We start from the raw sequence: 115343 nt of genomic DNA, 5'->3' as shown, positions 1-115343 counted from the left end.
TCGTCGTGACAGCGAATGTTATTTCGAAAATGCCGGCTCATACGTTAGTAATTGATTTAGCTTCTAAACCAGGCGGTACCGACTTTAGATATGCGGAAAAAAGAGGAGTCAAAGCGCTGTTAGCACCTGGATTACCAGGTATTGTTGCTCCAAAAACAGCAGGACAAATTTTAGCGAACGTTCTTTCTCAGTTACTAGCAGAAGACGTAATAGCAAGAAAGGAGAATGGGGAATGAATTTAAAAGGGAAAAGAATAGGGTTTGGTTTTACTGGTTCACATTGTACGTACGAAGAAGTAATGCCTCATTTAGAAAAATTAATTGCTGAGGGAGCAGAAGTACGCCCCGTTGTTTCTTACACTGTTCAATCAACAAATACGAGATTTGGAGAAGGAGCAGAGTGGATTAAAAAGATTGAAGAAGTAACAGGATTTAAAGCAATTAATTCAATCGTTGGCGCAGAACCACTAGGACCTAAAATTCCACTAGATTGTATGGTAATTGCACCACTAACAGGAAATTCTATGAGTAAATTTGCAAATGCAATGACAGACTCTCCAGTACTAATGGCAGCGAAAGCGACGTTAAGAAATGGCAAGCCTGTCGTATTGGCTGTTTCGACGAATGATGCTTTAGGGTTGAATGGAGTAAATCTCATGCGCCTAATGGCAACAAAAAACATCTACTTCGTCCCATTCGGTCAAGATGCACCAGAGAAAAAACCAAACTCAATGGTAGCTCGCATGGAGCTGCTGGAAGATACAGTATTAGAAGCGCTGCAAGGGAAGCAATTGCAACCGGTTGTCGTAGAAAAATTCAGATATATGAATTAAAAAACGAAAAAAAACGGACAATTTTTGATGAAACCATCATTCTTACTGTAGAATATGATAAAATTAACGTTATTAAGATTAGAAGGGGTATTGTATACTCCTTCTAATTCTAAGTTATAGAAGGATTGGTATCTAGAAAGGGGCATAGTGATGGAAAAGCAAAAAACTTTTCATGTCGCTGTAGTTGGAGCAACCGGCGCAGTTGGTGAACAAATGTTAAATACTTTAGAGAAACGAGAATTTCCAATCGGGAAGTTAACGTTACTTTCATCTAAACGATCTGCAGGTAAGAAACTTGTATTTAAAGGCGAAGAATTTACAGTTCAAGAGGCAACTCCTGAAAGTTTTGAAGGAGTAGATATCGCACTATTTAGTGCTGGTGGATCTGTATCAAAACAATTAGCGCCAGAAGCAGCAAAGCGCGGTGCGATTGTTGTTGATAATACAAGTGCATTCCGTATGACAGAAAACGTGCCACTTGTTGTACCTGAAGTAAATGAAAACGACTTAAAAGAACATAATGGTATTATTGCAAATCCAAACTGTTCTACAATTCAAATGGTAGTAGCTCTTGAGCCAGTTCGTCAGCAATATGGTTTAAAACGAGTAATCGTTTCCACATATCAAGCTGTATCAGGTGCTGGTGCGGCAGCGATTGAAGAACTTCATGAACAATCACAAGCAATCTTAAATGGTGAAGAAGTGAAGGCGAATGTTTTACCTGTATCAGGTGATAAGAAACATTTCCAAATTGCTTTCAACGCGATTCCACAGATTGATAAATTCCAAGATAATGGATTTACGTTTGAAGAAATGAAAATGATTAATGAAACGAAAAAAATTATGCATATGCCTGAATTAGAAGTAGCGGCAACATGTGTACGTTTACCAGTTGTATCAGGTCACTCTGAGTCTGTTTACATCGAAGTAGAAAAAGAAGGCGTAACAGTAGAAGAATTCAAGAGCTTACTTGCAAATGCGGAAGGTATCGTTCTGCAAGATAATCCAGAAGAGCAGTTATATCCAATGCCAGCTACTGCAGTAGGTAAAAACGAAGTATTCGTTGGAAGAATCCGTAAAGATTTAAATAACGATAAAGGATTCCATCTTTGGGTCGTATCTGATAACTTATTAAAAGGCGCTGCATGGAATTCTGTTCAAATTGCAGAGCGCTTAGTAAAATTACAATTAGTGTAAACGGCTAAGAGAAGGTGCAAAATATGAAAATTATTGTTCAAAAATTTGGTGGCACATCCGTACGTGATGAAAATGGACGTAAGCATGCGCTTCATCATATAAAAAAATCGCTAGATGCGGGTTATAAAGTAGTTACTGTCGTATCTGCTATGGGCCGTAAAGGTGAACCATATGCAACTGATACTTTGTTAAGTCTTGTAAATCAAGAGGAATCTCGCATTTCTAATCGTGAGCAAGATTTATTATTATCATGCGGAGAATTAATCTCAGCAATCGTCTTCTCTAACATGTTAAATGAGAACGGTATAAAAGCAGCGGCATTAAATGGTGCACAAGCTGGTTTTGTAACAAATGATGATTTTACAAATGCTAAGATTATTGAAATGAACTGCGATCGTATACATGAAGAGCTAGAAAATCTAGATGTAATCGTCGTTACAGGATTCCAAGGACAAACGAAAAAAGGTGATACGACAACACTTGGACGCGGAGGTAGCGATACTTCAGCTTCTGCATTAGGTGTTGCGCTTCATGCTGAATTTATTGATATCTTTACAGATGTAGAAGGTGTTATGACTGCGGATCCTCGCATTGTAAAAGATGCACGTCATCTTCAAACGGTAACATACAATGAAATTTGTAACATGGCATATCAAGGTGCAAAAGTCGTTCATCCACGTGCAGTTGAAATTGCGATGCATGCCAAAGTACCACTTCGTGTACGTTCTACGTATTCTGATAGTGAAGGTACGCTTATTTCAGCATCGGACGGTGCGACAAAAGGTCGTGATGTAGAAGAACGTCCTGTTACAGGTATCGCTCATGTATCAAATGTGACGCAAATTAAAGTGCTTGCAAAAGAAACAGCATATGATTTGCAACAGCATGTGTTTAAAGAAATGGCGAATGAAGGAATCAGTGTCGATTTAATTAACATTTCACCTACTGGGGTAGCTTATACGGTGAGTGATAGTGTATCAAGTCGTGCAGTTGAATTATTAAAAAACCTTGGATATGAGCCAATTGTGACAGAGCATTGTGCAAAAGTATCTATTGTAGGAGCTGGAATGGCAGGATACCCAGGGGTTACTGCGAAAATCGTTACAGCTTTAGCGGAAAAAGGTATTCAAATTCTGCAATCGGCAGATAGCCATACGACAATTTGGGTTCTTGTAAAAGAAACTGATTTAGTGGAGGCTGTAAATGCATTACATAGTGCGTTTGAGCTTTCAAAAGAAAAGCAACTGGAACAATAAGGAGTGAGACCATGATAGATTTTGGGACAATTGCAACCGCGATGGTAACTCCGTTTGATAAAAACGGAAATATCGATTTTGCGAAGACAACGAAATTGGTAAATTATTTAATAGATAACGGTACAACAGCAATCGTGGTAGGAGGAACGACAGGAGAATCTCCTACATTAACTTCAGAAGAAAAAGTAGCGTTATATCGCCATGTCGTATCTGTTGTCGATAAAAGGGTGCCCGTAATCGCTGGAACAGGTAGTAATAATACGCATGCTTCTATTGACTTAACGAAAAAGGCGACAGAGGTTGGTGTTGATGCAGTAATGCTAGTAGCACCGTATTATAACAAACCGAGTCAAGAAGGAATGTATCAGCACTTTAAAGCAATTGCTGAAAGCACGCCGCTTCCGGTTATGCTATATAACGTTCCAGGACGATCTATTGTACAAATCTCCGTTGATACAGTTGTTCGTTTATCAGAAATAGAAAACATTGTTGCGATTAAAGATGCAGGCGGCGATGTGTTAACAATGACAGAAATCATTGAAAAAACAGCGGACGACTTTGCAGTATACAGCGGTGATGATGGTTTAACGTTACCAGCTATGGCAGTTGGAGCGAAAGGTATCGTTTCTGTAGCATCTCATGTGATTGGAAATGAAATGCAAGAAATGATTGCAGCATTCCAAGCAGGAGAATTTAAAAAGGCGCAAAAATTACATCAATTACTTGTAAGAGTAACGGATTCATTATTTATGGCGCCAAGCCCGACGCCAGTAAAAACAGCGTTACAAATGGTTGGGTTAGATGTAGGTTCTGTACGTTTACCACTTCTTCCATTAACAGAAGAAGAAAGAGTAACGTTACAATCTGTTATGCAATCTATCCCTCGTTAATAAAAAATGACCTAGTGTAGAACTAGGTCATTTTTTTATGGTATGAAAATCTTTGCCGCTCTTTTTAACCTACCATATTACTCCATGTGTTTGATCGCTTTTTCATTATGTATTGCAACATGTACAAGAAAATAATTGTACCCCTTTAAATGAATCAAAAAAACACAGTTATTATAGAATAAACATTTGTATAAACGTAATAAACTATCGATTCTGTTTTTCAGAGGAATTGTCTCAAATGTGACGAGATTCATAAAAAAGCTTTATTTTATAAGTGTTTTTGTTCGATTCTAGAAAAATAAGTCTTGAAAATCAATATAATGAAATAAATTTAGCGTATTTATGCCTATTTCTTCAAAATAATATGGAGTATAAAATCGGAGTAAATATAAAGGAAATACGTTCGATACTTTTGTTGTAATTCCGTTCTTTTACTTTCTCTTTCGCACGATTTAACTTGTGTTCTATTTCTTGTATCAGGTATAATATGGCTAAGTAGCTTAGTACGGGTATGCTTAGCAAAATTGGTAAAAATTATAATTTGATTACATTTTCATATCATATCGAATAAGATATTTGATTTATATAATGAAAGAGAGGTGAAACCTGGTTTAAAAAATAAACAAGGACATGATATCGCATAACGGTAAGGACATTCGTCTTGGACGGTGAATATATGGTGGTTGTAGAGTTTCCCCTGGTGTCTCTGCAATTTTAGTGAAATCAGTGTTTGAAAGATTTTTAAACCAGGCAACAACATGAAGAGAAAAGAGAATGAGTCTGTTAAAGTATTTGCTCTTGGTGGAGTAGGTGAAATCGGGAAAAACATGTACTGTGTTGAAATTGATTCTGAAATCTTTATTGTAGATGCAGGATTAATGTTCCCAGGAGATGAAATGTTTGGAATTGATATCGTTATTCCTGATATTACATATTTAGTGGAAAACCAAGAGCGAGTAAAAGGTTTATTTATTACTCACGGTCATGAAGATCATATTGGTGGAATTGTTTACGTACTTCGTAAATTATCAATTCCAGTGTATGCAACGAAATTAACAGTAGGACTTATACAAGAAAAACTTGGCGAAGCGGGTATGTTAGGCCGTGTAGACTTAAAAACAATCGATTCAAATTCAACAGTAGAGTTTAATACTACAACGGTGTCATTCTTTGGAACGACACATAGTATTCCAGATTCTGTTGGTGTTTGTTTCCATACATCAAAAGGTGCTATCGTATACACGGGAGACTTTAAATTCGATCAAACTCCAATTGGAAATAGTGGAGCAGACCTTGGAAAAATGGCACAAATCGGAAATGAAGGCGTACTATGCTTATTATCTGATAGTACAAATGCTGAGCGTCCAGGCTATACAGGTTCTGAAAAAGAAGTTGGTGTAGAAATTTCTAAAGTGTTCTACGGCGCAGAAGGACGTATTATCGTTGCTTCATTTGCATCGAATGTACATCGTATTCAACAAGTATTTGATGCAGCTGCTGAAACAGGACGAAAAGTAGCGGTTGTAGGACGTAGTATGGTGAAAGTGGTAGATATCGCAAGACGTCTTGGTTATTTAGATGTTCCAGAAGGTATGGTTATTTCACTACAAGAAGTAGACAATTTCCCAGAGAAAAAGGTAGCTATTTTAACGACAGGTAGCCAAGGTGAACCGATGGCAGCCCTTTCTAGAATGGCGAAGCAAGCTCATAAACAAATTTCAATTCGTAAAGGCGATACGGTTATTATTGCGGCTTCTCCAATTCCAGGTAATGAAATATCTGTATCGAAAATTATTGACTTGTTATTTAGAGCTGGAGCTGATGTTATTTATTACGGTGAAAGAAAAGTTCACGTTTCAGGTCACGGTAGCCAAGAAGAATTAAAGTTAATGTTAAATTTAATGAAACCGAAATATTTTGTACCCGTACATGGTGAGTTCCGTATGCAAAAAGCACATGCATATTTAGCTGAAGATGTAGGTATTGCAAGAGAGAATATCTTTATCGTAGAAAAAGGTGATGTGATTGCTTTTGGTGACGATGACGCAAACTTAGTAGGCAAAGTACAAGCTGGTAATGTGTTAATTGATGGATTAGGTGTAGGTGACGTTGGTAATATCGTTCTTCGAGATAGAAAAATGTTATCTCAAGATGGAATATTAGTAGTTGTTGTAACACTTGGTAAAGATGAAAAGAAAATTATCTCTGGTCCAGAAATCATTTCACGTGGTTTTGTGTATGTTCGTGAATCAGAAGCGTTAATTGACCGCTCTACAGAGATTGTACGTATGATTGTTGAGCAATCGATTAAAGAGTATTCAATTGAATGGTCTATGTTAAAACAAAATATTCGTGAATTATTAGGGCAGTTCTTGTACGAAGAGACAAAGAGAAAACCTATGATTTTACCGATTATTATGGAAGTATAAAAAAGATCACCTTTACGGGTGATCTTTTTTTCTTTTTAAACTCTATCGAATGAAATTTATAACTTAAGAAATAATAGTTATATACGAGTGAAAGGGGATGCGATATGACAGAACGTGATCGTTATACAAATGAAGGGAAAGAGGCTGAGCCGAAAGAAACTGGGAAAGAAGCTTCGATAGTGGAGAAAATTCAACAGCTAGGGCAAACGAATGTACCACAAATGAATGAATCAAGTATTCATTGTTTAACAATCATCGGGCAGGTAGAAGGTCATGTTCAGTTGCCGCCGCAAAATAAAACAACAAAATATGAGCATATTATTCCGCAAATTGTTGCGATAGAACAAAATCCGAAAATTGAAGGTTTGCTTTTAATATTAAACACGGTTGGAGGTGACGTTGAAGCAGGGTTAGCAATTTCTGAGATGGTAGCTTCGCTTTCAAAGCCAACGGTATCACTTGTTCTGGGCGGAGGGCATTCTATCGGTGTACCAATCGCCGTCTCTACGGATTATTCATTTATTGCGGAAACTGCGACGATGACAATTCATCCCATTCGTCTAACAGGTCTTGTTATAGGTGTGCCGCAAACATTTGAGTATTTAGATAAAATGCAAGAAAGAGTCATTCGATTTGTGACGAAGCATTCGAAAGTAACCGAAGATCGTTTTAAAGAACTTATGTTTGCGAAAGGGAATTTGACGCGAGATATTGGGACGAATGTAATTGGTGGCGATGCAGTGAAATATGGTCTTATAGATGATGTCGGTGGTATTGGGAATGCGATTCGAAAACTGAATGAATTAATAGATGCTCGCATGGATGATAGTGCAGAAGGGACAATGTTACAATGATTTTATACACAATTATGCCAGAGCAACTTGTATATCCAGCTGATTATTCGCAATGTGAAAGCCAAAAAGTTGTAAATATAAACGGTGTTGAATTAATGGTTTCTGAAGAAGAACATGGGTGTTATTCTATTGTACGTGTGTTAAGTACGGATCCGCTACACTACTTAGAGTTTGAGCCCGGCCAGAAAATAACCTTTTAGCAAAAAGAAGGATTTTGTTTAGAAGCTATGGTATAATATAAAAAACAAGACGGTTGAGCAGCCATGAGAGGGCTGCTTTCTTCTGTTTATTTAACAATTTACAAGAAGTGTAAAAATAGAAGATATAAGACCTGAAAAAATAGAGAAAACAGACATGTAAGTAGTGCTTTTTTAGGAAGCCCTACTTACATGTAGAACACGAGGTGAAGAAATGGCAAAACAAAAGCAAAGAGGGGCGAAGGCAAAAGCAAGGCGCACGATAAAGCCAACTTTGTATTATGAAATCGTCGGTTTAACTCTTTTTGCACTTTCAATCATTACGATTTTACAGCTAGGTGTTGTAGGGAAATCGTTTGTGTTATTTTTTCGCTTCTTCTTTGGTGAGTGGTACATAATTGGTGTGTTAGGTGTAATAGCTTTATCGGTTTCGTTTGTTATCAAACGTGGATGGCCGAACCTTTTAAATAAACGGTTAATTGGTTTTTATTTAATAGTATTGGCGATATTAATGTTTAGTCATATTACATTATTTAACCTTCTTACGAAAGATGGAGCAGTGCAAAATACTTCTGTTATTGTGAGTACGAAAGATAACTTCTTTCTTGAAATGAAAAAGGGGCCGGATAGCGTTCATTTAGGCGGTGGTATGTTTGGTGCGCTTATGTTCGCGACGTGTTACTTTTTATTTGACGAAGTAGGAGCTTATATCATTGGCATTATTTTAGTGATTCTCGGCATACTTTGTATAACAAATAAGCATATTGGAGAAGTACTTGCCCCTGTAGGAAGAATCCTTAGAAGTCAATTTGAAGTAATGCAAGGGGATTATAAAGATTGGAGATCCAAAAGGACGGCTGAACAAACAGAAAAGAAAAAAACAACGAGAAGCACAAGGAGCAAACGTGCTGCAGAACAAGAAGAGACTATTGAGCCGATGGAAGAAATCTCAATTGATCCTCCAATTATTTCGAATTTCACTGAGAATTATCCTGTAAATGAAGAAGAGAATAAACGAATTAGCGAAGAACAGGAAGCAGAGTTAATAACTTCACCGTCTATTGAAGAGGCTCCGTCTGTTGAAGAATCTAAGAAAAAGCGTGGAGAAAAGATTGTAGAATCTTTAGAGGCGGAAACAAGTGCCCCGCCAATGCAATTTTCAAATGTAGAAAATAAAGATTACAAGCTTCCTGCACTTGATATATTGAAATTTCCTAAGAATAAGCAAGTTACAAATGAAAATGCAGAAATTTATGAGAATGCTCGTAAATTAGAACGTACATTCCAAAGTTTTGGAGTGAAAGCGAAAGTAACAAAAGTACATAGAGGTCCTGCAGTTACAAAATATGAAGTGTATCCTGATATGGGAGTAAAGGTAAGCAAAATTGTTAGTTTAAGTGATGATTTAGCACTTGCTTTAGCTGCAAAAGACATTCGTATTGAAGCACCTATTCCCGGGAAATCAGCTGTAGGGATTGAAGTTCCGAACTCAGAAGTATCTATGGTAACGCTAAGAGAAGTTCTTGATTCTAAGGCTAATAATCATCCGGAAGAGAAGTTGTTAATTGGTCTTGGACGAGATATTACAGGTGAAGCTGTATTAGCCCGTTTAAATAAAATGCCCCATTTACTAGTAGCTGGTGCGACAGGTAGCGGGAAAAGTGTATGTATTAATGGTATTATTGTTAGTATTTTAATGCGTGCAAAACCACATGAAGTAAAATTAATGATGATTGATCCGAAAATGGTAGAGTTAAATGTATATAACGGTGTTCCGCATTTATTAACACCAGTTGTAACTGATCCGAAAAAAGCATCACAAGCTTTGAAAAAAGTCGTGAGTGAAATGGAACGACGTTATGAATTATTTGCTCATAGTGGCACGCGTAACATTGAAGGATATAATGATCATATTAAAGAACATAATAGTCAATCAGAAGCGAAACAACCGGAATTACCTTATATTGTAGTAATAGTGGACGAGTTAGCCGATTTAATGATGGTTGCTTCATCAGATGTAGAGGATGCGATTATGCGTTTAGCACAAATGGCTCGTGCGGCTGGTATTCATTTAATTATTGCGACGCAGCGTCCATCGGTTGATGTTATTACGGGAGTCATTAAAGCGAATATTCCATCACGTATTGCATTCGCGGTATCTTCTCAAACGGACTCTCGTACAATTCTTGACGGTGGTGGTGCAGAGAAACTGCTAGGTCGTGGAGATATGCTGTTTATACCAATTGGTGCATCGAAGCCTGTACGTGTACAAGGTGCATTTTTATCCGATGATGAAGTTGAGAGAGTTGTAGAGTATGTTATTGGTCAGCAAAAAGCGCAATATCAAGAAGATATGATTCCACAAGATGTTCCTGATACGAAGCAGGAAGTAGAAGATGAATTATATGATGAAGCAGTTCAGCTTGTAGTGGAAATGCAAACAGCATCTGTTTCTATGTTGCAACGTAGGTTTAGAGTAGGTTATACGCGAGCTGCCCGTTTAATTGATGCAATGGAAATGAATGGTGTAGTAGGTCCGTATGAAGGTAGTAAACCACGAGAAGTGCTCATTAATGATGTACAAGAAAAAAGTTCATAAAAAAAGCCTAATTGTTTTTACAATTAGGCTTTTTTATATGCTAGTTTTGTTATATACTATATTCAGCGATGAAGAAAGGGCTTACATTTGAAACGATTCTTTAGAATACGAATACTTTGATTATGTTTTTAATGAATGTTCGATATTTAATGTAGAAAAATGTTAAATTTTGTTGACACGTATGGGAGCAAGTGGTAAGATTACTTCGAAAAGAATCACTGCCTCATATAATCTTGGAGATAAGGTCCATAAGTTTCTACCCGGCAACCATGAATTGCTGGACTATGAGGGGAAAAGTGTGTAACAAAGGATGTAAGAGATCTTTGTGCCGAACTTTTTCTCGAAATGAGGAATGTTTATGGTGCGAAGTTTTTTTTATGCAGTAAAGAGTGAAAATTTCATCTTGAAAAATTATTAATATTTATTCGACAATTAAGCTTATTTTTAGTATTTAGCAATTTTTATTATGTTGTAAGTTGAAAAAAGAGAAAAGAAGTCTTACATCAGAGGTCGAATAATTGAAATGCGGGGGAGTCTTATGTCAGTAAAATCCGATAGTCGTCACCTATATTTACGGGTGATTGATCATATCAAAGAAAAAATTAAAGATGGAGCTTACAAAGAAAGACAGAAGTTACCATCAGAGTTTGATTTAGCGAAAGAACTTGGTGTAAGTAGGGCGACTTTAAGGGAAGCGCTGCGTATTTTAGAAGAAGAAAATGTTGTCATTCGTAGACATGGTGTAGGAACATTTGTAAATGCAAAGCCGTTATTTTCTTCTGGGATTGAACAACTTTCTAGTATTACAGATATGATTTCTAGTGTGGGGAAAACACCAGGAACTATCTTTTTATCATCATCTACAACAAGTTTAACAGAAGAAGAGAAAGAGAAGTTTAATAGTGAAGACGGTTTTAATGCCGTAATGATTGAGCGTGTGCGTACAGCAGATGGGGAACCTGTTGTATATTGTATCGATAAACTTGCAAAAGAAATCTTGCCAGATTTATCGGGATACAACGAAGAATCATTGCTTACAGTGATACATAACAATACGCACAAACGTATCACATACGCAGTTGCGCACATTGAGCCAATTGGCTATCATCCGAAAATCTCACCGATTTTAGAATGTGAACCGGAAACGGCACTGCTAGTTTTAAAACAAATGCACTATGATCAAAATGATGAGCCAATCTTATATTCTATCAATTACTTTAGAGCTGATAAGTTTAGCTTCCACGTATTAAGAAAACGTATGTAGGTAAGTTCCATTTTAGGGAGGTGACAGCAAGAAGTTAGGGACAGCAGCGTAAGAATAAAGAGATATATATAATTTTAGGAGGGGTTTCTAGTATGAAGAAAAAAACAGGTCTTTTATTATCATTAACATTAGCAGCAAGCGCGGTTTTAGGTGCGTGTGGTAACTCGGATAAAGCGAGTAGCGACAAAAAAGAGTTCAAAGTTGGTATGGTTACAGATGTTGGGGGTGTTGATGATAAATCATTTAACCAATCAGCTTGGGAAGGTTTAACGAAATTCGGTAAAGACAATGATTTAAAGAAAAATGAAGGATATCGTTATCTTCAATCAAGTAAAGATGCAGACTATATTCCAAACTTAACAAAATTTGCGAAAGATCATTATAACACAACATTCGGAATTGGATTTTTAATGCAAGACTCGATTGAAAAGGTTGCAAAACAATATCCGAAAGAGCAATTTGCAATTGTAGATAGTGTAGTGAAAGAGCCGAATGTAACAAGTATTACATTTAAAGACCATGAAGGCTCATTCCTAGTTGGTGCTGTAGCAGCAATGACGACAAAATCAAATAAAGTTGGATTTGTTGGCGGCGTGAAGAGTCCATTAATTACAAAGTTTGAATCAGGTTTCAAAGCTGGTGCAAAAGCAGTAAATCCAAATATCGAAATTGTAGCGCAATATGCAGATGCATTTGATAAACCAGAAAAAGGATCTGTATTAGCTTCAGCAATGTACGGTGGTGGAGTTGACGTAATTTATCATGCTTCAGGTGCAACTGGTAATGGTGTATTCACAGAAGCGAAAAACCGTAAGAAAAAAGGTGAAAACGTTTGGGTAATCGGTGTTGACCGTGACCAAAATCAAGAAGGTATGCCTGAAAACGTAACTTTAACTTCTATGGTAAAACGTGTTGATATTGCAGTAGCAAAAGTAGCACAAGAAGCGAAAGATGGTAAATTAAAAGGCGGTAAAGTAGAAGAGTTCGGATTAAAAGATGACGGTATTGGTATTGCGAAAACTACTGACAATGTGAAAAAAGTAAATCCAGAAATCTTAACAAAAGTAGAAGAGTTTGAGAAGAAAATCACTGACGGTGAAATTAAAGTACCTGCAACTGACGAAGAATATAAAACATATGAAGCTTCTCTAAAGAAATAATAATAGAGAAATAGCAAAGGTTAGTTCTTAGAACTAACCTTTGTATATATAAAAATACCTTTAATAGACTGCAATTGGGGAGTGTTCCCTGCTAGAAGGAGGAACAAAATGGAATACGTAATTGAGATGAACAATATTACAAAAGTATTCCCAGGCATTGTAGCAAATGATGATATTACGCTGCAAGTAAAACAGGGAGAGATACACGCTTTACTTGGAGAAAATGGTGCAGGGAAATCAACATTGATGAATGTACTGTTCGGTTTGTATCAACCAGAACAGGGAGAAATTAAGATTAAAGGAAAACCTGTAAAAATTACAAATCCGAATATAGCAAATGACCTTGGTATTGGGATGGTCCATCAGCATTTTATGCTTGTTCATAATTTTACAGTTACAGAGAATATTATTCTTGGAAATGAGCCGAAGAAAAAAGGAAGGATTGCTGTTGAAGAGGCTGCGAAAGAAATTAAACAATTATCTGAACAGTACGGTTTAGCAGTTGATCCAAATGCAAAGATTGAAGATATTTCGGTTGGGATGCAGCAAAGGGTTGAAATATTAAAAACGCTTTATCGTGGTGCGGAGATTTTAATATTCGATGAACCAACTGCGGTGTTAACTCCTCAAGAAATTCACGAGTTGATTCAAATTATGAAGAAGCTTGTGCAAGAAGGGAAATCTATCGTTCTTATTACACATAAATTGAAAGAAATTATGGAAGTTTGCGATCGTTGCACAATTATTCGTAAAGGTAAAGGAATTGGTACAGTTGACGTTGCGGAAATGAATGAACATAAACTTGCAGAATTAATGGTCGGACGTCAAGTGAATTTTAAAACAGAAAAAATAGAGGCTAAACCGAAAGAAGAGGTTCTATCTGTTTCGAATATTGTCGTTCATGATGCACGCCAATTACCTGCTGTAAAAGGCCTTGACTTAACTGTTCGTGCAGGAGAAATCGTTGGTATTGCAGGGATTGATGGAAATGGACAAAGCGAATTAATAGAGGCAATTACTGGTTTACGAAAAGTTGAGTCAGGTTCTATTGCAATTAAAGGAAAAGAAATAACAAATTGGCCTGTTAGAAGAATTACAGAGGAAGGAATTGGTCATATTCCAGAAGATCGTCATAAACACGGTCTTGTGCTTGATTTTTCCGTTAGAGATAATATAGTTTTGCAAACGTACTATAAAAATCCATTCTCAAAGAAAGGGGTTTTAAATTTTAGTCAAATCACACAAAAAGCAAAAGCGCTTATTGAGCAGTTTGATGTGCGTACACCAGGTGAACACACGTTAAGTCGTGCACTATCTGGTGGAAACCAGCAGAAGGCAATTATCGCACGTGAAGTGGATCGTAATCCAGATTTATTGATTGCAGCACAGCCAACACGTGGTTTAGATGTAGGTGCGATTGAATTTATTCATAAAAAATTAATCGAGCAGAGAGATAAGGGGAAAGCAGTATTGCTTCTATCGCTAGAACTGGATGAAATATTAAATGTAAGTGATCGAGTTGCTGTTATATATGAAGGGAAAATTGTAGCAATTGTTGATGCGAAAGAAACAAATGAACAACAGCTTGGTTTGTTGATGGCTGGCGGAACGGAGAAAGAGAAGGTGAATACAAATGGCTAAAAAATTTTTAACGGAGCGAACAATTAATATTTTAGTTCCTGTATTATCCGTTATTTTTGGTTTACTTGTTGGTGCCATTGTAATGTTATTTAGTGGATATGATCCAATTGTTGGGTATGCAGCGCTTTGGGAAGGAATGGTTGGAAATCCACAAGCAATTGGTGAAACATTACGTACGATGATTCCGCTTGTATTAGCAGGACTTTCTGTAGCATTTGCATTCCGTACAGGCCTTTTTAACATCGGAGTAGAAGGGCAGTTATTAGTCGGGTGGCTTGCTGCTGTTTGGTTTGGATATGCAGTATCATTACCGGCAATTTTACATATTCCGTTGTCAATTTTAGTAGCGGCAATAGCTGGTGGGCTATGGGGATTTATCCCGGGATATTTGAAAGGGAAATTTAAAGTAAATGAAGTAATCGTAACGATTATGATGAATTATATTGCACTTTACGTGACGTATGATTTAATTAAGCGCTTCTTACATGAGGCGAATGAGAAGTCATATGATATAAAATCTAGTGCTTCTTTATCTTCTGAATGGTTATCCTCTTTAACAGATGGTTCTCGTTTGCACTGGGGGATTGTCGTAGCGATATTAGTAGCGATTATTATGTGGTTCTTATTGGACAGAACGACATTGGGATACGAATTGAAATCTGTTGGATTTAATCAACATGCTTCTCAGTATGCGGGGATGAAAGTTTCTCGAAATGTTGTACTATCTATGACGATTGCGGGTGCATTTGCAGGGATTGGTGGTGCTATGGAAGGGCTTGGTACATTCCAAAACATGACAGCGATGTCTTCGTTTACTGGTATCGGATTTGATGGGATTGCGGTAGCTCTACTTGGGGGGAATAATCCGTTTGGTATATTATTAGCGGCTTTACTGTTCGGTGGTTTGAAAAGTGCAGCCCCTCAAATGAATTTTGAAGCAGATGTACCTTCTGAGTTAATTAACGTTATTATTGCATGTATTATTTTCTTTGTAGCGTGCAGTTATGTTTTACGCTGGGCACTTACACGCATGAGCAAGGAGGGGAAATAAATGAGCTTTTTAGATATTTTAGCCATTCTTGTGACGGGTACGTTATATACGGCAGCGCCACTTATTTTTACGGCGTTAGGTGGAGTGTTTAGTGAACGTTCTGGGGTTGTAAATATAGCGTTAGAAGGTTTAATGTTATTTGGTGCATTTACTGGTATCGTTACAACGTTATTAATGGGTGATACGTGGGGAGCGATGACTCCTTGGATAGCTCTATTATTTGCAGCGATTGGTAGTGGGTTATTTGCACTTCTTCACGCAGTAGCATCTATTACATTCCGTGCAGATCAAGTAGTGAGCGGGGTAGCGATTAATTTCTTAGCTCTTGGTTTAACGGTATTTGCGATTAAGAAAATCTTTGGCAAAGGACAAACTGATTTCATTCAATACCGTATTGAAAAAATCGATGTTCCGGGTCTTTCGGATATTCCGGTAATCGGAAAAATCTTTTTCTCAAATGTACCGTTAACATCGTATATTGCTATTATTTTAGCGTTTGTCGTTTGGTATGTCATTTATAAAACGCCGTTCGGTCTTCGTCTTCGTGCGGTTGGTGAACATCCAATGGCAGCAGATACGATGGGGATTAATGTATATAAAATGCGTTATATTGCAGTTGCTATATCTGGAATGTTTGCAGGGGTTGGTGGAGCGGTCTTCGCTATGTCGATTTCTGGTAACTTCTCAGGTGCTACAATTACGGGACAAGGTTTCTTAGCGCTAGCAGCTATGATTTTCGGTAAATGGAATCCACTAGGTGCTCTTGGAGCGGCTCTGTTCTTCGGATTTGCTCAATCACTAGGAATAACAGGTGGTACCATCCCGGTACTGAAAGAAATTCCAAGTGTATTCTTAACGATATTACCATATGTATTCACAATATTAGCACTTGTCGGTTTTGTAGGCCGTTCTGAAGCTCCGAAAGCATTAGGAACTCCTTATGAAAAAGGAAAACGATAAGTATTTTATAAGTATAAAAAAGCTCGCACATTAGTGCGGGCTTTTTTACATAGAATATATGTAATACGGAATTTTACTATGTTCCTTACATATGAAAGTTTTTAGAAAGAGCCTCATGTAAGTATAGTGAGGAAGAAAAGTTGATTTTTCATTTCTAAAAACTGTATATTGAAGAGGAATATTCCTATATACGTAAAGGAGGGCTATAAATGAAACTAATGGAACAACAGTTACATGAGTTAGGTGGTTTGCGAGTACATATTATTCCGACTGATAAATATAAAACAAATACTTTTGTATTTCGTTTTAAAGCACCTTTAAATGAGGAGACGGTGACAGAGCGTGCCCTATTGCCATACGTATTGCAAAGTGCGACAGAAAAGCTTCCTTCTGTAATTCGTCTTCGTCAATATTTAGAAGAATTATACGGATCTTCTTTGGCAGTAGATGTAAGTAAAAAAGGAGAAGACCATATTATCTCTATTTATGTAGACATTGCAAATGAAGTATATTTACATGATGCACCACCGCTATTTGAAAAAGCGCTTTCTATGTTATCGGATATCGTTTTACATCCAGCAACAGAGGGGAATGGTTTTTTACCTTCTATCGTAGAAAGTGAAAAGAGAGCGCTCTTGCAACGAATTGAAGCTACGTACGATGATAAAATGCGCTATGCAAACGAGCGTTTAATTGAAGAAATGTGCAAAGTAGAACCGTATCGTTTAAGTGCACATGGGAAAAAAGAGATTGTTTCTTCTATTACAAATGAAAGTTTGTATCAATATTATCAAAAAGTGTTAGCAGAAGATGAAATGGATCTATACATTATTGGTGATATTTCAGAAAACGCAGTGGATCTTGTAAGTAAGTATTTTTCTATTTCAGCGCGTCCTGCGAGAGAAAGAAATGTACTTCTTCATAAGAGAAATAATGAAGAAAAAGAAGTTGTTGAAAAACAAGAATTAAAACAAAGTAAATTACACATTGGTTATCGTACGTTTATTACGTATAAAGACGAAGATTATTTTGCGCTACAATTGTTCAATGGATTGTTTGGAGGATTTTCTCATTCGAAGTTATTCGTTAACGTTCGTGAAAAAAATAGTTTAGCGTACTATGCGGCATCCCGCTTTGAAAGTCATAAAGGCTTATTGTTTGTCATGTCAGGGATCGAAGCGAAAAATTATGAAAAAGCTGTTGAGATTATTAAAGAACAAATGTTAGCGATGCAAAATGGTGATTTTTCTGAAGAAGAGATGCATCAAACGAAAAGTGTTATTCAAAATCAAATATTAGAGGCGATTGATACACCACGCGGATTTGTGGAGATGCTGTATCATGGTATTATTTCAGATCGTACGCGTCCGGTTGAAGAATGGCTTACAGGCATTGAAAGTGTGACGAAAGAAGAGATTGTGAAAGTTGCTAAAAATATTGAACTAGATACAATTTACTTTTTACAAGGAACGGAGGGAGAATAAATGGAGAAAATTGTTTATGAGCAATTAAAAGAGACACTCTATTATGAAAAACTTCCTAATGGATTAGATGTATATATTTTACCGAAGCAAGGATTTAATAAAACATTTGCAACGTTTACGACAAAATATGGTTCTATGGATAATACATTCGTACCACTAGGTAAAGAAGAAATGGTTCGTGTGCCTGATGGAATTGCTCATTTTCTTGAACATAAATTATTTGAAAAAGAAGATCACGATGCTTTCCAATTGTTTAGTAAACAAGGAGCATCAGCAAATGCTTTCACATCTTTCACAAGAACAGCTTACCTGTTTTCATGTACATCAAATGTAGAACAAAATTTAAATACATTGTTAAACTTCGTACAAGAGCCTTACTTCTCTGAAAAAACAGTTGAAAAAGAGAAGGGGATTATTGGGCAAGAAATTCAAATGTATCAAGATAATCCAGATTGGCGCTTATACTTTGGATTAATTGATAGCTTGTTTGTAAAGCACCCAATTAAAATTGATATTGCAGGGACAATCGAGTCTATTAGTAAAATTACGAAAGACTTATTATATGAATGTTATGAAACATTTTATCATCCGAGCAATATGTTATTGTTCGTTGTGGGGGCAATTGATCCAGAGAAAACAATGGATTTAGTACGTGAAAATCAAGCGAAAAAAGATTATAAAAACCAGCCAGAAATTGTACGTTCATTTGAAGAAGAACCAGATGAGGTAAATGAAAAGAAGAAAATTATTTCCATGCCTGTACAAACACCGAAATGTTTAGTTGGTATTAAAGCGACAAATTTAAAAGAAAAAGGGAAAGCCCTTTTAAAACAAGAAATTGCGCTTACGTTACTTTTAGATTATTTATTTGGGAAAAGCTCCGTTCATTACGAATCTTTATATAATGAAGGTCTTATTGATGATTCGTTCTCGTATGATTATACGGAAGAGAATAACTTCGGTTTTGCAATGGTTGGCGGCGATACGAAGCAACCTGATGAGCTGGAAGAGCGTTTGAAAAGCATTTTACTAAATACAAATTATGATCAATTAGATGAGGTGGCATTAGAACGAGTAAAGAAAAAGAAAATAGGTGGCTTTTTACGCTCGTTGAATTCGCCGGAATATATTGCAAATCAATTTACACGATATGCGTTTAATGAATCTAGTCTGTTTGAGGCATTGACTGTATTAGAAAGTTTAACTGTTCAAGATTTACAAGAAGTAGCCAAATTATTATTATCAGAAGAGAAAATGAGTGTTTGTCAAGTTTTACCGAAAAAATAAAAGATTTCATAATAATACCCTCATCTTATCATTGATAAATTGTAAGATGAGGGTATTATTTATAGGAGAAAGATTTTGTTGAGATAAGAGAGGAATTGTATGAAAAAGTATGCATTAGTAACTGGAGGAAGCGGAGGGATTGGCTCTGCTATTTCAAAACAATTAATTCAAGATGGATATACAGTATATGTTCATTATAATAACGGTGAAGAGAAAGTGAACGAGTTGCAGAAAGAATGGGGTGAAGTGATTCCTGTTCAAGCGAATTTAGCTTCTACTAATGGGGCAGAGCAGTTGTGGGAACAAATTGAACATCCTCTTGATGTTATCGTATACGCAGCTGGGAAGAGTATCTTTGGACTCGTAACAGATGTAACGAACGATGAATTGAATTATATGGTAGAACTTCAAGTGAAGAGTATTTATAAATTATTATCAAGGGCGCTGCCATCTATGATTCAGCGGAGAAGTGGTAATATTGTACTTGTTTCTTCTATATGGGGCCAAATCGGCGCATCATGTGAAGTGCTTTACTCGATGGTAAAAGGTGCACAAAATTCATATGTGAAAGCTTTAGCGAAAGAAGTTTCATTAAGTGGATTAAGGGTTAACGCGGTGGCGCCAGGTGCAATTGAAACGGAAATGTTACAAGTATTTTCAGAAGAGGATAAGAATGAAATTGCTGAAGAGATCCCGTTAGGCAGGTTGGGACTACCAGAAGAGGTAGCGAAAACAGTGTCATTCCTCGTATCACCAGGAGCATCTTACATAACTGGACAAATTATCGGAGTAAATGGTGGTTGGCATTGCTAAAAATTTCTTACATAAAAAATGAAAAACTGTACAAATTAAGCATGATTTTATTACTAAGTAGTGAGGTGCTTACACATGTCAGTTTTAGATAATTTTGATCAATGGAAGAGCTTTTTAGGAGAACGTTTAGAACAGGCATCAGGAAAAGGTCTTGATGGTGGTGCTGTATCAGATATGGCATTTCGTGTTGGAGATTATTTAGCAAATGAAGTAGAAGCGCGCAACGATCAAGAGAAATTATTGTCTGAGCTTTGGAAAGTTGCTGATGAACAAGAGCAACATACAATCGCAAACTTAATGGTGAAGTTTGTACAGCATAAGTAAAAAATAGAGAGGAGATTCTCCTCTCTATTTTTTTTGTATAATAATTGAACGGGATAGATTATACATTTAGCTTCCCTATTAAGGTGAAATCATATAATATAGTACGTAGGTGTAAAGTAAGCAAGGGGAGTGATCTTGGATGATTGAATGGTATTTTGAATATGAAATACATAAAAACCGACCTGGCTTGCTTGGTGACGTTTCTTCGTTAATCGGTATGCTCGGCATTAATATTGTCACAATTAATGGTGTAGATAATGCACGACGTGGATTACTCCTTATGTGTGATAATCAAGAGCAAATCTCTAGACTTGAATCAATTTTAAATACGATGGATAACATAACGGTAACGAAATATCGTCCGCCAAAGCTAAGAGATAAGCTAGCGGTTAGACATGGTAGGTACATACAACGAGATGCAGATGATAAGAAGACATTTCGATTTGTACGTGATGAATTAGGGTTACTTGTAGACTTTATGGCTGAAATAATGAAAAAAGAAGGTCATAAACTAATCGGGATACGAGGAATGCCTCGTGTCGGAAAAACAGAATCCATTGTTGCCGCAAGTGTTTGTGCAAATAAAAGATGGTTATTTGTATCATCTACTCTTATTAAGCAAACTGTTCGTAGTCAATTGATTGAAGATGAGTATAGCGACGACAATATTTTTATCTTAGATGGAATCGTGTCAACAAAGCGTGCTAACGAAAGGCATTGGCAGCTTGTTCGTGAAATTATGAGATTACCTGCAACGAAAGTTGTGGAACATCCTGACGTATTTGTGAGTCAGTCAGAATACACATTGGATGATTTTGATTATATTATCGAGTTGCGTAACGATTATGATGAAGAAATTCAATATAATTTAGTAGATGAAATTGAGCAAGGTACGCAAAATAATTTCTCTATGTTTGACTTTTAAAGAAATATTGAGGTGTTAGTAGTGACAGAATTAGGACAAAAGCTGAAAGAAGCAAGAGGAACGAAGGGCTTGTCTATGGATCAGCTGCATGAGATTACAAAAATTCAAAAACGCCATTTAGTAGCGATTGAGGAAGGCAATTATGATGTATTGCCCGGAGCTTTTTATGCGCGTGCATTCATTAAACAATACGCAGATGCGGTTGGGTTAAATGGAGAGGAACTGCTTGTGGAATATCAGAGTACGATACCACAATCTGAAAAACGCGACGTTCCACAAGTATCAACAGGACAGAAAACACAAGAAACAATGCAAAAATCTTCATCATGGCCAATTGCAGATCATATGCCGAAAGTTTTAGTTGCGCTATTAGTAATTGCATTTGGAGTGGTAATTTGGTTTGTTTTCCAAGCGTTAACTGGAAAAGGTGATGAGAAAGTTCCGAATGCTCAAAGTGAAAAAATTGAAGTTAAAAAAGCAGAAAACTCTCCGTTAGATACGAAGAAAGATGAAGTGAAAGCGGAAGAGCCGAAAAAAGAGGAACCAAAAAAAGAAGAGCCAAAGAAAGAGGAACAACCAGCACAACCAACGGGACAAGAAGAAGTAAAAGTAGTTGGTACAACTGGTAAAGTATCTACTTTGGAAATTCATAACAATAAAACATTAGAACTGGAAATATCGGGTAAAGGTGCGAGTTATGTAGATGTTAAAGATGATGCGGGGAATGTGATTCTAAACGCTACAGTACAAGAGGGCCAAATAGAAAAACGTGATGTATCAACATTAAAAGAAGTGCGACTTAATATTGGGAATGCAACGAATGTTGAAGTTAAACTGAATGGCCAAGTGGTCGCTTATCCATTGGATCCAGAAAAAGAACTTCACCAAAGATTGGTGATAAAAAACCAAGGGATAGGGCAACCTGCACAATAATAGTCATCGCCTCGATGACTTTTTTCAATGAACAAATGTTTTTGATATGATGGAGGAATAGCTGTGAATTTACCAAATAAAATTACAATATCTAGAATCTTCTTAATTCCAATTTTTATGGTAATTATGTTAGCGCCCTTTGATTGGGGTTCATACACAATTGGTGATGTTGATTTACCAATTCAACATTTAGTAGGGGCACTTATCTTTATTATTGCTTCGGCTACAGATTGGATTGATGGACATTACGCAAGAAAGTATAATCTTGTAACGAATTTAGGGAAGTTTCTTGACCCGTTAGCTGATAAATTACTTGTTTCAGCAGCGCTTATTACATTAGTTGAGATGCAATACGTACCTGCTTGGATCGTTATTGTAATTATCAGCCGTGAGTTTGCAGTAACTGGTTTACGCCTTGTACTTGCTGGAACAGGAGAAGTAGTGGCAGCAAATCAATTAGGGAAAATTAAGACGTGGACACAAATTATTGCAATTGCGGCGTATTTATTACACGATGTACCTTTAAATTTAATCCATATCCCAGTTGCTGATATTTTCATATGGATTGCATTAATCTTTACTGTTATTTCAGGGTGGGATTATTTCTGGAAAAATAGAGCTGCTTTTGTAAACTCAAAATAGAAGTTTATGGGGGAATTGGGATGAATGCTGAAATTATTGCGGTTGGAACTGAATTATTACTTGGACAAATTGCAAATACAAATGCCCAGTTTTTATCTGAAAAGTTAGCTTCAATCGGAATTAATGTGTACTACCATACTGTAGTTGGAGATAATAACAAGCGATTACAGCAGGCGATTGAAGTTGCGGAAGAACGTGCTGACATACTTATTTTCACAGGTGGATTAGGCCCGACAAAAGATGATTTGACGAAAGAAACGATATCTTCTAGGTTGGGTGAAGAGCTTGTATATGATGAAAAGGCATTAGCATCGATAAGCGAGTACTTTAAGCGTACAGGTCGCGAGTTCACAGAGAATAATAAAAAGCAAGCGCTCGTTTTGAATGGAGCAACTGTATTTGCGAATGATCACGGCATGGCACCTGGTATGGGGCTAAATAAGAACAGGAAAGTTTATATTTTATTACCAGGACCACCGAAAGAGATGAAGCCGATGTATATAAGTTATGTAGAGCCTTTTTTACGTAACTTTACAACAGGAGAAAACATTTATTCTCGTGTGCTTCGCTTTTTCGGGATCGGGGAATCTCAATTAGAAGTGAAAGTTCAAGATTTAATTGATGGACAAACGAACCCGACAATCGCCCCCCTTGCGAATGATGGAGAAGTGACACTACGTTTAACTGCCAAACATCAAAATGCTGATGAAGCTGCGAAACGCATTCAGCATATGGAAGATTTGATTTTAGAAAGAGTAGGAAAATTTTTCTACGGGTATGATCAAGAGTTTCTGCATGATAAGGCGATAGAGTTATTGAAGAAAAAAGGATTAACTTTAGCGTGTGCAGAAAGTTTAACCGGTGGTCTCTTTGGCAATCAAGTAACAGAAAGTGCTGGTGTGTCTTCAGTATTTAAAGGCGGTATCATTTGTTATCATAATGATGTGAAGCAACATGTTTTACATGTACCTGCGGAAGTGTTGTCTACTGATGGTGCAGTTAGTAAAGAATGTGCTCGTTATCTTGCTGAAAATGTTAAGGGCTTATTAAAAGCGGATATCGGAATTAGTTTCACTGGGGTAGCAGGACCGGATGCTTCAGAACATAAAGAGCCGGGAACAGTATTCGTTGGATTGGCGATTAAGGATGAACCAACTGTAGTCTTTCCTCTTATTTTAAGTGGAAGTCGTCAACAAATTAGGGAACGTTCGGTGAAATATGGATTTTATCATTTATATAAAAAGCTAGAAGAGATATAAGTTTCTTCTAGCTTTTTTTATGGTTAAACTCATTTTTATTTAATGGAAAATAAAAAAAACGAATAAATGTTCGATTTTGTTGGCAAATTGAATTGAAAATAGGTATAATAAGATTAGCAATTGAGTTAAGGAGGAATTTTGAATGAGTGATCGTCAAGCGGCGTTAGATATGGCGTTAAAACAAATAGAGAAGCAATTCGGTAAAGGTTCAATTATGAAATTAGGAGAACAAGCGGAGCGTAGAATTTCTACAATTTCAAGTGGTTCTTTAGCACTTGATGTGGCATTAGGGGTAGGCGGATACCCACGTGGCCGTATTATCGAAATTTATGGACCAGAAAGTTCAGGTAAAACAACAGTTTCATTACACGCAATCGCGGAAGTACAGCGTCAAGGTGGACAAGCAGCGTTTATTGATGCGGAGCATGCAATGGATCCTGTATATGCACAAAAATTAGGCGTTAACATAGATGAATTACTATTATCACAACCTGATACAGGGGAGCAAGGACTAGAAATCGCAGAAGCACTTGTACGAAGTGGCGCGGTTGATATTATCGTAATTGACTCTGTAGCAGCTCTTGTACCGAAAGCTGAGATTGAAGGAGACATGGGTGACTCACACGTAGGTCTACAAGCTCGTTTAATGTCTCAAGCACTTCGTAAGCTGTCAGGTGCAATCAATAAATCAAAAACAATCGCAATCTTTATTAACCAAATTCGTGAAAAAGTTGGGGTTATGTTCGGGAACCCAGAAACAACTCCAGGTGGTCGTGCGTTGAAATTCTATTCAACAGTTCGTCTTGAAGTGCGTCGTGCGGAGCAATTAAAGCAAGGTAACGACATCGTTGGTAATAAAACAAAAGTAAAAGTAGTTAAAAATAAAGTGGCACCACCATTCCGTGTTGCTGAAGTTGATATTATGTACGGAGAAGGTATTTCAAGAGAAGGTGAAATCTTAGATATGGCTTCTGAACTTGATATCGTTCAAAAGAGTGGTGCTTGGTACTCTTATAATGAAGAGCGTTTAGGGCAAGGTCGTGAAAATTCGAAGCAATTCTTAAAAGAGAATACGGATTTAAGAGAGGAAATTGCCTTCTTTGTTCGTGACCATCACGGAATTGGTGAAGACTCTGGTGCTGAAGAAACGGAAGATTCAAATCTTCAAGATTAAAAAATAAAAGACACGGTTCCGTGTCTTTTATTTTTAATTATTATGAAAGCGTTGTATATCGTTGGAGATAAAATATTTAATCTGCCTAAAAGGCTATGTATAAAGAGGGATATATGCATGTTTTGTATGCATAAATTGGAATTCACTAAGGTTTTCCAGGATAATATGCTGTCTTCTTTTTAAATTCATATATGAATTAGAGCTGAAGGTAAAGAAAGTAAAAGTAGACAACGCTTGACAATGAAAATTGCGATAGATACAATGAGAATGTATATTTTTTCTTATATACGAAACACTCTTCTCAAGAAGAGAAGTAATATTCGGAGTAAGACTTAAATCTTGCCGAAATAATAATATGACATTTTAATTGTGAAATGAAGAAAGTCCCTTAAAAAAGCGGGACGACGGTCTTTGCTGTATGTTGGTATTCAATGTACATGCCGACAGTCTTTTTTCATTCATAGCAAGGGGAGGTGAAATCATGAGTAGTACAGTTTGGATACTCATCTCCATTTTGCTTGCAACAGTCGGTGCAGTTGTTGGCTTTTTTGTTCGAAAGTCTATTGCTGAAGCGAAGATTAATGGTGCAGCTAACGAAGCGAAACGTATTCTAGACGAAGCGAATCGTGAGGCTGAAGCACTTAAGAAAGAGGCGCTTTTAGAAGCAAAGGATGAAATTCATACACTTCGTACAGAAGCTGAATTAGAAATTCGTGACCGTAGAAGCGAATTACAAAAACAAGAAAATCGTTTAATGCAAAAAGAAGAGAACCTTGATCGTAAAGACGAAACGCTCGATAAACGCGAGCGACAGTTAGAAAAGAAAGAGGAATCTCTTGTAGCGAGACAACAACAGATTGAAGAGTTGGAAAGCAAAGTGGGAGAGTTAGTTCAAAAGCAACAAACAGAATTAGAGCGCATTTCCAATCTGACACGCGAACAAGCGAAAGCAATTATTCTTGGTAAAGTAGAAAGTGAAGTTTCTCATGAAATTGCCGTAATGGTAAAAGAAAGTGAAGTTCGTGCGAAAGAAGAAGCGGATAAGAAAGCAAAAGAGATTTTATCTCTTGCAATGCAAAGGTGTGCAGCTGATCATGTTGCTGAAACAACCGTTTCGGTTGTAAATCTTCCAAATGACGAAATGAAGGGACGTATTATCGGACGTGAAGGTCGAAATATTCGTACGTTAGAAACGTTAACAGGTATTGACCTAATTATCGATGATACACCAGAAGCGGTTATCCTTTCTGGATTCGACCCAATTCGTCGTGAAACAGCTCGTATCGCTCTTGATAAACTAGTACAGGACGGACGTATTCACCCAGCGCGTATTGAAGAGATGGTCGAAAAATCAAGACGTGAAGTGGACGAGTATATTCGCGAAGTCGGAGAGCAAACAACGTTTGAAGTGGGTGTTCACGGATTACATCCAGATTTAATTAAGATTTTAGGTCGTTTAAAATACCGTACAAGTTACGGACAAAACGTCTTAAAACACTCTATGGAAGTTGCATATTTAACTGGACTTATGGCAGCGGAGCTTGGTGAGGATGAAAAACTAGCAAGACGTGCTGGTCTATTACATGATATCGGTAAAGCAATTGATCATGAAGTAGAAGGTAGCCACGTTGAAATTGGTGTCGAACTCGCAACGAAGTATAAAGAGCATCCTGTAGTTATAAACAGTATTGCATCTCACCATGGGGACACAGAACCAACTTCTATCATTGCAGTTTTAGTTGCAGCAGCAGATGCATTATCAGCTGCAAGACCTGGAGCTCGTAGTGAAACACTTGAGAACTATATTCGTCGTCTTGAAAAGTTGGAAGAGATTTCAGAGTCTTATGAAGGCGTAGAAAAATCTTTCGCAATTCAAGCAGGACGAGAAGTTCGTATTCTGGTAAAACCAGATACAATTGATGATTTAGAAGCTCATCGTTTAGCTCGTGATATTCGAAAACGTATTGAGAATGAACTGGATTACCCAGGACATATTAAAGTAACTGTTATTCGTGAAACACGTGCAGTGGAATACGCAAAATAAAGTGGTGAAACACCACTTTATTTTTTTGTGTTGGAATTGGTTAAAATAAAGGAAATTAGTATACAAGTGAAACAAACTTATAATAAATATATTGTAAGGAAATCACTTGAAGCTATAGTAATAAAAAATGTAGTACATAGGAAGGGTAAGACATATGAGAATATTATTTGTTGGGGATGTAGTAGGATCTCCTGGTAGAGGTATGATTCAACAATACGTACCGGCATTAAAGAAGAAATATACACCTACAGTAACCATTATTAATGGAGAAAATGCAGCAGGTGGACGTGGAATTACGGAAAAAATATATCGAAACTTTTTAGAATGCGGGGCACAAGCGGTTACACTTGGAAACCACGCTTGGGATAACCGTGAAGTATTTGAATTTATTGATGATGCAAAATATCTTGCAAGACCAGCTAACTTCCCAGAAGGAACTCCAGGGAAAGGACTTATCTTTGTGAACTGCAATGGAACAGAAGTGGCAGTTATTAACCTACAAGGACGTACATTCCTTCCTCCAATTGATTGTCCATTCCGTAAAGTGGATGAATTAATTAACATTGCAAAAAAACGTACGAATATTATCTTTATTGATTTTCATGCGGAAACTACAAGTGAAAAACAAGCGTTAGGTTGGTATGTAGATGGTCGTGCTACAGCAGTAGTGGGTACACATACACATGTTCCTACAGCAGATAATCGTATTTTACCAAGCGGAACTGCATATATCACAGATGTTGGTATGACAGGTCCTTACGATGGGATTTTAGGTATGGATCGAGAAGCGGTATTGAAGAAGTTTTTAACAAACTTACCAGTACGATTTGAAGTGACAAGTGGTAGAACACAATTAAGTGCAGTGCTAGTTGATGTGGATCCTAATACAGGAAAAGCTAAGAAAATCCAGCGTATCTTAATTAATGATGATCAGCCATTTTTTGAGTAATTTCCGGGTAAGATTTAGAAAAGTTATTATTTTTTAATTTTTTAGAAAAATTACAGAAATTTAGCAGGAATACGCGTCATTCCTCGTGAATATAAGTTAAAGTGAAATAATTGCTAATACTTTTTATAGAAACGAGGAGGAAACGCGGAATGGAAATATTAAAAGTTAAAGCAACGTCGGTCCCTAATTCTGTAGCTGGTGCACTTGCAGGTGTTATTCGCGAACGCGGAACAGCAGAAATTCAAGCCATTGGTGCAGGTGCATTGAACCAAGCGGTAAAGGCAGTAGCAATTGCAAGAGGATTTGTAGCGCCTAGTGGTTTAGACCTGATTTGTATCCCAGCGTTCACAGATATTATGATTGATGGGGAAGAGCGTACAGCAATAAAATTAATTGTAGAACCTCGTTAAGTTTAAACAACCTGTTTGCAGTATGCAAACAGGTTGTTTTTATAATGGAGGAATGGAAATGAAAATTTTTGATGCTCATTGTGATGTACTCTTTCGGTTATGGAGTGCACAGGGGAAAAAGGATTTTAAGAACGATCCGCAATTACATATTACATTTGAACAGTTAAAGAAAAGAAAAGGAAGTATACAATGTTTTGCTATATATGTGCCAGAAACGGTGCTATACGAAAAACGATTTGAAGTGGCATTACAAATGGTAGATATTTTTTATAATGAAATTTTATCATTACCGGGTGTAAAGTTTATTCAGACAAAAGATGATATTAACATGTTAAAACAGGACGAGATTGGAGCGATATTAACACTAGAAGGATGCGAAGCAATTGGAAAAGATGCAATGAAATTACGGTTGTTTTATCGTCTAGGAGTACGTTCATTTGGACTAACATGGAATTATGCCAATTTATTAGCTGATGGTGCGCTAGAGACACGTGGGGCGGGTTTAACGACCTTTGGTAAACATGTTGTACAAGAACTTAATACGTTACATGTATGGACCGATGTGTCGCATCTGAATGAAAGAAGCTTTTGGGATGTGATAGAAATTGCAAAAAATCCTATTGCCTCCCATTCTAATTGTACGAAACTTTGTCAGCACCCACGTAATTTAAACGATGAACAACTTAGAGCTCTTATAAAGCGAAATAGCATGATCGGTGTTACTTTCGTACCACAGTTTCTAATAAGTGAAAAACAAGCGAATATAGCAGATATAGTAAAACATATCGAATATATTTGTTCATTAGGTGGAGAGAACAATATAGGGTTTGGTTCGGATTTTGATGGGATATTAGAAACAGTTGTAAATGTATCAACGTATGGAGAATATGAAAATGTAATTAATGAGCTTTGTAAACACTATGCTGCATCTACTGTAGAGCGATTTTTATATGATAATTTTGTTGAACATATAAGCTTTTAAGATTTTTGTTTTAAAAATCCAGAAAAATTAGAATTAATTCATTTGATATTATTGCTTTTTTTAAGACCTAATACTAGAATGAAAAACAAAATAGCTTTATACTAAAGATTCAGGGAAATCAGAAGAGGCATAATTTGCGTCCGTTGTAGTTTATTTGTATAAAAAATGCTAAACTATTACTGTAAAAAAATACACTACAATGAATGCAGCCAAAAGGGGTGTAGGAGATGATTAGTCAACTTTCATGGAAAGTTGGAGGCCAACAAGGTGAAGGAATTGAAAGTACAGGAGAAATCTTCTGTATTGCATTAAACCGATTAGGATATTACCTATACGGTTACCGCCACTTCTCATCACGTATTAAAGGCGGCCATACAAATAATAAAATTCGTGTAAGTACAACAGAAGTACGCGCGATCTCAGATGATTTAGATATTTTAATTGCTTTTGATCAAGAAACAATTGATTTTAACTTCCACGAACTACGTCCAGGTGGAATTGTAGTTGCGGATGCGAAATTTAATCCAACAATACCTGATAATACAGATGTAAATCTATATGTGATACCGTTTACAGATATTGCTTCAGAATTAGGTACATCATTAATGAAAAACATGGTTGCTGTTGGGGCATCAAGTGCGGTATTAGGATTAGATGAAACAGCTTATTTAAATGTTGTTGAAGAGATCTTTGGTCGTAAAGGAGAGCAAGTCGTTCAAAAGAATATGGACGCAATTAAACGTGGCTCTCAATATATGAAAGAGTTGCTAGGTGAGAAAGTTAACATGATGCAGCTTGAAAAAGCTGATGGTAAGAAACGCATGTTTATGATTGGAAACGATGCAATCGCATTTGGTGCGGTAGCTGGTGGTGCTCGCTTTATGTCTGCATATCCAATTACACCTGCATCTGAAATTATGGAATACTTAATTAAAAAATTACCAAAAGTTGGCGGAACAGTAATCCAAACTGAGGATGAAATTGCAGCTTGTACAATGGCAATCGGTGCAAACTATGCTGGTGTTCGTACATTAACTGCATCTGCTGGTCCGGGTCTATCTTTAATGATGGAAGCGATTGGTTTAGCGGGGATTACAGAAACACCATTAGTAATTGTGGATACACAACGTGGTGGTCCAAGTACAGGATTACCAACGAAACAAGAGCAGTCGGATTTAATGGCGATGATTTACGGTACGCACGGTGAGATTCCAAAAATCGTAATGGCGCCAAGTACAGTTGAAGAAGCTTTCTATGATATTGTAGAAGCATTTAACCTAGCTGAAGAATATCAAGTACCTGTTATTTTCTTAACGGATTTACAGCTTTCTCTAGGAAAACAAACTGTAGAACCGCTTACGTTAGATAAGGTGGAAATTCGTCGCGGTAAGCTTGATTTAGAAGCGGAATTACCAGAACGTGAAAATAAAGCATACTTCAAGCGTTATGAAGTAACCGAAGATGGCGTTTCACCACGTGTTTTACCTGGTATGAAAAATGGTGTTCACCATGTTACAGGTGTAGAACATGATGAAACTGGTAAACCATCTGAATCAGCAATAAACCGTAAAGATCAAATGGACAAACGTTTCCGTAAAATGGAGAACTTGAAGTTTAACACCCCTGTCTATAAAAATGTTAAGCATAAAGAAGCGGACGTATTGCTTGTTGGGTTTAACTCAACTCGTGGTGCAATCGAAGAGGCAATGGAGCGCTTAGAACAAGAGGGTATGAAAGTAAACCATGCTCATGTACGTTTAGTTCACCCGTTCCCAACAGCTGAAATCGATCCACTTGTGAAAAATGCGAAGCGTGTTGTAGTGGTAGAAAACAACGCAACAGGTCAGCTTGCTAACATTATGAAAATGAATCTTGGTAACGGTGAGAAAATTTCTAGTCTTTTAAAATATGATGGGAACCCATTCTTGCCGAAAGAGATTTACAACGAATGCAAAAAAGGGGTTGTATTAAATGGCAACATTTAAGGACTTTCGTAACAGCGTAAAACCAAACTGGTGCCCAGGTTGCGGAGACTTCTCGGTGCAAGCTGCAATTCAACGTGCGGCAGCTAACGTTGGTTTAAATCCAGATGAACTTGCTGTTATCTCCGGTATCGGCTGTTCAGGTCGTATTTCAGGTTATATTAATTCATATGGTGTGCATAGTATTCATGGTCGTGCCCTTCCAATTGCACAAGGTGTGAAAATGGCAAATCGTGATTTAACAGTTATCGCATCAGGTGGTGACGGTGATGGATTTGCGATTGGTATGGGACATACAATCCATTCTATTCGTCGTAACATCGACATTACGTACATCGTAATGGATAACCAAATTTACGGATTAACAAAAGGGCAAACTTCACCGCGTAGTGAAGCTGGATTTAAAACGAAAAGCACACCACAAGGTTCAATTGAACCGTCACTAAATGTTATGGAAATGGCTTTAACAGCTGGTGCTACATTTGTGGCGCAAAGCTTTTCAAGTGATTTAAAAGAACTAACACAAATTATTGAAGCTGGTATTAACCATAAAGGATTTTCATTAATTAACGTATACAGCCCATGTGTTACTTACAATAAAGTAAATACTTACGATTGGTTTAAAGAGAATTTAACAAAACTAAGTACAGTAGAGGGATATGATCCATCTAATCGCATGATGGCTATGCAAACGTTAATGGAAAATAACGGATTAGTAACAGGTTTAATATATCAAAATACAGCGCAACCTTCATACCAAGAACTTGTAAAAGGCTATAGTGAGAAGCCTTTAGTGCAAGCTGATTTAAATATGGATCAGAAAATGTTTGATGAACTCGTAGCTGAATTTATGTAGTGTAAGAAGAGGAGGTTGCCATTTGGTAACCTTTTTTTATGAGTAAAAAATATAGGATAGTCTTGTTTACTTAGAAAATTCAGAATGGTAAAATAATATATAAATCGTTGTATGAAAATGGCGAGTTCATTGCTGATGAAATGTAAGATCAGACAGAGCCTTTTTCTTGTTAAAATTGGCGCAACGCTTCATACTATGGTAATGTTTATAGGGATAAAGCAATATGCTTTTGGATAGGACAAAAAGAAGTATGAAAAGGGAATGTCTATTTGTGTGGGGAAGACTTCATTCTTATGAATGATTAGATTGATTACTCAAGTTTCAAAGGACAAGTTATCTCTCAAGCTATCTAACCATTTTTGAGGTGAGTCAAAGCGCATTAAAATGGACTATAGAGTGTGTATAGTTAAGGGTGAAAGGAGATTACCAATGAACGAGCAACAACGATTAGCAAGTCGACAAGCAAATTCCTCTACGAAAAAAGAAGAGAAAGATTATAGTAAATACTTTGAAAGTGTATACCAACCACCTTCCTTAAAAGACGCGAAAAAACGAGGGAAAGAAGAAGTTAAAATTGAACGGGATTTTGGCTTATCTGAAGAATTTCGCAATTTTGGTACAGGAAGAAAGTTCTATATTCGTACATATGGTTGTCAAATGAATGAGCATGATACGGAAGTAATGGCGGGTATTTTCACCGCACTTGGATATGAGCCAACCTTTTCAACTGAAGATGCAGATGTAGTTTTATTAAATACTTGTGCAATTCGTGAAAATGCTGAAAATAAAGTTTTCGGTGAACTAGGTCATTTAAAGTCATTAAAAAGAAGAAATCCGGACCTTTTAATTGGTGTATGTGGTTGTATGTCTCAAGAAGAATCTGTTGTAAATAAAATTATGCAAAAAAATCAGCATGTAGATATGGTGTTTGGAACGCATAATATTCATAGATTGCCGTATATTCTTAAAGATGCGATGTTCTCGAAGGAGACGGTAGTTGAAGTTTGGTCAAAAGAAGGGGATGTAATTGAAAACCTTCCGAAAGTACGCCGTGGTGATATTAAAGCTTGGGTAAATATTATGTATGGCTGTGATAAGTTCTGTACATATTGTATCGTGCCGTATACACGTGGAAAAGAGCGAAGCAGACGTCCAGAAGACATTATCCAAGAAATTCGTCATTTAGCTGCGAATGGTTATAAAGAAATTACATTACTTGGCCAGAACGTAAATGCATATGGTAAAGACTTTGAAGATTTTGAATACGGTCTTGGCGATTTAATGGACGAACTTCGTAAAGTTGATATTGCCCGTATTCGTTTTACAACGAGCCATCCACGTGATTTCGATGATCACTTAATTGAAGTGCTTGGAAAAGGTGGAAACTTAGTAGAACATATTCACTTACCAGTTCAATCTGGAAGCACAGATATGTTAAAAATTATGGCGCGCAAATATTCACGTGAGCATTATTTAGAACTTGTAAGAAAAATTAAAGAAGCAATTCCAAATGCAGTATTCACAACTGATATTATCGTTGGTTTCCCGAATGAAACAGATGAGCAATTTGAAGAAACGATGTCGTTATATCGTGAAGTAGGATTTGATACTGCCTTTACCTTTATTTATTCTCCGCGCGAAGGTACACCAGCTGCAAAAATGAAAGATAATGTACCGATGGAAGTGAAAAAAGAACGTCTTCAACGCTTAAATACACTAGTAAATACGTTGGCAATTGAAAAGAATAATCGTTACAAAGGTCAAATTGTAGAAGTGTTAGTTGATGGGGAAAGTAAAAATAATCCAGAAGTGCTCGCAGGTTATACTCGTACGAATAAACTTGTAAACTTCGTCGCTTCAAAATCTTTAATTGGTCAGCTTGTGAAAGTAAAAGTAACGGAAGCAAAAACTTGGTCTCTTAACGGGGAATTAGTTGAAGAGCCGATTGAGGTGGAATAATAGATGAAAGCATATTCGAAAGATGAAATTGTTGAACAAGCGAAAGAATTAGCAAAAATGATTTCTGAAACAGAAGAAGTTGATTTCTTTAAGAAAGCAGAGGCGCAAATTCATAAAAATGAAAATGTAAAGCGCGCAATTGATGAAATTAAAGCACTGCAAAAACAAGCAGTAAACTTGCAGCATTACGGGAAATGGGAAGCTTTGAAAAAAGTAGAAGCTGACATTGATGCATTGCAAGATAAGTTGGATAGTATTCCAGTTGTGCAAGAATTTAAATCTTCACAAACATATGTAAATGACTTACTACAGCTAGTTGCAAGTACGATTTCTAACAACGTAACAGATGAAATATTAATTTCAACTAATGGCGATGTATTGAAGGGTGAAACGGGCGCAGCGGTAGAAAGTAAAAAAGGAAATTGTGGTTGTTAAAGAGATGTCGAATTGACATCTCTTTTTTTAATGGGTTAAACGTAAGTTCTTCTCGAAAAAAGAATGACACATTCCGCTATTGTCACGCATATGATTAAGTGAATAGTGATTGAGGAGGGTTACGAATGTCCGAATTTAGAGAGATTATTACAAAAGCAGTGGTTGGAAAAGGACGTAAGTATACAAAGTCAACGCATACATGTGAATCGAATAATGAGCCAACAAGTATTTTAGGGTGCTGGGTAATTAACCACTCGTACGAAGCAAGAAAGAATGGAAAGCATGTGGAAATTGAAGGTTTCTATGATGTGAACACTTGGTATTCATTTGATGGTAATACAAAGACAGAAGTTGTAACAGAACGTGTGAACTACACTGATGAAGTGAGTATTGGGTATCGTGATAAAAACTTTTCTGGTGATGATTTAGAAATTATTGCTCGTGTCATTCAGCCACCAAATTGTTTAGAAGCTCTTGTATCACCAAATGGTAATAAAATTGTTGTAACTGTAGAACGTGAATTTGTAACAGAAGTAGTTGGGGAAACGAAAATTTGTGTAAGTGTAAATCCTGAAGGCTGTGTAGAATCAGACGAGGATTTCCAAGTCGATGATGATGAGTTTGAAGAATTAGATCCGAACTTTATCGTCGATGCAGAAGAAGAGTAATAGAAAGCTAGGGAGAAGTTCTTCCTAGCTTTTTACTTTACATAAGTGATGCTTGAATGAACATGATTCCTTATGAAATGTGCTATAATGAGGAAAGACTCCTGAAATAGGAGATATGGATGTCCGTGAAGTGTGACATATATGAAAATTGATTACTATGTAAGAATTATGGAGGAAAAGTATGACGCAATATACCCCTATGATACAGCAATATTTAAAGGTTAAGGCAGACTATCAAGATGCCTTTTTATTTTTCCGATTAGGTGATTTTTATGAAATGTTCTTTGAAGATGCGGTTAAAGCAGCTCATGAACTTGAAATTACATTAACGAGCCGAGATGGTGGTAGTAGTGATCGTATACCGATGTGCGGTGTGCCGCATCATGCAGCTAAAAATTATATTGAACAACTTGTTGAAAAAGGATATAAAGTAGCTGTTTGTGAGCAAGTGGAAGATCCAAAAACAGCTAAAGGTGTAGTGCGCCGTGAAGTCGTACAACTAATTACGCCAGGAACGATGATGGAAGGGCGTACTATTGATGAGAAAGAAAATAACTTCTTAGCAGCATTAACACATTTTGAAGATGGATCGTATGCTTTAGCTTGTAATGATTTAACGACTGGACAAAATACAGTAACGTTGTTAACAGGTTCAGTAGAAGATATTTTATTAGAAGTGTATGCAACTGGTTCAAAAGAAATTGTTGTAGATTCTACATTTTCAAAAGATGAATTAAATAAATTAACTGCAACATTAAAAATGACGATTTCGTATGAAGATGCAACAACGATTCCGGAAGGGTTAGAACATCTTGTGAAAAACGTTTCGCAAGCAAAGTTAATTAAAGCAGTTGGACGCTTATTTAACTATGTGATAAGAACGCAAAAACGTTCGTTAGACCATTTGCAACCAGTGGAAATTTATTATACGAATCAATTTATGAAAATTGATGTGCATTCAAAGCGAAATTTAGAGCTGACAGAGACACTTCGAACGAAAGAAAAAACAGGATCATTATTATGGCTATTAGATAAAACGAAAACAGCTATGGGTGGTCGTATGTTAAAACAGTGGATGGAACGTCCGCTGATTCAAAAAGAAAAAGTAGAAGAGCGTTTAGAAATGGTTGAAACATTTGTAAATGATTACTTCTTACGTGAAGATTTAAAAGAAAAATTAAAAGAAGTATATGATTTAGAACGTTTAGCAGGGAAAGTTGCATTTGGTAATGTCAATGCACGGGACTTATTACAGTTAAGACGATCTTTACTTCAAGTACCGGCTATTTTAGAAGCGATTAGTTTGTTAGATAATGCTTATGCAGCAAGGTTAATTCAAGGTGCGGATCCATGTGAGAGCTTAACTGAATTACTAGGAAGAAGTATTCAAGAAAACCCACCGCTTTCTATTAAAGATGGAGATATTATTAAAGACGGTTATAATGACAAGCTTGATCAATATCGTTACGTTAGTAAAAACGGGAAAACGTGGATCGCTGAGCTTGAAAAACGAGAGCGTGATATTACAGGAGTTAAATCGTTAAAAATCGGGTACAACCGTATTTTCGGCTACTACATTGAAGTGACGAAGGCGAATCTTGCAGCGCTTCCAGAAGGCCGCTATGAGCGTAAACAAACGCTTGCTAATGCGGAACGTTTCATTACAGATGAATTGAAAGAAAAAGAAACATTAATCTTAGAAGCAGAAGAGAAAATTGTACAATTAGAATACGATTTATTTACAGTGCTTCGTGAAGAAGTCAAAGTATTTATTCCGAAATTACAACATTTAGCGAAAGTAATTAGTGAATTAGACGTACTGCAAAGTTTCGCGACAGTTAGTGAAGAAGAACAGTTTGTAAAACCTGTTTTAACAACTAAGCGTGAAATCTTTATTAAAGATGGTCGTCATCCTGTCGTTGAAAAAGTATTGAACGGGAAATTGTATGTACCGAATGATTGTATTATGCCGGAGAAGATGGATGTCTTTTTAATTACAGGACCGAACATGTCTGGTAAAAGTACGTATATGAGACAATTAGCACTTGTAACTGTTATGTCACAGATTGGTTGTTTCGTACCAGCAACAGAAGCGGTATTACCTGTATTCGATCAAATCTTTACGAGAATTGGTGCAGCGGATGATTTAATTTCGGGTCAAAGTACATTTATGGTCGAAATGTTAGAAGCGAAAAATGCAATTGCAAATGCATCAGAAAGAAGTTTAATTTTATTCGATGAAATTGGACGCGGTACATCTACGTATGATGGTATGGCACTTGCACAAGCAATCATTGAACATATTCATGACCAAATTGGTGCGAAAACGTTATTCTCTACGCATTATCATGAATTGACGGTGCTAGAAGAAAGTTTAGGACAATTGAAGAATGTACACGTTTCAGCTATTGAAGAGAACGGAAAAGTAGTATTCCTTCATAAAATCCAAGATGGAGCAGCTGATAAAAGTTACGGAATTCACGTTGCGCAACTTGCGGAGCTTCCAGATAGCTTAATCGCTCGTGCGAAAGAAGTGTTAGCGCAACTAGAAGGACAAGAAGAAATTATTATTCCAAAGCGTACAGAAGTGAAAGTACAAGAAGTGGCTCCAGAACCAGCTGTTGTAAAAGAAGAACCAGCAGAAATACAAGAGACGAAAGTAGAGACTGAGGAAGAATCGCAATTATCATTCTTTGGTGGAGAACAGTCTTCGAAAAAACAAGACAAGTCAGTTCTAGATGCAAAAGAAACGGCAGTACTTGCGCAAATTAAAAAAATTGATTTACTTGATATGACACCTTTAGAGGCGATGAACGAACTGTATCGCTTGCAGAAAAAGTTAAAGAAAGGATGAGTAAGTAGATGGGGAAAATTCGCAAACTCGATGATCAACTCTCTAACTTAATTGCGGCAGGGGAAGTAGTAGAGCGCCCTGCCTCAGTCGTAAAAGAACTTGTGGAAAATTCTATCGATGCGAATAGTACATCTATTGAAATCCACTTAGAAGAAGCTGGTTTATCAAAAATTCGCATCATTGATAATGGGGATGGCATTGCAGAAGAAGATTGTATCGTCGCTTTTGAACGACATGCGACGAGCAAAATTAAAGATGAAAACGACCTGTTTCGCATTAGAACACTCGGTTTCCGCGGTGAGGCATTGCCGAGTATTGCCTCAGTTAGTGAATTAGAATTAATCACTAGCACAGGTGATGCGCCTGGTACACACCTTATGATTAAAGGTGGAGACATTATAAAGCAGGAGAAAACAGCGAGCCGAAAAGGAACAGATATTACAGTACAAAACTTATTCTTTAATACACCAGCGCGTCTTAAATATATGAAAACCATTCATACAGAGCTTGGGAATATTACAGATATCGTGTATCGTATTGCAATGTCACATCCAGAAGTATCATTAAAGCTGTTTCATAATGAAAAGAAATTGCTTCATACATCAGGAAATGGTGATGTAAGACAAGTACTTGCATCAATTTATAGCATTCAAGTTGCGAAGAAGCTTGTTCCAATTGAAGCTGAATCTTTAGATTTTACAATTAAAGGCTATGTCACATTACCAGAAGTAACGAGAGCATCTCGAAATTATATGTCAACGATCGTAAATGGCCGTTACGTTCGAAATTTCGTATTAATGAAAGCCATTCAGCAAGGATACCATACATTACTGCCAGTCGGACGATATCCAATCGGCTTCTTATCGATTGAAATGGATCCAATGCTTGTTGACGTTAACGTACATCCAGCGAAATTAGAAGTTCGTTTTAGTAAAGAACAAGAATTACTAAAGCTTATCGAAGAAACATTGCAATCGGCATTCAAAAAAATACAGCTCATTCCAGATGCAGGTGTAACAACGAAGAAAAAAGAAAAAGATGAAAGTGTGCAAGAACAGTTTCAGTTTGAGCATGCGAAGCCGAAAGAACCATCTATGCCGGACATCGTTTTACCGACTGGCATGGATGAAAAACGAGAAGAACAACTGGCTGTGAAACAGCCAGCACAACTGTGGCAACCGCCAAAGCAAGAATGGCAACCACCACAGTCGCTCGTAAGAGAAGAACAAAGTTGGCAACCATCTACTAAACCGATAATGGAAGAACCAATTCAAAAAGAGAAATCGTGGAACAGTAACGATGAAGACTTTGAATTAGAGGAATTGGAAGAAGAAGTTCAGGAAATAGAAGAGATTGAAATGAACGGTAATGACTTACCGCCACTTTATCCAATTGGACAAATGCATGGAACATATATTTTCGCTCAAAATGATAAAGGCTTATATATGATTGACCAACATGCCGCGCAGGAACGTATTAATTATGAATACTTCCGGGATAAAGTAGGAAGGGTAGCGCAAGAAGTACAAGAACTGCTTGTACCATACCGTATTGACCTATCTCTTACTGAATTTTTACGTGTCGAAGAGCAACTAGAAGAACTGAAAAAAGTTGGATTATTTTTAGAACAATTCGGTCATCAATCCTTTATCGTCCGCTCGCATCCAACGTGGTTCCCGAAAGGACAAGAAACAGAAATTATCGATGAAATGATGGAACAAGTCGTTAAACTAAAAAAAGTTGATATTAAAAAACTGCGTGAAGAAGCAGCCATCATGATGAGCTGTAAAGCATCCATTAAAGCAAATCAATATTTAACGAACGATCAAATATTTGCTTTACTGGAAGAATTACGTACAACAACAAATCCATACACATGCCCGCACGGAAGACCGATTCTTGTGCATCATTCTACTTATGAGTTGGAGAAGATGTTTAAGAGGGTTATGTAGGGATACTGTTATTTTGGATATGATTTAATAAAAAAGAAGCGATGAAATAAATCGCTTCTTTTTGTTTGCATTTAGTTTAAGAGCTTTTAAAAAATTCTTAATCCTAGCCAAGTATAGAAAAATTATATGAATACATAGTTTCATACATATCGCATTTGAAAAACATTTCCTATCTCTCTATGTTTTTTCATTTTCCTTATAGAATCCTTATAATTGTCATTTACTCTAGAATTACAATATACGAGGAGGAAGTTTAGGATGAATGAGATGATGTTAGAAACAAAGAATCTTTGCAAAACATTTAGAAAGCAAAGTGTAGTACAAAATATTTCGCTTTCTGTACCGAAATATGCAATTTATGGATTGTTAGGTCCTAATGGGGCAGGGAAATCGACAACTTTAAAAATGATAACAGGTATGCTTATACCTACTTCTGGTGAGGTTTATTTTGATGGTCATAAATGGACGCGGCAAGATTTACATTCTATTGGTGCTTTAATTGAGTCTCCGCCACTTTATGAAAATTTAACAGCAAGAGAAAATCTGTTGGTTCGTACGACTGTTTTAGGATTACCTAAATCAAGGATTGATGAAGTATTGCATGTTGTGGAGCTAGAGAATACAGATAGGAAAAAAGCGAGGGAATTCTCTATGGGGATGAAGCAACGATTGGGAATTGCGATTGCATTGCTGAATCATCCGAAGTTTTTAATATTAGATGAACCGATGAATGGACTAGATCCTTTTGGGATTCAGGAATTAAGAAAATTAATCCTTTCCTTTCCCACAAAAGGAATTACTGTCATTTTATCCAGTCATATTTTAAGCGAAGTAAGTCAAATTGCAGATCATGTTGGGATTATCTCAGGCGGTGTATTGGGGTATCAGGGGAAACTGAATAAGGATGATGACCTGGAAGATTTATTTGTACAAGTGGCTGGAAAGTATAGAAGGGAGGCATAAGAAATGAATTTATATATTGCATCTGAAAAAATTAAAATTAAACATACTTTTTTGAGCAAACTTATATGGCTAGTTCCATTTGCCACAATACTAATTGCTTTTTTATTATCGGCGGATTATTTTCAATTATCTAGTTACAATTGGTGGTACATTACGATGCTTCCAGGAATGATTTCTTTAAGTTGTGTACTTCTTGCGGAGAAAGATAAGAAAATGAATAATCGTTCTATCTTATCGTTACCAGTTTCATTAAAACGAGTATGGATTTCTAAAGTATTACTAATTTTAGGGATTTTGAGCTTTTCATGCATACTTTTTTTCTGTGGAATCCAGTTATCTAGTTTACTATTAAATAAGGAGAACTTCCGAATCATTCCTACAGTAAATGCGCTATTAGGAAGCGTTCTTTTAATCGTTACTTTTATGTGGCAAATTCCACTCTGCTTGTTTTTAGGTAACAAAATAGGGCTATTTCCGACGCTTCTGTTGAATATAGGGGCAAATGGAATTTTTGGAGTTGTATTGGCAACAAAAAATATTTGGATGGTTAGTCCATACACATATCCAAGTAGACTTATGATTCCTATTTTAAAAATACTACCAAATGGTCTATATGCAGAAACCGGAAGTGTAACGTTCAAACCAGAACTCCTTTCCTACGATGTAATTTTGCCAGGCGTGGCAATTTCTGTCGTGTTGTTCTTTTTGTTTACTTATATGACGGCAAAATGGTTTGAAAAGCAGGAGGCAAAATAATATGGCGGTTTTGTCGAGGATAGTAAGAGCTGATTTTATAAAAATGAAACATACGATTTTTTTCTGGATACATATAGCGATGCCAATCATCGGTATTGCTCTTTTTTTAAGTTATTATTCCATTTCAAAAGTTGATTCTATAAATAAGGTTTCAGGATATATTCAAGTATTATCGATATCTTTTCCGTTGCTAATTAGCATTGTGTGTTCTTCTGTTGTGGAACAGGAGGCTGTGGCAGGGAATTTTAAAGAACTTTTATCAACGGAATACGGAAGGCGTAAAGCATTTATTAGTAAAGTATGTTTACTTTTAATATGTGGGTTTTGTTCAACTATGTTGGCAGTCGTTGGGTTTGCGGCAGGGTTTCATTCTCTGTTGGGAGAAAATAACTTTCCATTTGCTTTGTATGTTGAAATTTCCTTCATTCTTTTTGGTTGTCAAATCTTTATGTATATATGGCATCTGTTCTTAAATTTTCGCTTTAGTAAAGGTGCTTCCATTGGGATTGGAATTATAGAAAGCTTGCTGGTAGCTTTAATGCTTACAGGGATGGGAGATGTGATTTGGAAATACACGCCATGTGCGTGGAGTGTGAGATTATGCAATTATTTTTTGGAGCACAAATTGAGTCCCGCTTCTATTTATGTCTTACAAGTAGAGGAAAAAATTGGAGCAGTGATTTGCGTTTGTTTCACGATCATTGCATTTGTTATTTCCCTTGTATGGTTTTCCTTTTATGAAGGCCGTAAAGAAATGTAAGTGCATTTGTATTATAATGGAAGTGAGAGGAGGGATTCTATATGGCAAGAATATTAGCAATTGATGATGAAGAAGGCATCCTTTATATTATAAAAAGTGCTTTAGAGAAAGAAGGCCATGAGGTAACTGCCATTAGTAATCCTCTTACTATACCAAAGGAGAAATTTTGTCATTATGATTTAATTCTATTAGATGTCATGATGCCAGAAATAGATGGTTTTACACTTTGTAAGGAAATACGGGATTTGGTTGATAGTCCAATTGTATTTCTAACAGCCAAAACAATGGAGAAGGATCTGATCACAGGGCTTAGTCTGGGTGGAGATGACTATATTACAAAACCTTTTGGAATTGGAGAACTGCGTGCGAGGGTATCCGCACATGTAAGGCGTGAGCATAGAGAAAAGCAAAATGCATTTTTCCTGTCAGGTCTTACATTTCATCTGTCATGTAAAGAAATATGGCATGACGATACATCTATCGCATTTACGAAAAGTGAGTATGGAATTTGCGAATATTTAGCTTTGAATCATGGACAAGTATTTTCAAGAGAAAAGATTTACGAAAATGTTTTTGGTTATGAGGGAGAAAGTGATAACCAAGTAATTGTGGAACATATTAAAAATATCCGTCAAAAATTATGTAAGCATAACATGAATCCAATAGAAACAGTATGGGGAATTGGTTATAAATGGAGAAAGTGAAAAAGCAAGTCAATCTTAGTAAGATTTTAATACAGTATATTTTTGCATTTTCAATAGGGACGATTACATTAGTTACTTTTTTTATGATTCTATTCCAAGTTGGAGTTAACGCAGAGGTAATCTTGCCAGCAAATTATTATGAAAAGCAGATTGAGTCGCAAAGAGATGCTATAGTTAAAGCGGAGCAGGACGATGATCAAATTTTAAAGCAATATAAATATGTTGTGTATGATTTTTCTGGAAACGTTATTCAAGGGAGTATTAATAAAGATTATGCGGGACAAATATGGAATAACATACATAAGGATGAAAAAGGTGATAGTAAGTACTACTATGCAGTTATAGAACGTGATAAAGATATTTGTGTCATTCTATATACGTTACATGCTACTTTTAAAAATCCTTTTTTGAAGAAGTATTTACCAAGTCCGGAAGTTTGTGAAATTGTTCTTTTTATTCTATTATTTGTTGCCGAAGTGATATTTCTATCTCGCTCTTTTGGTAAAACATTGTCAAAGGAAATGCTGATTTTGAGAAATGTAACAGATAAAATTCAAAAGGAAGATTTAGATTTTCAAGTGGAACAATCTAAAATAAAAGAAGTGAATGAAGTATTAACTTCTTTAGTAAAAATGAAAGATGAATTAAATCATTCGTTACGTACACAGTGGAATATGGAAACAAATAGAAGAGAGCAGATTGCTGCTTTGGCACATGACATTAAAACGCCATTAACGATATTGAGAGGGAATGCAGAGCTATTAAATGAATCAATGCTAGATTCAAATCAGAAGAAATGTAATGAGCATATTTTGAAAAGTATTGATGAGATGGAAATATATATGAAATCTTTGCTCGATATTACGAAATGTGAGGAAGGCGCTTCACTTCAATTCAAGCAAACAGATCTCCGCGACTTTATTCGTAATATTATAGAAGAAAGTGCAATTTGTGTTTTAGGCAAACGGTTAAATCTAATTGAAAATGTTCAGGACATACCAAATTTTATTCCTATTGACGAGACCGCTTTGAAAAGAGCAATTATGAATATAATGATGAATGCAATTGAATATTCTCCAACAAAGGGTGACTTGATGTTCTCAGTGGAAATGATTAGTGAAAAACTGCAATTTATTGTAGAGGACTCAGGAAGAGGGTTTACAGAAGAGGAAATGCATTCAGCTACAGAGCAGTTTTATAGAGGAGATAAAAGTAGAAACTCCAAAGATCATCATGGAATGGGGTTATACATTGCTAAAAGCTTTGCAAAGCAACACGGTGGAAACCTTTACTTAAGTAATTCGGAAAAGCTGCACGGTGCAAAAGTTGTTTTGGAAATATCAGCGTAGTAGAGAGGGTACAGATTATAATAAGTCGCTCCTTTTTAATATAATTCTTTTGCAACTACATTTTAAAAATTCATTTATAAACTAGAGATAACCTCAACCTATTTGTACTTTATATGTGCCTTCTCAATTTTTTTGTAAGGAAAGAGGTTTTCAATTTACAGATTTATCAGAATTATGTAAAGTGTAGATAAAACCATAAAACGGGGTGTTCTTTATGTGTACTAGTTTGACATTACAGACAAAAAACGGTCAGCATCTTTTTGCAAGAACGATGGACTTCACATTAGATATGAATCAAGAAGTAATAATCATTCCTCGACATTACCAGTGGAATAATATAACTGGTGAAATTATTAATACGAAACATGCTACGGTCGGAATGGGGATTAATCATCACGGAAGGGTCATTATGGCGGACGGAGTAAATGAAGCTGGTATGACATGTGCAACACTCTATTTTCCAGGATTCGCTGCTTATAGTCAAAGCATAGATGACAACAAAACGAATTTGGCTCCATTTGATTTTGTGACTTGGAGTCTGACACAATTCAATTCTGTCAAAGAGTTAAAGAAATCTGTAGATAGCCTTACCTTTTTGGATATACCATTACCGGATTTAGGACTTACGCCACCACTACATTGGATTTTAGCGGATAAATGGGGAGATTGTATTGTACTGGAGCCGACAAATGAAGGATTAAAAATGTATGATAACCCACTAGGAGTGATGACGAATAGTCCGGAGTTTAATTGGCATTTGCAAAATTTAAGACAATATATAGGCCTTAAATCGCAGCCATTCGCGCCAACTGAGTGGAGTAACTTACCATTAAGTGCTTTTGGTCAGGGCTCAGGCTCAATGGGACTTCCAGGGGATTTCACACCGCCATCAAGGTTTGTGCGAGCAGCATATGGCAAACAAAACATTCAAGGTATAGATAGTGAAGAAGAGGGAGTATCGGCCCTATTTCATATTTTATCAAATTGCGAGGTTCCTAAAGGCGGAGTAATAACAGAAGAAGGTGCATTAGATAATACCATATATACAAGCGTAATGTGTATGGAGTCCGGAACATATTATTATCATACCTACGATTGTAGACAAATTATAGCCATTCATTTATTTCATGAAAATTTAGATACAAATGAGATTAAAGCCTATCCGTTCCAACGGAAACAAAAAATATTTTATGAAAACTAGGTAGCTTTGAAACAATGTTTGGTAAATATAATAGAGCAATAATGCCTATATAATTCTTGGGTACTTCTTTAACTTTGTGATTCACCATAGATCTACTCCTTTCTTCAATGACTCCAACGAGTAAAACTTTGCTGGTAGAAGCATTGGCTAAGGTGCAGTGATGGTGGACTTTATTGCCTAATGTATTTGAATAGTATTATCCTGAATATCTCTAAAAACGCTAAGAAACTTATTTCTTCTAGAAGGCCCATTAAAGTGCTATTAGGTAAAATGAACATGGACGTACTCCATTTATAAATAGTAAAGAACAAAAAAGGTGTGGGAAATATCCATACCTTTTTTGTTTTTCTATTATCTATGTATAAAAAAGCGCTGTATATCAGCACTTTTTAAAAGTACATGAGCTGTATAAAAAGTATAAATTACTTAAAACGTAACTATGCAGCGTCAAAATGAAGAACTATACGCTTATTTATTTTTATTATTATTAATTTTTTCCGTATATAACACTTGTTCTTTATAGTGTTTTTTAATTGGGAAAGTATGTGTACCAGAGCCGTTTTTGAAAGTTTTATTGATGGGGTTTTTTAGCGGGATTGTTGTAGTTTCAGTAAATTCATATGGGTAATTTATTTTAGATTTATCTTCAAACATGAAAATGCCTCCTTTTAGGATTTCCTGAATTCTTTACTATAACATGATATGCATATAGATTTTTTTTGGACTAGTTATTTATATAGGTTAATGGAATTAAATTACGTAACTACTGAAATATTTCAAAGGAAAACAATGTGAGAAATATATGATAATGCTTCTTTTATTTATTAGGGAAGGAAATATTGCATATATATTCGTTATAAATTGTTTTTATAATATGGTTTATATAGATTTTTCCTGATAATATAATGCGGGAGATTATAGTGTTATTAGGTTATTAGGAACATTTAATGCTGTTTCACAACTGAAAGGAAAATGAAAAAAAACTGAAACTTTTCTCATAAAAATTCAATCTAACTTAAAAAATGAAAGGAAAATGAAATTTTCCAAAAGATATTCTTTGTTAAGATAAAAAGCATACATACAAAAAGTATTGACATATCTTAAAAATGTATTTTCAAGATATAGTGGGGGAAAAGATGAGAGTAGAAAAACAATTAATAAAAAAGATGTATTATGAAACATTCCTAATGGAGAATGAAACAAAACCACCTATTGACGTACTTGGAGAAGCTTATGTAAACGAAGAAAGAAATGAGATTTCTGATGGATCTTACATTCGTTTTGCACAAGGTGAATTTTATTATCGCCATCAAGATTTTGAAGCAGCTATTTTTAAATGGGAGAAGGTTAGTAATGAATTAGCACCATGGGCACAAAAAAATATTGCCGATGCTTATTTCGAGCTTAATCAATTACCAGTTGCTGAAAATGTTTATACTTCCATTACTACTGATAATATAATATTGATGACGGAGATTAGATTACAATTACTTTCTCTTTACATAGAGCAAAATAATTTTGACTCTGCTTTCGCTGTTATTAAAGAAGCAGTTTCTTTAAATCCGGATTATCCAAATGTTACAAAAATTGCACGTTCCTTTTATGAGGAGCAGCAAGATTTTGATAGTGCAGTAGAGCTTGCTGTCAATGAGTTAATTCGAACAGAATCTTATCCGTGGTTTGAGGTTTTAAAAGGATATATCGATAAAAGATTTACTAAACATATTTCACCAGATTATTTTTATGAAGTATTAGTTACGTTAAATAATGTAGATCAAGTACAATTTACGCAAATGGTTTCATCACTTTGGAATAGTTATAAAAACGAACAAAATTACTTATCATGGCTTAACACAATAAATGAATTTTTCTTACATATTGAAATACATTCGTCCGATATATGGGACAAAATTTCTTCTCTTTACGAAGGAACGTACTTTGAATTAATTCAAGGTCAATATAAGCTTAAACAATTACACGACATCATTCCAAACTTGTTAACAAATTGGTTAAAGGTAGTCAATCCATCTTATGCTGTATTTCCATCTGCAGCTGTGTTGGCATGGGATGAGATTTTCCCTTCTAAAATAGATGCAGCAAATATAAAACATGCTGAAAACCTGTTGTTATATTCTATTAATCATGTGAACGGCTTAGAGTATAGTTTGAATCTTTTTGAATCTATTACAGAGTGGGCACAAAAGCATAATATAGAAATGGGTCACCGATTTAGATGGTTAGTTGGCGAGCTCGCAGATTTAAGCACAAATCGCATTTTAGTAACGGGAACTTCAGGAAACGGAAAAACTACATTTATTAACTCTATATTAGGAGAAAATATATTAGAAAAATCAATTTCAAATGTAGTAGTTTTAAAAAATGATGCGCATACAGAAATTAACGCCATAACAGACTCTACAATTACAACAACGGAAGATGTCTCTGATTACTATAATATGATGTCTCAGCACCATCAAACATATAGAGATAGAGCGTGTGTTGAATTTAAATTACCATGCAGATTTTTAAGTGAAAATAAACTTACATTTGTAGTTACACCTGGCTTTAATAGAAATAACGATACTAGGGATGAGATATTCGAATATTTAAATTCTGTAGACGAATTACTATTCGTATTAAATGCGGATTCACCTTTTACTGACAAAGAACGTGATATTCTATTAAGCATTCAAGAACATACACCAAATTTACAAATCCATTTCTTATTAAATAAAATCGATAACATATACAGTGATGCAGAAGTGAAAAGAGTATTACATGATACGCAAGCGAGAATAAACACATATTTCCCGCATGCGAGAATTTTCCCTTACTCTTCGCTATATACAAGTAGTCAACAATTAAATGATTTAACTGAGTTTATTCATTTTAACTGTAATCATAAAAATATCGATGCAGAACGTACGGAAAAGCTATTGTTTTTCATTCGAAAAACAATTACATATCTTTTGGATAAACGCGTTGAGAAAGAAAATAATCTAGTGGATGCGATTAATTGGAACGAAGATATGCTAGTGAAACTAAATGGTAGTATTAATAATCTTACTGCTTTTGAGAAGGAAAAAATTCATTTCATTACAAAATCATATCGTACAATGAAAACTGAAATTATGAATGACCTTACTGAAAATATTCCGAAGATATTACAGAGTTGTTCGGATTTAATTAGTGAAGAAAGCGATTTCGGGCACATTGATACGGAACTAAATAAAGCGATGAATGAAAGAGTACATAAATATTTAGAGCAAACTGTATTACCTAATTTTGCTCTTTCTATGCAAAATTGGATTGCGATTTCTAATAATGAGCTCCTTCAAAGTCAATCGTACTTAGAAGAACTTAGTGAAGGGCTTAATTCTTTATTTGGAGAAAATCGAATACAGTTAGAATGTGATTTTAAAGTGCTTGATGACTGGCGCAGAGATACTGACAGAATGACGACTAGAATACAAATGGATGAAGTAAATATTTTACGTCGCTTTACGCCAGCGCAATTTTTACTGAAAAGTGCCGGTAAATTATTTGGAGTTCTTCCTAAAAACAAAGGTATGCTATATAACAAATACAAACAGTATGTAGAAAATGAAGATTATACCGAGGTAACGGCTTCTATTATGAAGAAATTTTTCTTGCAATTTGAGCTATTTGAAAACACGCAAGAGCGGGATATTAACATATTCTTTAGAAATCCATTTAACTCCTTGAAACAAGCTGTAGAAAACACTCATTTAGAAATACAAGAAAAACAAGAGATGTTACATAAGATGAAATCACAACCTGAAGTTTATCAAGATTCTATCATGCTCTTTGAATTGAGATTACGTCAATGTGAAGTAATTTTAAATATAGGTGATGATCATACCTATACAGATGTAACTTTAGAAACAAGCGTAGAATAAAAGTAAAATATACGAGGTTTTTATATGACATTGCATCATATGTTATAAGAGAGTGAAAGGGAGCAACTGTAATAAGTTGCTCCCTTTTCGTATTTAGATTATTTTTCAGTCTCTTTAATTTTAGTTTGTACTTTGCCAGTTTTAATTTTATTACTTTCTGAGAAACGTAATAAATCGCCTTCAATAATTTTGTCGGACATTCGTAATTCATTTTGTGCACGGTTAATGAGTGCTTGTGCTTCTTTTTTTTGTAAATCTACAATTTCACCTGTTATGCGGTCATAGAAAGTATTGTTTGTGTATGCATACTTGTCTGTAATAAAGCTACCATCACGTAAAACGACAAAACCGGTATATTCATCTGAAAACATATCATGACCAAAACGGATATCGTTCGTAGTATCAATCCCTAATAAATTTAGAATAGTAGGTTTCATATCGATTTGTCCCGTAGGCTTTGAAATCGTTTGACCTTCTGTTTGGCCAGGTACATGAATATATAAAGGTGTGCGTTGTAAATTTAAAGTATCAAATTCTGTTATTTGATCTTTTTCTAAAAACTGTGCCATTGCACGATTATGTTTTTCAGAAATACCATAATGATCACCATACAACACAATAATAGAATCATCATACATTCCTTCGGCTTTTAAACGCTCAATAAACTTTTTAATTGATTCGTCTAAGTAACGTGCTGTTACGATATAACGATCAAATACGCCATTACCAGAGTTATATGGTTCAATGAATTTTGTATCTTCATCATACGTAAATGGATAATGGTTCGTTAACGTAAGGAAACGAGCGTAAAATGGTTGATCAACAGTTTTTAATATATCTACTGATTGATCGAAGTATTCGATATCTTTTAATCCCCAATTTAAATTTGTTTCGGGTGTAATTTTGTAATCAAGTTCGTTATAGTAACGATCATAACCAAGAGCGGAGTACATAATATTACGATTCCAAAATGTTGCGTTATTCGCATGGAATACAGAAGTGAAATAACCTTGCTGACGTAAAATTTCTGGAGTCGCAGTATAATCATTGTTACCGTGTGTGAAAAATACAGCTCCTCGATTTAATGGATACAATGACGTATCGATTAGAAATTCAGAATCGGATGTTTTTCCTTGCCCAGTTTGGTGGAAAAAGTTATCGAAGTAATAGCTTTCATTTATGAATTCATTCAAGAATGGTGTAACTTCTTGACCGTTAACTGATGCGCCTATTAAAAAGGTTTGTAGGGATTCAAGAGTGACAACAATTACGTTTTTTCCTTTTGCTGCACCAAACATGTTAGGGTTTGGCTCACTTTGGTTTGCCTTTACGTAGTTTTCAGTTTCTTGTAATTTACTACTATCAGCAAGTGCTTTTTGTGATCCTGCTTTTACTTGTAGTGTTAAATCATATACTTGATGAGTGTATAGTCCCAAATTTTTAACAAGCATGACTCGGTCGAATGATCTCGTTAATAGTTCAGGTCGTTCTTTTTCTGCAAGGTGTAGATTCGCAAAAAATACACCAAACGTTAAGAGAAAATATAGCAAGCGTGCCGGATGAGTTACACGTCCTGTTTGGAAGACTAGTGCCTTCTTCTTTAACAAAATAAAGAAGAAAATAATGTCTACGAAAGCGAGTATAATTTTATAGTTCAATATTTCTATAATACTGCCGCCTAATTGGCCAAAGTTTGATGTTTGTCCAAGTACTGGTAACGTAACGAAATCACTATAAAAATCATAGAACATTACATTCCCAACAAGTATGATTGTTAATAAGAGATTAATACATAGCGCTATATAATTTCGCTTTTCACCGGTTGCAAATAATGCTAATCCGACAAAAGCTAATGATGCAGCGAGAGGGCTAATAAACAAAATAAGCTCTTGCGTTGAAGACTCAATTTTTAAATCAAAACTGAATCTTGTAATAAGATATGTTTTTAACCATACTGCTAAAGCAATTATTAAAACAAAGCTTATATTTTGCATTTGTAAATTGATTTTATTTTTCATTTTTACACCTTCTTTATACAATTTATTTAACTTGTGTTATATATTATATTTTCATAACTATTAGAGTGTAATGTACCATTTAATGGTTTCTAAAGGTAACAATATGAAGTATTCATATACGTACAATGAGGAATTTTAAAGCGCAAATCTATTTTGGGAAACAGAACAGAAAAAGTCATAGTTGTAGTAAAAAATACTTATAGACATCCTAACATATTAAACACTATGATGATGTTACAAAATACCGAACAAATGAAAGTGGAAATGAATAGAGGCTTTTAAAACTGTTGACATTCAATTTTTTAGAATTGAATGTCAATAGTTTTACCATACATAGTTATGTTAAATATGTATCTCGTAAAATCCCGATTTTTGGCGGGATAATCATTAGCGGGGGAAGGACAAGGTACATAAATAAAGCGTTATGGAAGTTAAAATATTTGATTGATATCTTAATGAAAGAAATTAAATATGAGATAAATATTTTCCAACATACAACCCACTTGCAGCAGCTTGAGATAATGAATGAGTGACGCCTGAACAATCTCCAACTAAAAATAGTCCATGCACACTTGTTTCAAAATGGTTATTGATTTTTATCGTAGGAGCATAGAACTTTCCGTCAATTCCATATAACAAAGTATCTTTATCGATCGGTTCTTTGATAAATCGTTCTAAGCGTAATAAAAACTCTTTTAGTCCTTCAATATATAATGGGGGAATTTCTGTATTCAAATCTCCATAATCTCCTTGTAGTGTAGGTTGTATACGGTTATGTTTCATGTCGTTCTTTATTGTAGGTTGTTTATTTAGTAAGTCCTCTAAGCGCTGTATAACAATCCGATCTCGTCCTTGGTTAATGTTTTTTATAATTGAACTTGCGTATACATTTGCTTCTTTGAGAGTTGAAAAATAGCGCGGGATAAATAAAGTGAAATTTAAGTTAGGTGTGCCAGTTCCTTCCTCTCGAAAATTTTGACCGTCAGGCATAACTAAACCTTCTTCGTACTTTCTAATGATGCGTCCTTTTGGATTCATACAGTACGTAGTTGCGGTGAAGTGTTCATGCTCATAAGAAAGTTTTGTCTCAAATGTATCTTTTAATATAGAACGTAATTGGTGTTCTTTCATCTCTACTCTAATCCCTAAATCTACACGAGTTTGCTCCTGAGAAATTTTAAGAGAAGTGCACATTTCTTTTAACCAATCCGCTCCGGAACGCCCAGTTGCAAACACTAGTTGCTTAGATTCAACTATTCCTTCATTTGTCTCTATTGTAAAATGATCTTTCTGTTTCATAATATGTTGTACATCTATATGAAATTGAATATTTATTTTTGTAAGTAAAAATTCATAGAGCTGCTGAAAAATGTCACTTGAAAGGGTAGTACCAAGATGCCTTACTTCTGTTGTTAGCATTTGTAAACCACACGTTTCAGCTCTCTTATTGAGATTTGGATTTTCTGTAGAGTATTTTGAAACAGAACTTCCTCCGAACTGACATAGAATTTCATCTACTTCAGCCATGAGTTGAATAAAGCTTTCTTTACCGACTTTTTGCTCAAGTTCTCCGCCAAATCCGTTTGTATAATTAAATTTCCCTTCAGATTTTCCTAAACCACCAAACCCGAAATATTTATCACATGTAGTACAAGTACACACTTTTCCTTCGTCTAAAGGACAATGGCGATCTTCTAGCGCTTTACCTTTATCAAGAATTAAAACCTTTTTGTTACTTTTAGCTAGTGAATAAGCCATAAAAATGCTACTTACTCCAGCACCGATAATTGTAACATCATACATATTTTTTCACCTGCTAACGAATAGTTTGTTTTTATTTTTCTAGTGTATAACAATTTTATGAAGTTAAGAAATAGCTTTTATTAATAAAGAGGGAGTTTTTGAACTGGATGCTTTTTTAATTTCTCCGAGTGGTGGGGTAAATACAAATGTCTTTATTTAAAAGAAGAAATAGTTTTCAAAGATCACTATGTCATATGATAAATAAATTCTTACATATAAAAAAACAGACCTTTTAAGTGAGAAGGTCTGTTTTTTATATGTTATTTAGCGAAGACGTGGTTACCAATTACTGCTACTGTTTGACGTGTCGTAATCCATTTGTCTGTTGATGTTTTTGGGTTGTAAAAATAAAGCCAATCAGAATGTATTCCATTTGTGGAGATAGCTTCTTCTACTGCCATTTTTGCTTCTGGGCTTGCAGGCTGATTAATTCTTCCATCTGTAACAGGAGTAAAGGCATATCCGTATTTAATAGGTTCATAAATAACGCCTGTTATTGTGTTTGGAAAACCTTTTGCGTTTACACGGTTTAGTATAACTTTCGCTACTGCTACTTTTCCTTTATACGATTCGCCACCTGCTTCAGCAGTAACTAAGCGTGCCATTAAGTCTTTTTCTTTTTCTGAAATGCTTGAGTTTATTTTTATATGTTGTCCTGTATAAAGCTTGTTTCCGACTATATTGTTAATTTGTTTTATAGATTGAACGGTAACATTGTAACGCTTTGCTATCGTTTCCAATGAATCTCCCGGTTGTACTTGATAAATAATTTGCTCAGAAATGTTCGCAGGTTTAGCGTTTTGGCGAAGAGTGATTTCATTTGAGTTGACGGAACCTGGAATATGTAACTGTTCGCCAATGAAAGTTTGATCGTTTTCTTTATTGTTAGCCTGTTTAATGGATTGTATTGAAACTCCATATTGTTTACTAATGCCCCAAAGTGTATCATTCTTTTTTACTGTATGAATGGTAGATGCTTCAGCTGTACTTTGATGACATACGAATGTAATTGCAGCTGCAGATATAGGGATTATATGTTTTATTTTTAATAATTTCATTGTAAATCCTCCTAGCAAAAATAAGGTGAAATTGTTAAGTAATATAGTTCAGAATGTCTATACATAATATTTTAATATGAATATATTAGCACGTATAAAATAAATAATCATCATAAGTTTCTTATTTATGTAGTGTAGATTCCGAATATGAAATATTGCATATGAAAATACATTGAAGTTCATATTGCTGATTACTATAATCTATTTAGTAGAAAGGGAATATGTTATATAAATGTAATCATTATAGATTAATATAATGATTATATATTATTAATAGGAGGAGTGATGTAATGAATATATTTAAAAGAATATCTGTTTCAGCTGTAATTATTTCAATATTTTTAGGAATAGGGGACACGGTCAATATTGTAGGTGCGGATTCTATAGAACAGCAGAGTAAATTAGGGATAGAACAAGAAACAGATAAACAAATCATTGTAAAATTCAATGCGGATTTGAAATTACCATATGAAGATGGTATTGAAAAACAGATACAAGCTCAAGCAAGTGATAAAGTACTAGAAGATCTTTTGGTAGAATATCCAGATGTAACATTCACTCGTTTATTCACATCTGTAAGTCCAGAAGAAATACAAGACCTTGAAGTGAAAGCACCCAATAATGTATCTACAAGTTTATTAAACTACTATATTCTTCAAACTCAAAATGGTGGGCAGAAAGAAGAACTAGTAGATAAGTTAAAGGCATCTTCTTTAATAGAAGATGTGTATATGAAAAAACAAGAAAAAATAACGCCACCGGAAGTACAACCATTAAGTGTATCTTTTAATCCTGATAACAATCCTAGATATAAAAAACAAGGTTACCTTGAAGCAGCACCATACGGTATTAATGCGCCTTTCGCCTGGGGAGTTCAAGGCGGTAATGGAAATGGTATAACTTTTGTTGATATGGAATATGGATGGTTATTAAATCATGAGGATTTAGTACATCAAAATATTGAATTAATGTCTGGAAGAAATATAGATCAGCATGTTGGACATGGGACGTCTGTACTAGGAATTGTATCCTCTGAAGATAATGCAGTGGGGAATATTGGGATTGCGCCAAAAGCGAAAGCGAAAGTGATTTCTCAAATAAGAGATAACGGGCAGTATAATACAGCTGATGCAATATTAAGTGCTGTAAATCAGTTAGAAGCTGGGGATGTTTTATTATTAGAGGCACAAGCTTCCTTTGATGGATATGGTGATAAATATTTACCTGTTGAAATACAACCAGATATCTTTGATGCGATTCGTGCTGGTACAGATAAAGGTGTTGTCATTATAGAAGCTGGAGCAAATGGGTGGAATGATTTAGATCAATTTAAAGATAGAAATGGTAAACAAGTCTTAAATCGTAATAGTAAAGATTTTAAAGATTCAGGTGCAATTATGGTAGGCGCGGGCTCTTCATCTTTCCCTCATGAGCGTATGTGGTTTTCAAATTATGGAAGTCGGATTGATGTGTACGGCTGGGGAGAAAATGTAGATACAACTACAGCCGAGCAAAGTCGAAGTGCTGTAAATCTTTATACTTCAAGCTTTAGTGGAACATCTAGTGCTTCACCCATTATCGCAGGAGCAGCGACTTTAGTACAAAGTATTGCTAAAAAAAATTCAGGACAACCGTATAGACCGAGTGAATTAAGAACGATATTAAGTAACCATAACACTGGAACGAAATCTAAAAATCCATATGCAGATAAAATTGGTGTTTTACCAGATTTGAAGTCTATACTAGTAAACTTAGGGTATGAACAAAGAGAGCCGAACGGTGGGAATGAGTTACAAGTAACAGAAAATGAACCAAATAATGAACCTAGACAGGCAAATAAAGTTAACTTTCATACACCAATGAAAGGAACACTACATAATCGTGATAAGGTAGATGTATTTACTTTCCAAATTGACTCACCAGAGAATATTAATATTTCTCTACTAAATGAACAAAACATTGGAATGACATGGGTACTTCATCATGAATCAGATTTAAACAACTATGTAGCATATGGTGAAAATGAAGGGAATGTAGTTAAGGGAACTTATAATGCAAAGCCAGGTAAATATTATTTATATGTTTATAAGTATGAGAATAAAGATGGTTCATATATATTGAATATAAAATAAACGAAAGGAACTTCAGATGAAGTTCCTTTAAATTTTTCTAATTCAGTATATGTGAATGATTTTTTAACTTTACTTCTATGCAATATTTCATATTGATGAAATATTATTTATTTTTTACTCACTAGATTATATTATATTCAATAAGTTTGATGTAAAACAGAAAAAGGAGGAATAATAATGAGCAATAAGAAGTTTATTTTGAAATTATTCATATGTAGTATGATATTTATCACATCTGTATTTGCTTTACATGATAAGCAAGTCGTTGCAGCTAGTTCTGTTATTGAACTTGAAAATTGGTCAAAATGGATGCAACCTATACCTGATAACATCCCGTTAGCACGAATTTCAATTCCAGGAACACATGATAGTGGTACGTTCAAATTACAAAATCCAATAAAGCAAGTATGGGGAATGACGCAAGAGTATGATTTTCGTTATCAAATGGATCATGGAGCTCGCATTTTTGATATAAGAGGCCGTTTAACAGATGATAATACGATAGTTCTTCATCATGGGCCATTATTTCTTTATGTAACACTGCATGAATTCATAAACGAAGCGAAACAATTTTTAAAAGATAACCCAAGTGAAACAATTATTATGTCTTTAAAAAAAGAGTATGAGGATATGAAAGGGGCAGAAGGTTCATTTAGTAATACGTTTGAAAAAAATTATTTTGTTGATCCTATCTTTTTAAAAACAGAAGGAAATATAAAACTTGGAGATGCTCGAGGGAAAATTGTACTACTAAAAAGATATAGTGGTAGTAATGAATCTGGAGGGTATAATAATTTTTATTGGCCAGATAATGAGACGTTTACGACAACTGTAAATCAAAATATAAATGTAACAGTACAAGATAAATATAAAGTGAGTTATGATGAGAAAGTAAAATCTATTAAAGAGACGATTAAGGAAACGATTAACAATAGTGAGGATTTAAATCATCTATATATTAATTTTACAAGCTTGTCTTCTGGTGGTACAGCATGGAATAGTCCATATTATTATGCCTCTTATATAAATCCCGAAATTGCGGCATATATTAAACAAGAGGATCCCAAAAGAGTTGGTTGGGTGATCCAAGATTATGTTAGTGATAAGTGGTCACCGATTCTCTATCAAGAAGTTATAAGAACTAATAAGTCACTTTAAGTTTCACCATAATTTCATAGAAACAATGTAACGCTATTAAAAGTCTTGTGGAATTCCCATAAGACTTTTTAGTATTTAATATTATGAGAATCAAAGTTCTTTGAATAGGTTTATATAGTTAATATAATAATTTAATACGGTTATAAAATCGACACGAAAAAATGTCGATAAATGTCGATTAATATTGTAATATAAAACATATAAGTATAATATACAGATGAGGTGGATTTATTGTCTTTTATTAAAAATAGTAAAATTGGAACGAAATTAAATGTGTTAGTCATTATATCGAGTTTGGCGTGCATCATGTTATCTTCTCTGGGGTTTCTAGGGCTTCAAAAAGGTGAAAATACATCTTCTAGTATGTATGACGAAAGGCTATTACCAATTGAATGGATAGGAACTGTAGAATCAAATTTTTACCATGTGAATATGAATTTTATGGAGATTATGATATCGAAAGATGAAAAAAGAATGAAAGAACTAATAACAGAAATGGATAAGACTAGGAAAGAAAATGATGAGTTATTAAAACAATTTGAAACTAGAATTAGTTCTCATAAAGAAAAGGGCTTGTATAATGCATTTCAAAGTCAATTCAAAGATTTAAGAATACAAATGAAGAAAGCACAGGACTTGGGACTGACTAATAATGAAGAAGCGTATAGCTATTATTTAAAAGAAATTGAGCCTAATATGGGAAAAACAATTGAGTCTATCCGTGAACTTATTTTATATAATAATACCGCGGCTGAACAACTACAAAAAGAGAATATCAATAGTGTGAAAAATACGATAATAACATTTGTAATTATTTCATTTGTTGGAATCATAATAATTATTTTTATTGGTTTTATAATAAAAAATGTTATAAAAAAACCAATTGTATTATTACAAAAAGATATGGAACGAGTATCTGCTGGAGATTTAACAATTCGAACTTCTTATAAATCCGAGAACGAATTAGGCCATATTGTACAATCCTTTAATAGTATGTTAGATAACTTGCAACAATTAGTCGGTCAGGTGAAGGTTACAGCGAAAGAAGTGATTATTTCAACTGAAAATATGTTACAAGAGACAAAAACGGCAGCACATATATCAAACGAGGTTGTTCGAACTACTTCTGAAATAAATAAAGAAATAGAGGGACAAGTGACTAGTATTCAAGAAAGTTCAACTTCGATGGAAGAAATTGCAACTGGAGTTCAAACAGTAGCTGAATCTTCAGCGATGGTTGCTGAAGTTGCTGTTACAACAATAGACCAAGCAAATTCTGGTAGTGAAGTTATAAAACAATCTATTCGTCAAATGAATAGTGTGAATGAAGTTGTTGAAGAAACTTCTAAGGTCATTGATAGACTTGTTACGCGGACACAACAAATTGAAGAAGCGCTAGATGTTATTACTAATATTGCAGAACAAACGAATTTACTGGCCTTAAATGCTGCAATTGAGGCAGCACGCGCCGGAGAAAATGGAAAAGGATTTGCAGTAGTTGCAGCTGAAGTAAGAGGTCTGGCTGAGAAATCTAAAACATCTGTAAATGATATAAATAATTTAATACGTTTTATACATCAAGATACACAGGATACAGTTCATGTAATGAAAAAAGGTCAACAACAGGCTAGTGGTGGTAAAGAAGCAGCATATAAGGCAGAACTCGCATTTTCATCTATTATGCAAGATATTAATAGAATAACGTCCCAAATTCAAGAAGTGTCTGCTGCCACAGAAGAAATGTCTGCTGGGACAGAAGAAGTGAATGCCTCTTTATCAATAGTTTCTGAAACTGCAACACAAGTCGCACAAGAAACGAATCGAACGGTACAATCAATTCAAGCACAAGCCACATTGATACAAGAAATAACGACGAAATCTAATGAAATGAAAAAGAAAGTCGAAAATTTAGAAATGCTAATTTCGCAATTCATTATTGAAGAATAAGTTTGTTAACATTTATCAGTAGTATAAACTTTAAGATACTCAATATAGTGCTGCGTTGCACAATTTGAAAAAGGACCTTTATAGGTTCTTTTTTTGTAAATGGTGTGAATGCTATGTTTAATTATAGTGAAAAACAGAAATGTATTATATAATAATCATTTAAATTTGTACCTATAAATTTTATATGTAATAATGAATTTGATTTATTCTAATAAAATGGAGGTATATACTATGAAGTTTCCACATGATTTTTTATTCGGAGCTGCTTCAGCTTCTTATCAAGTAGAAGGTGCATGGAATGAGGATGGAAAAGGTGTTACGAATTGGGATGAGTTTTCAAAAATTCCTGGCAAAACATACAATGGAACAAATGGTGATGTAGCGGTTGATCATTATCATCAATATAAGGAAGATGTTCGTTTAATGGCTGAGATGGGATTGGAATCGTATCGTTTTTCGATTTCTTGGGCGAGAATATTGCCGAATGGAGATGGAGAGGTAAATGAAAAAGGCATTAAATTTTATAACAATTTAATTGATGAATGTTTAAAGTACGGGATTGTACCGTTTGTCACTTTATATCATTGGGATCTACCATTACCGTTAGAAAAGGATGGTGGGTGGACGAATAAACGAACAGCAGATGCTTTTGTAAAGTATGCCGAAATTTGCTTTAAAGCATTTGGTGATAGAGTGAAACATTGGATTACTTTTAATGAAACAGTAATGTTTTGTGGATTAGGCTATTTAAAAGGTGCACATCCACCAGGAATAAAAAATGATGTTCCAAAGTATTTTCAAGCGACTCATTATGTATTTTATGCACATGCGAAAACAATTGCGGTGTACAAGCAGCTGAAACAATATGGGGAGATTGGGATTACACATGTTTTCTTACCTGCTTATAGTGTGGATGATGAAAAAGAAAATATACTAGCAGCAAATCATGCGAATGAATATGAAACGTATTGGTATTATGATCCAGTTTTAAAAGGTGAGTATCCACCTTATGTTGTTCAACAATTAAAGGAAAAAGGGTGGACTCCTAATTGGACGGTTGAAGAATTAGAAATCATTAAACAAAATGCCGAAAAGAATGATTTTATTGGCTTGAATTATTATCAACCAATACGAGTAGAAAGATACGATATGGATATAAAGAGCGATGAGCATTCTCGAGAAAACTCAACACTTGCTCCAGGTAATCCTTCTTTTGATGGTTTTTATCGCACAGTAAAAATGGATGATAAAACATATACAAAATGGGGATGGGAAATATCTCCCGAAGGTTTCTTAGATGGATTGCATATGTTGAAAGGGCGTTACGGTGACATAAAGATGTATGTAACGGAAAATGGACTTGGTGATGAAGATCCAATCATTGAAGGAGAAGTTGTAGATGTTCCGAGAATTAAATTTATTGAAGAGCATTTAAAAGTAATAAAGCGTGCAATTGAAGAGGGAATCAATTTAAAAGGTTATTATGCATGGTCAGTGATTGATTTATTAAGTTGGTTAAATGGGTATAAAAAGCAATATGGCTTTATTTTTGTCGATCATAATGATAACTTAAAACGTAAGAAAAAACTTTCGTTTCATTGGTATAAACATGTTATCGAAACGAGAGGAGAAGAGTTATAATAGATAAAAGAGTATTTTAGGAGAAAGTGTATGAGTACAAAGTATAAACAGATTGCAGATGTGTTAGAGCAAAACATTCGAGATGGGCTTTTTAATGAAACGAAAAAACTACCTACAGAAGAAGCTTTGATGAATCGGTTTGAAGTAAGCCGTAATACGATACGTAAAGTAATTAGTCAGCTTGTAAATAGAGGTTATATTTTTCAAGTGCAAGGTAGTGGTATGTTTTTACGTGAAACTTCTGTAACAGATTACATTAATTTAGGAAGTTTACGTGGATTAACGAAAAATCTCGTTTCGCAAAATATTGAAACGAAAGTGTTAGAGCTTGAAGTAATAGATGCGGACGAAGATATAGCAAAGCGGATGCAATGCGAAGCTGGAACTAGGATATATTTTTTGAAGCGTTTAAGAATTGTAGATGGTAAACCATTCTCTATTGAAGTAAGTTATTTCAAAAAGGATATTATTCCATATTTGAATAAAGAAATAGCATTAAGCTCTGTATACAGTTATTTCATTGAAGATTTACGATTAAATATTGGCTTTGCCGATAAAGTTATTAGTTGTGAAAAAGTAAATAAAGAAAACGCGCAGCTGTTAGAATTAAATGAAGGTGATCCGGCGCTTCTTATTGAAAATACAGTGTGTCTTGTAAACGGGACAATTTTCGAGTTATCTCAATCGATGTTTCATTATGAAAAGACTAAACTTTTAAATCGAATTAATTTCAAATAAAAATAGAAAATAATTTATCGTGTGAAAAGCAACTGAGTCCAAAGTGATCAGTTGCTTTTTATTTTCAAAGTGGATGAGCAAAAAAACACAAAAGTGGTTGGTCCGTTTTTTGTAAACATCTATTATGATAAGAGAAGAAAGGTAGTATGTTATTAAAGTTTTAAAGAGGAAGTTCTTTATTAAAATAGATTGTCTTTAGAGAGGTGAAAATACAATGATTTTTGCAATTTCACTAGTGGTTATTATTGTAATTGGATCCCTGTTTGGGACCGTGTTAGTTGCACGAAATGTGGAGGATAATTACGGCAAGTCTACAAAGAGAAATGTGAAAAACTTATCAACTATTTATATTCTTCTTCTTTTCGTACTACTTGTTGGGGTAACGTGGTATGCGGTAGTGATTTAATAGTTTTGAAAGAAAAAAGTTAATATTGTATATGATGGAGGAGTATGATTTTGATAAAAAATGAACGCCACGTTTTAATTGTTTTTCCGCATCCAGATGATGAGTCATATTGCGTGGCAGGTACAATTTTAGCTTATGCGCAGCGAAATGTTCCTCTTACTTATGTTTGCTTAACGTTAGGTGAAATGGGGAGAACGATGGGGAATCCTCCTTTTGCAACACGTGAATCATTAAATGTTATAAGAGAGACGGAACTAAAGAGGGCTACAAATGTTTTAGGGATTAAAGATTTACGTATGATGGGATATCGTGATAAAACTCTTGAATTTGAAACTCCCGGAGAGTTAAGACGTGTAATACAAAAATGTGTAGAAGAAGTGAATCCTTCGTTAGTTATTTCTTTTTATCCGGGATATGCGGTTCATCCAGATCATGATGCAACAGGAGAAGCGGTAGCAGAGGCGTTAGCTAATATTCCGGAATATAAAAGGCCAACATTTTATGCGGTAGCTTTTTCGAACAATCATGAAGCGGAAATAGGTCCTCCGCATTTTAAAAATGAAGTGAAAGAATATGTTCCCAAAAAATTAGAGGTATTGCAAGCACATGCATCACAATTTGCGACGAAAGTAACGGAACTAAAAAGAGAGTATGAAGAAGGTGTACCGGAAACAGTAGAGTGGTTAGAAAAGGAACCATTTTGGATATATTCATTCAAAGATAAGAGTAAGTGATGTTATAGCTGAAGGTGATGAATATGTATTTTGAATATAAGAATCGGAAAATTTCTTACAATATAGAAGGATCGGGCCCTGTTATATTGTTATTACACGGTCTTGGTGGGAACGCAAACAATTGGCTATATCAAAGGCAATATTTCAAAGAGAATTGGACGGTGATTTCTCTTGATTTACCGGGGCATGGGAAATCTGAAGGGCTGGAAATTCTTTTTAAAGAATATGCAAATGTTTTGTATGAGTTATGCAGTTATTTAAAGCTACAAAAAGTGGTTATGTGTGGCCTTTCAAAAGGAGCTAGAGTCGGTATCGATTTTGCTATTCAATATCCAGGCTTTGTTTCTAGTTTAATTGTTGTAAATGCATTTCCCTATTTGGAGCCTGAAGATCGAAAAGAACGAATTGAAGTATATGATTTACTTAGCTTACACGATAATGGAAAAACATGGGCGGATACATTATTGAAGGCGATGGGAGTAGCAGATAATGAAGTAATTGTTAGGGGATTTTATCAATCTTTACAGTCTATTAATTCGGTGCATATTCAAAGATTATTTGCTGAATTAGTAGATTATGATCAAAGACCGTTTCTTTCAAATATTTCATGTCCTACTTTAATTATAAGAGGGGAAAATGATGATTTCGTTCCCGAGAAATATGTAAGAGAGTTTGAAAGACGTTTGAAAAATACAACTTTTATTGAGTTTAAAAATAGTGGACACTTACCTTATTTAGAACAGCCGACTAGCTTTAATATGACGGTAGAAAGATTTTTAAATCATGTAATTAATTAATACTATTATTAAAGTTAATACTGTTATTAGGGAATCAAGGATAGTTCGTTTTGAGAGGGGGCAACAAGGTGGAATGGAAACCAAATCGTGCAGATAAGACGCCTGTATATAAACAAATAGCGGATTATATGGAAAGGGGTATTTCTTCAGGTGAGTTTCCTTCTGACAGCAAGTTACCTTCTGAGCGTACGTTAGCGAAAGAATTACAGGTGAACCGGAGTACAATAGTAGCTGCGTATGAAGAATTAAAATCACTTGGAGTAGTAGAACGGCAAAAGGGAAGCGGAACAAGGGTCAATACAGATATATGGGGTGTCTCACATAAACGAATACCGAACTGGGGTAGGTACGTGGAGGATGGATCGTTCTTACCTAACGTACCACTCGTTCAACAAATTAGAACGGAAACACAAAAAGACGACTTAATTAATTTAGCGAGTGGTGAATTGTCACCAGAATTGATTCCGAGCGATAGATTCCGAACGATTTTGTCGGAGAAAACATTTATGGAAAACCTCGGTTATGACCATCCGCTTGGAAATGAAATGTTGAGAAAAACAATTGCAGCACATGTTCAGCAATATAAACAAATTGAAGCAGATTCGAATTCTATCCTTATTACATCTGGCGCACAACAGGCACTTAACCTTATCGTGCAATGCTTATTAAAACCAGGAGACGCGATTGCAATTGAAGATCCGTCGTATTGTTTTTCATTGCCGATGTTTAAATCTGCTGGCCTAAAAATATTCCATCTACCTGTTGATCAGCATGGAATGAATCCAGATGACTTAATTGATTTGCATAAAAAGCATCGTATTCGTATGGTATTTTTGAATCCAGATTATCAAAATCCAACGGGAACTGTGTTGTCATTAGCAAGGCGTAAAAAGGTTTTAGAGCTGTCTTCTGAATTTGGTATACCGATTGTAGAAGATGATCCGTATAGTTTAACTTCATTTAATGGAGAAGTGAATCCTACATTAAAATCAATGGATCAAAACGGGAATGTTCTTTATATAAGTTCATTATCAAAAATTGTTGCATCAGGATTACGTATTGGCTGGGTAATTGGCCCTACGCGTGTAATAGAACGTTTAGCGGATGCAAAACAGCAAGTTGATTTTGGCCATAGTGTATTTACGCAGTGGGTGGCAAATCAATTTTTAGAATCAGAAGATTTTCATGCACATATTACAATGCTTCGTGAGCAATTGAAAGACAGAAGAGATGTGTTAATTAGAAAGCTTGAAGAAATATTAGGGGACCAGGTTGAATTTTTTGTTCCAGAGGGTGGAATACATTTATGGTGCAAAGTGCAAGGAACATTTGATGAATATCATTTATTAGGCGAATCTATACGAAATGGTGTAGCGTTTGTCCCGGGAAGTGTTTTAGGTACTAAAAATGAATATATTCGTTTTACTTTTGGGAGAGTAGATGTCGAACAAATTCAACTGGGAATCACGAGGTTTGCGGAAACATTAAACGAGATTTCATAATAGTGATGCATATTGAAATGAGGGAAAGAAATGAAGTACGTGACGCTTTTACTTCAAGTAGGCGTGCTATATGTATTTAGCTTAGTTGGTACGTGGATTCAGGAAGTATTCCATTTATCAATGCCAGGAAGTTTAATAGGGATGTTAATGCTGTTTCTGCTCCTTGCTACTCGTATTTTACCATTAAAGTGGTTTGAGGAAGGTGCGGAAAAGTTAATTATATTTTTACCGTTATTTCTAATTCCTTCGACAACAGGGCTGATGGAATATGGGTCTTTTCTTTTCAGTAAGGGGAGTGTTATATTCCTTTTAGTAGTTGCAAGCACAATAGTAACATTGATTGTTTCAGGGTATATAAGTCAATTATTAGTAGCATCAAAAAAATAAAATCGACAAGGTGCAAGATGCAAATGGTCTTAATTATTATTACTGTAGTAATGTATGTATTGGCGACAAAGTTATATAAAAAAATTCCGTTTCCATTTACGTTACCGGTGTTAACAGTTACAGCAAGTATGATTTGCTTATTTCTGATTTTGGGTATTTCTCATCATGAGTATAGAGAAAATGGGGGAGACATTCTTTCCGGCTTATTGAGTCCTGCAATTGTAGCGTTAGCGATACCTTTATTTAAAGAGCGAAATATACTTATGAAAAATTTTTTGTCGATACTTATCGGCGTAGCGGTAGGTATAGTGGCTTTAACGAGTATGAATGTAGTGATAGGCGGAATGTTAAATATAGATAAGGAACTCATATTAACAACACTGCCGCAATTAGCGACGATGCCTATCGCCATTTCATTAGCGGATCAAATTGGTGGTATTCCATCTATGACTTCTAGTTTTGTAGTTGTTGCAGGAATAACAGGTGCTATTATCGGACCAACAGTACTTAAGTTTTTCCGTATAACAAGTACGATTGGAAAAGGAGTGGGGATGGGCTGCGCATCACATATTATTGGTGTGAGCCGTCTCGTGAAGGAAGGCGAGAAAGAGGCGACGATCGGTTCAGTGACGATGATTGTAACCGGAATACTCATTAGTATATTTATACCTTATGGAACGAAATTTATATTTTAAAATATAATGGAGATGATGAAAATGACAACATGGTTTATAGTTACATTATTTATTTTTGGCGCTCTTAAAGTACTAGTTTCTAGTATGCCAACTTCTGTTGTAGAATCAATTATTAGTAGATTTGAATTGCATCAAAAACTTGAAGAAGAGACTACCTCTATATCGATAGATGGAAAAAATATAGAGGGAGAAATGAAACTACAAGTTATTCATGAATTTAATGAGGCTTTATTTTTAGATAAACACTATTTCCCACCGCACGGGGAAGGAACACCAATCGTTATTAATACGAAGAAAGGGAATAAAGAGATTAGATTTTCTCTGTATAGCCATGAGGAACATGTTGATGTAATCAAGCAATATAAGAAGAAAATCGTTGCCTATCGTTTACGTTCAAAAAGTCTTCAAACTCTGGCACCATTAGTAGTAACTGAAGAGTATGCTTAAGGAGAGACCGTTTTTACAACGGTCTCTTTATTATAGGTAGGATGTATATAATTATTTAACTGTTTATTCGTATCTTAGCCCGTTTGAAAGTTCTTCAATAGCTTTCCAATCGTCAACAACAATCTGTTTATTATTTTTATGAATTATATTGTTAGCTATTAATTTTTCGATAACTCGATTAAGATGACGGGTAGTTGTCCCGATTAATGAGGCAATTTCATGATGATCTTTCGTATGGATTTCTCGTCCAAATAAATTAGATGGGTTTCGAGCTGTACATAAATAACTAGCAAAGCGTGTCTCCACAGAAGCTAGTAAATTGATACGTGAAGCCGTTGTGCAGGTTTGTAGTTTATAAGTGACGTGATGAATTAGTTCTTGAAGAAAGACTACATCATGTAATAAGTAACTTGTTACATAATTTTTATCAATAAAAAGAAAATCAGTCTGCTGTTCGGAGGTTACATGAGATTGTATGTCTACTGATTGAATTAATTCAATATCTCCCATGATAGAAACTGCAGAACAAAATCGTAGTAATAATGCTTTACCTGTAATTACACTTGAAGTTATTTTTGTACGACCTGACATTTGAATGTATAGGCCGTCAATAGCCTCGCCTTCTTGTAATACAGTTTCTTTTGCTGCATATCTGTGAATCTCAAATGGATGATTGAATTGTTGGAACAGTTTTTTTATGTATTCATTGTTTAGGTAATTTAGTAATAAAATATTATCTGCAATCTTTTGCATAATGTTTCTCCTTTTGGGACATCTGTCCTGTCTATTATAAAATAATTCATTTACATTAAAAAGAAAGGAGTGATGTATATGAAATTTATTTTTGATATCGATGGTACTATTTGTTTTAAAGGGAACGCAGTAACTAGACAGATCATTCAAGCGCTAGACGTTTGTTATAGTAAAGGACATGAGATTATATTTGCATCTGCTAGACCGATTAGAGATTTATTACCTGTTCTACCAACTCATATGCATCATTATTCAATGATTGGTGGGAATGGTGCCTTTGTCGCAAAGGATGGAGAAATTGTTGAAGTTATACGTTTTGACATTGAAGCAGTAAGTGCTATGCGTTCAATTATAGAAAAGTATAGTCTTTCATATTTGGTAGATAGTCAGTGGAATTATGCTTATACAGGAAGCGAGAATCACCCTATCTACAAAAACATAGACCCTAATCAATTGGCTATTAATATGAATATTGATGAAATTGATGAAGTAGTAAAGGTGGTTTTATTTCCTGATAATATAAAAAAAGAATTAATCATAAATGCGTTGGAAGAACTTCCTATAAGAATATATGAGCACGCAAAAGAGGGGATTATTGATATAAGTCCGCCACATATTGATAAATGGGAAGGTTTAAAACGATTAGGTATAAAAGAGGGAGAATTTGTAGTATTTGGTAATGATTCAAACGATTTATCAATGTTTATACATGCTAAGGAAAGTATATGTGTTGGGAGTCATGAAGTATTAATGAATCATGCTTCCACATGTTTAAAGATTAATGAACAAACTATTAGTAATAAAATTATGGAGTTAGCAGAGTCATATGCATAATAATGTGTATGTGAAAAAAGGGTACTAAAAGGATTGTTAGCCTTTTAGCGCCCTTTTTTATTAATAATTGACTGATAGAACTTCCATATGAAAAATAAAAATAACATATATCCAAACAAAGAGTAACTATGACGCCAATTCGCACTATGTACAAACAACCCTAATCTTTCAGCAACCTGTTCAAAAATACTAGCACAAATACCTATTGAAACAATAAATAAAATTCTAGAAACTGCAGATAATGTTTTTGAAATTTGTATGAAAAGCGTTGTTAAAATCGGTAGTACAAACAAAGTAAAGCCAATGTTAACTGAAAATATGGATGAGAATGGTCTAACGGGAAAGGAATAGATTTGGTTCGCAACAAAGAAAGCATCTAAGCAAGTTCCGATAATAGAAGAGAGTAAGATTGTAACTGCTAATGCTAGAAAATCACTCTTCTTCTCGAAGGAGGACGTTTTTCTTTGCAAGAATTGCCAACTCAATTGTTTCGAGTGTTTTACAGTAGTCTTCTGTAATTTGTCCATTTATATTTTCCTCCTTATCTACTAAGTAATTTACAACTTGCCAGTCCGTAAACCAATCTTCATTGTCAACTTCTTCATGCTTCATATCTCGCCATGCATAGATGAGTGCAGGACTGTATATACGATAAGCGCCACTACGCAACTGGCATTTCTTTATTCGACGCTTATAAAACTCACGGGAAAAAGATTCATTGACACTTGAAAATAAATGAGGCCAGTAATCTTTCCTTGATCCTGTATGCGGATGGTGCTGGGCCCAGCTTATTATTTGAGATAAAACATGTGTGTCTCGAAATAATAATGAATACAACCTTTTTCCAATTAAGATTCGTTCGTGTAAGGAAGTGAAATGTTTCATTGTATCACCAAATAGTAATACTTTGTGTTTCTTATCATTTTCGTAGAATGGGAAAAGAATATGATTAAATTGAAAGAAATCAAAGAGTTTAAATCCAATACTATTAAGTACAGTCTTTTTAAATTGTATATTTTGAATCACTCTTTTTTCTAAGTAGTTTTGCTCATTAATAATAGTTGCAATGGCTAATGTTTTTTTGTTACCTGTTTTCCAAAAATCGTTCCACATCGTTTCCATAAATGTAGAAACATTTAGGTGAGGGAGAAGGTGAAATAGCTTTTTTGCTCTTTTCACACTTTGTTCATAAAGCAGAAATTGAGGATATACATCTTGGAAAATAAGCCAATTCCCTCTTTCTAAAAAAGAAAAAAATGTGATTTGATCTTTCTCTGATAAAATTTTCGTATATAAATCGCCCTTTAAATCAGTCATATTCCAACCGCCGTTACGTGATACCATATGCCCAAGTAGTGCCCAATGTATTTCTGGATATTGAGTGTAAAATTGGTAGTATGCGCGTGTTCTTGTCACATTATTTTTATTTAGCTGTTCTGTTTGTATTTTTATGTTGTTGATGATGAGTTGCTCTTCTTTCGTTAATTTATACATCGTACCAGAATGTATGAGTTTGCTTTTTTGTTTTAATTCATTTTTTACATCAAATAGGGAGAGAGGCAGTACTTTGGAAGGTCCGTTATATGTATAATTTGAATCGCTTCGGTACATTCCGTTACCTCCATTTTTCATAAATTTAAACATGATTATTGGCTATGAATCATTCTATTTATTTTATTACGAGTATAAGAAATAAATGAACGGTGTTTTTTACAAGTGTTTAGTTATTATGCAAAAAGTATAAAAAATCTTACTGTTGTGAGGTGAAATAAAAAACAGAAACTATTTTTAATAGTTTCTGTTTTTTTATTTTGTCAATTAAATGTAACAAACGACAATTATGATTTAAATCAATTGAAAATAATTCAATAAATTTTATAAATACAATTCTAATTGAAATGTGTGGTAGGAGGAAAAGAAATGCTAAATAAAATAATTTTAATTACTGGTGGTACAGGTTCGTGGGGACATGAACTTATAAAACAATTATTAGAAAAATCACCGAAAGAAATTAGAGTTTTTTCAAGAAATGAAACGGTTCAGTTTGAAATGCAGCAACAGTTTATAAATGATGATAGATTAAAATTTATTATTGGAGATATTCGTGATAAAGATCAACTAGTCTATGCATGCCAAGGTGTCCATTATGTATTCCATCTTGCAGCTTTAAAACATGTTCCAGTATGTGAGTATTATCCTTATGAAGCTATAAAAACAAATATACATGGTACACAAAATGTAATTGAAGCATCTATACAGATGCAAGTTGAGAAAGTTATATATGTTTCAACGGATAAAGCAGCCGATCCATCAAATACGTATGGGATGACAAAAGCAATTGGTGAGAAGTTGATGGTGCATGCGAATATGCAAACGAAGAAAACAAAATTCATTTGTGTTCGTGGTGGAAATGTTTTGGGGACGAGCGGAAGTGTGGTACCACTCTTTAAAAAACAAATTAAAAAATCTTTACAAGTAGGGATTACTGATGCAAGTATGACTAGATTTTTCTTAACGATTGAAGATGCTGTTGGATTGTTATTTAAAGCCGTATATCAAGGTAGAGGTGGGGAAATCTTTGTTATGAAAATGCCGGCATGTAAAATAACAGATTTAGCAGAAGTGTTAATTGAAGATTCGAAAAAGGAAAACGTGAAGGTAAAAGAAGTAGGGATAAGACCGGGTGAAAAATTAAGTGAAATGCTTTTATCTGAGGTAGAGAGTAAAACAAGTATAAGTTTTGATCAAAATTATTTTGTGGTACTACCGACTATTCCTATAGAAGGACTGCAAGAATATTATGCTAGCTATCCGCTTGTGGATGTGAAGAGTTTTAGTTCTCAACAAGACTTACTTACAAAACACGAGGTGAAACAAATGTTATTAAAAGGAGGGTTTTTACGATGAAAAAAAATGCGAGTCTTTTAATAACTGGTGCAAATGGTTTCACAGGACGCCATGCTTGCCAATATTTTTTAGAGCAGGGCTTTCATGTAATTCCTATGTTTCAAAATCGTGCACATAGAGAAATAATTGGGAATGGTATTACTTGTAATTTAACTAATAAGAGCGAAGTAATGAAGGTAATGAAACAAATAAAGCCAGATTATGTATTGCATTTAGCAGGAAAGAATTCGGTCATAGAGTCTTGGACAGCTGCTCTTGAATATGTAGAGGTTAATGTAATAGGGACGTTATATTTATTAGAAGCAATTAAGCAAGAAGTACCTCACTGTAGAACATTGGTTATAGGATCTGCTTTGCAAGCAGATAGTATGAGCAATATAAAAATTTCAAATCCATATAGTTTAAGTAAAACGATGCAAGTCATTATTGCAGAGGTGTGGAGTGAATTAATGAATTCAAATATTATCATTGCAAAGCCCTCGAATTTAATTGGTCCAGGAATATCGAATGGTATTTGTTCTATTCTTGCAAAAAAAATGATAACTATAGAGTCGAATAAAAGTGAAGCAATTATTGAAGTAAACAGTTTGAAAGATAGTAGGGATTTTCTAGATGTACGTGATGCGGTTAAAGCGTATCATGTGTTATTGCGCGATGGAATAAATGGAAAACAATATAATATTGGATCAGGGATAAAACGGTCTTTATTAGATGTAATAGAACAATACAAAGAATTAACACAGCTGAGTTTTTCCATAAAAGAAGCAGAGCATAGTGGAAGCGAATCAAATGAGAGTTTAGTAATAGAGGATATAAAAAGGTTAGGTTGGGTCCCAGAAATTCAATTCCATCAATCATTAAAAGATGTACTCGAGTATGCGAAGTGTAGTGAAATCTGCATTCAATGAAAAATGAAAAGGGTGTAAGAAATATATGAATGGCTATAAAACAATAGATAATCAAAATACGCTATTTCTTTTAATTGTTGATACGCTGGACTGGAAAGATGAGGAAGAGCATGTTTTGTGTATCTATGAGGCGATAAATAAATGTCAAGCCTATGTGGAAGGTAAAAAGGGTGATAGGAAAAATCCAGTAATAGGTACAGGAACTAGGCCTGTAATTCAAGTCTTTGCTCAGTATGAATGTAGTGAGTATGGAAATGATTTTTATGATCTTATTAAAGATTTTTTGCAAGATATAGGGTTTGAGCTAAATGTTTATATAAATAATAGTAAGTTTACTTACATTTAATAGATTAGTATAAAACAAGATTTTTAATGATAAAGGTGGATATAAATTATGAATAAAAAGATTCTCTTTACTGGGGGCGGTACAGCCGGACACGTAATGATTAATATGGTATTGATTCCTAAATTTATGGAAAAAGGATGGGGAATTGAGTATATTGGATCTCAAAATGGAATTGAAAAACTATTAGTTCAAAATGTGAAATACAATAGTATTTCAACGGGGAAGCTTAGGAGATATTGGGATTGGGAGAACTTTAAAGATCCTTTTAAAATAATAAAAGGTTGCATACAAAGTTATAAATTGATGAAACGAATAAAACCAGATGTTGTTTTTTCGGCAGGAGGATTTGTGTCCGTTCCTGTAGTAATAGGAGCGTGGATGAATAAAGTACCTGTAATAATACGTGAACCAGATAGTACGTTAGGATTAGCAAATAAAATAGCATTACCTTTTACTACAAAACTATGCACAACATTTCCTCAGACAGGAGAAAATGTAAGTAATGAGAAGAAGGTTTATGTAGGACCAATTGTAAGGGAAGAAATTGAGAGGGGCAATGTATTGCGGGGAAGAAGCTATTGTAAATTTCAGCAAGATAAACCAGTATTGTTAATTATGGGTGGGAGTCAAGGTGCTCAATGGATAAATGATATGGTAAGGGGAAGTTTGGAAAAATTACTATTAAATTTTAATATTGTTCATATGTGCGGTAAAGGGAAGATAGATTTATCTATTGGCATGGAAGGTTATATGCAATTCGAGTATATAGGCGACGAGTTGCCGCATGTACTAAATATGGCGAGTGTTGTAGTTTCTAGAGCAGGTTCTACTGCTATTTCTGAATTGCTATTTTTGAAGAAACCGATGTTGCTTATCCCGTTAACTAACAGTGCTAGTAGGGGAGATCAAGTTTTAAATGCTGAATATTTTTCTCGGCAAGGATATGCGGAAGTTATAATCCAGGACAGAATAAATACGAATGTATTCATACATGCAGTAAATAAGTTGTATACAAATAAGGAGAGATATATTCAAAACATGAATGGATATAAGAAAACAAATGATGAGGGGATTCATCAATTAATAGATATAATAAATGAAGTGGTGAAGGAATAGAAATTTAAATAAAAAAACAAAAGGAAAGAAGATATCTTCTTTCCTTTTTACTATAGTTGTTCAAATTCATTATTACTTATCCATATTAGCAATATACTATAGGTGAATACCAATTTCTAATAGCTCAGTAAATGCATGAGTATGGATAGGTTTACTATAATAGTAACCTTGAATAAACTGACATTTATTTTTTTGAAGGAAATTCACATGTTCTTTCGTTTCTACACCTTCTGCAATGACAGACATTTCTAATGTATGTGCTAATGTGATAATCGTTTTAATAATTTCCATTCCATCTTCACACGTTTCAGACATTGTAATAAATTCTCTTGGGATTTTTAACGTATCTATTGGATATAAAGGTAAATACGCTAGTGAAGAATAACCTGTACCAAAGTCGTCGATTGAAATGTGAACTCCTAAACCCTTTAGTGTGCGGAGCTTTATCAATGTTTCTCGCTCATCCATCATTGCAATGCGCTCTGTTAATTCAAGGTCGAGAGAACTTGCCGGTAAGCCTGTAGTTGCTAATGTAGAAGAAATAGACTTTACAAAATCTTCTTGTTCAAATTCTTTAGCAGATAAGTTTACACCAATTTTTAAATGAGAATATCCGAGTGTGTGCCAACGTTTCATTTGCTCACAAGCCTGCTGCAATGTCCATTTTCCTATTGGAATAATTTGTAGTGTTTCTTCAGCAATCGGAATAAATTCATATGGAGAAATAACGCCTAATTCAGGATGATTCCACCTGATTAGAGCTTCTGCACCGATAATTTTATTAGATTCACTATCAACTTGAGGTTGATACAAAAGGAACAATTCTTCATTTTGTATTGCGTTTGTTAAATCTTTTTCTAATCGTAATCGTCTTTCAATTTTTTTAGCGATTACATCGTCATAAATAGAGACAGAGTTAAGCTCTTTTGCCTTTGCATCATACATTGCAACATTAGCGTTTTTCAAAAGTGTAGCGGTATCGATTCCGGAATGTGGATAAATAGCGATGCCGATACTAAGTGATAAAGTTAATGTATGCTCATGTATGACAAACGGTTTTTCCATGCATTCAAATAACTGGTTGCATAAATCGAATAAGGAATCTTCGTCAGTATAGTTTTCAATTAAGATTGTAAATTCATCGCCACCGATTCTTGACAGATGAGTATGTGATGGAAGACATGATTGGAATCGCTTCGCTACTTCTTCTAATATGTGATCTCCTGCCGAATGTCCAAGTGTATCGTTAATTGCTTTAAAGCGATCTAAATCTAAGTATAATAATGCGAACTCACTGTCTGTTGTATTAGCATTTTTTATAACTCTTTTTAATTTCTTATGGAAAAAGGCACGGTTCCCAATTTTCGTTACCGTATCATGGAATGCTAAATACTTTATTTCTTCTTGTTGCTTTTTTAGTGCGGTAATATCTTTTACCATAATATAACTTCCTGAAATTTGTCCGTCTATTATAATAGGGACGATGGTAACGTATAAAAAATAAGTAAAACCATCTTTATATTTAGAACTTAGTTGTAAGTATGCCGATTCTTGTTGTTTCACCTTTTCTAATGCAGATGTTAGTTTATGTTTGTCTTCATCTAAAATAATCGAAAAACAAGTTTCACCGAGTAACTCATCTGTTGGTGCTCCAAGTAGTATACTTCCGGCTTGATTTACATTTAAGAATACGCCATGTAAATCAATTGTAAAAATAGGATCAGGGTGATATTCATATAACGATTTAAACTTTTGTTGTTTTTGAGATAGAGCCTCTGACTTATGAACTAAATCAGAAGTCCGTAAAGTCACCTTTTCTTCTAGTTGTGCATTGAATGCCTGTAAACGTTTTGTTAGGGAATTGTTTTGCATACGTACAATAGAATGACGAATGAGTACGAAAATAAAAGTAATACAATTTCCTGTAATGAGAGTTGAGGATGATGTTTGTTCTTTTAATGTAAACCCGATTAGTATTGCAACAGCAAGATAGGGAAATACAACTAAAGCCTTTTTTCCTATTATAGGGTTAACAATGAAATAATTTTTATGGCTATTAGAAATAGATCCAGCTATTGCAATAAATAATATAGGTATTCTATATAAAAGACGTAATAATGTTATAGTTTCAGTTGCTAAATGGTTATTTAAGTAAAAATAAATATAGTTAAAAGTTGCAGAACTTATCAATACAAAAATAAAGATATAAATCTTCCGTTTAGAATTAAAAATTGTCGGACGGAAAAAGAGACTAAAGCCTAGTAGAAGAAACAATAAATCTGCAATTGGATATAGAAATGAAAGGAAAACATCGCCTAGTGAAAGAGAGAATATATTTAAATTTGGTTGATTAAATAAATACCACTCTAATGTGAATATGGAAGTAAGTACTATACATATATCACAAATAAAGAACGCTTTTTCCCATTTATCGCATTCTTTTAAAATTTTATAACTGAAAGCGATAAGACAAAAGAGTAGAAAAAACATGTAAAATACATCAGAAATAGTAAAACGATGTATTGGAATTTCGAAGAAGCTATCTTGATATGTATATACTATTTTACCTAATAAAAAACTCCCAATTGCTATCGTGATACATATCCAAAACGGATTTGAACTGACTTTTTTAGAATATATAGAATAAATTAGTGATACAAATGTAATGGCTTCAACGATAAGTGAAGCGAAGCGTACATCCGAATTTGAAAAATGAGTAGGGAACAGATAAAAAAATATAAAATAGATTGAATAGCATATTAATGTTCCGATTAATATACACAGTTGTAAATTTTTATTTAATTTCAATAAAATCACCTTCTTTAATTATGCACTATATTCGTAATATCTACACATAATAATATTACTTAAAAATTGTATCAGATTTCCTTGTGAAAATCTTGTTTATAAGGAAAGTATTGAAGAGTTTAATACTTCTTAAAATTAAAAAAATATTGCGTTTGATAGTATGTATTGCATCAAGATTTTAAATAGAAATTGTATATTTAGTCATCCTTTGAATTTTAAAGGTTTTTTAGTGATTTGCAAGTGGAGATGCAAAATTGCATATAAAATGATGAGAATCCTCTTTCTAGCTGATCTTTTGATTGTTATAGGCTATTTTAAGTAAGATTTTCATTTTTAATCTGAAAATTAACATTTGTAAAAATGTTACAAAAGGATATAAAATAAGAACGTGTATTCTTACAGAGTGGATTGTATTTTTACTAAATAGGGAGGACTTTTTATGTTATGGCGAATTAAAGATGCGGAAATATACTATGAAATTGTTGGAGAGGGGAAACCAGTCATTATTATACATGGCTGTGCGCCGGATCATAGGTTAATGATGAAATGTATGGAATCAGTATTTCAAAAATATGAAGGTTATCAACGAATATATATTGATTTACCTGGAATGGGAAAGTCGAACGCTCCAGATTGGATAAATAGTTCAGATCATATATTAGAAGTGATAACTATATTTATTGAAGAAATCATTCCAAAGAAAGATTTTTTACTAGTAGGAGAGTCTTTCGGCGGATATTTAGCTAGAGGGATACTTTCAAAAATGGTTGAGAGAGTCAATGGATTATTATTAATATGTCCTGTGGTTGTTGCACTGCAAAAAGAAAGACGTTTACCGGATAAACAGATAATTGTACAAGATAAGGAGTTTTTAAATACGTTAACTTCTACCGAAAGAAAAGAATTTAGCGAGTTAGCAGTGGTAGCAAATGAATATACATATAAGCGATTTAAAGAAGAAATTAAGCCGGGGTTAGATGTTGCTAATTATGAATTTATTGAAAGATTGCAAAAAAATTATTCTCTTACTATGGAGTTTCACCGAAAAAAATATGAGAAACCCGTTCTTTTATTAGCAGGAAGACAAGATATATCGGTAGGTTATCGAGATATTATAGAAATTATTGAAGATTATCCAAGAGCAACATTAGCGGTGCTTGATATGGCGGGACATAATTTGCAAATTGAACAGCCTGAACTATTCGAGAGTTTAGTAGGAGAATGGATTACACGAACAAAACAACAAAATTTATAAAAAACGAATGAATATTTTCAAGGAGGAAGTATGAATACATATATTTATATGGTTAGGCACGGTGAATCATCAAAATTAGAAGGAAGTGAAAGAACACGTGGTTTAACTGAAAAGGGAAGTTTAGACACTCATAGAGTAACAGACATATTAAAAACAGAGGGAATCGATACTTTCATTTCAAGTCCATATACGAGAGCTGTGTTAACGATAGAAAAAACAGCCAATTTCTATGAAAAAGAAATATTAATATATGAAAACCTTAAAGAGTGTATATTTTCCAGTGGGGATCAAGTTATATCAGATAAAGAGGTGTATCCGCTTGTAAAGAAGATGTTCTCTAATCCTGACTTTGCACTCATGGAAGGAGAGTCATATAAGGATTGTCAGAGACGGGTAGTGAAAGTGTTAAAGGAAATATTAATGGATTTTCAAGGACAAAAAATTGTAATTGGCACACATGGGCTTGTAATGACACTCATGATGAATTATTTTGATAAGCAATACGGGTTTGAATTTTTAATACATACATCAAAGCCTGACATATATAAGTTGGAATTTAATGATGAACAATTATTGAATGTAGAAAAATTATGGATAGGAGAATGAAACTGAATATATGGAGTGTGTTTTAATTCGTAATTATAAAATATACTTTTTTTATAGAAAGCATTTTTATCAACTATTTTTAGAATCTTAAATCAATAAGTAATTATTCAATTTCTGAATAATATAATTGGAAGTTGGTTTAAGGAAACAATTTTAAATTTGACAAAACTCCAAACGCTGGATTTATATTCAATTGGAGAAAAAGATGTAGAATTTTGTCTTACGGTCTCCGTTTACTTTTCATTTCATTACATATAGGCTTTGTGGTGTAAGGGGGGGGAATCACCTTTACACAAAATTTATAAGGAGGACATTGTAATGAAAAAGATTAAAAAGTTTGCGGGAGTAGCTTTAGCAGGTACGATTGGATTAAGTGGACTACTGTTTTTAGAACCAAGTGTAAGCGCTGCGGAAACAAAGCAGGTGAAAGAAGGAAATTTCAATGCAATTGATGTAACGATGAATCAAAGTGAATTTTATGTATTGAGTGGTAGAAGTATTGATATTCTTTCTGGAGATAAAGAAGCAATTCGGTTAAATAATTACACAATTCGTTTTAGTAAACCAGGGAAGTATGTAATTAAAGTAAATGGTTGTATTTATGACGATGTATATACTTTTATTGTAAATGAGTAGTATATATTCTGAAATTGTGAGATGAAAAAAGAAACACCCTATTTGCGGTGAGAATCGTAAATAGGGTGAATACTTTGTATTAAGTTGTAGTTTAAATATGTTCATTAACTTTCTCTTTGTTATGTAAAGTATGTAAGAGGGTTTGAAACATCTTAAATGATTGCTGAAAGATGGGACTTTGAATAAAGGTGTAAAGAAAAGTTACGATGAAAACAGGACCTCCTAGCATAAATCCAATAACTAGTACAACACATTCTACTATAATTCTAGCACGGCTAATAGATAGCCCTGTTTTGTCGGAAATAGTAAGCATGAATCCATCTCGAGGGCCAGCACCAATCCCAGCCGCAACATACATCCCTCCCCCAATACCTGTAATTGCAATACCAGCAAATAAAATAAGTAAGTTTATCCATAAATAATTACTAGCGTTTGGAAGGATATTTGATTGTAAGAAAAAGTCCATAATGGGACCGATAAGTAGTGCATTTAAAAATGTACCCACATTTATATATTTTCGATCTACTAGTAAAGAAATGAGAACGAGACATAATCCACATATGACACTCCACGTACCAATGGTCCACCCAAACCTTTGGTAGAGAGCCATGTTTAAAACTTCCCAAGGGTGTAAACCGAGAAATTTAACTTTGACTGCAAGGGCATTTCCAAGGCCGAAAAAAATTAATCCTAAGAAAAAAAGAAAATAGCGAAAGAGAGTTAGCCTCATCTTTAAAACCTCCTATATTGTATAATTATGTATATTACATGTAAGAGTTTTGATGTACAAATATTACGACTTTTTAGCTGCTATTTAAAATTGCTAAAATACAAATGAAATATATATTCGCAGTCAAAAAAGTTAAAATATTTCGTTTTAAGGATTATAATAGAACGAGAAACATAAAAGGGAGTGAATGAGTTTGAAACAAGAACTTATTGAAAGATTTACGAGATATGTAAAGATTGATACACAATCAAATGAAGAAAGTCATACAGTACCAACAACACCTGGACAAATTGAGTTTGGTAAGTTATTAGTGGAAGAGTTAAAAGAGATTGGCTTAACAGAAGTAACAATGGATGATAATGGGTATGTAATGGCAACACTTCCTGCTAATACGGATAAGGATGTGCCAGTAATCGGCTTTTTAGCACATTTAGATACGGCAACAGACTTTACAGGTAAAAACGTAAAACCACAAATTCATGAAAATTTTGATGGCAATGCGATTACGTTAAATGAAGAGCTAAATGTTGTGTTAACGCCAGAACAGTTTCCAGAATTACCATCATATAAAGGACATACGATTATTACAACGGATGGTACGACACTTCTAGGAGCAGATGATAAAGCTGGTCTGACTGAAATTATGGTTGCAATGAACTATTTAATACATAATCCGCAAATTAAACATGGGAAAATAAGAGTAGCATTTACGCCGGATGAAGAAATTGGTCGTGGGCCGGCACATTTTGATGTAGAAGCGTTTGGTGCATCATGTGCTTATACGATGGATGGAGGTCCATTAGGTGGTTTAGAGTATGAAAGCTTTAATGCTGCAGGTGCTAAGTTAACGTTTAACGGAACGAATACACATCCTGGAACAGCGAAAAATAAAATGCGTAACGCAATTAAACTTGCTATGGAGTTTAATGGGCACTTACCAGTAGAAGAGGCACCAGAAAATACAGAGGGTTATGAAGGATTCTATCATTTACTTTCTTTAAATGGTGATGTTGAGCAAAGTAAAGCGTATTATATTATTCGAGATTTTGATCGTGAAAATTTTGAGGCGCGTAAACATAACGTTGAAAATATTGTGAAGCAAATGCAAGAGAAGTATGGACAAAATGCAGTCGTTTTAGAAATGAATGATCAATACTATAACATGCTTGAAAAAATCGAACCAGTGAGAGAAATTGTTGATATTGCATATGAAGCGATGAAAAGTTTAAATATCGAACCAAACATTCATCCGATTCGTGGTGGAACAGATGGATCACAATTATCGTATATGGGATTACCGACGCCGAATATTTTCACTGGTGGTGAAAACTACCACGGTAAATTTGAGTATGTTTCGGTGGATACGATGGAAAAAGCTGTTCAAGTTATTGTGGAAATCGCAAGACGATTCGAAGAACAAGCTTAAAAAAGAACCAAGTAGTGCGGATGCGCTAATTGGTTTTTTAGTATAATACTCGCCACAAATAAAAAGTGGCGTAAGACTCCCAGTTGGTCCAATTTGCCGCAAAATCTTTTATTTCCTGTTTAGTCGGTTTACTTTCAGAGCCTGTTATATATTTAATTGCATTGTGCAAGCCAACATCGTCAATGGGAAAAGCGGAAGGAAATCGTAAGCAGCGCATTAAAACATAGTTGGCAGTCCACGGTCCTATACCATGTATAGCAGTTAATTGTTTTTCAGCTTGTTGCACATCTTGTATTTGCAATAAAGATTCTTTTGATAATTTTCCTTCTGTAATAAGCTTTGCAATACCTATTACATATTCGCATTTTCTAGTCGTCATTTTTAAGTTTTTGAGATCCTCTACATGTAAATTGGCAATCGTTTCAGGAGAAGGAAATATCCAATGTTTTCTATCGTTCCATTCTACATAATTTCCAAAGTGTTCGACTAATCTTCTTTTTAGTGTATAAGCATATGTGAGATTAATTTGCTGACCGATAATTCCCCAGGAAAGTGCTTCAAATAAGTCTGGAATACCTAAAGTACGAAGCCCATAATATTGTTCAATTGGTCCTTGAAGGAGTACATCATGTTTAGCTAATGAATAAAAAGGAGCTAAATCAGTAGTTAAATCAAACCACTCTTTTACATAGTGAGCTACAGCTTCGCATATCGATTCTTCAGATGTATATGATTTTTCTAAAAAACGTATTTGAATATTATCATCCGAGTTCATACTAATTTCAACTAAAGGATGTACATCGTGAACAGGGATAACTTTATAAATTTTGTTATCTTCAATGTGAAACATACATTCATTGTTAGAACGTGATAGATAGCGTAAATTTTCTTGGAAACTAAATTCTGTTGGAACTGCTAAAGTTAATGGGCTAGTATATTTTGCTGTCATATGCATTCTACCTGAGACTTTTCTAATGTAAGCAACACTTTCTTCATTTCTAATCCGCCCCTAAAACCGGTTAGTTTACCATTCTTTCCAATAACACGATGGCAAGGAATTGTAATGAGAAGAGGGTTGGCAGCAATAGCAGTAGCAACGGCACGCACAGCAGTAGGTTTTTGCATTCTTTCGGCAATCTCTGAATAAGAATATGTCTTTCCATAAGGAATTTCACGTACCGTATTCCAAACAGATAATTGAAAATCAGTTCCGTAAGCATCGATAGGGAATGTAAAAGTTTCTCGTTTACTTTCTAAATACTCGATAACTTCTTTCGTATATGATTGTAGATAATCTGGATTACATGCCAATATATGTTGTGGCAATTTCTTTCTAGCCCATATATTTAGTTCTTCAAATTTTTCATCTTGTGATCCAATGAAGCATAGTCCATTTTCAGTTGCAGCAATATGAAACTGCCAATTTTCATGTGTAAGTAGCGTCCAATATATAAATTTATTTTTGGAGGAATTCATTATTGTATCCTTCTTTCATTTCGTTCTTTTTTCGATATTCAGTAGGAGTAAATCCGGTATTCTTTTTAAATAAAGTTGCGAAATACTCAGGGTTTTCTATCCCGATAGCAGTACTAATTTCTTTAATGGATTGATTTGTTTGTAATAGCTGTTCTGCCGCTTTAACAATCCGGAATTGTTGTATATATTCTATTGGGCTTATTCCTGTCATTTTTTTGAAAGTACGTTGTAAATGAAATGGGCTACCATGGCACATTTCAGCAAGTATGTCGAGAGTTAATAACTCATCAAAGTGTTTCTCGATATAATCTTTAATTTGTTCTACCCACTCTTCATTAGGTAAAGTGATTCCGTTTGGCTTACAACGTTTGCACGGGCGAAAGTTTTCGCTTAATGCTTGCTCTGCATGATGAAAAATTCGTACATTGTTTCTATTCGGTATTCTTGATTTGCATGACGGCCTGCAAAAGATTCCGGTTGATTTCACAGCATAAAAGAATTTACTATCATAGGAAGAATCATTATGAATAATTGCTTGCCAATGCTCATTTGTTAACGTAATCCCTTCATTGTGCAAAGAACATCACCTCTGAAATTAGTATAACCTGAATAAAGTGCGTATGTATGTATTCACAAATGTAAGAGCAAGATTACAAAGGTGAAAATATGATTGTTTTTCTATTTTGTGATAGCATGAAATTTGAAAGTGAACATCAAGAGGAGGACTATAGGTGAAGTTAATTTCGTGGAATGTAAATGGTTTGCGAGCAGTTATCGCAAAAGGTGGATTTTTAGAATATCTTGAGGAATCAAATGCTGATATATTTTGTTTACAAGAGATTAAATTACAAGATGGGCAAATTGATTTGAATCCAGAGGGATATTATACATACTGGAATTATGCTGTGAAAAAAGGTTATTCAGGAACGGCTATTTTTTCGAAAAAAGAACCGCTATCTGTAACATACGGTTTAGGAATTGAAGAGCATGATCAAGAAGGACGAGTTATTACTTTAGAATTCGAAGATTTTTACATGATAACGTTATATACACCAAACTCAAAACGAGGATTAGAACGATTAGATTACAGAATGAAATGGGAAGATGATTTCAGGGCTTATATTAAGCAATTAGATGAAAAAAAGCCCGTTGTTTTTTGCGGTGATTTAAACGTTGCTCATAAAGAAATCGATTTAAAAAATCCAAAAAGTAATCGTAAAAACCCTGGATTCTCTGATGAGGAACGAGAGAAATTCACATGTATTTTAGAAGAAGGATTTATTGATACGTATCGTTATCTGTATCCTGATCAGGAAGGTGCATATTCGTGGTGGTCGTATCGTATGGGAGCGAGAGCAAAAAATATTGGATGGCGTTTAGATTATTTTGTTGTTTCGGAAAGAATGAAAGACAAAATAACAGAGGCGAAAATTAATAGTGAAGTGATGGGATCAGACCATTGCCCAGTGGAATTACATATAAATTTCTAAAAAAAGAAGTATCTTCCTAAGATTAGGCGGATACTTCTTTTTTATTCAGTTTGTTAAAATTTTTCAAATCTTTCTTGAAATAATTGCATATTAAATATATACTTAGTAACGATAATCATTATCAATGAAAAGTGTTATCAATAGATGAGGTGTAAAAGAATTATAGTTTAGGGGAAGTGAACGAGAATGAGTTCTGGATAGAATTATTAATCTAATGAAATATATATGTGAGACAAGTTTCATATAGTTAAATTTTATTGAGAATATAGTTTGAGAATTCGAGAGGAGTTATATAAAGATGAACAAGAAGTTATTTACTTTAGGGATGGTTACAGTTTTAAGTGTAGGACTAGCAGCATGCAATAGTACGGATAAAAATTCAGGAGAACAAAAGCAACAGACAAAAGCTACGGAAACGAAAAAAGACGAAAAAAGAAAAATTACATATTTAGGTAAAGAATATACAGTACCAGCAAAAGTAGATAAAATTGCGACAGCTAGTTTAGAGTCAATGGAAGATGCAGCGGTACTTGGTATTAAGCCGGTAGGTGCCATTACTGTTGGTGGTAAATTACCGAAGTATCTTGAAAAAGATTTAGAGGGTGCGAAATCTGTTGGCGAGAAAATGCAACCAAATTTTGAAACATTACTACAATTAAAGCCAGACGTTATTACATCAAGTACAAAATTCCCAGCAGAAACAGCTGAAAAGTTTACGAAAGTAGCTCCGACATTCCCAGTATCACATGTTTCAACAGATTGGGAAGATAACTTAAAGTTAATGGGAGAATTAACTGGTAAAAAAGATAAAGCAGAAAAAATTATTAAAGATTACAATGCAGATGCTGAAAAAGCAAAAGCAAAACTAGGAGATAAGTTAAAAGACAAAAAAGTACTTGTCATTAGACTAAGAGCAAACGAATTATTCCTATATCCAGAAGGAGTATACTTCAACCCTGTCATTTATAAAGATCTTGGGCTAACTGCTCCAGAACAACTTAAAGCTGTAAAAGCACAAGAGAAAATTTCATTTGAAAAACTTGCTGAACTTAACCCAGATTATATTTTCTTACAATATGAGGCAAGTGAAAATAAAAATCCGAAAGTGCTAGAAGAAATTGAAAGCAATCCAATTTGGCAAAGTATGAATGCTGCGAAGGAAAAGAAAGTATTTGTAAACGTTGTAGACCCAATGGCACAAGGTGGTACAGCTTGGAGTAAAACAGTATTCTTAAAAGAAGCAGTAAAAAATTTATCTAAATAATACAATAAGTAAGGTGCGTTGAATGATATGCAGAAAACAAATGCAGTACCAGTGACTATATTATGTATAGCACCCATACTCATCTTATTTACAGTTATATTTTCTATTTTGTATGGGGCGAAGAGTATTGATGCTGAAATAGTGTGGAACGCATTATTTCATTTTGATTCAAGCGATGTAAATCATAATATTATTATTACTTCACGTTTACCAAGGGTAGTTGCAGCTCTTTTAGTTGGAGCATTTCTAGCCATATCAGGAGCACTTATGCAGGGGATGACAAGAAACTATCTTGCATCCCCTTCTATTATGGGTGTGACGGATGGGGCAGCCTTTGTTATTACACTTTGCATGATTTTTCTTCCAGGAATGTCATCAATTGGTATGGTTTTATGTTCAATGATTGGTTCTGCACTAGGAGCCGGTATCGTGTTTGGTTTTGGTTCGCTCCTTCAAAATGGCTTATCACCAGTTAGGTTAGCGATTATCGGAACAGTTATTGGAACATTTTTAAGTAGTGTATCTGCTGCAATGGCTTCATATTTCCAAATTTCTCAAAATGTTAGTTTTTGGTTTAATGCAAAGTTAGACCAAGTGGACCCTAATATCATTAAAATCACGATACCGTTTGGGATAATTGGAATAGTTTTAGCGCTGTTAATATCAAAATCTATTACTATTCTTTCTTTAGGAGAAGAAGTTTCTATTAATCTAGGACAGCGTACAAAACTAGTTAAAGCAATGGCTATTTTATCGGTTATTTTCTTAACAGGAACGGCAGTTGCTTTAGTGGGGAAAGTTGGTTTTGTAGGTTTAATTATTCCTCACATTACTCGCTTTATAATTGGGGTAGATTATAAGTGGATTTTGCCATGTGCAGGCGTTATTGGTGGAGTTTTCTTAGCGTTATGTGATGTTTTAAGTAGATTTGTAAACTATCCATTTGAAACACCAATTGGAGTCGTTACCTCCTTAATTGGAATTCCTTTCTTCCTTTATTTAATCCGTACAAGAGGAGGAGAGAGACATGCTTAAAAGTTCGAGTCAGCGCTTTGGAATGACAATGGGGATTATTATATTTTTAATACTATGTGCAATTTATATTAGTTTAACGAATGGTACGTTTGATATTACGATTACGGATGTATTTAAAACACTTTTTAGAATTGATCCAGTACCAGAACATGATTTAGTTATTTTTGAGTTTCGTCTTCCTCGTATCGTAATTGCTGGGTTAGTAGGATTAGGCCTAGGCGTTGCAGGTGCTGTTATTCAAGGGATTACGAGGAATGGATTGGCAGACCCAGGTATTTTAGGAGTGAATGCTGGGGCCGGCACAGCCATCGTTATTTTTATGTTTTTCTTTCAAGGGCAATTAAAGAGCACAGACTGGATGTCTATTATGATGATGCCAATGTTTGGTTTAGTCGGCGGATTAGGTGCAGCTATCATCATTTATCTGTTTTCATGGAAAAACGGTAAGCTAGACTCACAACGTCTTTTATTAACAGGGATTGCAATTGGATCAGGATTTGGAGCATTTTCTATGTACTTATCACTCAAAATGAAGTCAACTGATTTCGAAATGGCTGCAGTTTGGGTGTCAGGAAGCATATATAGCGCAAACTGGAAGTATATTGTTGCTATGTTGCCGTGGCTTATCATATTAATTCCGCTTATACAAAAAAAAGCTTATTTATTAGATTTATTTCAATTGGAAGAAACGAGTATTACAAGTTTAGGTGTTTCGGTAGAAAGAGAGAAATCTATTTTACTACTAAGTAGTATCGGACTTGTCAGTGCATGTGTTGCAGTTTCAGGAAGTATTGGTTTCATTGGTTTAATGGCACCGCATATAGCGAAAAGACTTGTTGGTATTCAACATAAGCATATCATTCCTATGTGTGGAGTAATCGGAATGTTCCTTGTAATAGCTTCAGACTTTATTGCAAAAACAGTTTTCACCCCTGTAGAGTTACCTGTTGGGATCGTTATTTCTATTGTCGGTGTACCGTATTTCTTATATTTACTTTATAAGGCGAAAGCGTAAGAGGAGGAATAAAAGTGAGTATTTTAAGTGCAAAAAATTTAGAAACGAGTTATGAAAAGCTTACAGTGTTTCGCGATTTAAATGTGGAAATACAAGAAGGAAAAGTAACGACAATTATAGGGCCAAACGGGTGCGGTAAATCAACACTGTTAAAAACAATGGGAAGAATTTTAAAGCAAAAGAGCGGTAAAGTATATTTGCAAGGACAGGATTTAAATACGATTCCAACGAAAGAAATTGCGAAGCAGTTAGCTTTACTCCCGCAAACTCCAATTGCACCAGGAGAACTTAAAGTGGAAGAATTAATTTCTTATGGACGCTATCCACATCGAAATAATGTAAATAAGTTAACTTCAAAAGATAAAGAGATGATTGACTGGGCATTAGATATAACGAAAACTTCTGAATTTCGAACGAGACAAATTGCCAATTTATCAGGTGGTCAAAGGCAAAAGGTATGGCTAGCGATGGCTTTAGCACAAGAGACAGAAGTGTTACTACTAGATGAACCAACTACATATCTCGATATGTCTCATCAATTAGATGTATTACAAATTGTGGAGAAGTTAAATAAAGAACATAATTGTACAGTTGTAATGGTACTACATGATATTAACCATGCAGCAAGGTTTTCAGATGAAATTATTGCGATGAAGGAAGGGGAAATCGTTACAACTGGTATCCCAGAAGAAATCATTACAAATGAAGTGTTAAAAGAAGTATTTCATATTGATGCGCGTGTCATGATTGATCCGTATAATGGATCTCCTGTTTGCTTTGGATACGATAGTGTTGTCTCTCAAGAAGAGAAAGTAGAAATATATGTAACGAGTTAAGAGGGAGGGATATAAGATGAATACTACTATTGAAAAACAGCAGATTATAACAACTAATACAGAACAGTGGAAAATGTATTCGAAATTAGAAGGTAAGGAATATCAAATTCATATTTCAAAGCCGAGGCGACCAGCGCCAGAGTCAGGCTATCCTGTTATATACGTATTAGATGGCAATGCTTTTTTTCAAACATTCCATGAAGCGGTTAAAATACAATCAGTTAGAGCAGAAAAAACAGGTGTTTCACCAGCAATTATAGTAGGTATTGGTTATCCAATTGAAGGGGCATTTTCAGGTGAAGAAAGATGTTATGATTTTACACCTAGCGTAATTTCAAAAGATGCGCCTTTAAAACCAGATGGCAAACCGTGGCCTAAAACAGGAGGAGCACATAACTTCTTTACTTTTATAGAAGAAGAACTGAAGCCTCAAATCGAAAATGATTTTGAGATTGATAAAGGAAAGCAAACGTTATTTGGGCATTCGTTAGGTGGTTTATTTGCTTTACATATACTATTTACAAACGTAAATGCCTTTCAAAATTATTTTATTAGTAGTCCATCTATTTGGTGGAATAACCAGTCTGTACTTGAAAAAGAAGTGAATCTTATAAGTGAATTAAATAGTGCCAAGTTTGAAACGGGAGTGTTCCTTACAGTTGGGTCATTAGAGCGAGAGCATATGGTTGTAGATGCAAATGAATTATCAAAGCGCCTTCTCCAAGTAAAACACGATCAGTTTAGATTTACGTTTTATGAAGCTGAAGGGGAAAATCATGCGTCAGTTGTGCCGACTTCTTTAAGTAAAGGGTTAAGGTTTATTAGTCACCTATAGAAGAGGGAAAAGGTAAGCAATTGCTTACCTTTTTTCATTATTGTTTAAAGGCAACGTATCCATCAATTAAAAAGCTACTGAAAAAGCGAGTGATGTGAGTAAAGCCACATTCCTTCATGATAGTTAGTAGATTTGTTTCGGAAATAGGAAATATTTCTGTTTCAAAAGAATTTTCAAATCGATCCCAATCTTTTAATGGAATTTGATTTTGCATCATATGGTTGCGCCAAGCATTTAATTGTGCAGAAAACATACTTGTATGGGGTATACCATTTATTGAAGAGAGAAAGAGTGGAGCACCAGGCTTTAAGCGGCTACTAATTTCATTAAGTAACTCTTTTTTCTCCTTCATAGTTGGGATGAAGTGAAGAACAAGCATACAAGTAGCAGCGTCAAATAATGGATTGGTTATTCGTGCGAGCAGGCTAGAAGGTTACAGTAGTTGTCATACAGGATATAGGGTTTTGTTCGAAAGTGCACGGCCAGAAGAAGTTTTTCCTCTTCTTGCAGATTCTTATAGTTTGTCTCAAAGAGAGAAAGAAGTGGTAATAGGAATTGTTAGAGGGATGTCAACGAAAGAAGTGGCAAAAGAATTGTGTATTTCTACGTATACAGTTCAGGATCATTTTAAGTCAATTTTTGAAAAGGTCGGAGTATGCAGTAGAAACGAACTTATATGGGAGCTCTTTACAAAGTTTTGTTTTTCTCAGGACGAATACTAAAAGAAAAACGGTTTGATTTATTCGGTATTAACAATCGGAAAGCTCATAAGATGGATAGCTATGGGTTAATAATCAGTGGGATTTTTAGTATAAACGAGAAACATTCAAATAAACATTTGAATGTTTCTCGTTTATAAGGTATACTACATACATAATCAAATATGTATTTGAATAAGAGGTGTTACATATGAAGGAAGAACATTGCGAACTTTGTTATCATGATGAGAAGAAAGTAAAACATGCAAGTGACATGCTTGAGAAAGAAAATATAAGTAGTGTAGCGAAAATGTTTAAGGCGCTTGCAGATGAAACACGTTTGAAAATTGCTTATGCGTTGTATACGGAAAAAGAGCTTTGCGTGCGTGATGTCGCAAGTATTATTCATAGTAGTATTGCAACAGCTTCACATCACTTAAGACTATTACAAACGATAGGATTGGCGAAAAAGCGTAAAGAGGGGAAACTTGTTTTTTATTCATTAGATGACTCCCACGTAAATGGATTAATTAAATTAGCGTTTAGTCACAGTAGTGAAATGAAGCATAAAGATCTTGATATGTAATTATGCATTTTCATAAAGATACTTCTTTATGAAAATGCAACTTTAAAAAGAGAGGAGATAGTAAGTATGGTAAAGCTAGTTTTAATACGACACGGACAAAGTGAATGGAATGTTGAAAATAGGTTTACAGGTTGGACGGATGTTGATTTATCTAGTAAAGGTTTGGAAGAAGCAAGAGAAGCCGGAGTAATGCTGAAAGCTAATGGTTTCTCATTTGATATCGCATATACATCTGTTTTGCGAAGAGCGATGCGTACTTTATGGATTACTCTCGAAGAAATGGATTTGATGTGGATACCTGTTCATAAAACATGGAAATTAAATGAGCGACATTACGGTGCGCTTCAAGGATTAAATAAGGAAGAAACAGCGAGAAAATATGGGGATGAACAAGTAACCTTATGGAGACGTTCAACAAATGTACGCCCACCAGCACTTACAAAAGATGACGAAAGATATGAAGCAGCACATCCGAAATATAGAGATGTAAAAGAGTATGAGTTTCCTCTTACAGAAGATCTAGAAGATACAGAAAAACGAGTTGTTTCATATTGGAATGAAGAGATAGCTCCTAATGTAAAAGTAGGTAAACAAGTAATTATAGCAGCCCATGGCAATACAATACGTGCTTTAGTAAAACATTTAGATCAAATTTCAGATGAAGATATAGAAGATGTAAACATTCCAACAGGAACACCATTGGTTTATGAATTGGATAAAGATTTAAAACCGATAGGCCATTATTATTTAAATAGGGAAATTTGTATAAAATAAAGACTTTAATATACCCTACCTATGTATTGTATAACTGTAACGGAGGTGAGTTAAATTGCTACATTATACGGTTGTAAATAAAAAGAATTGTGAGGCATGTGGACTATGTATTTCTATAGCACCTGATATATATCAATTAGACGGAAGAGGAAAATCATTTGGTGTATTAGATAACAACCAAGGAATAATGGGTATTCCAAAAACTTTCTTGCAAGCAATGTTGGCGGCAAGTGACGGCTGTCCAACAAGTTCGATTCAGATAAGAAAAGAGCCATTTGTAAATAAAGTGAAAATTTAATAGTGGAATTATGAAAGACAAAACAAAATTAAAAGGAGGCATTTATATGGGACATCATCACGGTCACCAACATCATGGGCATGCTCACGGGCATTCCCATGGACATCATCATTTTGAGGAGAGTAGGAAAGGAAATAGAAAAGGATTAATTACAGCTTTAGTCATTACAGCAACTATTATGTTCCTTGAATTTTTCGGGGGACTAGTTACAAATAGTTTAGCTTTATTATCAGATTCAGGACATATGTTAAGTGATACAAGTTCATTGTTATTAAGTTTAATTGCTATTGGATTAGCAGCTAGAACAGTTACTTCTACAAAAACATATGGATATTATCGTTTTGAAATTTTAGCAGCACTAATTAATGGTATTACGTTATTTGTTGTAGCAGGGCTTATCGTATGGGAAGCAATTGGTCGTTTTTTTGAACCACCAACTGTAGCAAGTGGTCCAATGATGTTAATCGCATCAATTGGTTTACTAGCAAATTTAATTAGTGCATGGGCACTTATGAGACAAGGTGACGTGAAAAATAACGTGAATTTACGCAGCGCTTATTTACATGTTCTTGGTGATGCTTTAGGGTCAGTGGGAGCATTAGTGGCTGGTGTACTTATGTCATTATTTTCATGGTATATTGCAGATCCAATTATTTCAGTAGTTGTAGCTTTATTAATTTTAAAGAGCGCGTGGGGCGTAACAAAACATTCCATTCATATACTTATGGAGGGTACACCAGTTGCAATTGAACTAGAGAAAGTGAAGCAAGCGATTAAAGGAGTAGAAGGTGTCCGTAATTTACATGATCTTCATATTTGGACAATTACATCAGGATTAGATGCATTAAGTGTCCATGTAATGATTGATAAAAAGCAAGATGATCAAGAAGTACTTCAAAATATTATCGATATGTTAAAGCAAGAGTTCCATATTGAACATGCTACCATTCAAATTGAAACACTTAACATTAAACATAATGAAATGATTGTCTAGTCAAATGCAAACGAAAGGCTATGGGGAAATTCTCCATAGCCTTTTGTTTGTTCAAGTAGAATTGTCCTTTTTGAAAGTTTTGTTTCAACTTTTCGTCTAAAGAGACAAAAAGTTGTCACAATTCGGTCACAATTAGCATAAACATAAAATAGACGAAATGAACTTATTTCCAAAAAGCTTGATTCATTCCATTCATGATTAGTAGAGCTGAAAAAGCATGGATTAAAAGTTCACTATATTCTCAAGGAGGTAGATCGTATGAAAACTATTCTTGCTATCGCTGGGCTTATTTGGGTTTTATCACATGGCATTCCAATTTATGAAGGAGAACAAATTCGCAGTGCTCTAAATAAAAATTTTAATGAATATCATATCATTGATCGGCAAGATAATGTTGTGACAGTTCGTGTAAATGACTGTTTTCATACGGTAACCGTTGAAGGAACTTCAGTAGTGAATGATACAAAAGTATGTGATCAGCAGTAATTATATATAGGAAGAAAAAGGTCTCAATTTATACGTGTATAAATTGAGACCTTTGTATTTTTGGATGAATAATAAGTGGGGATGGAGAATCTCCACTTATTATTGTTTTTTGGAAAAAGGAAAGGGTATTATGAAAATTGAGACTGAGAAGCTAATAAATTGTTAAGAATAAGCATAGAGCGGAAATATACTCATATGGGGTATCATACATAGATAATTAGTGCTATAATTGGTGTACTCGTAAAAGCAATTGTTTTATTGGATGAAGAGAAACTTTAAGAAGGTGATAATATGGATCATAAAGATCATGAAGCAGTAACACATAGATCAGAAAAAGAAAAAGAACAAATTATAAATAGATTAAAGAGAATTGAAGGACAAGTTCGCGGTATTCAAAATATGATTGAAAATGATCGTTATTGCGTGGATATTTTAGTGCAAATTTCAGCGATTAATGCAGCGATGAAAAAAGTAGGAATGGGTGTATTAAAAAATCATACAAGTCATTGCGTTTCAGGTGCTATTAAAGATGGTAATGGTGACGAAGCAATTGAAGAATTAATGACAGTATTTGAACGTTTTTCAAAAGCGTAAAAACAAGCTAGTATGTGACTGGCTTGTTTTTTTGTTTACTTTTATATAGGATTTCGAGGTATTCGTGTGAAAAAGTGTGTGTAAAATAAACTTTTAGAAAATAATTGAAAAATCATGATACAAAACCATTGATTACCTTAGGGGGGTATGGTAAGATGTAGTTGTGATTAACAAACAATGAAGAAACAAGAGGAGGATTTTAAATGGAACAGTTAACATTACAAGTTGAAGGTATGTCTTGTGGACATTGTGTAAATTCAATTGAAAGCAGCGTGAAAGAACTAAACGGTGTTGAACAAGTGAAAGTTCAATTAGCAGAAGGAACTGTTGAAGTTACGATCGATTCATCAGTTGTAACGTTAAAAGATATCGTTGCTGTAATTGAAGATCAAGGATACGATGTTCAATAATTATTTTTAGATATGGAAATAAATCGTACTTTAAAGGAAGTACGATTTATTTTGTTAATAATTATACCTTAGGAGGGTATATAGAGGTGAGAGACATGAATGAACAAAAAGAGGCCAATCTTCAAATATCAGGAATGACATGTGCGGCATGTGCGAATAGAATTGAAAAAGGTCTGAAAAAAGTAGAAGGTGTTCATGATGCAAATGTAAATTTTGCACTTGAAAAAACAAAAATAATGTATGATCCCCAAAAAACAAATCCGCAACAATTTAAGCAAAAAGTTGAATCGTTAGGGTATGGAATTGTCAGTGATAAAGCTGAGTTTACTGTTTCAGGGATGACATGCGCAGCATGTGCCAATAGAGTAGAAAAGCGTTTAAATAAGTTAGAAGGTGTGAACGGAGCGACAGTGAATTTTACTTTAGAATCAGCTACAGTAGATTTTAATCCTGATGAAATTAATGTAAATGAAATGAAGAGTGCAATTACGAAATTAGGATATAAATTAGAAGTGAAATCAGATGAGCAAAATGGATCAACTGATCATCGCTTACAAGAAATTGAGCGACAAAAGAAGAAATTTATCATTTCGTTTATTTTATCATTTCCGTTATTGTGGGCAATGGTAAGTCATTTCTCATTTACATCGTTTATTTATTTACCTGATATGCTTATGAACCCTTGGGTGCAGCTAGCTCTTGCAACTCCAGTTCAGTTTAGCATTGGTGGGCAGTTTTATGTTGGGGCTTATAAAGCGTTACGTAATAAGAGCGCTAATATGGATGTTCTCGTGGCACTTGGAACGTCTGCAGCGTATTTCTACAGTGTGTATTTAAGTATTAGGTCAATTGGTTCTTCGGAACATATGACAGACTTGTATTTTGAAACGAGTGCAGTACTTATTACATTAATTATTTTAGGTAAATTATTTGAGGCGAAAGCAAAAGGACGCTCGTCAGAAGCAATTAAAAAATTAATGGGGTTACAAGCGAAAACCGCTACTGTTGTACGAGATGGAACAGAAATAAAAATTTTAATCGAAGAAGTGATAGCTGGTGATATCGTTTATGTGAAACCAGGGGAAAAGATCCCGGTAGATGGGGAAATTGTAGAAGGAAAGTCAGCAATAGATGAATCGATGTTGACAGGCGAAAGTATTCCGGTTGATAAAACAATTGGGGATGGAGTAATCGGTTCTACAATAAATAAAAATGGCTTTTTAAAAGTGAAAGCAACTAAGGTAGGAAGAGATACTGCATTAGCTCAAATTATTAAAGTAGTAGAAGAGGCTCAAGGTTCAAAAGCTCCTATTCAAAGGGTAGCAGATCAAATTTCAGGTATTTTCGTACCGGTTGTAGTTGTGATTGCTATTATCACATTTGCAGTGTGGATGCTATTTGTTACACCTGGTGATTTTGGTGGAGCACTTGAGAAAATGATAGCCGTACTTGTTATCGCTTGTCCGTGTGCATTAGGTCTTGCAACGCCTACGTCTATTATGGCGGGATCAGGAAGATCGGCTGAGTATGGCATTTTATTTAAGGGCGGGGAGCATTTAGAAGCAACGCACCGATTAGATACAGTTATTCTAGATAAAACAGGTACTGTGACAAACGGGAAGCCGGTGTTAACAGATGTAATTGTAGCAGATGGATTCCGCGAAGAAGAAATACTACGTTTAGTAGGTGCGGCAGAAAAAAATTCTGAACACCCACTTGCAGAAGCAATTGTAGAAGGAATTAAAGAAAAGAAAATTGATATCCCAAGTTCAGAAACGTTTGAAGCAATTCCAGGATTCGGTATCGAATCAGTTGTAGAAGGGAAACAATTATTAATTGGTACACGTCGATTAATGAAGAAATTCGATATTGATATTGAAGAAGTTTCTAAATCGATGGAAGCGCTAGAACGAGAAGGAAAAACAGCGATGCTTATTGCGATCAATAAAGAATATGCTGGTATAGTTGCCGTTGCAGATACTGTAAAAGATACTTCAAAAGCAGCTATCGCAAGACTCAAGAAAATGGGTCTAGACGTTGTTATGATTACAGGAGATAATACACAAACTGCTCAGGAAATTGCTAAGCAAGTTGGAATTGATCATGTAATTGCAGAGGTATTACCAGAAGGAAAAGCAGAAGAAGTGAAAAAACTGCAAGCGCAAGGTAAGAAAGTAGCGATGGTTGGAGATGGAATAAATGATGCTCCTGCTCTTGCTACGGCAGATATCGGTATGGCAATTGGAACAGGAACGGATGTAGCGATGGAAGCGGCAGACATTACGTTAATCCGTGGTGATTTAAATAGTATTGCTGATGCAATCTTTATGAGCAAGATGACGATAAGAAATATTAAGCAAAATTTATTCTGGGCACTAGCTTATAATGGGTTAGGAATCCCGATTGCAGCGTTCGGTTTCTTAGCACCTTGGGTTGCTGGAGCTGCGATGGCATTTAGTTCAGTATCCGTTGTATTAAATGCATTACGACTACAAAGAGTGCAATTAAAAAAATAAAAATCTATAGAGTAATTGCATATGCTTTTAAACAAAAAACAATACTTTGAAAGAAGTATTGTTTTTTGTTTATATAGAAAGAAAAAAGATATAATAAAGCAGAAATATTGAATACTAGATGGTAGAAAAGTTAAATGATAGTTTCGTAAGGAGGTAATAACAGTAAATAAGAATCTATAAAAAACTATAAAAATTTACAATTACAGGTTTTATATTTTACAGAATTCAACCTATAATATTTTCAGGTGATGAAAAGGGGGAAAAGGATGAAAACAACACGTACTTGTAAAATCAATTCTATTACAAAAGAACAAACGGAAGATTTAATTACTTTGATCCGTACGTTCGAAAGTGCAAAACGATATAGTTTTAATCGTTTGATTGAGGGCGAAAACGAGAAAGAATTGATAAAAAAACTACAACCTAAATATTTGTTAAATAAACGTTTTTGTGAAGATGCGATTTTACAAGCGCAAATGATCCTTTTCTCTCAAAAAGAACTTCTTCCTGTTTACCTAGAAAACAATCAAAAAAAGTTAGAAAAGACGTTACAAAAAATAGATGATTATGAACGCGGCAAAAAAAGACCTAAACAAGTTTCATTAGAAACTTGTTTAATTGGTTTAAGAAAACGAAAACAAAAATTAGAACAAAAAATTGAAACATATGCAAAACATATTAAAAATAAAACATTACCTCCTATTATTTTTGGTGGGCGGAAAAATTTCTATGAAAGAATGAAAAACAAGATATCCAATCAAGAATGGAAAGATTTGCGGACACGACAATTATATTCTCGTGGAGATAAAAGCAAAAAAGGGAATTTGAACATGCGCATTACAGTTGATGACTGCGGGCAAGGATGGTTAGAAATTGCAAATCCATTAGGACGAACAAATGGAAAAACAAAAAGCCCCCGAATCAAAGTTCCGATTATCATTCCATATCATTTTTATCATCAAATCACAAATGTCGTTATGGGAAAGCAAATCGGTGGAAATCCAAAAGGAAAACCGATTATAGAGCATCAAAAATATAGTGTAGAAATCATTCGTAAACAAAATGAATTTTATGTAAACATTACGTTTGATGAAACAGAAATAGGGCGTGTACTAGATTTCAAGGAGACACCACAATCAGATGTAATTGCAGGAATTGATGTAAATCCGGACCGCATTGCAGTTAGTTTATGTACAAAACAAGGTAATTTTAAAGGTTCAAAAATTTTTTATCTACACAATCTGAATGCGTTTTCAACAAACAAACGCGCAACGATAATTGGACAAATCGTACAACAAATTAAAACATGGTTATTGGAAAACAATGTAGGTGGAATTGTTTTAGAAGATTTAAAGTTTCATCAATCGCATGATACTGATAAATACAGTAATCGTAATTTCCATCAATTTACGTATAAAAAGATGTTGAACAGTTTAATTCGTATGTCTCTTCGTAACGGATTTTCTGTTAAAACAGTAAACCCCGCTTATACAAGTGTGATTGGAAAATTAAAATACAGTAAAAATTTCGGTATTAGCATTCATGAAGCAGCCGCCTTCACGATCGCAAGACGTGGATTAGAATTGCAAGAACAATTACCACAAGAGATTATATTATTATTAAAAAACCAAATTACAACAAAACTGCGTATTCTTGTTGCTTCCATGGAAGAAAGTAAAAAGAATACGAAAAAAGTATATAAAAAATGGTTACAAACAATTCAAACGTGGAAAGAATATCACAATTGGAAATTGTGGAGCATTCTACACAAAACTGTTTATATGAGCAATCAACAATTCGTATTTAAAATTTAAATGAGAAGGGGGGTACTGGTTTATTTCTTATAACCTCTTGCATACTACTGACTTGGATGAATGGTAGTATGCAAGGACAGATCGTTCCTAACAGGAACCTGCCGTCATTCTTTCACAATAGGTGGATGAAAAGGTCACAACCCTTACGGACAGGAAAAAGGTGAGATTCCTTTTCGGTAGTTGGCATTTGACTTGGTTCGCCAACGATTTATAGATTTTTATAAGAATTTTAAACCAGGTTCATATATGTTAAAAGATACGATCATTAGAACATTCCATAAAGAGGATTTAGAACAAGTATTACAGTTGTTCTATGAAACAGTTCATACAATTAACGCAAAAGATTATAATGTATTACAGCTACAGGCATGGGCACCAGAGCGACTAGATAGAGAAAGCTGGTTACAGTCTTTAGAGAAAAATATTAGTTATGTAGCGGATTATACCGGTGTAATAGTGGGATTTGGTGATTATAATGATGAGCATTACGTAGATCGTCTATTTACGCATAAAGATTATCAAGGGAAAAGGATAGCGTCATACATACTACAGGAGTTAGAAAAAGAAGCGGTGAACTTGGGACATAAGGAGATATATACAGAAGCGAGTATTACAGCAAAACCTTTCTTTGAAAGTAACGGTTTTATTTGCATAAAGGAACAAAAGAAACAGCATAATGGTCAGATTTTTACTAATTATGTAATGAAAAAAATAGCCCTCTCATAAACGAGAAGGCTATTTTTTCATTATTTTACAGCTTCTTTAAGTTCTTTACCAGCTTTGAAAGCAGGTACTTTAGAAGCTGCGATTTGCATTTCTTCACCAGTTTGTGGGTTACGGCCTGTACGAGCAGCTCTTTCGCGTACTTCGAATGTACCGAATCCGATAAGTTGTACTTTTTCACCAGCAGCTAAAGTGTTAGTGATTGATTCTACTACAGTTTGTAAAACTACAGTAGCTTCTTTTTGAGAAATCTCAGCATTTTGTGCTACGTTTTTGATTAATTCTGTTTTGTTCATGTTTTTCACCTCATATGTAAATAATGCTATTTAAGTTGTTATTATAACGTATAAAACATTCGAGAACAAGTGTACGCACATATATTCGTAAAAAAAATGAAATTTGTAATATTTTTTAGAGCTACTGTATAGACAGTTCATTTAAGCGGATACAGCTTGTTTCTTTAATTCGGTTTGCTCTTTATTGGAAGGTTGTTTCTTATTATAAGATATGAAATAAGGTAACGCTACAAATAACATACCGCCTACTAAGTTTCCGAAGAAAACAAAAATGAAGTTTGGAAAATATTCAATCCAAGTTAACTGTCCGGCAAAAATTGCAGCTGGGATAACAAACATATTGGCTACAACGTGTTGAAAGCCAATCGCAACAAAAGTCATAACTGGGAACCAAATACCGATAATCTTCCCGATAAATTCTTTACTTCCCATACTGAGCCAAACGGCTAAACAAACGAGCCAATTACATCCGATGGCAGAAATGAAGGCTTGCAGTGGTGTATCTTGTAGTTTAGCTTGTGCAATAGAAATTGTTTTTGCTAAAAAAGCGCCTTCTGTTAATCCGACGATATGACCGAAAAAATAAGCAACGAATACAGCGCCTATGAAGTTGCTAAACGTAACAATAAATAAATTTCGTATGAAATGAAATAAAGTAATTTTCTTTTGAAGCCAAGCCATAGAAACTGTCATCATGTTACCAGTTACTAGTTCACCGCCTGCAAGAATAACGAGTATAAGACCGATAGGGAATACAGCAGCGCCTAGAAAACTAGTAAATGATCCCCAGGACTTTGGCATTGTTCCAATAACATGAATATCGAGTAAATACCCTAATGCTATGAAAGCACCGCCAAAAAAACCAAGAATTAGCATAGGGAGTAATGATAAATGAGCTTTTTTTCTTCCGGAATTCGCAGCAAGTTCCGTAATTTCTTCTGGTGTAAATACAGACATGAATAATCTCTCCTCAATAAAATGATAGAATGAATAGAAGGAACATTTTTAAAAATCTATGTATTATAAAAATATGTTATGACTTCTGCATAAGTTTGTCAAAGTGAATGGGGTAGAATTGGATATAACTAACATTGTTCGTGTTGTCACATTAATGTAACAATAAGGCTGTAGAGTACTTCTAGAGGTGAGAACATGAATACGCATCATGTAAAAAAAGAACAAAAAAAATCAATCATAAAAATATTCATAATCAGTTTTATAAGTATAGTAATGATTTCAGTAAGTTTGTATTTCTATGCGACAGAAATAGAACGAAAACTAGTAACAGTTACGTGGAATGAAATAGAAGCATCTACAATTCCTAAAGAGTTTAATGATAAAAAGATATTGCAATTCTCAGATGTACATTTAGGGCCAGAATTTACACTGAAACAACTAGAAAATTTGGTGGAGAAGATGAATGCGTTACATCCAGATATAGTAGTTTTTACAGGGGATTTAATAGATAAGTTTGGATCGTATAAGGCGGAAAGAGAAGAAGCAAAAGGTATATTACAAAAAATACATGCACCCTTAGGGAAATATGCAGTGTTTGGGAATCATGATAGAGGCGGGGGAGGTAGTTTATTTTATAAAAAGTATATGGAAGAAGCTGGTTTCTATGTGTTAGTAAATGAAATGCAAAAAATTAAAGTAGAAAACGGAAAATATATTACAATATCAGGTTTGGATGATTTCTTATTAGGAAAGCCGCAAATAGATTCGACTTTAAAACATGTGAGACAACAAGATTTCAATATGCTCTTAGTACATGAGCCGGATGTTGTAGACAAAGTAGCTCGTTACCCAGTTGATTTTCAAATGTCAGGCCATAGTCACGGAGGACAAGTTCAAATTCCTTTTATAGGTCCATTAATTACTACAAAATTAGCTGAGAGCTATGTGGAAGGTATGTATGAATTAGAAGGGAAGAATAAGCCGTTACATTTATACGTAAATCGTGGTATTGGGACAACCCGAATGCCTGTTAGATTTTGGAGTGCACCTGAACTTTCAGTATTTGTGTTAAAGCAAAATAGCAACTGACTATTCTAGAGTAGTAGGACTTTCAGAGAAAGTTCTCTTTTTTTATTAGTTAAACATGGAATATTATGTGAGTTTTATCCCGCTTTAATGGGCAGTAAGACCCCCACTGATTAAAGTTTCACTTTATTTAAAGTGTTAAAATGGAAAAGAATCTTTTCATCATGTAGAAGTGAAAAAGTAATTTACATAAATAAAAACCAACAATAGATCATATAAAACCTATTGTTGGTTTCTTATTATTTTTGCAAGGAAATCGCATCAAAATATGTTCTGTAGTTATTAGAGAATTCAAAGTTGTTTTTTGCATCCCAATTAATAGACCAGGACATTAGGCCACGAAATGCAGGATAGCCACTCTGATTTGAAAGTTTATACTTTCCTCCGAAAGGAATTCCTTTAATGATATAATCTAAAGCTTTTTTCATTTCAGTTGGAGAAATATATCCGCCACTTGGAGCGGCCGCTGGTGCTGCAGGAAGTCCAATCATGACTTGATCCGAACGAAGAGCTGGGAACATGTTATTTGCATTACCACCTACAGGAAAACCATGTAAGAGCATATCTGCCATAGCGACTTCGTAGTCTGCAGTACCTTGATTGTAGTTATTACCGTCCATTCCAATCCCACTACCAGCGTTGTAGTGTTGAACGTGAATGTATGTTAGTTTGTCTTTCACTCCGTAAATAATCGGTAAATATGCACCCCATATGCTTCCATATGCGCTATAACCGCCTTGAACATAAGCTGTTTCAGGAGCCATGCTTAATAGAAAATTTGTACCATAATGATCTGAGATTGTCCGAATAGCTGAAATAAGATTTACGATTTGAGGAGTCGTTGGATTTTTGAAATTAGTGTCATTTCCGTTTAAGTAAATTCCTGATTCAAGGTCAATATCTATTCCATCAAAACCGTATTTATCAATTAGAGATTGTATGGAATTAATAAAACGTTGCTTAGCGGCATTATCAGGAAGTAAAACGACCCCATTTTGTCCACCTATTGAAAGAACTACTTTCTTTCCTTTACTTTTTAAATAAGCAATATCTGATTTGAATTCTGTATCCGTACCATACACAGGAGAAAATTCAACAGTGGAACGATCACCACCAGTTTCACCGAAAGATACATTGATTACATCCCATTTTGGTGAAACGTCTCTTAATTTAATAATGCCAGTACCATTATCAAAGTTATGCCAGTATCCAACGAGTAATTTTGACCCTAAATTGTTTGCTGCTTGTGCTTGAAAGGGAGCTAGCGGTAGCAGTAAGAAAATTACTAAAGTACAACAAATGAATTTGAACTTGTTTAACATATCAACACTCCTATACAAAAAGTTGTCTAGATGTATAATCTTGTTTATTTAATAATATCTGAAAATTCACTCTTTCGTAAGGTGACTATAATTTTCTCAACAATTGTGTATGGGAATTTATTAAACCTAATGAAATAATTTCTGAAGGAGGTCGAATTATGATTGTTAAATTCAGAATATTTTGATATATTTTAAGGTATAGGACAAGATTTTTCGCATAATACTCTTACATAAATTTCAAAATTAAGTTTGGAAGGGGATGTACAAGAGTTGGATAAAAATCTTAAGAAAGACCTTAAAATCCGCCACATTACAATGATTTCCATTGGTGGCGTAATAGGAGCTGGTTTGTTTGTTGGAAGTGGTGCGGTTGTGCATTCAGCAGGTCCAGGTTCTATCGTTTCATATGCATTAGCAGGACTTCTAGTTATTTTCGTTATGAGAATGCTAGGAGAAATGGCAGCTATTAATCCGACAAGTGGCTCATTTGCAACATATGCAAGAGAGGCAATTGGTCCATGGGCAGGTTATACAATTGGGTGGCTATATTGGTTTTTCTGGGTAATTGTTATTGCAATAGAAGCTACAGCAGGTGCTGGTATTATTCAATATTGGATTCCAGAAATCCCGCTCTGGTTATTAAGCTTAATATTAACGGTTTTATTAACATTGACGAATGTTTTCTCGGTGAAATCATTTGGAGAATTTGAATATTGGTTTTCATTTATTAAAGTAATAAGTATTGTTTTGTTCCTTTGTCTTGGACTAGCTGTTATTTTAGGATTTGTACCAGGAACGGAAGCACCTGGCACTTCGAATTTAGTAGGGCAAGGAGGATTTATGCCAAATGGTATAAGTTCGGTGTTACTTGGAATCACCGTCGTTATATTTTCATTTATGGGATCTGAGATTGTTGCAGTAGCCGCTGGAGAGTCTGCCGAACCTGTAAAAGCCGTAAAAACAGCAACAAATAGTGTGATTTGGCGTATTCTCGTATTTTTCATTGGTTCGATCGCTGTAGTTGTTACACTCCTTCCGTGGAACTCGGCGAACATATTAAAAAGCCCGTTTGTGGCGGTATTGGAACATATAGGTATACCAGCGGCAGCACAAATTATGAATTTTATCGTTTTAACAGCTGTACTTTCTTGTTTAAATTCGGGTTTATATACGAACTCAAGAATGCTTTTTTCAATGGCAGAAAGAGGAGATGCGCCAAAGGCATTTTTGAAATTGAATAGTAGTGGTGTTCCAGTTCGGGCGGTTTTATTTGGAACTTTCTTTGCTTACGTTGGAGTTGTTTTTAGTTACATATCCCCAGATAAAGTATTTTTATTTTTAGTGAATGCATCTGGAGGGATTGCGTTACTCGTTTATCTCGTTATAGCAGTTTCACATTTCAATATACGTAAAAAAATGGGGAAAGCGGAACAACAAAATTTGAAAGTGAAAATGTGGCTTTTTCCATATGTAACATATGTTACAATTGCTGCGATTATAGCAGTTTTAGTTGCAATGCTCGTAATTGAATCTTTACGTTCACAGGCACTATTAACGATGCTTGTTACTGTTCTTATAATACTTTCTTATTTTATTTTCAATAGAAATAAAAATAGTACAGTGTTGAATCCTAAAAGTAAAAATGAGGAATCTGTTCGATTCTAATTTCTTGTTTTAGAAGAGAGTTACACCCAATCATTGCTATAAAAGAATCATATATAATCATAGAAACAAGTAATTACTATTGTCATAGTGAATATAAACTTTTTTCTTGACTTTTTATACGAAGGCGAGCAAAATGGTAAAAAAGGAAGGGGGGATGACAATGGAAGAGTACGTATTAGAGCTATATAATCTGTTATATACGACAGAATGGCAAGATATTGTTTCGTTTCTAGGAATAATGTTTTGTATGAAAATCGTAATTGTATATATGGAAGAGCAAGGTATGTTCTATTCCTTCTCATCCCCGTTCGATGTGCAGCGCGAGCCGTTGCCAAACTATGCCAAGGTAAATTACGAACAAATTCCTTTTGTTATATTCTTTATGATTCGATTTATAACAGCAATTGTAAAGAAAAAGGAAAGTGACGATGAAGAGTGCCACTCAACTTGTAATATAGCGACTGCTTTTTAAGCTAAATACAAGGAGGAGATTTATATGTGGTTTCGATTTCTTATGATTGGTTTCTTTTCATTAACAGCAATTTCTTTAATGGGATATCAAGTGTCTGAAATTTTTCAAGCATATAGCAATACGTTTTTCAACAAAAACTAATTACATTGCTATTTAAATAATAAAGCGATAAAATCCTTCTTAAGAAGTTTTATTAAGAAGGATTTTTTTCTTTGCTCTGTCTTACTGTGTCAAACTATTGTCACATTTATACTGTGAATAATATGTTAAAATAGTGAGGTTACGTATACATATTTGAAGGAAGAGGAGTGACCATTTTGGTGGATCAATCAACTAATCAGAAAAGCTATGCTCCTATTGTGATAACGCTTTCTGTAATTGTAAATGCGATTATTTTATTTTTGTTCTTTGGACCTGTTGGCTATGAAGGAGAAGTACATTTTGATGTAACAATTTTACCAATGTTAAATGCAATTTTTAATAGCTTTACATTCGTATTCTTATTAGCAGCTTTATACTCGATTATTAAGAAGAATGTGAAAATGCACCGCGGTTTCATCCTGGCAGCATTTACAACGACGTTGCTATTTTGTGTTTCTTATTTATCGTATCATTACTTGGCGCCGGCAACACATTTTGGTGGGGAAGGATTCATTAAATATGTGTACTTCATTATTTTAATTACACATATTATCCTGGCAGCAATTATTGTACCACTTGCATTGTTTGCACTTGTATTTGGCTTTACAAATCAATTAACACGTCATCGTAAAATTGTACGTTGGACGATGCCGATTTGGTTATATGTAAGTTTATCTGGTGTTATTGTTTACTTAATGATCTCACCTTATTACCAATAAAAAATCTCAGCCTGTAGGCTGGGATTTTTTTGTTAGGCAAATATTTTTGTGAAATGAAAAAAGTATGGTATACAAAAGTATAGTTGCTTTTCATATAGAAGGGATGGTAAAGGGATATGCAAAATTTTGTATTTCGTAATCCGACGAAACTTATTTTTGGTAAAGGTCAATTAGAACAGTTAAAAACTGAAATTCCACAGTTTGGTAAAAAAGTTCTTCTCGTATATGGGGGAGGAAGTATTAAAAGAAACGGTATTTATAATAATGTACTTTCTATTTTGAAAGATATAAATGCAGAAGTATTTGAATTGACAGGCGTTGAACCGAATCCACGTGTATCAACTGTAAAGAAAGGGATTCAAATTTGTAAAGATAATGGTGTTGAATTTATTTTAGCAGTTGGCGGAGGAAGTGTGATCGACTGTACGAAGGCAATTGCTGCTGGTAGTAAGTACGATGGAGATGTATGGGATATTGTAACGAAAAAAGTATTTGCTAGTGAGGCGTTACCATTTGGTACGATACTTACGCTTGCGGCAACAGGCTCTGAAATGAATGCTGGTTCTGTCATTACAAACTGGGAAACGAATGAAAAATATGGCTGGGGTAGCCCAGTTACTTTCCCGCAGTTTTCGATTTTAGATCCAGTCCATACTGCGTCTGTACCGAGGGATCAAACAATTTACGGTATGGTAGATATTATGTCACACGTATTAGAGCAATATTTCCACCACGGAACAAATACAGAACTACAAGATCGTTATTGTGAATCTGTATTAAAAACAGTAATTGAAACCGCTCCTAAGCTTTTAAGTGATTTAGAAAATTATGAGTATAGAGAAACCATTTTATATTGTGGTACTATGGCATTAAACGGCATTTTAGCGATGGGAGTAAAAGGAGACTGGGCAACTCACAATATTGAGCACGCAGTTTCTGCGGTTCATGATATACCACACGGGGGTGGCCTTGCGATTTTATTGCCGAACTGGATGAAGCATGTCGTAGATGAAAATGTAAGTCGTTTTAAACAGTTCGCTATTCGTGTATTCGATGTAGAAACAGATGGGAAAACTGATCTAGAAATTGCGTTAGAAGGAATTGAGGCGTTACGTCAATTTTGGACTTCAATTGAGGCGCCGGTAACATTAGCTGATTACGCTATTGGGGAAAATGAAATTGATTTAATGGCGGATAAAGCGATGGCTTATGGCGAATTTGGTAACTTTAAAAAATTAAATAAAGACGATGTTTTAAGCATATATAAAGCTTCTTTATAAGTGAATCGAGCAAAGAAACCCATTTGATTGTTATATCAAATGGGTTTCTTTTTTGTTGTTTATAACCGTTTGTGATTGATTTTGGTTATTTATGAATGTTTATGGTTGATTTTTGTGATCGTTTTCATTATACTGTAATCAAAGAAGAGGTGAATGAAATGTTAACTCCTGAACGTCATCAAATGATATTGCAACTTGTAAAAGAGCTAAAGGTTGTTAAATTACAACAATTAGTGGAAAGAACAGAAAGCTCTGAATCAACAATTCGTCGTGATTTAGCGCAATTGGAAAAACAAAGGTTATTAAAAAGAGTTCACGGTGGTGCGGCTGTTTTAACAGGAAAAGGACAGGAGCCGACGATGGTTGAAAAATCATCCAAAAACATTCAAATGAAACAACAAATTGCGAAGCATGCGGCTAGCATTGTTGAACAAGGTGATTGTATTTATTTAGATGCAGGAAGTACGACATTTGAAATGATTCCATTTTTAATAAATAAAGACGTTACTGTCGTTACAAACGGACTTATGCATATTGAAGCTTTAGTTGAAAATAATATTCGTGCATATTTACTAGGCGGAATGATGAAAAGTAGGACGAAGGCTTTAATTGGTGCTATGGCACAGGAGAGTATGCAAAAGTATCGTTTTGATAAATGTTTTTTAGGTGCGAATGGTGTGCATGAACAACTTGGTTTTACAACACCCGATCCAGAAGAGGCGCTTTTAAAACAAATGGCATTAACATTAGCAAACGAAGGATATTTCTTAATTGATGAAAGTAAGTTTTCAGAAGTTGCGTTTGCGAAAATTGCCAATGTTGAAGAGGCAAATATTATTACAAACCATTTAGAAATTGATTTAGAAAAATATAAAAGACAAACCAATGTAATTGAGGCTGATAAACAATGATCTATACAGTTACTTTAAATCCATCTATTGATTATGTAGTACAAGTTAATTCCTTCGATTTAGGCGCAGTAAATCGAGCAGAGAAAGATATGAAATTTCCTGGAGGAAAAGGCATTAACGTTTCTCGCGTTCTTCATCGTTTAGGTGTTGAAAATGTAGCACTTGGATTTACTGGTGGATTTACCGGTCAATTTATTAAAGATGTATTACAGGCGGAAGGTGTAACAACAAACTTCGTCCAAGTAGACGGAGATTCCCGAATTAATGTGAAAATAAAAGGACAAGAAGAGACGGAATTAAATGGGCAAGGTCCTAATGTAACAAAAGAGAAATTTGAACAATTAATGAAACAGATTGAAAGTATGAAGCAGGGAGATTGTGTTGTACTAGCTGGAAGTGTACCAGCGTCTATTTCAATTACTTTTTATGAATCAATCGCAGCGCTCGGAGCTGAAAAAGGTATTCGTGTAGTAGTAGATGCAAGTGGTAGTGCACTGCAGCATGTAATTAAAAATAAACCATTTTTAATAAAGCCTAATCATCATGAACTTGGTGAGTTATTCGGTGTAGAGATTTCCACAGTAGAAGATATTTTACCGTATGGAAGAAAATTAATTGAACAAGGTGTAGAGCATGTGATTGTATCAATGGCTGGAGATGGAGCTTTACTATTTACGGCAGAAGGTATATATGAAGCAACTGTTCCAAAAGGTGTTGTAATTAATTCGGTTGGGGCTGGAGATTCTCTCGTTGCAGGATTTGTAGGGAAATATGAACAGACGAAAGATATTGAAAAGGCATTTCAATATGGCGTTGCAACAGGGAGTGCAACAGCATTTTCAGCTGATTTATGTGAAAAGGAAAAAGTAGAAGAATTATTGTCGCAAGTAATTGTAACTAAGCGATAGGGGGAAGCAACATATGAAAATTACAGAACTATTAAAAAGGGATACAGTTATTATGAATTTGACAGCTTCAAATAAAGAAGCTGTCATAGATGAATTAGTTGAGAAATTAGACGGTGCAAATCGTTTAAATAGTAAAGCGGAATTTAAAGAAGCTATTTTAAAGAGGGAGTCACAAAGTACGACTGGAATAGGGGAAGGGATTGCAATCCCTCATGCGAAAACAAAAGCTGTTAAGCAACCAGCGATTTGTTTTGGTAGAAGTGTAAGCGGTATCAACTATGAATCGCTTGACGGACAGCCAGCGCATTTATTCTTTATGATTGCTGCGAGCGAAGGGGCGAATAATACTCATTTAGAAACGTTATCGCGCCTATCTACATTATTAATGGATGAAGGGTTTCGTAAGCAATTATTAGAAGCAAAGGATGAAGAGGAACTTCTTCGTTTATTTGATGAAAAAGAGAATGAAAAAGAAGAAGAGGTTGAAGTTGTAAAACCAGAAGGAAATGAACCGTACGTATTAGCGGTTACGGCTTGTCCAACTGGAATCGCTCACACGTATATGGCAGCGGATAGCTTGAAAGCAAAAGCAGCAGAGCTAGGTATAGCAATTAAAGTTGAAACGAATGGATCAACAGGTATAAAAAACGGTTTAACGAAAGAGGACATTGAACGCGCAACGGCAATAATTGTTGCAGCAGATAAACAAGTAGAAATGAACCGCTTTGCTGGGAAACATGTCATCCAGGTGCCAGTCGCTGATGGGATTAGAAAAACGGAAGTGCTTCTTAATCGAGCTGTAAAACAAGATGCGTCAATTTTTAAAGGGATAAAGGAAGATGGGAAGACAGAGAGCGCAGAGAAAGAAAAAGGGTTAGGCATTTATAAGCACTTAATGAGCGGTGTAAGTAATATGCTTCCATTCGTTGTTGGTGGCGGAATTTTAATCGCATTAGCATTTATGTTTGGTGGAATTAAGGCGGAAGGTCCTATTGCTGAAATGTTAATGACTATTGGTGGTGGAGAAAAAGGAGCCTTTTTATTCCTTGTACCAATTTTAGCTGGATTTATTGCAAGTTCTATTGCTGATCGACCTGGTTTTATGCCTGGTGTTGTAGGTGGATTTTTAGCAGCACAAGCAAATGCTGGCTTTTTAGGTGGATTAATTGCTGGTTTCTTAGCTGGATATGTTGTTGTTGGTTTGAAAAAGTTATTTTCTAGTTTACCATCGCAGTTAGAAGGTATTAAACCAGTCTTGATTTATCCGGTATTAGGGTTATTAATTACAGGTGTTATCATGTTAAAAGTGGTTAATCCACCTGTAGTTGCGTTAAATGAAATGTTAACGAGTTGGTTAAATAGTTTAGGTGGTACAAATGCTATACTATTAGGCTTAATTTTAGGTGGTATGATGGCAATTGATATGGGGGGACCAATTAATAAAGCAGCATTTACATTTGGTATCGCTGCAATCTCAGCAGGGAACTTTGGTGTTCACTCAGCAGTTATGGCTGGTGGTATGGTACCGCCGTTAGCGATTGCATTCGCAACTACCGTCTTTAAATCAAAGTTCACTGAAGCAGAACGTAAATCTGGTTTAACAAATTATATTATGGGGGCGTCGTTTATTACAGAAGGTGCGATTCCATTTGCAGCTGCAGATCCGGTTCGAGTAATAGTAAGTTGTGTTGTTGGTTCGAGTATTGCGGGTGCATTATCTATGTTATTCCAAATTACATTACCAGCACCACATGGTGGATTGTTTGTTATCGCATTAGTAAATAAACCGGTGTTATATATTTTCTCGATATTGATAGGGACAGTTGTTTCAGCTCTTATGATGGGGATTTGGAAAAAGAAAGTTAAATAACACATGAAAAAGGAGGAGCTTTTATTAGCTGCTCCTTTTTATTACAAAAAAGAAGGTTAATAATTGGAGAATGATGGATTTTGGTAAAAGATGTAATGAAATATGAATTTTTTGTAACAAAAAAGTAATACTGTAATTTTTTCTGGAAAAAAATTCTGGTGCTTGTACGTGGAAAATATATGAAAACTATTGGGAATTCTATTGGAAAGAGAATTCATTAATATGGAAATTTATGTTACAACTCATTAATCGCATATTACGAATGGTTTGTAATTGTGTGATTTCTAAAAATCTCAAAAATCTGTTGCTATAATGAAAATACGAAAACAAAGCAAATGGAGGCTATTCATGAAAAAATTATTAGGTATAGCAACAGCAGCAGTTTTTGGTCTTGGGATTTTTGCGGGTTCTGCGAAAGCAGAAACGATTGTAACAACAGATGTATTAAATGTTAGAGAAAACCCAAATGTAGAATCAAAGCTTGTAGGTAAAATGTTGAGTGGAAATACATTAGATGTTGTAAATACAGAAAATGGATGGACAAAAATTAAATTAAATGGTCAAGAAGTGTTTGTGAGTGCTGAGTTTACAAAAAGTACATATTATGTAACAGCAGGCGTGCTAAATGTTCGTGCTGGAGCGAATACGGACTCTGAAATTCTTGGTAAACTTAATAAAAATGATGTAATTGAAACGACAAATCAAGTTCAAAATGAATGGTTACAATTTGACTATAATGGAAAAACAGGATATGTTCACGTGCCATTTTTAACAGGGACGGCACCCGTGATTGAAAAGAAAGAAGTTGTAACGCAAGAAGAAGCACCGGAAAAAGTAAATACGCCGGTTAAAAATAATAAAGCAGTTAAGAGTAAAGAGTCTGTTAAGAATGTAGAATCAAGTAAACCTGTGGCAAAAGAGAAGACAACTGCGAAACCAGTTGCGAAATCTGCTGAAACAAGTGCGCCTGCTGGTGGACGTGAAATAACAGTAGAAGCGACAGCGTATACAGCGCACCCAAGTGAGAATGGTACGTATGGTGGTCGTGTATTAACTGCAATGGGGCATGATTTAACAGCAAATCCAAATATGAAAGTCATTGCCGTTGATCCTAAAGTGATTCCACTTGGATCAAAAGTATGGGTAGAAGGATATGGAGAAGCGATTGCTGGAGATACAGGTGGCGCGATTAAAGGAAATCGTATTGATGTTTTAGTTGGTTCAGATGGTAGTGCTGATAACTGGGGGCGCAAATCTGTAAAAGTGAAAGTTATAGAGTAGTATATATGTATGAATATGAAAGGCGGTTGCTTGAAATTGTATAAGCAACCGCCTTTTGTGGATTATTGAAAAGGATAAATCGTTTTACCTGTAATAATTTTATATGCACTGCAAAATTGATTTTGAATATATTCTGTATTTTCATTTTCTGGATGTAATGTTGTTTCTTGGAGAGTAGAATGAAAAGAACGTAGCAAACAATTTAAGGCGAAGTATAATTCTTCTTGTGAGCAATTTTGTTCTTTTGTAGCAGTAGCTAAAATGAGGTCTTTTGTTAAAGATGAAAAATTAATGGTGGATTGTTTCATAGTCAACTCATCCTCTCGAAGGTATTTTTTATCATGTATATGCGGAATTGGACAAACTATGTTCTTTTTTATTTATCCCGCTTTAATGGGCAGTAAGATCCCCACCTCAAAATTCAGCGAAAGCAAAGAAGTTAGGTGGGGGATCAACTGCCCCTAAAAGTCCGATTGGTTCAACTAATAATCAGTGGGGGATGAAGAAAACCCCCGCTGATTAAAGTTTCACTTTATAATTTCATGTACCGGAATGAAAGAACTTGCAATCATGCCGTTAAAATTGGTAAGATTGGATATAATCAATAGATGGAGTACATCACATAAAGAGAGTTGAATGATATGGGAGAAGTGCAACGTGAAAAAGTTGCTGTCATCATTGGACCAACTGCTGTTGGGAAGACGAAGTTAAGTATTGATCTTGCTAAAGCGTTGAATGGTGAAATTATAAGTGGAGATTCCATGCAGATTTATCGTACGATGGATATTGGAACTGCAAAGGTGACGAAAGAAGAGATGGACGGCATTCCACATTATATGGTTGATATAAAAAATCCGGAAGAATCATTTTCTGTTGCTGAATTTCAAGAACGTGTTCGTAAGCATATTCGAGAGATTACAGAGCGTGGTAAATTGCCAATTATCGTTGGTGGAACTGGCCTGTATATACAATCTGTTTTATTCGATTATCAATTTACGGATGATGCTGGTGATACTATATACCGAGCGCAAATGGAACAGTTAGCATTAGAACGTGGTGTGGAATATGTACATAAAAAGTTACAAGAAGTAGACCCAGAAAGCGCTGAGCGTATTCATGAAAATAATGTACGCCGTGTCATTAGAGCGTTAGAAATTTTCCACACGACGGGTGAAAAAATGAGTGATCAACTTGAAAAACAAGAAAACGAGCTATTATACGATGTTTCCTTGATTGGCTTGACAATGGATCGAGAAATGCTATACGATCGCATTAACTTGCGAGTTGATATAATGATGGACCAAGGTTTATTAAAAGAAGTAGAAGGATTGTATAATAGCGGGATACGAGATTGTCAATCTATTCAAGCGATTGGGTATAAAGAGATATATGATTATTTTGAGGATCGTGTCTCTTTAGAAGAAGCGGTATCACAATTAAAGACGAATTCACGTCGTTATGCAAAGCGTCAATTAACATGGTTCCGTAATAAGATGGATGTCACATGGTTTGATGTTACAGACGGTGAAAAAACGTCAGAAATTTTACGATACATAGAAGGAAAGTTACAACTAAAGTCGAATAATAGTAAGTAGAGAAAAAGAGGAGGATTCGACATGAAGCAATCAATCAATATTCAAGATCAGTTTTTAAATCAACTCCGTAAAGAGAACACGTTTGTTACGCTGTACTTATTAAATGGTTTCCAGCTTCGTGGATTAATTAAAGGATTTGATAATTTTACAGTCCTACTGGAAACAGAAGGTAAGCAACAGCTTATTTATAAACATGCAATTTCTACATTTGTACCACAAAAAAATGTTTCAATTGAATTAGAGTAGTAATGAATTATTGTACATAACAAAAAAAGAGCGAGTTTCTCGCTCTTTTTTTATTTGTCATAAACAATAAATAGTGAAATTTAAGCAATTCTAAATACAGTAAGTCGGATGTTAGTGTTTCCTGTTGCAGGGATCGTAATCTCGTTAAGAGTAGATTGGACAGAAATGTTTGCGCCAGCTCTTAACGTTTCGATTGTAGTAAATGAAAGTGAGTCGCCTATTAAATTTGAAGAGAAGTTATCAGTTGCGACTGCTCCATTAATTGAAATGCCTACTCCAAGAGGAGCACATCCTGGTGCAGTTGTAGAAATAGATACGCTAATTACATAAATACCACCGTTGATAACTGTAACTGTATCTGTGCCATTAAAGATAATATTGTTTACGTTAATTGCAGTACTGAAAATAAAGTTATTAAATTGTAGTACTGTTTGTTGAATATTGTTTGTTACAACAATTGTTGCTACAGGGAAGCTAGGTCCAGTAGGCCCGGTAGGTCCAGTAGGTCCACCAGAAGGTCCAGTAGGTCCAGTAGCTCCTATACCAGTGGCGCCGGTAGCACCTGTTGGTCCTTGAGGCCCAGTAGCACCTGTGTTACCTTGAACGCCTTGAGGTCCAGTGGCACCAGTAGCACCCGTGTTACCTTGAGCACCCTGAGGCCCAGTAGCGCCTGTGTTACCTTGAACACCTTGAGGTCCAGTAGCACCTGTGTTACCTTGGGCACCCTGAGGTCCAGTAGCGCCTGTGTTACCTTGGGCACCCTGAGGTCCAGTAGCACCCGTGTTACCTTGAGTACCTTGAGGTCCAGTAGCACCCGTGTTACCTTGAACGCCCTGAGGTCCAGTAGCGCCGGTAGCACCAGTAGCACCCGTGTTACCTTGAGTACCTTGAGGTCCAGTAGCACCCGTGTTACCTTGAACGCCCTGAGGTCCAGTAGCGCCGGTAGCACCAGTAGCACCCGTGTTACCTTGAGTACCTTGAGGTCCAGTAGCACCCGTGTTACCTTGAACGCCCTGAGGTCCAGTAGCGCCGGTAGCACCAGTAGCA

General features: G+C 34.8%; 106 protein-coding genes, 2 pseudogenes and 1 riboswitch (1 of these 109 running past the window's edge). Of the genes and pseudogenes, 90 read left to right on the top strand and 18 right to left on the bottom strand.

Annotated features, from left to right (window positions below; translation table 11 throughout):
* From dpaA to ACLBWW_RS00345, 40 genes are all read left to right on the top strand, one after another.
* Positions 1-236, top strand: partial view of a dipicolinic acid synthetase subunit A gene (dpaA, locus tag ACLBWW_RS00540; protein WP_000954740.1) — the 3' end only. It extends 667 nt beyond the left edge of the window; 236 of the gene's 903 nt are visible here — the last part of the coding sequence; its start codon lies off the left edge, out of view; its stop codon occupies positions 234-236.
* Positions 233-832 (top strand): dipicolinate synthase subunit B, encoded by a 600-nt coding sequence (gene dpaB / locus ACLBWW_RS00535; protein WP_001049480.1) that lies wholly within the window; start codon positions 233-235, stop codon positions 830-832. Before dpaA ends, dpaB begins: the two co-directional genes overlap by 4 nt.
* A 150-nt stretch (positions 833-982) precedes the next feature.
* A complete protein-coding gene (gene asd, locus ACLBWW_RS00530; protein WP_000414854.1) occupies positions 983-2029 on the top strand; it encodes an aspartate-semialdehyde dehydrogenase in 1047 nt (348 codons plus the stop codon).
* Between the two features lie 23 nt (positions 2030-2052).
* A complete protein-coding gene (gene dapG, locus ACLBWW_RS00525) occupies positions 2053-3285 on the top strand; it encodes an aspartate kinase (RefSeq protein ID WP_000692477.1) in 1233 nt (410 codons plus the stop codon).
* Between the two features lie 11 nt (positions 3286-3296).
* Positions 3297-4175, top strand: coding sequence for a 4-hydroxy-tetrahydrodipicolinate synthase (gene dapA, locus ACLBWW_RS00520; RefSeq protein WP_000564777.1), 879 nt, complete (start codon positions 3297-3299; stop codon positions 4173-4175).
* Positions 4176-4933: 758 nt separating this feature from the next.
* On the top strand, positions 4934-6604 hold the full coding sequence (locus tag ACLBWW_RS00515) for a ribonuclease J (protein WP_000823079.1): 1671 nt from the start codon (positions 4934-4936) through the stop codon (positions 6602-6604).
* Positions 6605-6708: 104 nt separating this feature from the next.
* Positions 6709-7458, top strand: a complete 750-nt coding sequence (gene tepA / locus ACLBWW_RS00510; protein ID WP_000139828.1) for a translocation-enhancing protein TepA — start codon at positions 6709-6711, stop codon at positions 7456-7458.
* The gene (locus ACLBWW_RS00505; protein ID WP_000605020.1) at positions 7455-7658 is read left to right on the top strand and encodes a YlzJ-like family protein; all 204 of its coding nucleotides are present in this window, start codon (positions 7455-7457) and stop codon (positions 7656-7658) included. The genes tepA and ACLBWW_RS00505 overlap by 4 nt, the downstream gene beginning before the upstream one ends.
* Before the next feature lie 211 nt (positions 7659-7869).
* Entirely contained in the window at positions 7870-10254 is a 2385-nt protein-coding gene (locus ACLBWW_RS00500; protein WP_048545978.1) for a DNA translocase FtsK, read from the top strand.
* A 203-nt stretch (positions 10255-10457) separates the two neighbouring features.
* Positions 10458-10559, top strand: a riboswitch (purine riboswitch).
* A 233-nt stretch (positions 10560-10792) separates the two neighbouring features.
* Positions 10793-11518: a GntR family transcriptional regulator gene (locus tag ACLBWW_RS00495; protein WP_000114176.1), complete on the top strand. Its 726-nt coding sequence runs from the start codon at positions 10793-10795 to the stop codon at positions 11516-11518.
* A 92-nt stretch (positions 11519-11610) separates the two neighbouring features.
* Positions 11611-12678 carry a BMP family lipoprotein gene (locus ACLBWW_RS00490; RefSeq protein WP_048545975.1) on the top strand — a complete coding sequence of 356 codons (1068 nt, stop codon included), beginning with the start codon at positions 11611-11613 and terminating at the stop codon, positions 12676-12678.
* 108 nt (positions 12679-12786) lie between these two features.
* Positions 12787-14319, top strand: coding sequence for an ABC transporter ATP-binding protein (locus ACLBWW_RS00485; protein WP_048545973.1), 1533 nt, complete (start codon positions 12787-12789; stop codon positions 14317-14319).
* Positions 14312-15370 (top strand): ABC transporter permease, encoded by a 1059-nt coding sequence (locus tag ACLBWW_RS00480; RefSeq protein WP_001074492.1) that lies wholly within the window; start codon positions 14312-14314, stop codon positions 15368-15370. The genes ACLBWW_RS00485 and ACLBWW_RS00480 overlap by 8 nt, the downstream gene beginning before the upstream one ends.
* Positions 15371-16330: an ABC transporter permease gene (locus ACLBWW_RS00475; RefSeq protein WP_000008847.1), complete on the top strand. Its 960-nt coding sequence runs from the start codon at positions 15371-15373 to the stop codon at positions 16328-16330. It abuts the gene before it with no gap.
* Positions 16331-16539: 209 nt separating this feature from the next.
* A complete protein-coding gene (gene yfmF, locus ACLBWW_RS00470) occupies positions 16540-17814 on the top strand; it encodes an EF-P 5-aminopentanol modification-associated protein YfmF (protein WP_048545971.1) in 1275 nt (424 codons plus the stop codon).
* Positions 17815-19101 carry an EF-P 5-aminopentanol modification-associated protein YfmH gene (yfmH, locus tag ACLBWW_RS00465; protein WP_048545969.1) on the top strand — a complete coding sequence of 429 codons (1287 nt, stop codon included), beginning with the start codon at positions 17815-17817 and terminating at the stop codon, positions 19099-19101.
* A gap of 99 nt (positions 19102-19200) precedes the next feature.
* Positions 19201-19914 (top strand): elongation factor P 5-aminopentanone reductase, encoded by a 714-nt coding sequence (gene ymfI / locus ACLBWW_RS00460; RefSeq protein ID WP_048545967.1) that lies wholly within the window; start codon positions 19201-19203, stop codon positions 19912-19914.
* Between the two features lie 75 nt (positions 19915-19989).
* Positions 19990-20238 (top strand): DUF3243 domain-containing protein, encoded by a 249-nt coding sequence (locus tag ACLBWW_RS00455; protein ID WP_000114455.1) that lies wholly within the window; start codon positions 19990-19992, stop codon positions 20236-20238.
* Positions 20239-20377: 139 nt separating this feature from the next.
* Positions 20378-21163 carry a DUF3388 domain-containing protein gene (locus ACLBWW_RS00450; protein ID WP_000574107.1) on the top strand — a complete coding sequence of 262 codons (786 nt, stop codon included), beginning with the start codon at positions 20378-20380 and terminating at the stop codon, positions 21161-21163.
* A gap of 21 nt (positions 21164-21184) precedes the next feature.
* Positions 21185-22096: a helix-turn-helix domain-containing protein gene (locus ACLBWW_RS00445; RefSeq protein ID WP_000137490.1), complete on the top strand. Its 912-nt coding sequence runs from the start codon at positions 21185-21187 to the stop codon at positions 22094-22096.
* 63 nt (positions 22097-22159) lie between these two features.
* Positions 22160-22738: a CDP-diacylglycerol--glycerol-3-phosphate 3-phosphatidyltransferase gene (gene pgsA / locus ACLBWW_RS00440; protein ID WP_046956497.1), complete on the top strand. Its 579-nt coding sequence runs from the start codon at positions 22160-22162 to the stop codon at positions 22736-22738.
* Between the two features lie 20 nt (positions 22739-22758).
* A complete protein-coding gene (gene cinA / locus ACLBWW_RS00435; RefSeq protein WP_046956498.1) occupies positions 22759-23997 on the top strand; it encodes a competence/damage-inducible protein CinA in 1239 nt (412 codons plus the stop codon).
* A gap of 142 nt (positions 23998-24139) precedes the next feature.
* Positions 24140-25171: a recombinase RecA gene (gene recA, locus ACLBWW_RS00430; RefSeq protein WP_048545964.1), complete on the top strand. Its 1032-nt coding sequence runs from the start codon at positions 24140-24142 to the stop codon at positions 25169-25171.
* A 481-nt stretch (positions 25172-25652) separates the two neighbouring features.
* A complete protein-coding gene (gene rny / locus ACLBWW_RS00425; RefSeq protein ID WP_048545962.1) occupies positions 25653-27215 on the top strand; it encodes a ribonuclease Y in 1563 nt (520 codons plus the stop codon).
* A 154-nt stretch (positions 27216-27369) separates the two neighbouring features.
* Entirely contained in the window at positions 27370-28164 is a 795-nt protein-coding gene (locus ACLBWW_RS00420; protein ID WP_001221093.1) for a TIGR00282 family metallophosphoesterase, read from the top strand.
* Between the two features lie 149 nt (positions 28165-28313).
* Positions 28314-28574, top strand: a complete 261-nt coding sequence (spoVS, locus tag ACLBWW_RS00415; RefSeq protein ID WP_000404341.1) for a stage V sporulation protein SpoVS — start codon at positions 28314-28316, stop codon at positions 28572-28574.
* Positions 28575-28632: 58 nt separating this feature from the next.
* Complete coding sequence (locus ACLBWW_RS00410) at positions 28633-29556, top strand: dipeptidase (protein WP_048545959.1); 924 nt, start codon at positions 28633-28635, stop codon at positions 29554-29556.
* Positions 29557-29783: 227 nt separating this feature from the next.
* The gene (locus ACLBWW_RS00405) at positions 29784-31541 is read left to right on the top strand and encodes a 2-oxoacid:acceptor oxidoreductase subunit alpha (RefSeq protein WP_048545957.1); all 1758 of its coding nucleotides are present in this window, start codon (positions 29784-29786) and stop codon (positions 31539-31541) included.
* Positions 31528-32394: a 2-oxoacid:ferredoxin oxidoreductase subunit beta gene (locus ACLBWW_RS00400; protein ID WP_000190158.1), complete on the top strand. Its 867-nt coding sequence runs from the start codon at positions 31528-31530 to the stop codon at positions 32392-32394. Before ACLBWW_RS00405 ends, ACLBWW_RS00400 begins: the two co-directional genes overlap by 14 nt.
* A gap of 429 nt (positions 32395-32823) precedes the next feature.
* Complete coding sequence (gene miaB, locus ACLBWW_RS00395) at positions 32824-34353, top strand: tRNA (N6-isopentenyl adenosine(37)-C2)-methylthiotransferase MiaB (protein WP_087985036.1); 1530 nt, start codon at positions 32824-32826, stop codon at positions 34351-34353.
* Positions 34354-34356: 3 nt separating this feature from the next.
* The gene (locus tag ACLBWW_RS00390) at positions 34357-34788 is read left to right on the top strand and encodes a RicAFT regulatory complex protein RicA family protein (RefSeq protein ID WP_000649386.1); all 432 of its coding nucleotides are present in this window, start codon (positions 34357-34359) and stop codon (positions 34786-34788) included.
* Between the two features lie 125 nt (positions 34789-34913).
* Positions 34914-35456 carry an outer spore coat protein CotE gene (cotE, locus tag ACLBWW_RS00385; RefSeq protein WP_001288802.1) on the top strand — a complete coding sequence of 181 codons (543 nt, stop codon included), beginning with the start codon at positions 34914-34916 and terminating at the stop codon, positions 35454-35456.
* Positions 35457-35637: 181 nt separating this feature from the next.
* Positions 35638-38310 carry a DNA mismatch repair protein MutS gene (gene mutS / locus ACLBWW_RS00380; RefSeq protein ID WP_048545947.1) on the top strand — a complete coding sequence of 891 codons (2673 nt, stop codon included), beginning with the start codon at positions 35638-35640 and terminating at the stop codon, positions 38308-38310.
* 8 nt (positions 38311-38318) lie between these two features.
* Positions 38319-40262: a DNA mismatch repair endonuclease MutL gene (gene mutL, locus ACLBWW_RS00375; RefSeq protein WP_046957389.1), complete on the top strand. Its 1944-nt coding sequence runs from the start codon at positions 38319-38321 to the stop codon at positions 40260-40262.
* Positions 40263-40520: 258 nt separating this feature from the next.
* A complete protein-coding gene (locus tag ACLBWW_RS00370) occupies positions 40521-41225 on the top strand; it encodes a lantibiotic protection ABC transporter ATP-binding protein (RefSeq protein ID WP_048545945.1) in 705 nt (234 codons plus the stop codon).
* A gap of 3 nt (positions 41226-41228) precedes the next feature.
* On the top strand, positions 41229-41981 hold the full coding sequence (locus ACLBWW_RS00365) for a lantibiotic immunity ABC transporter MutE/EpiE family permease subunit (RefSeq protein WP_098124174.1): 753 nt from the start codon (positions 41229-41231) through the stop codon (positions 41979-41981).
* 1 nt (position 41982) lies between these two features.
* Complete coding sequence (locus ACLBWW_RS00360; RefSeq protein WP_048545942.1) at positions 41983-42741, top strand: lantibiotic immunity ABC transporter MutG family permease subunit; 759 nt, start codon at positions 41983-41985, stop codon at positions 42739-42741.
* A gap of 41 nt (positions 42742-42782) precedes the next feature.
* Positions 42783-43445: a response regulator transcription factor gene (locus ACLBWW_RS00355; RefSeq protein ID WP_048545941.1), complete on the top strand. Its 663-nt coding sequence runs from the start codon at positions 42783-42785 to the stop codon at positions 43443-43445.
* Entirely contained in the window at positions 43433-44794 is a 1362-nt protein-coding gene (locus tag ACLBWW_RS00350) for a sensor histidine kinase (protein ID WP_447613886.1), read from the top strand. Before ACLBWW_RS00355 ends, ACLBWW_RS00350 begins: the two co-directional genes overlap by 13 nt.
* 214 nt (positions 44795-45008) lie before the next feature.
* Positions 45009-45995, top strand: a complete 987-nt coding sequence (locus ACLBWW_RS00345) for a choloylglycine hydrolase family protein (protein WP_048545938.1) — start codon at positions 45009-45011, stop codon at positions 45993-45995.
* A 468-nt stretch (positions 45996-46463) separates the two neighbouring features.
* Here the strand turns inward: ACLBWW_RS00345 and ACLBWW_RS00340 are convergent, their stop codons facing one another.
* Positions 46464-46649, bottom strand: coding sequence for a hypothetical protein (locus ACLBWW_RS00340; RefSeq protein WP_000461129.1), 186 nt, complete (start codon positions 46647-46649; stop codon positions 46464-46466).
* A 482-nt stretch (positions 46650-47131) separates the two neighbouring features.
* On the opposite strand from ACLBWW_RS00340, the gene ACLBWW_RS00335 reads away from it, so the two are divergent.
* A complete protein-coding gene (locus tag ACLBWW_RS00335; protein ID WP_048545936.1) occupies positions 47132-49915 on the top strand; it encodes a dynamin family protein in 2784 nt (927 codons plus the stop codon).
* 98 nt (positions 49916-50013) lie between these two features.
* On the opposite strand, the gene ACLBWW_RS00330 is transcribed toward ACLBWW_RS00335, so the two are convergent.
* The 3 genes from ACLBWW_RS00330 to ACLBWW_RS00320 all read right to left on the bottom strand — a co-directional run bounded on the left by ACLBWW_RS00330 (position 50014) and on the right by ACLBWW_RS00320 (position 54794).
* Positions 50014-51933 carry an LTA synthase family protein gene (locus ACLBWW_RS00330; RefSeq protein ID WP_447613885.1) on the bottom strand — a complete coding sequence of 640 codons (1920 nt, stop codon included), beginning with the start codon at positions 51931-51933 and terminating at the stop codon, positions 50014-50016.
* A 465-nt stretch (positions 51934-52398) separates the two neighbouring features.
* The gene (locus tag ACLBWW_RS00325; protein ID WP_064469397.1) at positions 52399-53736 is read right to left on the bottom strand and encodes an NAD(P)/FAD-dependent oxidoreductase; all 1338 of its coding nucleotides are present in this window, start codon (positions 53734-53736) and stop codon (positions 52399-52401) included.
* Between the two features lie 260 nt (positions 53737-53996).
* Complete coding sequence (locus ACLBWW_RS00320; protein ID WP_048545931.1) at positions 53997-54794, bottom strand: cell wall hydrolase; 798 nt, start codon at positions 54792-54794, stop codon at positions 53997-53999.
* 290 nt (positions 54795-55084) lie between these two features.
* Between ACLBWW_RS00320 and ACLBWW_RS00315 the strand changes: the two genes are divergently transcribed.
* The 12 genes from ACLBWW_RS00315 (at position 55085) to ACLBWW_RS00260 (ending at position 67378) form a co-directional block, all read left to right on the top strand.
* A complete protein-coding gene (locus tag ACLBWW_RS00315; RefSeq protein ID WP_048545930.1) occupies positions 55085-56926 on the top strand; it encodes a S8 family peptidase in 1842 nt (613 codons plus the stop codon).
* Positions 56927-57103: 177 nt separating this feature from the next.
* The gene (locus tag ACLBWW_RS00310) at positions 57104-58084 is read left to right on the top strand and encodes a phosphatidylinositol-specific phospholipase C (RefSeq protein WP_048545929.1); all 981 of its coding nucleotides are present in this window, start codon (positions 57104-57106) and stop codon (positions 58082-58084) included.
* 231 nt (positions 58085-58315) lie between these two features.
* Positions 58316-60031: a methyl-accepting chemotaxis protein gene (locus tag ACLBWW_RS00305; RefSeq protein ID WP_048545927.1), complete on the top strand. Its 1716-nt coding sequence runs from the start codon at positions 58316-58318 to the stop codon at positions 60029-60031.
* A 231-nt stretch (positions 60032-60262) separates the two neighbouring features.
* Complete coding sequence (locus tag ACLBWW_RS00300; RefSeq protein WP_048545925.1) at positions 60263-61672, top strand: glycoside hydrolase family 1 protein; 1410 nt, start codon at positions 60263-60265, stop codon at positions 61670-61672.
* A 30-nt stretch (positions 61673-61702) separates the two neighbouring features.
* Positions 61703-62410: a GntR family transcriptional regulator gene (locus tag ACLBWW_RS00295; RefSeq protein ID WP_048545923.1), complete on the top strand. Its 708-nt coding sequence runs from the start codon at positions 61703-61705 to the stop codon at positions 62408-62410.
* Positions 62411-62624: 214 nt separating this feature from the next.
* The gene (locus ACLBWW_RS00290) at positions 62625-62816 is read left to right on the top strand and encodes a hypothetical protein (RefSeq protein WP_048545921.1); all 192 of its coding nucleotides are present in this window, start codon (positions 62625-62627) and stop codon (positions 62814-62816) included.
* A gap of 53 nt (positions 62817-62869) precedes the next feature.
* The gene (gene bshB2 / locus ACLBWW_RS00285; protein ID WP_048546463.1) at positions 62870-63550 is read left to right on the top strand and encodes a bacillithiol biosynthesis deacetylase BshB2; all 681 of its coding nucleotides are present in this window, start codon (positions 62870-62872) and stop codon (positions 63548-63550) included.
* 23 nt (positions 63551-63573) lie between these two features.
* Entirely contained in the window at positions 63574-64347 is a 774-nt protein-coding gene (locus ACLBWW_RS00280) for an alpha/beta fold hydrolase (RefSeq protein ID WP_088122944.1), read from the top strand.
* 68 nt (positions 64348-64415) lie between these two features.
* A complete protein-coding gene (gene pdxR / locus ACLBWW_RS00275) occupies positions 64416-65849 on the top strand; it encodes a MocR-like pyridoxine biosynthesis transcription factor PdxR (protein WP_048545917.1) in 1434 nt (477 codons plus the stop codon).
* A gap of 30 nt (positions 65850-65879) precedes the next feature.
* Complete coding sequence (locus ACLBWW_RS00270; protein WP_000878487.1) at positions 65880-66236, top strand: CidA/LrgA family holin-like protein; 357 nt, start codon at positions 65880-65882, stop codon at positions 66234-66236.
* 23 nt (positions 66237-66259) lie between these two features.
* Entirely contained in the window at positions 66260-66931 is a 672-nt protein-coding gene (locus ACLBWW_RS00265; RefSeq protein WP_048545914.1) for an LrgB family protein, read from the top strand.
* 21 nt (positions 66932-66952) lie between these two features.
* A complete protein-coding gene (locus ACLBWW_RS00260; RefSeq protein WP_048545912.1) occupies positions 66953-67378 on the top strand; it encodes a YfmQ family protein in 426 nt (141 codons plus the stop codon).
* A gap of 63 nt (positions 67379-67441) precedes the next feature.
* Here the strand turns inward: ACLBWW_RS00260 and ACLBWW_RS00255 are convergent, their stop codons facing one another.
* Positions 67442-68131: a Crp/Fnr family transcriptional regulator gene (locus ACLBWW_RS00255; protein WP_048545911.1), complete on the bottom strand. Its 690-nt coding sequence runs from the start codon at positions 68129-68131 to the stop codon at positions 67442-67444.
* Positions 68132-68209: 78 nt separating this feature from the next.
* On the opposite strand from ACLBWW_RS00255, the gene ACLBWW_RS00250 reads away from it, so the two are divergent.
* Positions 68210-68965 carry an HAD-IIB family hydrolase gene (locus ACLBWW_RS00250; RefSeq protein ID WP_048545909.1) on the top strand — a complete coding sequence of 252 codons (756 nt, stop codon included), beginning with the start codon at positions 68210-68212 and terminating at the stop codon, positions 68963-68965.
* Between the two features lie 44 nt (positions 68966-69009).
* Here the strand turns inward: ACLBWW_RS00250 and ACLBWW_RS00245 are convergent, their stop codons facing one another.
* Positions 69010-69435: a CBO0543 family protein gene (locus tag ACLBWW_RS00245; protein WP_048545908.1), complete on the bottom strand. Its 426-nt coding sequence runs from the start codon at positions 69433-69435 to the stop codon at positions 69010-69012.
* A complete protein-coding gene (locus tag ACLBWW_RS00240) occupies positions 69398-70576 on the bottom strand; it encodes a DUF2515 domain-containing protein (RefSeq protein ID WP_098048821.1) in 1179 nt (392 codons plus the stop codon). Before ACLBWW_RS00240 ends, ACLBWW_RS00245 begins: the two co-directional genes overlap by 38 nt.
* A gap of 309 nt (positions 70577-70885) precedes the next feature.
* Between ACLBWW_RS00240 and ACLBWW_RS00235 the strand changes: the two genes are divergently transcribed.
* From ACLBWW_RS00235 to ACLBWW_RS00220, 4 genes are read left to right on the top strand one after another with little or no spacing between them, the layout of a single operon-like run.
* The gene (locus ACLBWW_RS00235) at positions 70886-71872 is read left to right on the top strand and encodes a UDP-N-acetylglucosamine 4,6-dehydratase family protein (RefSeq protein WP_048545904.1); all 987 of its coding nucleotides are present in this window, start codon (positions 70886-70888) and stop codon (positions 71870-71872) included.
* On the top strand, positions 71869-72780 hold the full coding sequence (locus ACLBWW_RS00230; RefSeq protein ID WP_048545902.1) for an NAD-dependent epimerase/dehydratase family protein: 912 nt from the start codon (positions 71869-71871) through the stop codon (positions 72778-72780). The genes ACLBWW_RS00235 and ACLBWW_RS00230 overlap by 4 nt, the downstream gene beginning before the upstream one ends.
* Before the next feature lie 25 nt (positions 72781-72805).
* The gene (locus ACLBWW_RS00225) at positions 72806-73126 is read left to right on the top strand and encodes a DUF6572 domain-containing protein (RefSeq protein WP_048545900.1); all 321 of its coding nucleotides are present in this window, start codon (positions 72806-72808) and stop codon (positions 73124-73126) included.
* A gap of 48 nt (positions 73127-73174) precedes the next feature.
* Entirely contained in the window at positions 73175-74242 is a 1068-nt protein-coding gene (locus tag ACLBWW_RS00220) for an undecaprenyldiphospho-muramoylpentapeptide beta-N-acetylglucosaminyltransferase (RefSeq protein ID WP_098633749.1), read from the top strand.
* Positions 74243-74338: 96 nt separating this feature from the next.
* Here the strand turns inward: ACLBWW_RS00220 and ACLBWW_RS00215 are convergent, their stop codons facing one another.
* Complete coding sequence (locus ACLBWW_RS00215; protein WP_447613884.1) at positions 74339-77050, bottom strand: EAL domain-containing protein; 2712 nt, start codon at positions 77048-77050, stop codon at positions 74339-74341.
* Between the two features lie 439 nt (positions 77051-77489).
* Between ACLBWW_RS00215 and ACLBWW_RS00210 the strand changes: the two genes are divergently transcribed.
* From ACLBWW_RS00210 to ACLBWW_RS00200, 3 genes are all read left to right on the top strand, one after another.
* Positions 77490-78305, top strand: a complete 816-nt coding sequence (locus ACLBWW_RS00210) for an alpha/beta fold hydrolase (RefSeq protein WP_098068873.1) — start codon at positions 77490-77492, stop codon at positions 78303-78305.
* Positions 78306-78335: 30 nt separating this feature from the next.
* A complete protein-coding gene (locus tag ACLBWW_RS00205; protein ID WP_098068874.1) occupies positions 78336-78911 on the top strand; it encodes a histidine phosphatase family protein in 576 nt (191 codons plus the stop codon).
* A gap of 318 nt (positions 78912-79229) precedes the next feature.
* Entirely contained in the window at positions 79230-79547 is a 318-nt protein-coding gene (locus tag ACLBWW_RS00200) for a hypothetical protein (protein WP_048545891.1), read from the top strand.
* Between the two features lie 91 nt (positions 79548-79638).
* Here ACLBWW_RS00200 and ACLBWW_RS00195 read toward each other — a convergent pair whose 3' ends face one another.
* Positions 79639-80277, bottom strand: coding sequence for a YczE/YyaS/YitT family protein (locus ACLBWW_RS00195; protein WP_048545890.1), 639 nt, complete (start codon positions 80275-80277; stop codon positions 79639-79641).
* Positions 80278-80470: 193 nt separating this feature from the next.
* Here ACLBWW_RS00195 and pepT point away from each other — a divergent pair, with 193 nt between their 5' ends.
* Positions 80471-81703 (top strand): peptidase T, encoded by a 1233-nt coding sequence (gene pepT, locus ACLBWW_RS00190; RefSeq protein ID WP_098048817.1) that lies wholly within the window; start codon positions 80471-80473, stop codon positions 81701-81703.
* A gap of 37 nt (positions 81704-81740) precedes the next feature.
* On the opposite strand, the gene ACLBWW_RS00185 is transcribed toward pepT, so the two are convergent.
* From ACLBWW_RS00185 to ACLBWW_RS00175, 3 genes are read right to left on the bottom strand one after another with little or no spacing between them, the layout of a single operon-like run.
* Complete coding sequence (locus ACLBWW_RS00185) at positions 81741-82652, bottom strand: DNA-3-methyladenine glycosylase family protein (RefSeq protein ID WP_048545886.1); 912 nt, start codon at positions 82650-82652, stop codon at positions 81741-81743.
* On the bottom strand, positions 82649-83179 hold the full coding sequence (locus ACLBWW_RS00180) for a methylated-DNA--[protein]-cysteine S-methyltransferase (protein WP_048545884.1): 531 nt from the start codon (positions 83177-83179) through the stop codon (positions 82649-82651). Before ACLBWW_RS00180 ends, ACLBWW_RS00185 begins: the two co-directional genes overlap by 4 nt.
* Positions 83160-83756 (bottom strand): bifunctional transcriptional activator/DNA repair enzyme AdaA, encoded by a 597-nt coding sequence (locus tag ACLBWW_RS00175; protein ID WP_098068876.1) that lies wholly within the window; start codon positions 83754-83756, stop codon positions 83160-83162. The genes ACLBWW_RS00180 and ACLBWW_RS00175 overlap by 20 nt, the downstream gene beginning before the upstream one ends.
* 154 nt (positions 83757-83910) lie before the next feature.
* Here ACLBWW_RS00175 and ACLBWW_RS00170 point away from each other — a divergent pair, with 154 nt between their 5' ends.
* The 6 genes from ACLBWW_RS00170 (at position 83911) to ACLBWW_RS00145 (ending at position 89654) form a co-directional block, all read left to right on the top strand.
* A complete protein-coding gene (locus tag ACLBWW_RS00170) occupies positions 83911-84669 on the top strand; it encodes an exodeoxyribonuclease III (RefSeq protein ID WP_048545879.1) in 759 nt (252 codons plus the stop codon).
* Positions 84670-84967: 298 nt separating this feature from the next.
* Positions 84968-85933, top strand: a complete 966-nt coding sequence (locus ACLBWW_RS00165; RefSeq protein ID WP_447613883.1) for an iron-hydroxamate ABC transporter substrate-binding protein — start codon at positions 84968-84970, stop codon at positions 85931-85933.
* Between the two features lie 27 nt (positions 85934-85960).
* The gene (locus tag ACLBWW_RS00160; RefSeq protein WP_447613882.1) at positions 85961-86968 is read left to right on the top strand and encodes a FecCD family ABC transporter permease; all 1008 of its coding nucleotides are present in this window, start codon (positions 85961-85963) and stop codon (positions 86966-86968) included.
* Positions 86961-87983, top strand: a complete 1023-nt coding sequence (locus tag ACLBWW_RS00155) for a FecCD family ABC transporter permease (RefSeq protein WP_447613881.1) — start codon at positions 86961-86963, stop codon at positions 87981-87983. Before ACLBWW_RS00160 ends, ACLBWW_RS00155 begins: the two co-directional genes overlap by 8 nt.
* 14 nt (positions 87984-87997) lie before the next feature.
* Positions 87998-88819: an ABC transporter ATP-binding protein gene (locus tag ACLBWW_RS00150; protein WP_048545874.1), complete on the top strand. Its 822-nt coding sequence runs from the start codon at positions 87998-88000 to the stop codon at positions 88817-88819.
* A gap of 16 nt (positions 88820-88835) precedes the next feature.
* Positions 88836-89654: an alpha/beta hydrolase gene (locus tag ACLBWW_RS00145; protein ID WP_098079153.1), complete on the top strand. Its 819-nt coding sequence runs from the start codon at positions 88836-88838 to the stop codon at positions 89652-89654.
* Between the two features lie 37 nt (positions 89655-89691).
* Here the strand turns inward: ACLBWW_RS00145 and ACLBWW_RS00140 are convergent.
* Positions 89692-90066 (bottom strand): annotated as a pseudogene (locus ACLBWW_RS00140) (class I SAM-dependent methyltransferase); the annotation flags it as partial.
* On the opposite strand from ACLBWW_RS00140, the pseudogene ACLBWW_RS00135 reads away from it, so the two are divergent.
* The 11 genes and pseudogenes from ACLBWW_RS00135 to ACLBWW_RS00085 all read left to right on the top strand — a co-directional run.
* Positions 90059-90376: pseudogene (locus ACLBWW_RS00135) on the top strand (helix-turn-helix transcriptional regulator); the annotation flags it as partial. The pseudogenes ACLBWW_RS00140 and ACLBWW_RS00135 sit on opposite strands and share 8 nt — an antisense overlap.
* Before the next feature lie 187 nt (positions 90377-90563).
* The gene (locus tag ACLBWW_RS00130; protein ID WP_447613880.1) at positions 90564-90938 is read left to right on the top strand and encodes an ArsR/SmtB family transcription factor; all 375 of its coding nucleotides are present in this window, start codon (positions 90564-90566) and stop codon (positions 90936-90938) included.
* Between the two features lie 66 nt (positions 90939-91004).
* Positions 91005-91712: a 2,3-diphosphoglycerate-dependent phosphoglycerate mutase gene (gene gpmA / locus ACLBWW_RS00125; protein WP_447613879.1), complete on the top strand. Its 708-nt coding sequence runs from the start codon at positions 91005-91007 to the stop codon at positions 91710-91712.
* A 55-nt stretch (positions 91713-91767) separates the two neighbouring features.
* Positions 91768-92010, top strand: a complete 243-nt coding sequence (locus ACLBWW_RS00120; RefSeq protein ID WP_071721448.1) for a ferredoxin — start codon at positions 91768-91770, stop codon at positions 92008-92010.
* A gap of 46 nt (positions 92011-92056) precedes the next feature.
* Positions 92057-93004, top strand: coding sequence for a cation diffusion facilitator family transporter (locus tag ACLBWW_RS00115; RefSeq protein ID WP_327815157.1), 948 nt, complete (start codon positions 92057-92059; stop codon positions 93002-93004).
* 258 nt (positions 93005-93262) lie between these two features.
* Entirely contained in the window at positions 93263-93490 is a 228-nt protein-coding gene (locus ACLBWW_RS00110; RefSeq protein WP_000849103.1) for a hypothetical protein, read from the top strand.
* A gap of 291 nt (positions 93491-93781) precedes the next feature.
* Positions 93782-94084: a metal-sensing transcriptional repressor gene (locus ACLBWW_RS00105; protein WP_000349635.1), complete on the top strand. Its 303-nt coding sequence runs from the start codon at positions 93782-93784 to the stop codon at positions 94082-94084.
* 203 nt (positions 94085-94287) lie between these two features.
* A complete protein-coding gene (gene copZ, locus ACLBWW_RS00100; RefSeq protein WP_000436980.1) occupies positions 94288-94494 on the top strand; it encodes a copper chaperone CopZ in 207 nt (68 codons plus the stop codon).
* Positions 94495-94589: 95 nt separating this feature from the next.
* A complete protein-coding gene (locus ACLBWW_RS00095) occupies positions 94590-97010 on the top strand; it encodes a heavy metal translocating P-type ATPase (protein WP_447613934.1) in 2421 nt (806 codons plus the stop codon).
* A 266-nt stretch (positions 97011-97276) separates the two neighbouring features.
* Positions 97277-98824 carry an IS200/IS605 family accessory protein TnpB-related protein gene (locus ACLBWW_RS00090; RefSeq protein ID WP_141538797.1) on the top strand — a complete coding sequence of 516 codons (1548 nt, stop codon included), beginning with the start codon at positions 97277-97279 and terminating at the stop codon, positions 98822-98824.
* Positions 98825-99070: 246 nt separating this feature from the next.
* Positions 99071-99550, top strand: a complete 480-nt coding sequence (locus ACLBWW_RS00085; protein ID WP_048546459.1) for a GNAT family N-acetyltransferase — start codon at positions 99071-99073, stop codon at positions 99548-99550.
* 20 nt (positions 99551-99570) lie between these two features.
* Here ACLBWW_RS00085 and ACLBWW_RS00080 read toward each other — a convergent pair whose 3' ends face one another.
* Together ACLBWW_RS00080 and ACLBWW_RS00075 are read right to left on the bottom strand one after the other, a co-directional pair.
* Positions 99571-99843, bottom strand: a complete 273-nt coding sequence (locus tag ACLBWW_RS00080; protein WP_001043902.1) for an HU family DNA-binding protein — start codon at positions 99841-99843, stop codon at positions 99571-99573.
* Positions 99844-99984: 141 nt separating this feature from the next.
* Positions 99985-100800, bottom strand: a complete 816-nt coding sequence (locus tag ACLBWW_RS00075; RefSeq protein ID WP_048545864.1) for a formate/nitrite transporter family protein — start codon at positions 100798-100800, stop codon at positions 99985-99987.
* A 195-nt stretch (positions 100801-100995) separates the two neighbouring features.
* On the opposite strand from ACLBWW_RS00075, the gene ACLBWW_RS00070 reads away from it, so the two are divergent.
* Positions 100996-101889, top strand: a complete 894-nt coding sequence (locus ACLBWW_RS00070; RefSeq protein WP_048545863.1) for a metallophosphoesterase — start codon at positions 100996-100998, stop codon at positions 101887-101889.
* A 236-nt stretch (positions 101890-102125) separates the two neighbouring features.
* Here ACLBWW_RS00070 and ACLBWW_RS00065 read toward each other — a convergent pair whose 3' ends face one another.
* Positions 102126-103208 (bottom strand): chitinase, encoded by a 1083-nt coding sequence (locus ACLBWW_RS00065; protein ID WP_048545858.1) that lies wholly within the window; start codon positions 103206-103208, stop codon positions 102126-102128.
* Positions 103209-103478: 270 nt separating this feature from the next.
* On the opposite strand from ACLBWW_RS00065, the gene gabP reads away from it, so the two are divergent.
* The 8 genes from gabP to entD all read left to right on the top strand — a co-directional run bounded on the left by gabP (position 103479) and on the right by entD (position 112455).
* Positions 103479-104873, top strand: a complete 1395-nt coding sequence (gene gabP, locus ACLBWW_RS00060) for a GABA permease (RefSeq protein ID WP_048545856.1) — start codon at positions 103479-103481, stop codon at positions 104871-104873.
* 133 nt (positions 104874-105006) lie between these two features.
* A complete protein-coding gene (locus tag ACLBWW_RS00055) occupies positions 105007-105345 on the top strand; it encodes a hypothetical protein (protein ID WP_002072695.1) in 339 nt (112 codons plus the stop codon).
* A gap of 317 nt (positions 105346-105662) precedes the next feature.
* Positions 105663-106205, top strand: a complete 543-nt coding sequence (locus ACLBWW_RS00050; RefSeq protein ID WP_000228316.1) for a DUF420 domain-containing protein — start codon at positions 105663-105665, stop codon at positions 106203-106205.
* 116 nt (positions 106206-106321) lie between these two features.
* A complete protein-coding gene (locus tag ACLBWW_RS00045) occupies positions 106322-107485 on the top strand; it encodes an iron-containing alcohol dehydrogenase (protein WP_447613878.1) in 1164 nt (387 codons plus the stop codon).
* 158 nt (positions 107486-107643) lie between these two features.
* Positions 107644-108396, top strand: coding sequence for a DeoR/GlpR family DNA-binding transcription regulator (locus ACLBWW_RS00040; RefSeq protein ID WP_048545851.1), 753 nt, complete (start codon positions 107644-107646; stop codon positions 108394-108396).
* Complete coding sequence (gene pfkB, locus ACLBWW_RS00035; RefSeq protein WP_048545850.1) at positions 108393-109304, top strand: 1-phosphofructokinase; 912 nt, start codon at positions 108393-108395, stop codon at positions 109302-109304. The genes ACLBWW_RS00040 and pfkB overlap by 4 nt, the downstream gene beginning before the upstream one ends.
* Positions 109305-109317: 13 nt before the next feature.
* Complete coding sequence (locus tag ACLBWW_RS00030) at positions 109318-111174, top strand: PTS fructose transporter subunit IIABC (protein WP_048545849.1); 1857 nt, start codon at positions 109318-109320, stop codon at positions 111172-111174.
* Positions 111175-111522: 348 nt separating this feature from the next.
* Positions 111523-112455, top strand: coding sequence for a cell wall-binding protein EntD (entD, locus tag ACLBWW_RS00025; protein WP_048545847.1), 933 nt, complete (start codon positions 111523-111525; stop codon positions 112453-112455).
* A 62-nt stretch (positions 112456-112517) separates the two neighbouring features.
* Here the strand turns inward: entD and ACLBWW_RS00020 are convergent, their stop codons facing one another.
* Positions 112518-112763 carry a hypothetical protein gene (locus ACLBWW_RS00020; protein ID WP_048545845.1) on the bottom strand — a complete coding sequence of 82 codons (246 nt, stop codon included), beginning with the start codon at positions 112761-112763 and terminating at the stop codon, positions 112518-112520.
* Between the two features lie 333 nt (positions 112764-113096).
* On the opposite strand from ACLBWW_RS00020, the gene miaA reads away from it, so the two are divergent.
* Together miaA and hfq are read left to right on the top strand one after the other, a co-directional pair.
* Entirely contained in the window at positions 113097-114050 is a 954-nt protein-coding gene (gene miaA, locus ACLBWW_RS00015; protein WP_048545843.1) for a tRNA (adenosine(37)-N6)-dimethylallyltransferase MiaA, read from the top strand.
* A gap of 21 nt (positions 114051-114071) precedes the next feature.
* On the top strand, positions 114072-114296 hold the full coding sequence (gene hfq / locus ACLBWW_RS00010; protein WP_000813896.1) for an RNA chaperone Hfq: 225 nt from the start codon (positions 114072-114074) through the stop codon (positions 114294-114296).
* An 80-nt stretch (positions 114297-114376) separates the two neighbouring features.
* On the opposite strand, the gene ACLBWW_RS00005 is transcribed toward hfq, so the two are convergent.
* Positions 114377-115343, bottom strand: a 967-nt coding sequence (locus ACLBWW_RS00005; RefSeq protein ID WP_447613877.1) for a Gly-Xaa-Xaa repeat protein, incomplete at its 5' end; no start/stop codon positions are given.

The organism is Bacillus sp. M5A3_1b, assembly GCF_053345335.1.
The sequence above is the reverse complement of the archived record's forward strand: the minus strand, read 5'-3'. Positions and strand labels throughout refer to the sequence as shown.

Coding starts and splice junctions, on each gene's coding strand:
- dpaB (WP_001049480.1), top strand. CDS start 233: ATGAATTTAAAAGGGAAAAGAATAGGGTTTGGTTTTACTGGTTCACAT.
- asd (WP_000414854.1), top strand. CDS start 983: ATGGAAAAGCAAAAAACTTTTCATGTCGCTGTAGTTGGAGCAACCGGC.
- dapG (WP_000692477.1), top strand. CDS start 2,053: ATGAAAATTATTGTTCAAAAATTTGGTGGCACATCCGTACGTGATGAA.
- dapA (WP_000564777.1), top strand. CDS start 3,297: ATGATAGATTTTGGGACAATTGCAACCGCGATGGTAACTCCGTTTGAT.
- ACLBWW_RS00515 (WP_000823079.1), top strand. CDS start 4,934: ATGAAGAGAAAAGAGAATGAGTCTGTTAAAGTATTTGCTCTTGGTGGA.
- tepA (WP_000139828.1), top strand. CDS start 6,709: ATGACAGAACGTGATCGTTATACAAATGAAGGGAAAGAGGCTGAGCCG.
- ACLBWW_RS00505 (WP_000605020.1), top strand. CDS start 7,455: ATGATTTTATACACAATTATGCCAGAGCAACTTGTATATCCAGCTGAT.
- ACLBWW_RS00500 (WP_048545978.1), top strand. CDS start 7,870: ATGGCAAAACAAAAGCAAAGAGGGGCGAAGGCAAAAGCAAGGCGCACG.
- ACLBWW_RS00495 (WP_000114176.1), top strand. CDS start 10,793: ATGTCAGTAAAATCCGATAGTCGTCACCTATATTTACGGGTGATTGAT.
- ACLBWW_RS00490 (WP_048545975.1), top strand. CDS start 11,611: ATGAAGAAAAAAACAGGTCTTTTATTATCATTAACATTAGCAGCAAGC.
- ACLBWW_RS00485 (WP_048545973.1), top strand. CDS start 12,787: ATGGAATACGTAATTGAGATGAACAATATTACAAAAGTATTCCCAGGC.
- ACLBWW_RS00480 (WP_001074492.1), top strand. CDS start 14,312: ATGGCTAAAAAATTTTTAACGGAGCGAACAATTAATATTTTAGTTCCT.
- ACLBWW_RS00475 (WP_000008847.1), top strand. CDS start 15,371: ATGAGCTTTTTAGATATTTTAGCCATTCTTGTGACGGGTACGTTATAT.
- yfmF (WP_048545971.1), top strand. CDS start 16,540: ATGAAACTAATGGAACAACAGTTACATGAGTTAGGTGGTTTGCGAGTA.
- yfmH (WP_048545969.1), top strand. CDS start 17,815: ATGGAGAAAATTGTTTATGAGCAATTAAAAGAGACACTCTATTATGAA.
- ymfI (WP_048545967.1), top strand. CDS start 19,201: ATGAAAAAGTATGCATTAGTAACTGGAGGAAGCGGAGGGATTGGCTCT.
- ACLBWW_RS00455 (WP_000114455.1), top strand. CDS start 19,990: ATGTCAGTTTTAGATAATTTTGATCAATGGAAGAGCTTTTTAGGAGAA.
- ACLBWW_RS00450 (WP_000574107.1), top strand. CDS start 20,378: ATGATTGAATGGTATTTTGAATATGAAATACATAAAAACCGACCTGGC.
- cinA (WP_046956498.1), top strand. CDS start 22,759: ATGAATGCTGAAATTATTGCGGTTGGAACTGAATTATTACTTGGACAA.
- recA (WP_048545964.1), top strand. CDS start 24,140: ATGAGTGATCGTCAAGCGGCGTTAGATATGGCGTTAAAACAAATAGAG.
- rny (WP_048545962.1), top strand. CDS start 25,653: ATGAGTAGTACAGTTTGGATACTCATCTCCATTTTGCTTGCAACAGTC.
- ACLBWW_RS00420 (WP_001221093.1), top strand. CDS start 27,370: ATGAGAATATTATTTGTTGGGGATGTAGTAGGATCTCCTGGTAGAGGT.
- spoVS (WP_000404341.1), top strand. CDS start 28,314: ATGGAAATATTAAAAGTTAAAGCAACGTCGGTCCCTAATTCTGTAGCT.
- ACLBWW_RS00410 (WP_048545959.1), top strand. CDS start 28,633: ATGAAAATTTTTGATGCTCATTGTGATGTACTCTTTCGGTTATGGAGT.
- ACLBWW_RS00405 (WP_048545957.1), top strand. CDS start 29,784: ATGATTAGTCAACTTTCATGGAAAGTTGGAGGCCAACAAGGTGAAGGA.
- ACLBWW_RS00400 (WP_000190158.1), top strand. CDS start 31,528: ATGGCAACATTTAAGGACTTTCGTAACAGCGTAAAACCAAACTGGTGC.
- miaB (WP_087985036.1), top strand. CDS start 32,824: ATGAACGAGCAACAACGATTAGCAAGTCGACAAGCAAATTCCTCTACG.
- ACLBWW_RS00390 (WP_000649386.1), top strand. CDS start 34,357: ATGAAAGCATATTCGAAAGATGAAATTGTTGAACAAGCGAAAGAATTA.
- cotE (WP_001288802.1), top strand. CDS start 34,914: ATGTCCGAATTTAGAGAGATTATTACAAAAGCAGTGGTTGGAAAAGGA.
- mutS (WP_048545947.1), top strand. CDS start 35,638: ATGACGCAATATACCCCTATGATACAGCAATATTTAAAGGTTAAGGCA.
- mutL (WP_046957389.1), top strand. CDS start 38,319: ATGGGGAAAATTCGCAAACTCGATGATCAACTCTCTAACTTAATTGCG.
- ACLBWW_RS00370 (WP_048545945.1), top strand. CDS start 40,521: ATGAATGAGATGATGTTAGAAACAAAGAATCTTTGCAAAACATTTAGA.
- ACLBWW_RS00365 (WP_098124174.1), top strand. CDS start 41,229: ATGAATTTATATATTGCATCTGAAAAAATTAAAATTAAACATACTTTT.
- ACLBWW_RS00360 (WP_048545942.1), top strand. CDS start 41,983: ATGGCGGTTTTGTCGAGGATAGTAAGAGCTGATTTTATAAAAATGAAA.
- ACLBWW_RS00355 (WP_048545941.1), top strand. CDS start 42,783: ATGGCAAGAATATTAGCAATTGATGATGAAGAAGGCATCCTTTATATT.
- ACLBWW_RS00350 (WP_447613886.1), top strand. CDS start 43,433: ATGGAGAAAGTGAAAAAGCAAGTCAATCTTAGTAAGATTTTAATACAG.
- ACLBWW_RS00345 (WP_048545938.1), top strand. CDS start 45,009: ATGTGTACTAGTTTGACATTACAGACAAAAAACGGTCAGCATCTTTTT.
- ACLBWW_RS00340 (WP_000461129.1), bottom strand. CDS start 46,649: ATGTTTGAAGATAAATCTAAAATAAATTACCCATATGAATTTACTGAA.
- ACLBWW_RS00335 (WP_048545936.1), top strand. CDS start 47,132: ATGAGAGTAGAAAAACAATTAATAAAAAAGATGTATTATGAAACATTC.
- ACLBWW_RS00330 (WP_447613885.1), bottom strand. CDS start 51,933: ATGAAAAATAAAATCAATTTACAAATGCAAAATATAAGCTTTGTTTTA.
- ACLBWW_RS00325 (WP_064469397.1), bottom strand. CDS start 53,736: ATGTATGATGTTACAATTATCGGTGCTGGAGTAAGTAGCATTTTTATG.
- ACLBWW_RS00320 (WP_048545931.1), bottom strand. CDS start 54,794: ATGAAATTATTAAAAATAAAACATATAATCCCTATATCTGCAGCTGCA.
- ACLBWW_RS00315 (WP_048545930.1), top strand. CDS start 55,085: ATGAATATATTTAAAAGAATATCTGTTTCAGCTGTAATTATTTCAATA.
- ACLBWW_RS00310 (WP_048545929.1), top strand. CDS start 57,104: ATGAGCAATAAGAAGTTTATTTTGAAATTATTCATATGTAGTATGATA.
- ACLBWW_RS00300 (WP_048545925.1), top strand. CDS start 60,263: ATGAAGTTTCCACATGATTTTTTATTCGGAGCTGCTTCAGCTTCTTAT.
- ACLBWW_RS00295 (WP_048545923.1), top strand. CDS start 61,703: ATGAGTACAAAGTATAAACAGATTGCAGATGTGTTAGAGCAAAACATT.
- ACLBWW_RS00290 (WP_048545921.1), top strand. CDS start 62,625: ATGATTTTTGCAATTTCACTAGTGGTTATTATTGTAATTGGATCCCTG.
- ACLBWW_RS00280 (WP_088122944.1), top strand. CDS start 63,574: ATGTATTTTGAATATAAGAATCGGAAAATTTCTTACAATATAGAAGGA.
- ACLBWW_RS00270 (WP_000878487.1), top strand. CDS start 65,880: ATGAAGTACGTGACGCTTTTACTTCAAGTAGGCGTGCTATATGTATTT.
- ACLBWW_RS00265 (WP_048545914.1), top strand. CDS start 66,260: ATGGTCTTAATTATTATTACTGTAGTAATGTATGTATTGGCGACAAAG.
- ACLBWW_RS00260 (WP_048545912.1), top strand. CDS start 66,953: ATGACAACATGGTTTATAGTTACATTATTTATTTTTGGCGCTCTTAAA.
- ACLBWW_RS00255 (WP_048545911.1), bottom strand. CDS start 68,131: ATGCAAAAGATTGCAGATAATATTTTATTACTAAATTACCTAAACAAT.
- ACLBWW_RS00250 (WP_048545909.1), top strand. CDS start 68,210: ATGAAATTTATTTTTGATATCGATGGTACTATTTGTTTTAAAGGGAAC.
- ACLBWW_RS00240 (WP_098048821.1), bottom strand. CDS start 70,576: ATGTACCGAAGCGATTCAAATTATACATATAACGGACCTTCCAAAGTA.
- ACLBWW_RS00235 (WP_048545904.1), top strand. CDS start 70,886: ATGCTAAATAAAATAATTTTAATTACTGGTGGTACAGGTTCGTGGGGA.
- ACLBWW_RS00230 (WP_048545902.1), top strand. CDS start 71,869: ATGAAAAAAAATGCGAGTCTTTTAATAACTGGTGCAAATGGTTTCACA.
- ACLBWW_RS00225 (WP_048545900.1), top strand. CDS start 72,806: ATGAATGGCTATAAAACAATAGATAATCAAAATACGCTATTTCTTTTA.
- ACLBWW_RS00220 (WP_098633749.1), top strand. CDS start 73,175: ATGAATAAAAAGATTCTCTTTACTGGGGGCGGTACAGCCGGACACGTA.
- ACLBWW_RS00210 (WP_098068873.1), top strand. CDS start 77,490: ATGTTATGGCGAATTAAAGATGCGGAAATATACTATGAAATTGTTGGA.
- ACLBWW_RS00205 (WP_098068874.1), top strand. CDS start 78,336: ATGAATACATATATTTATATGGTTAGGCACGGTGAATCATCAAAATTA.
- ACLBWW_RS00200 (WP_048545891.1), top strand. CDS start 79,230: ATGAAAAAGATTAAAAAGTTTGCGGGAGTAGCTTTAGCAGGTACGATT.
- ACLBWW_RS00195 (WP_048545890.1), bottom strand. CDS start 80,277: ATGAGGCTAACTCTCTTTCGCTATTTTCTTTTTTTCTTAGGATTAATT.
- ACLBWW_RS00185 (WP_048545886.1), bottom strand. CDS start 82,652: ATGACAGCAAAATATACTAGCCCATTAACTTTAGCAGTTCCAACAGAA.
- ACLBWW_RS00180 (WP_048545884.1), bottom strand. CDS start 83,179: ATGAATTCCTCCAAAAATAAATTTATATATTGGACGCTACTTACACAT.
- ACLBWW_RS00165 (WP_447613883.1), top strand. CDS start 84,968: ATGAACAAGAAGTTATTTACTTTAGGGATGGTTACAGTTTTAAGTGTA.
- ACLBWW_RS00160 (WP_447613882.1), top strand. CDS start 85,961: ATGCAGAAAACAAATGCAGTACCAGTGACTATATTATGTATAGCACCC.
- ACLBWW_RS00155 (WP_447613881.1), top strand. CDS start 86,961: ATGCTTAAAAGTTCGAGTCAGCGCTTTGGAATGACAATGGGGATTATT.
- ACLBWW_RS00145 (WP_098079153.1), top strand. CDS start 88,836: ATGAATACTACTATTGAAAAACAGCAGATTATAACAACTAATACAGAA.
- ACLBWW_RS00130 (WP_447613880.1), top strand. CDS start 90,564: ATGAAGGAAGAACATTGCGAACTTTGTTATCATGATGAGAAGAAAGTA.
- gpmA (WP_447613879.1), top strand. CDS start 91,005: ATGGTAAAGCTAGTTTTAATACGACACGGACAAAGTGAATGGAATGTT.
- ACLBWW_RS00115 (WP_327815157.1), top strand. CDS start 92,057: ATGGGACATCATCACGGTCACCAACATCATGGGCATGCTCACGGGCAT.
- ACLBWW_RS00110 (WP_000849103.1), top strand. CDS start 93,263: ATGAAAACTATTCTTGCTATCGCTGGGCTTATTTGGGTTTTATCACAT.
- ACLBWW_RS00105 (WP_000349635.1), top strand. CDS start 93,782: ATGGATCATAAAGATCATGAAGCAGTAACACATAGATCAGAAAAAGAA.
- copZ (WP_000436980.1), top strand. CDS start 94,288: ATGGAACAGTTAACATTACAAGTTGAAGGTATGTCTTGTGGACATTGT.
- ACLBWW_RS00095 (WP_447613934.1), top strand. CDS start 94,590: ATGAATGAACAAAAAGAGGCCAATCTTCAAATATCAGGAATGACATGT.
- ACLBWW_RS00090 (WP_141538797.1), top strand. CDS start 97,277: ATGAAAACAACACGTACTTGTAAAATCAATTCTATTACAAAAGAACAA.
- ACLBWW_RS00085 (WP_048546459.1), top strand. CDS start 99,071: ATGTTAAAAGATACGATCATTAGAACATTCCATAAAGAGGATTTAGAA.
- ACLBWW_RS00080 (WP_001043902.1), bottom strand. CDS start 99,843: ATGAACAAAACAGAATTAATCAAAAACGTAGCACAAAATGCTGAGATT.
- ACLBWW_RS00075 (WP_048545864.1), bottom strand. CDS start 100,800: ATGTCTGTATTTACACCAGAAGAAATTACGGAACTTGCTGCGAATTCC.
- ACLBWW_RS00070 (WP_048545863.1), top strand. CDS start 100,996: ATGAATACGCATCATGTAAAAAAAGAACAAAAAAAATCAATCATAAAA.
- ACLBWW_RS00065 (WP_048545858.1), bottom strand. CDS start 103,208: ATGTTAAACAAGTTCAAATTCATTTGTTGTACTTTAGTAATTTTCTTA.
- ACLBWW_RS00055 (WP_002072695.1), top strand. CDS start 105,007: ATGGTAAAAAAGGAAGGGGGGATGACAATGGAAGAGTACGTATTAGAG.
- ACLBWW_RS00045 (WP_447613878.1), top strand. CDS start 106,322: ATGCAAAATTTTGTATTTCGTAATCCGACGAAACTTATTTTTGGTAAA.
- ACLBWW_RS00040 (WP_048545851.1), top strand. CDS start 107,644: ATGTTAACTCCTGAACGTCATCAAATGATATTGCAACTTGTAAAAGAG.
- pfkB (WP_048545850.1), top strand. CDS start 108,393: ATGATCTATACAGTTACTTTAAATCCATCTATTGATTATGTAGTACAA.
- ACLBWW_RS00030 (WP_048545849.1), top strand. CDS start 109,318: ATGAAAATTACAGAACTATTAAAAAGGGATACAGTTATTATGAATTTG.
- entD (WP_048545847.1), top strand. CDS start 111,523: ATGAAAAAATTATTAGGTATAGCAACAGCAGCAGTTTTTGGTCTTGGG.
- ACLBWW_RS00020 (WP_048545845.1), bottom strand. CDS start 112,763: ATGAAACAATCCACCATTAATTTTTCATCTTTAACAAAAGACCTCATT.
- miaA (WP_048545843.1), top strand. CDS start 113,097: ATGGGAGAAGTGCAACGTGAAAAAGTTGCTGTCATCATTGGACCAACT.
- hfq (WP_000813896.1), top strand. CDS start 114,072: ATGAAGCAATCAATCAATATTCAAGATCAGTTTTTAAATCAACTCCGT.